General features: G+C 68.7%; 99 protein-coding genes and 1 tRNA gene (1 of these 100 cut by a window edge). 37 read left to right on the forward strand and 63 right to left on the reverse strand.

What is annotated here, in order from left to right:
* Positions 1–144: 144 nt before the first annotated feature.
* From tatC to ACFV6H_RS09545, 10 genes are all read right to left on the reverse strand, one after another.
* The gene (gene tatC / locus ACFV6H_RS09500) at positions 145–1,086 is read right to left on the reverse strand and encodes a twin-arginine translocase subunit TatC (RefSeq protein ID WP_385540143.1); all 942 of its coding nucleotides are present in this window, start codon (positions 1,084–1,086) and stop codon (positions 145–147) included.
* A gap of 43 nt (positions 1,087–1,129) precedes the next feature.
* Entirely contained in the window at positions 1,130–1,426 is a 297-nt protein-coding gene (gene tatA / locus ACFV6H_RS09505) for a Sec-independent protein translocase subunit TatA (protein WP_384976605.1), read from the reverse strand.
* A gap of 214 nt (positions 1,427–1,640) precedes the next feature.
* A complete protein-coding gene (locus ACFV6H_RS09510; RefSeq protein WP_385540145.1) occupies positions 1,641–1,838 on the reverse strand; it encodes a hypothetical protein in 198 nt (65 codons plus the stop codon).
* A gap of 39 nt (positions 1,839–1,877) precedes the next feature.
* Positions 1,878–2,138 (reverse strand): hypothetical protein, encoded by a 261-nt coding sequence (locus tag ACFV6H_RS09515; RefSeq protein WP_093597236.1) that lies wholly within the window; start codon positions 2,136–2,138, stop codon positions 1,878–1,880.
* A 76-nt stretch (positions 2,139–2,214) separates the two neighbouring features.
* Positions 2,215–3,171 (reverse strand): helix-turn-helix transcriptional regulator, encoded by a 957-nt coding sequence (locus tag ACFV6H_RS09520; protein ID WP_384976607.1) that lies wholly within the window; start codon positions 3,169–3,171, stop codon positions 2,215–2,217.
* A 17-nt stretch (positions 3,172–3,188) separates the two neighbouring features.
* Positions 3,189–4,145, reverse strand: a complete 957-nt coding sequence (locus ACFV6H_RS09525; RefSeq protein WP_093594863.1) for a YafY family protein — start codon at positions 4,143–4,145, stop codon at positions 3,189–3,191.
* A gap of 147 nt (positions 4,146–4,292) precedes the next feature.
* A complete protein-coding gene (locus ACFV6H_RS09530; RefSeq protein ID WP_066952649.1) occupies positions 4,293–4,667 on the reverse strand; it encodes an FKBP-type peptidyl-prolyl cis-trans isomerase in 375 nt (124 codons plus the stop codon).
* A 43-nt stretch (positions 4,668–4,710) separates the two neighbouring features.
* Positions 4,711–5,646 carry an FKBP-type peptidyl-prolyl cis-trans isomerase gene (locus ACFV6H_RS09535; protein ID WP_385540148.1) on the reverse strand — a complete coding sequence of 312 codons (936 nt, stop codon included), beginning with the start codon at positions 5,644–5,646 and terminating at the stop codon, positions 4,711–4,713.
* Between the two features lie 124 nt (positions 5,647–5,770).
* Positions 5,771–7,132: a Pup--protein ligase gene (gene pafA / locus ACFV6H_RS09540; protein ID WP_093594857.1), complete on the reverse strand. Its 1,362-nt coding sequence runs from the start codon at positions 7,130–7,132 to the stop codon at positions 5,771–5,773.
* A gap of 9 nt (positions 7,133–7,141) precedes the next feature.
* Entirely contained in the window at positions 7,142–8,401 is a 1,260-nt protein-coding gene (locus ACFV6H_RS09545; protein WP_093594854.1) for an MFS transporter, read from the reverse strand.
* Between the two features lie 145 nt (positions 8,402–8,546).
* Here ACFV6H_RS09545 and ACFV6H_RS09550 point away from each other — a divergent pair, with 145 nt between their 5' ends.
* Positions 8,547–9,566: a LacI family DNA-binding transcriptional regulator gene (locus tag ACFV6H_RS09550; protein WP_384777517.1), complete on the forward strand. Its 1,020-nt coding sequence runs from the start codon at positions 8,547–8,549 to the stop codon at positions 9,564–9,566.
* A 73-nt stretch (positions 9,567–9,639) separates the two neighbouring features.
* Here the strand turns inward: ACFV6H_RS09550 and prcA are convergent, their stop codons facing one another.
* The 5 genes from prcA to arc all read right to left on the reverse strand — a co-directional run bounded on the left by prcA (position 9,640) and on the right by arc (position 15,383).
* On the reverse strand, positions 9,640–10,467 hold the full coding sequence (gene prcA, locus ACFV6H_RS09555) for a proteasome subunit alpha (protein WP_385540152.1): 828 nt from the start codon (positions 10,465–10,467) through the stop codon (positions 9,640–9,642).
* Between the two features lie 52 nt (positions 10,468–10,519).
* Complete coding sequence (gene prcB, locus ACFV6H_RS09560; protein WP_384976617.1) at positions 10,520–11,365, reverse strand: proteasome subunit beta; 846 nt, start codon at positions 11,363–11,365, stop codon at positions 10,520–10,522.
* Positions 11,366–11,508: 143 nt separating this feature from the next.
* Positions 11,509–11,727, reverse strand: a complete 219-nt coding sequence (locus tag ACFV6H_RS09565; RefSeq protein WP_030754525.1) for a ubiquitin-like protein Pup — start codon at positions 11,725–11,727, stop codon at positions 11,509–11,511.
* Between the two features lie 135 nt (positions 11,728–11,862).
* Positions 11,863–13,374 carry a depupylase/deamidase Dop gene (dop, locus tag ACFV6H_RS09570; protein WP_345941042.1) on the reverse strand — a complete coding sequence of 504 codons (1,512 nt, stop codon included), beginning with the start codon at positions 13,372–13,374 and terminating at the stop codon, positions 11,863–11,865.
* Positions 13,375–13,616: 242 nt separating this feature from the next.
* Positions 13,617–15,383, reverse strand: a complete 1,767-nt coding sequence (arc, locus tag ACFV6H_RS09575) for a proteasome ATPase (RefSeq protein ID WP_093602523.1) — start codon at positions 15,381–15,383, stop codon at positions 13,617–13,619.
* Positions 15,384–15,642: 259 nt separating this feature from the next.
* On the opposite strand from arc, the gene ACFV6H_RS09580 reads away from it, so the two are divergent.
* Positions 15,643–15,957, forward strand: coding sequence for a ferredoxin (locus tag ACFV6H_RS09580; RefSeq protein WP_093602525.1), 315 nt, complete (start codon positions 15,643–15,645; stop codon positions 15,955–15,957).
* Positions 15,958–15,999: 42 nt separating this feature from the next.
* Here the strand turns inward: ACFV6H_RS09580 and ACFV6H_RS09585 are convergent, their stop codons facing one another.
* The 3 genes from ACFV6H_RS09585 to ACFV6H_RS09595 form a co-directional block, all read right to left on the reverse strand.
* A complete protein-coding gene (locus tag ACFV6H_RS09585) occupies positions 16,000–16,584 on the reverse strand; it encodes a hypothetical protein (RefSeq protein WP_385540155.1) in 585 nt (194 codons plus the stop codon).
* A gap of 176 nt (positions 16,585–16,760) precedes the next feature.
* Complete coding sequence (locus tag ACFV6H_RS09590) at positions 16,761–17,663, reverse strand: tRNA (adenine-N1)-methyltransferase (protein WP_385540157.1); 903 nt, start codon at positions 17,661–17,663, stop codon at positions 16,761–16,763.
* Between the two features lie 484 nt (positions 17,664–18,147).
* Positions 18,148–19,389 (reverse strand): site-2 protease family protein, encoded by a 1,242-nt coding sequence (locus ACFV6H_RS09595; RefSeq protein WP_384976622.1) that lies wholly within the window; start codon positions 19,387–19,389, stop codon positions 18,148–18,150.
* Between the two features lie 64 nt (positions 19,390–19,453).
* Between ACFV6H_RS09595 and ACFV6H_RS09600 the strand changes: the two genes are divergently transcribed.
* Together ACFV6H_RS09600 and ACFV6H_RS09605 are read left to right on the forward strand one after the other, a co-directional pair.
* On the forward strand, positions 19,454–20,359 hold the full coding sequence (locus tag ACFV6H_RS09600) for a RecB family exonuclease (protein ID WP_385540159.1): 906 nt from the start codon (positions 19,454–19,456) through the stop codon (positions 20,357–20,359).
* Between the two features lie 75 nt (positions 20,360–20,434).
* Positions 20,435–21,106 carry a response regulator transcription factor gene (locus tag ACFV6H_RS09605; RefSeq protein ID WP_046498782.1) on the forward strand — a complete coding sequence of 224 codons (672 nt, stop codon included), beginning with the start codon at positions 20,435–20,437 and terminating at the stop codon, positions 21,104–21,106.
* A gap of 113 nt (positions 21,107–21,219) precedes the next feature.
* Here ACFV6H_RS09605 and ACFV6H_RS09610 read toward each other — a convergent pair whose 3' ends face one another.
* The 3 genes from ACFV6H_RS09610 to metH form a co-directional block, all read right to left on the reverse strand.
* Positions 21,220–22,830 carry an ABC transporter substrate-binding protein gene (locus tag ACFV6H_RS09610; protein ID WP_384976625.1) on the reverse strand — a complete coding sequence of 537 codons (1,611 nt, stop codon included), beginning with the start codon at positions 22,828–22,830 and terminating at the stop codon, positions 21,220–21,222.
* A 504-nt stretch (positions 22,831–23,334) separates the two neighbouring features.
* Complete coding sequence (locus ACFV6H_RS09615) at positions 23,335–24,036, reverse strand: HAD family hydrolase (RefSeq protein ID WP_385540161.1); 702 nt, start codon at positions 24,034–24,036, stop codon at positions 23,335–23,337.
* A 167-nt stretch (positions 24,037–24,203) separates the two neighbouring features.
* On the reverse strand, positions 24,204–27,713 hold the full coding sequence (gene metH, locus ACFV6H_RS09620) for a methionine synthase (protein WP_385540163.1): 3,510 nt from the start codon (positions 27,711–27,713) through the stop codon (positions 24,204–24,206).
* A gap of 200 nt (positions 27,714–27,913) precedes the next feature.
* Here metH and ACFV6H_RS09625 point away from each other — a divergent pair, with 200 nt between their 5' ends.
* From ACFV6H_RS09625 to ACFV6H_RS09640, 4 genes are all read left to right on the forward strand, one after another.
* A complete protein-coding gene (locus ACFV6H_RS09625; RefSeq protein ID WP_384777550.1) occupies positions 27,914–28,678 on the forward strand; it encodes an IclR family transcriptional regulator in 765 nt (254 codons plus the stop codon).
* Between the two features lie 283 nt (positions 28,679–28,961).
* Positions 28,962–30,509 carry a glycerol kinase GlpK gene (gene glpK, locus ACFV6H_RS09630; protein WP_384777553.1) on the forward strand — a complete coding sequence of 516 codons (1,548 nt, stop codon included), beginning with the start codon at positions 28,962–28,964 and terminating at the stop codon, positions 30,507–30,509.
* A 44-nt stretch (positions 30,510–30,553) separates the two neighbouring features.
* The gene (locus ACFV6H_RS09635; protein ID WP_385540166.1) at positions 30,554–32,164 is read left to right on the forward strand and encodes an FAD-dependent oxidoreductase; all 1,611 of its coding nucleotides are present in this window, start codon (positions 30,554–30,556) and stop codon (positions 32,162–32,164) included.
* Between the two features lie 130 nt (positions 32,165–32,294).
* Positions 32,295–32,966 (forward strand): FadR/GntR family transcriptional regulator, encoded by a 672-nt coding sequence (locus ACFV6H_RS09640; protein ID WP_066942448.1) that lies wholly within the window; start codon positions 32,295–32,297, stop codon positions 32,964–32,966.
* 100 nt (positions 32,967–33,066) lie between these two features.
* Here ACFV6H_RS09640 and ACFV6H_RS09645 read toward each other — a convergent pair whose 3' ends face one another.
* From ACFV6H_RS09645 to ACFV6H_RS09665, 5 genes are read right to left on the reverse strand one after another with little or no spacing between them, the layout of a single operon-like run.
* Complete coding sequence (locus tag ACFV6H_RS09645) at positions 33,067–34,095, reverse strand: ABC transporter permease (protein ID WP_385540168.1); 1,029 nt, start codon at positions 34,093–34,095, stop codon at positions 33,067–33,069.
* Positions 34,092–35,639, reverse strand: coding sequence for a sugar ABC transporter ATP-binding protein (locus ACFV6H_RS09650; RefSeq protein WP_384976637.1), 1,548 nt, complete (start codon positions 35,637–35,639; stop codon positions 34,092–34,094). The genes ACFV6H_RS09645 and ACFV6H_RS09650 overlap by 4 nt, the downstream gene beginning before the upstream one ends.
* A 2-nt stretch (positions 35,640–35,641) precedes the next feature.
* A complete protein-coding gene (locus tag ACFV6H_RS09655) occupies positions 35,642–36,730 on the reverse strand; it encodes a sugar ABC transporter substrate-binding protein (RefSeq protein ID WP_384777563.1) in 1,089 nt (362 codons plus the stop codon).
* A gap of 28 nt (positions 36,731–36,758) precedes the next feature.
* Positions 36,759–37,535, reverse strand: a complete 777-nt coding sequence (locus ACFV6H_RS09660) for an SDR family NAD(P)-dependent oxidoreductase (RefSeq protein ID WP_385540171.1) — start codon at positions 37,533–37,535, stop codon at positions 36,759–36,761.
* Positions 37,532–38,881: an enolase C-terminal domain-like protein gene (locus ACFV6H_RS09665; RefSeq protein ID WP_385540173.1), complete on the reverse strand. Its 1,350-nt coding sequence runs from the start codon at positions 38,879–38,881 to the stop codon at positions 37,532–37,534. Before ACFV6H_RS09665 ends, ACFV6H_RS09660 begins: the two co-directional genes overlap by 4 nt.
* Before the next feature lie 251 nt (positions 38,882–39,132).
* Between ACFV6H_RS09665 and ACFV6H_RS09670 the strand changes: the two genes are divergently transcribed.
* Positions 39,133–40,182, forward strand: coding sequence for a PAC2 family protein (locus ACFV6H_RS09670; RefSeq protein WP_385540175.1), 1,050 nt, complete (start codon positions 39,133–39,135; stop codon positions 40,180–40,182).
* A 131-nt stretch (positions 40,183–40,313) separates the two neighbouring features.
* Here the strand turns inward: ACFV6H_RS09670 and mshC are convergent, their stop codons facing one another.
* The 4 genes from mshC to ACFV6H_RS09690 form a co-directional block, all read right to left on the reverse strand.
* Positions 40,314–41,543, reverse strand: a complete 1,230-nt coding sequence (mshC, locus tag ACFV6H_RS09675; protein ID WP_385540177.1) for a cysteine--1-D-myo-inosityl 2-amino-2-deoxy-alpha-D-glucopyranoside ligase — start codon at positions 41,541–41,543, stop codon at positions 40,314–40,316.
* A gap of 185 nt (positions 41,544–41,728) precedes the next feature.
* Positions 41,729–42,556: an SCO1664 family protein gene (locus ACFV6H_RS09680; RefSeq protein ID WP_093596968.1), complete on the reverse strand. Its 828-nt coding sequence runs from the start codon at positions 42,554–42,556 to the stop codon at positions 41,729–41,731.
* The gene (locus ACFV6H_RS09685) at positions 42,520–43,110 is read right to left on the reverse strand and encodes a DUF3090 domain-containing protein (RefSeq protein WP_093596965.1); all 591 of its coding nucleotides are present in this window, start codon (positions 43,108–43,110) and stop codon (positions 42,520–42,522) included. The genes ACFV6H_RS09680 and ACFV6H_RS09685 overlap by 37 nt, the downstream gene beginning before the upstream one ends.
* 174 nt (positions 43,111–43,284) lie before the next feature.
* The gene (locus ACFV6H_RS09690; RefSeq protein ID WP_385540180.1) at positions 43,285–44,007 is read right to left on the reverse strand and encodes a histidine phosphatase family protein; all 723 of its coding nucleotides are present in this window, start codon (positions 44,005–44,007) and stop codon (positions 43,285–43,287) included.
* A 178-nt stretch (positions 44,008–44,185) separates the two neighbouring features.
* Between ACFV6H_RS09690 and corA the strand changes: the two genes are divergently transcribed.
* Entirely contained in the window at positions 44,186–45,211 is a 1,026-nt protein-coding gene (corA, locus tag ACFV6H_RS09695; RefSeq protein WP_385540182.1) for a magnesium/cobalt transporter CorA, read from the forward strand.
* 85 nt (positions 45,212–45,296) lie between these two features.
* Here corA and ACFV6H_RS09700 read toward each other — a convergent pair whose 3' ends face one another.
* Both ACFV6H_RS09700 and ACFV6H_RS09705 read right to left on the reverse strand, forming a co-directional pair.
* Positions 45,297–46,082, reverse strand: a complete 786-nt coding sequence (locus ACFV6H_RS09700; RefSeq protein ID WP_385540412.1) for a ferritin-like domain-containing protein — start codon at positions 46,080–46,082, stop codon at positions 45,297–45,299.
* 280 nt (positions 46,083–46,362) lie between these two features.
* Entirely contained in the window at positions 46,363–47,415 is a 1,053-nt protein-coding gene (locus ACFV6H_RS09705; RefSeq protein WP_385540184.1) for an LLM class F420-dependent oxidoreductase, read from the reverse strand.
* Positions 47,416–47,545: 130 nt separating this feature from the next.
* Between ACFV6H_RS09705 and ACFV6H_RS09710 the strand changes: the two genes are divergently transcribed.
* Together ACFV6H_RS09710 and ACFV6H_RS09715 are read left to right on the forward strand one after the other, a co-directional pair.
* Complete coding sequence (locus ACFV6H_RS09710; protein ID WP_066955781.1) at positions 47,546–48,529, forward strand: aldo/keto reductase; 984 nt, start codon at positions 47,546–47,548, stop codon at positions 48,527–48,529.
* A 41-nt stretch (positions 48,530–48,570) separates the two neighbouring features.
* Positions 48,571–50,826, forward strand: a complete 2,256-nt coding sequence (locus tag ACFV6H_RS09715; RefSeq protein WP_385540414.1) for a helix-hairpin-helix domain-containing protein — start codon at positions 48,571–48,573, stop codon at positions 50,824–50,826.
* Between the two features lie 206 nt (positions 50,827–51,032).
* Here the strand turns inward: ACFV6H_RS09715 and ACFV6H_RS09720 are convergent, their stop codons facing one another.
* A complete protein-coding gene (locus ACFV6H_RS09720) occupies positions 51,033–51,689 on the reverse strand; it encodes a hypothetical protein (protein ID WP_384777590.1) in 657 nt (218 codons plus the stop codon).
* 47 nt (positions 51,690–51,736) lie between these two features.
* Here ACFV6H_RS09720 and ACFV6H_RS09725 point away from each other — a divergent pair, with 47 nt between their 5' ends.
* Positions 51,737–51,925 carry a DUF5703 family protein gene (locus ACFV6H_RS09725; protein ID WP_030354641.1) on the forward strand — a complete coding sequence of 63 codons (189 nt, stop codon included), beginning with the start codon at positions 51,737–51,739 and terminating at the stop codon, positions 51,923–51,925.
* 83 nt (positions 51,926–52,008) lie between these two features.
* Here the strand turns inward: ACFV6H_RS09725 and ACFV6H_RS09730 are convergent, their stop codons facing one another.
* The 3 genes from ACFV6H_RS09730 to ACFV6H_RS09740 form a co-directional block, all read right to left on the reverse strand.
* A complete protein-coding gene (locus tag ACFV6H_RS09730) occupies positions 52,009–52,839 on the reverse strand; it encodes a chaplin family protein (protein WP_385540187.1) in 831 nt (276 codons plus the stop codon).
* A 138-nt stretch (positions 52,840–52,977) separates the two neighbouring features.
* Positions 52,978–53,211 carry a chaplin ChpH gene (chpH, locus tag ACFV6H_RS09735; RefSeq protein WP_066955209.1) on the reverse strand — a complete coding sequence of 78 codons (234 nt, stop codon included), beginning with the start codon at positions 53,209–53,211 and terminating at the stop codon, positions 52,978–52,980.
* A 179-nt stretch (positions 53,212–53,390) separates the two neighbouring features.
* Entirely contained in the window at positions 53,391–54,716 is a 1,326-nt protein-coding gene (locus ACFV6H_RS09740) for a M20/M25/M40 family metallo-hydrolase (RefSeq protein WP_093602339.1), read from the reverse strand.
* A 194-nt stretch (positions 54,717–54,910) separates the two neighbouring features.
* On the opposite strand from ACFV6H_RS09740, the gene ACFV6H_RS09745 reads away from it, so the two are divergent.
* From ACFV6H_RS09745 to ACFV6H_RS09760, 4 genes are all read left to right on the forward strand, one after another.
* A tRNA-Leu gene (locus ACFV6H_RS09745) sits at positions 54,911–54,995 on the forward strand.
* An 86-nt stretch (positions 54,996–55,081) separates the two neighbouring features.
* Positions 55,082–55,297, forward strand: coding sequence for a hypothetical protein (locus ACFV6H_RS09750; protein ID WP_385540189.1), 216 nt, complete (start codon positions 55,082–55,084; stop codon positions 55,295–55,297).
* Positions 55,298–55,827: 530 nt separating this feature from the next.
* Positions 55,828–56,205, forward strand: a complete 378-nt coding sequence (locus tag ACFV6H_RS09755) for a hypothetical protein (protein ID WP_385540191.1) — start codon at positions 55,828–55,830, stop codon at positions 56,203–56,205.
* Between the two features lie 674 nt (positions 56,206–56,879).
* Complete coding sequence (locus ACFV6H_RS09760; protein ID WP_385540193.1) at positions 56,880–57,203, forward strand: transposase family protein; 324 nt, start codon at positions 56,880–56,882, stop codon at positions 57,201–57,203.
* 182 nt (positions 57,204–57,385) lie between these two features.
* Here the strand turns inward: ACFV6H_RS09760 and ACFV6H_RS09765 are convergent, their stop codons facing one another.
* The 5 genes from ACFV6H_RS09765 to ACFV6H_RS09785 all read right to left on the reverse strand — a co-directional run bounded on the left by ACFV6H_RS09765 (position 57,386) and on the right by ACFV6H_RS09785 (position 63,180).
* The gene (locus tag ACFV6H_RS09765) at positions 57,386–57,940 is read right to left on the reverse strand and encodes a hypothetical protein (protein WP_385540195.1); all 555 of its coding nucleotides are present in this window, start codon (positions 57,938–57,940) and stop codon (positions 57,386–57,388) included.
* Positions 57,941–58,265: 325 nt separating this feature from the next.
* On the reverse strand, positions 58,266–59,774 hold the full coding sequence (locus ACFV6H_RS09770; RefSeq protein ID WP_385540197.1) for an FAD-binding oxidoreductase: 1,509 nt from the start codon (positions 59,772–59,774) through the stop codon (positions 58,266–58,268).
* 222 nt (positions 59,775–59,996) lie between these two features.
* Entirely contained in the window at positions 59,997–61,103 is a 1,107-nt protein-coding gene (locus tag ACFV6H_RS09775) for an alpha/beta fold hydrolase (protein WP_385540199.1), read from the reverse strand.
* A 117-nt stretch (positions 61,104–61,220) separates the two neighbouring features.
* Entirely contained in the window at positions 61,221–62,255 is a 1,035-nt protein-coding gene (locus ACFV6H_RS09780; protein ID WP_385540201.1) for an LLM class flavin-dependent oxidoreductase, read from the reverse strand.
* Positions 62,256–62,430: 175 nt separating this feature from the next.
* Entirely contained in the window at positions 62,431–63,180 is a 750-nt protein-coding gene (locus ACFV6H_RS09785) for an SDR family NAD(P)-dependent oxidoreductase (RefSeq protein WP_382865132.1), read from the reverse strand.
* Positions 63,181–63,343: 163 nt separating this feature from the next.
* Between ACFV6H_RS09785 and ACFV6H_RS09790 the strand changes: the two genes are divergently transcribed.
* The 3 genes from ACFV6H_RS09790 to ACFV6H_RS09800 all read left to right on the forward strand — a co-directional run bounded on the left by ACFV6H_RS09790 (position 63,344) and on the right by ACFV6H_RS09800 (position 65,460).
* Positions 63,344–63,961, forward strand: coding sequence for a TetR/AcrR family transcriptional regulator (locus ACFV6H_RS09790; protein WP_385540203.1), 618 nt, complete (start codon positions 63,344–63,346; stop codon positions 63,959–63,961).
* 69 nt (positions 63,962–64,030) lie between these two features.
* The gene (locus ACFV6H_RS09795) at positions 64,031–64,672 is read left to right on the forward strand and encodes a TetR/AcrR family transcriptional regulator (RefSeq protein ID WP_385540205.1); all 642 of its coding nucleotides are present in this window, start codon (positions 64,031–64,033) and stop codon (positions 64,670–64,672) included.
* An 8-nt stretch (positions 64,673–64,680) separates the two neighbouring features.
* Positions 64,681–65,460 carry an AAA family ATPase gene (locus ACFV6H_RS09800; RefSeq protein WP_385540207.1) on the forward strand — a complete coding sequence of 260 codons (780 nt, stop codon included), beginning with the start codon at positions 64,681–64,683 and terminating at the stop codon, positions 65,458–65,460.
* A 675-nt stretch (positions 65,461–66,135) separates the two neighbouring features.
* Here the strand turns inward: ACFV6H_RS09800 and map are convergent.
* Positions 66,136–66,903 (reverse strand): type I methionyl aminopeptidase, encoded by a 768-nt coding sequence (gene map / locus ACFV6H_RS09805; RefSeq protein WP_384976665.1) that lies wholly within the window; start codon positions 66,901–66,903, stop codon positions 66,136–66,138.
* Positions 66,904–67,164: 261 nt separating this feature from the next.
* Between map and ACFV6H_RS09810 the strand changes: the two genes are divergently transcribed.
* Positions 67,165–67,536, forward strand: a complete 372-nt coding sequence (locus ACFV6H_RS09810) for a BlaI/MecI/CopY family transcriptional regulator (protein ID WP_384976666.1) — start codon at positions 67,165–67,167, stop codon at positions 67,534–67,536.
* On the forward strand, positions 67,533–68,444 hold the full coding sequence (locus ACFV6H_RS09815) for a M56 family metallopeptidase (protein ID WP_385540210.1): 912 nt from the start codon (positions 67,533–67,535) through the stop codon (positions 68,442–68,444). The genes ACFV6H_RS09810 and ACFV6H_RS09815 overlap by 4 nt, the downstream gene beginning before the upstream one ends.
* A 21-nt stretch (positions 68,445–68,465) precedes the next feature.
* Here ACFV6H_RS09815 and ACFV6H_RS09820 read toward each other — a convergent pair whose 3' ends face one another.
* Complete coding sequence (locus ACFV6H_RS09820) at positions 68,466–69,554, reverse strand: NlpC/P60 family protein (protein WP_385540416.1); 1,089 nt, start codon at positions 69,552–69,554, stop codon at positions 68,466–68,468.
* Between the two features lie 226 nt (positions 69,555–69,780).
* Between ACFV6H_RS09820 and ACFV6H_RS09825 the strand changes: the two genes are divergently transcribed.
* A complete protein-coding gene (locus tag ACFV6H_RS09825) occupies positions 69,781–71,283 on the forward strand; it encodes a phosphoesterase (protein ID WP_385540212.1) in 1,503 nt (500 codons plus the stop codon).
* A 104-nt stretch (positions 71,284–71,387) separates the two neighbouring features.
* Here ACFV6H_RS09825 and ACFV6H_RS09830 read toward each other — a convergent pair whose 3' ends face one another.
* Entirely contained in the window at positions 71,388–72,275 is an 888-nt protein-coding gene (locus tag ACFV6H_RS09830) for a helix-turn-helix transcriptional regulator (protein WP_385540213.1), read from the reverse strand.
* A gap of 207 nt (positions 72,276–72,482) precedes the next feature.
* Between ACFV6H_RS09830 and ACFV6H_RS09835 the strand changes: the two genes are divergently transcribed.
* Positions 72,483–73,439 (forward strand): NAD(P)-dependent alcohol dehydrogenase, encoded by a 957-nt coding sequence (locus ACFV6H_RS09835; protein WP_385540215.1) that lies wholly within the window; start codon positions 72,483–72,485, stop codon positions 73,437–73,439.
* A gap of 46 nt (positions 73,440–73,485) precedes the next feature.
* On the opposite strand, the gene ACFV6H_RS09840 is transcribed toward ACFV6H_RS09835, so the two are convergent.
* Positions 73,486–75,255: an MOSC domain-containing protein gene (locus ACFV6H_RS09840; protein ID WP_385540217.1), complete on the reverse strand. Its 1,770-nt coding sequence runs from the start codon at positions 75,253–75,255 to the stop codon at positions 73,486–73,488.
* 1,308 nt (positions 75,256–76,563) lie between these two features.
* On the opposite strand from ACFV6H_RS09840, the gene ACFV6H_RS09845 reads away from it, so the two are divergent.
* Positions 76,564–82,560: a DNRLRE domain-containing protein gene (locus ACFV6H_RS09845; protein ID WP_385540219.1), complete on the forward strand. Its 5,997-nt coding sequence runs from the start codon at positions 76,564–76,566 to the stop codon at positions 82,558–82,560.
* A gap of 2 nt (positions 82,561–82,562) precedes the next feature.
* Positions 82,563–82,853 (forward strand): hypothetical protein, encoded by a 291-nt coding sequence (locus ACFV6H_RS09850; protein WP_385540221.1) that lies wholly within the window; start codon positions 82,563–82,565, stop codon positions 82,851–82,853.
* Positions 82,854–83,401: 548 nt separating this feature from the next.
* Here the strand turns inward: ACFV6H_RS09850 and ACFV6H_RS09855 are convergent.
* Together ACFV6H_RS09855 and ACFV6H_RS09860 are read right to left on the reverse strand one after the other, a co-directional pair.
* On the reverse strand, positions 83,402–83,485 hold the full coding sequence (locus tag ACFV6H_RS09855; RefSeq protein WP_385540418.1) for a DUF6245 family protein: 84 nt from the start codon (positions 83,483–83,485) through the stop codon (positions 83,402–83,404).
* A 206-nt stretch (positions 83,486–83,691) separates the two neighbouring features.
* Positions 83,692–84,174: a MarR family transcriptional regulator gene (locus tag ACFV6H_RS09860; protein ID WP_385540223.1), complete on the reverse strand. Its 483-nt coding sequence runs from the start codon at positions 84,172–84,174 to the stop codon at positions 83,692–83,694.
* Positions 84,175–84,412: 238 nt separating this feature from the next.
* On the opposite strand from ACFV6H_RS09860, the gene ACFV6H_RS09865 reads away from it, so the two are divergent.
* The 5 genes from ACFV6H_RS09865 (at position 84,413) to ACFV6H_RS09885 (ending at position 91,882) form a co-directional block, all read left to right on the forward strand.
* The gene (locus ACFV6H_RS09865) at positions 84,413–85,906 is read left to right on the forward strand and encodes a hydrolase (protein WP_385540225.1); all 1,494 of its coding nucleotides are present in this window, start codon (positions 84,413–84,415) and stop codon (positions 85,904–85,906) included.
* 189 nt (positions 85,907–86,095) lie between these two features.
* The gene (locus tag ACFV6H_RS09870) at positions 86,096–87,154 is read left to right on the forward strand and encodes a magnesium and cobalt transport protein CorA (protein ID WP_384976878.1); all 1,059 of its coding nucleotides are present in this window, start codon (positions 86,096–86,098) and stop codon (positions 87,152–87,154) included.
* A 233-nt stretch (positions 87,155–87,387) separates the two neighbouring features.
* Positions 87,388–88,722 (forward strand): esterase/lipase family protein, encoded by a 1,335-nt coding sequence (locus tag ACFV6H_RS09875; RefSeq protein WP_385540227.1) that lies wholly within the window; start codon positions 87,388–87,390, stop codon positions 88,720–88,722.
* Positions 88,723–88,967: 245 nt separating this feature from the next.
* Positions 88,968–89,480, forward strand: coding sequence for an SRPBCC family protein (locus ACFV6H_RS09880; protein WP_385540229.1), 513 nt, complete (start codon positions 88,968–88,970; stop codon positions 89,478–89,480).
* A gap of 74 nt (positions 89,481–89,554) precedes the next feature.
* Positions 89,555–91,882, forward strand: a complete 2,328-nt coding sequence (locus ACFV6H_RS09885; protein ID WP_385540231.1) for an FdhF/YdeP family oxidoreductase — start codon at positions 89,555–89,557, stop codon at positions 91,880–91,882.
* 38 nt (positions 91,883–91,920) lie between these two features.
* On the opposite strand, the gene ACFV6H_RS09890 is transcribed toward ACFV6H_RS09885, so the two are convergent.
* A complete protein-coding gene (locus ACFV6H_RS09890; RefSeq protein WP_385540420.1) occupies positions 91,921–93,300 on the reverse strand; it encodes an MFS transporter in 1,380 nt (459 codons plus the stop codon).
* 171 nt (positions 93,301–93,471) lie between these two features.
* Between ACFV6H_RS09890 and ACFV6H_RS09895 the strand changes: the two genes are divergently transcribed.
* Positions 93,472–93,909 carry a winged helix-turn-helix transcriptional regulator gene (locus ACFV6H_RS09895; RefSeq protein ID WP_385540233.1) on the forward strand — a complete coding sequence of 146 codons (438 nt, stop codon included), beginning with the start codon at positions 93,472–93,474 and terminating at the stop codon, positions 93,907–93,909.
* 130 nt (positions 93,910–94,039) lie between these two features.
* On the opposite strand, the gene ACFV6H_RS09900 is transcribed toward ACFV6H_RS09895, so the two are convergent.
* On the reverse strand, positions 94,040–95,056 hold the full coding sequence (locus ACFV6H_RS09900) for a methyltransferase (protein ID WP_385540235.1): 1,017 nt from the start codon (positions 95,054–95,056) through the stop codon (positions 94,040–94,042).
* 61 nt (positions 95,057–95,117) lie between these two features.
* On the reverse strand, positions 95,118–95,609 hold the full coding sequence (locus ACFV6H_RS09905) for a PhzA/PhzB family protein (protein WP_176732385.1): 492 nt from the start codon (positions 95,607–95,609) through the stop codon (positions 95,118–95,120).
* 231 nt (positions 95,610–95,840) lie between these two features.
* Here ACFV6H_RS09905 and ACFV6H_RS09910 point away from each other — a divergent pair, with 231 nt between their 5' ends.
* Positions 95,841–96,680 (forward strand): PhzF family phenazine biosynthesis protein, encoded by an 840-nt coding sequence (locus ACFV6H_RS09910; protein ID WP_093589188.1) that lies wholly within the window; start codon positions 95,841–95,843, stop codon positions 96,678–96,680.
* Between the two features lie 149 nt (positions 96,681–96,829).
* Here the strand turns inward: ACFV6H_RS09910 and ACFV6H_RS09915 are convergent, their stop codons facing one another.
* The 4 genes from ACFV6H_RS09915 to ACFV6H_RS09930 form a co-directional block, all read right to left on the reverse strand.
* Entirely contained in the window at positions 96,830–97,168 is a 339-nt protein-coding gene (locus ACFV6H_RS09915; RefSeq protein WP_385540238.1) for a hypothetical protein, read from the reverse strand.
* The gene (locus ACFV6H_RS09920; protein ID WP_385540240.1) at positions 97,165–99,060 is read right to left on the reverse strand and encodes an anthranilate synthase family protein; all 1,896 of its coding nucleotides are present in this window, start codon (positions 99,058–99,060) and stop codon (positions 97,165–97,167) included. The genes ACFV6H_RS09915 and ACFV6H_RS09920 overlap by 4 nt, the downstream gene beginning before the upstream one ends.
* Positions 99,057–99,680, reverse strand: coding sequence for an isochorismatase family protein (locus ACFV6H_RS09925; RefSeq protein ID WP_385540242.1), 624 nt, complete (start codon positions 99,678–99,680; stop codon positions 99,057–99,059). Before ACFV6H_RS09925 ends, ACFV6H_RS09920 begins: the two co-directional genes overlap by 4 nt.
* 124 nt (positions 99,681–99,804) lie before the next feature.
* Positions 99,805–100,713, reverse strand: a complete 909-nt coding sequence (locus tag ACFV6H_RS09930; protein ID WP_385540244.1) for a hypothetical protein — start codon at positions 100,711–100,713, stop codon at positions 99,805–99,807.
* Between the two features lie 862 nt (positions 100,714–101,575).
* Between ACFV6H_RS09930 and asnB the strand changes: the two genes are divergently transcribed.
* Positions 101,576–103,414, forward strand: coding sequence for an asparagine synthase (glutamine-hydrolyzing) (gene asnB / locus ACFV6H_RS09935; RefSeq protein WP_385540246.1), 1,839 nt, complete (start codon positions 101,576–101,578; stop codon positions 103,412–103,414).
* 47 nt (positions 103,415–103,461) lie between these two features.
* Here asnB and ACFV6H_RS09940 read toward each other — a convergent pair whose 3' ends face one another.
* A complete protein-coding gene (locus ACFV6H_RS09940) occupies positions 103,462–104,334 on the reverse strand; it encodes a DMT family transporter (RefSeq protein WP_384976700.1) in 873 nt (290 codons plus the stop codon).
* A gap of 179 nt (positions 104,335–104,513) precedes the next feature.
* Here ACFV6H_RS09940 and ACFV6H_RS09945 point away from each other — a divergent pair, with 179 nt between their 5' ends.
* Positions 104,514–105,458 carry an RluA family pseudouridine synthase gene (locus ACFV6H_RS09945; protein WP_385540248.1) on the forward strand — a complete coding sequence of 315 codons (945 nt, stop codon included), beginning with the start codon at positions 104,514–104,516 and terminating at the stop codon, positions 105,456–105,458.
* Here the strand turns inward: ACFV6H_RS09945 and ACFV6H_RS09950 are convergent.
* From ACFV6H_RS09950 to ACFV6H_RS09960, 3 genes are all read right to left on the reverse strand, one after another.
* Positions 105,443–106,072, reverse strand: a complete 630-nt coding sequence (locus ACFV6H_RS09950; protein ID WP_385540250.1) for an MBL fold metallo-hydrolase — start codon at positions 106,070–106,072, stop codon at positions 105,443–105,445. The two genes, ACFV6H_RS09945 and ACFV6H_RS09950, sit on opposite strands and share 16 nt — an antisense overlap.
* Entirely contained in the window at positions 106,072–107,157 is a 1,086-nt protein-coding gene (locus tag ACFV6H_RS09955; RefSeq protein WP_384777695.1) for an S-(hydroxymethyl)mycothiol dehydrogenase, read from the reverse strand. The genes ACFV6H_RS09950 and ACFV6H_RS09955 overlap by 1 nt, the downstream gene beginning before the upstream one ends.
* Before the next feature lie 89 nt (positions 107,158–107,246).
* Complete coding sequence (locus ACFV6H_RS09960; protein WP_093589213.1) at positions 107,247–107,948, reverse strand: FadR/GntR family transcriptional regulator; 702 nt, start codon at positions 107,946–107,948, stop codon at positions 107,247–107,249.
* Between the two features lie 148 nt (positions 107,949–108,096).
* Here ACFV6H_RS09960 and ACFV6H_RS09965 point away from each other — a divergent pair, with 148 nt between their 5' ends.
* Both ACFV6H_RS09965 and ACFV6H_RS09970 read left to right on the forward strand, forming a co-directional pair.
* Complete coding sequence (locus tag ACFV6H_RS09965; protein ID WP_385540253.1) at positions 108,097–108,609, forward strand: gluconokinase; 513 nt, start codon at positions 108,097–108,099, stop codon at positions 108,607–108,609.
* A gap of 11 nt (positions 108,610–108,620) precedes the next feature.
* Positions 108,621–110,018, forward strand: coding sequence for a GntP family permease (locus ACFV6H_RS09970; RefSeq protein ID WP_385540255.1), 1,398 nt, complete (start codon positions 108,621–108,623; stop codon positions 110,016–110,018).
* A gap of 36 nt (positions 110,019–110,054) precedes the next feature.
* Here ACFV6H_RS09970 and ACFV6H_RS09975 read toward each other — a convergent pair whose 3' ends face one another.
* The 5 genes from ACFV6H_RS09975 to ACFV6H_RS09995 all read right to left on the reverse strand — a co-directional run.
* Entirely contained in the window at positions 110,055–110,705 is a 651-nt protein-coding gene (locus ACFV6H_RS09975; RefSeq protein ID WP_385540257.1) for a cytochrome b/b6 domain-containing protein, read from the reverse strand.
* The gene (locus ACFV6H_RS09980; protein ID WP_384976882.1) at positions 110,647–111,312 is read right to left on the reverse strand and encodes a molybdopterin-dependent oxidoreductase; all 666 of its coding nucleotides are present in this window, start codon (positions 111,310–111,312) and stop codon (positions 110,647–110,649) included. The genes ACFV6H_RS09975 and ACFV6H_RS09980 overlap by 59 nt, the downstream gene beginning before the upstream one ends.
* Positions 111,313–111,484: 172 nt before the next feature.
* Positions 111,485–113,020 carry an APC family permease gene (locus ACFV6H_RS09985; protein ID WP_384777708.1) on the reverse strand — a complete coding sequence of 512 codons (1,536 nt, stop codon included), beginning with the start codon at positions 113,018–113,020 and terminating at the stop codon, positions 111,485–111,487.
* 36 nt (positions 113,021–113,056) lie between these two features.
* Positions 113,057–114,016 (reverse strand): hypothetical protein, encoded by a 960-nt coding sequence (locus ACFV6H_RS09990; RefSeq protein ID WP_385540259.1) that lies wholly within the window; start codon positions 114,014–114,016, stop codon positions 113,057–113,059.
* 342 nt (positions 114,017–114,358) lie between these two features.
* Positions 114,359–115,013: the final stretch of an FAD-binding dehydrogenase gene (locus ACFV6H_RS09995; protein WP_385540261.1), read on the reverse strand. 1,001 nt of this gene lie beyond the right edge of the window; only the last 655 of its 1,656 coding nucleotides appear in the window; its start codon lies off the right edge, out of view — the gene reads right to left on this strand; its stop codon occupies positions 114,359–114,361.

Raw genomic sequence — 115,013 nt, forward strand, 5'->3', positions numbered from 1 at the left:
CCACTTTTTTTATTGACCCGGCCACCCCCTTCTTCTACCCCCCCAAACGCTCCGCCCGCTTCTTTTTTTTATAACCCACATATTTTTAACCGTCGTGGCAACCCCCCGGGGGGGCGCCGGGGGGGCCGCCGCACGGGAGGAAGGTCAGGTGATGTCGTCGTAGCCGTTCAGCCGGTCCGGGCGTCCGTCGCCGTCGGGCCGGTCGGGCGGCGAGACCGGTTCGACCGCGCCGACGGACTCGGGCGTCAGATCGAGATCGGAGGCCTCGTCGTCGTCGAGATCCGCGTCCGGGTTGTTGCGCCTGCGCCGTCGGTCGTTGAGGAAGCAGACGCCCAGCGCCAGGAAGTAGAGCACCACGATGGGAGCGGCCAGCGTCAGCATGGTGAGCGGATCACCGGTCGGTGTCGCGACCGCGGAGAAGAGCGTGATGCCCAGCACCATGATGCGCCACCAGGAGGCGAGCCGCTTCGCCGTGAGCACTCCGGTGAAGTTCAGCAGGACCAGCAGCAGTGGCAGCTCGAAGGCCAGACCGAAGACGATCACCATACGGACCACGAGATCGAGATACTCGTCCAGCGGCAGCAGGTTCCGCGCGTTCTCCGGGGTGAAGTCGAGCAGGATCGTGGCGGTCTGAGGAAGGATCTTGTACGCGAGGACGGCGCCGCTGAGGAAGAGCGGGACGCCGATTCCCACGAACGACAGCGCGTACTTCTTCTCGTGGCTGTGCAGACCGGGCGCCAGGAAGCCCCAGAGCTGGTACAGCCAGACCGGTGAGGAGAGCACCACACCGGATACGAGGGAGACCTTCAGGGCGATCGAGAAGGGCGAGATCAGACCGTTGACGGTCATGTCCGCGCACGGCTGGCCGTTCTTCTGTGTCAGCGTGCCGTTGACACAGCCGACCGAGTCCAGGATGGGTTTCATCATGAACTCCATCAGGTCCTTGTTGTAGAACGCGGCGATGACCGTGATGACCAGGATCGCCAGGACCGACTTGAGCAGGCGGTTTCGCAGTTCACGCAGGTGCTCGGCGAGGGGCATGCGCCCCTCGACGTCTTTCTCCTGCTTCCGGGCAGACTTGAGCAACCCGCGTCCCTCGTCTCGTAGCGGCAGCCGTCAGCGGGGTGCGTCAGCTCTGGGTGGTGCGGTTCGGCTCGGTGACCGGACGGGAGCTCGTGACATCCCCGGGCGAAGCCTGGATCGTCCTCGGAGCGGCGGCCTGCTGCTGGGCCGTGGTGTCGGCGGGCTGGTCGGCCGCCGGGGCCGCTGTGTCGTCGTCCTTCTTCATGGCCTTGGCCTCGCTCTTGAGGATGCGGGCCGACTTGCCGAGCGAACGCGCCATGTCGGGAAGCTTCTTGGCACCGAACAGCAACAGGATGACAACGATGATCAGAACGATCTCGAGGGGCTTCAGATTGCCGATCATGTACGACTTCCTTCTCGCTGAGGCGGCTGGGCGGGGGCTGCCCGTACAACCGAACCGGTGTCCGGCCTTAGTACTCGCTGCGATCGTAACCCGCAGGGGTAAACGCGGGGCAATGCCTGTGCATACTCACAACTGCTCCGTTTACCTCTGTTAGAGGTCGCGATCGTCAGCGTACCGTCCGCGCCCGCGGCGCCGGAGGGCGGTGGCGCCAGCGCTATCGCAGCGCGTCTCCCGTCGAGGCCAGCCGGGTGGCGGCGCGTTCCAGGTCCTCCGCGGCCTGGTTGATCCGCTCGGTGGTCGCGGCGACCTGCCGGCCGAGCCGCTGGGCCTCGACAAAGACCCGGACCGCCAGTACGCCGAGTACGGCGATCCCGCAGAAACCCAGGGCGATGGCGAGCATGGGCCAGAACATGGGCGAAGCCTGGATCCGTTCTTGAGGAGATGACGCGGTTCACGAGGTGGCGTGCAGACGCAGCGTCCGCACTCCGCCGCCGGTGAGGAGTTCGACGATGCGTTCACCGGCGGGCTTGCGCACCAGGCTCTCGCACTCGGGACAGGTGAAGGAGTAGAAGGTGGTCTTCCGGGTGGCGCCGATCGCCAGTCGCAGCGCGCCCGCCGAGAGTTCGAAACGGGCCCGGCACTCCGGACAGGCCGCCTTGAAGAGAACAGGGAGCACCGTCGAGATTTCCGACACTTCAGACATTGCCGACATATTCCTCGGATCTCCTTCTTCCTGCCCGCTTCCCGCCCGTTTTCCGTCCACTCTCGTCACTTCTCGTCACTTCTCGTCACTCTTGGCCGTCGTAGGCCGCGAGCGCCTCACCCGCCGCGATCCGCGCGCTCTCCGCGAGATCCGTCGGCGAGACGATCCGTCCGTCACCGCCGAGCCGCAGCGCGAGCCGTCGCAGCGAGGCGGGCGCGGGCGTCCGCAGTGTGATACGCAGACCGCCGTCGGGAAGTTCGACCGCGCTGTCGTGCGGGTAGTACTCCGCCACCCACCGGCCGCCCGGCCCGACCTCGACCACCACCTCGGGATCCTCCGCCGACGGCTGCACGAGCCCTTCCGACAGATCCCTCAGCTCCAGCTCAGGAGGCGCGGCCGGAGCGTCCAGCAGCCTGATCTCGGCGACCCGGTCGAGCCGGAACGTACGCCGTGCCTCGGAGAGCCGGCACCAGGCCTCCATATAGGTGTGGCCCACGGCGAACAGCCGGATCGGGTCGACCTCGCGCTCCGTCAGCTCGTCACGGGCCGGCGAGTAGTAACGCAGCCAGAGCCTGCGGCGCTCGGAGATGGCCCGGTCGACCTCGGCGAACACTCCGCCCTCGGACTCGAAGGTCACCGAGAGCCGGGAGCTGGCTCCGGCGGCCTCACCGGCCGCGGCCTCCAGCTTGGCGGTGGCGCGCAGCAGCGCCTGCCGGTCGCCCTCCCGCAGCCCGGGCAGAGTGGTGACGGCGCGGGCCGCGACGAGCAGCGCCGTCGCCTCGTCGGCGGCGAGCCGCAGCGGCTCGGCGACATCGTCCGGGTTGTGCCACCAGATCCGGTCGCCGTCGGTGTCGATGTCGAGCAGATCGCCGCCGCGGAAGCTGGTCCCGCACATGGGAAGGACATCGAGATCGGAGATCAGCTCGTCCTCGCTGATCCCGAACGCGCGGGCCACATCGCTGACATGGGCGCCGGGGCGCTCCCGCAGATAGGTCACCAGCGAGAGCATCCGCCGGGTCTGGTCGATGGCGTTGGCTGCCATGGTTGTCCGAGTCCCTCTCAGCCCTTGGCCACGGCGCGCAGCCGCTCGACCACATCGGCCCGCAGATCGGCGGGTTCCAGTACGACCACGTCCGGGCCGAACTCCACCAGCCAGGCGTCCAGGCCGTGTCCGTACGGGACCTCCAGCTCGTCCCAGCCGTCGCCCAGCTCCCGGGACGACAGCGCCCGGGAGCGCAGCGGATAGCCGCAGCCCGAGCGCAGTCTGATCAGCGCGGAGCGGGTCGCGGTCTCTCCCGCCCAGCTCTCCACGGTCTCCCGTACGGTCACCACATCGGGCACCGGCGCGGTGAACACACCGCTGCGGGAGCGGACCTTGCCGGTGATCCGGGAGAGCCGGAAGACGCGCTCGGCGCCGCGGTCGCGGTCCCAGCCGGCCAGATACCAGTGGCCGCGCCAGCACTCCAGCGTCCAGGGCTCGACCTGACGCTGCTCGGGGCGGGCCGCGTTGGCCTTGCGGTAGTCGAAGATGACGGGCCGACGGTCGCGGCAGGCGAGCATCAGCGGTTCGAAGGCGGCCTCATGGACCGGGATCCGCGGTTCGAGCGCGCTGTGGTGTGCCTCGTACGCGTCCTCCGCCTCCGGCATTCCGGCGGCGCGCAGCTTCTGGAGGGCGCCGCTCGCCGCGCCCGCGAGCCGGGCCTGCTGCCAGACCTTGGCCGCGAGTCCGAGGGCCGCGGCCTCCTCGGCGTCGAGAGTGATCGCGGGCAGCCGGTTGCTGTCGCGCCGGGCGAGATAGCCGGTTTCGCCGTCGAGATTCTCCACCGTCTCGATGACCAGGCCGAGTTCGCGCAGATCTTCCTTGTCCCGCTCGAACATCCGGTTGAAGGAATCGTCGGTGCCCGCCTCCAGATAGGCCTCGATGGAGCCCCGCAGCTCGCGCTTGCTGAGCGGACGCCGGGTCCCGAGCAGACACAGCGCCAGATTCATCAGTCGCTCGGCCTTGGCAATGGCCATCGACGCCTTGCACCCCTTTTGATCGTTGCGGCCTCCGCTCGTTGACCGTACCGCCCCGGGGTGTCGGGACAAAAGCCGAGGGCCCATGCGGACGGCACGGGCCCTCGGGTCTTCGTCCTGACGGGATCGGACCGGGATCAGACCGGATCAGACAGAGACCAGATCGCAGACGAAGATCAGCGTCTCGCCCGGGGCGATGGTGCCACCACCGGCGCCACGGTCGCCGTAGGCGAGGTGCGCGGGGATGGTGAGCTGACGACGGCCGCCGACCTTCATGCCCTGGACGCCCTGGTCCCAGCCCTTGATGACCTGGCCGGCGCCGAGCTGGAACTGGAGCGGCGTGCCGCGGTTCCAGGACGCGTCGAACTCCTCGCCGGTGGAGAAGGCCACACCCACATAGTGGACGGAGACGGTGTCGCCCGCCTTGGCCACCGGGCCGTCGCCCTCCGTGATGTCCTTGATCTCCAGATCGGCCGGCGGCTCGCCACCCGGGAAGTCGATCTCGGGCTTCTCGATGCTCACTGAACTGCTCCTCTAAATGATGAACGGGGCAACCGGGACAGTCTTACACCTTCGCCAGGATGTCCACCGCGAACACCAGAGTGGAGTTCTTCGGGATCTCCTGCTGCTCCTGGTCGCCGAAGGCCTGGTCCGGCGGGATCACGATCAGGACCCTGCTGCCCACCTTCTTGCCGACGATCCCCGACTTGAGCCCCTTCAGCGTCAGTTGGGGCAGCGGGAAGGTCGTGGTGCGGCCCGTCTGGTACGTACTGTCGAACCCCTTGCGGTTCTTCCACAGATACGCCGTGTAGTTCAGCACGACCGTGTCCGAGTCCTTGACGACCGGGCCGTCGCTCTCCAGGACATAGGTGGAGACCAGTTCCTTGGGCGGATCGGTCTTCGGGATCGTGACCGTCGGCTCCTTGCCGTCGTCGTTCGTCCCGACCTTCGGCAGATCGATATTGTCCTGTGCCACCGCGGTGCCCTTGGCGGAGACCGGGACCTGGGTCGCCTTCAGAATGTCCACGACGAAGACCAGTGTGGCGTTGGGCTTGATGCCGTCCTGGCCCTGCGCTCCGTAACCGAGCTCCGGCGGAATGCCGAGTTCGACGCGGCTGCCGACCTTCTGGCCCTCCAGGCCCTGGTCCCAGCCCTTGATGACCATTCCGGCGCCCAGTGTCAGATCGAAGGGCTGCTTACGGTCGAAGCTGTTGTCGAACGGCTTGTCGGAGTCCCAGCTCTGACCCAGGTAATTGACCTGGATCGCGTCGCCCTTCTTGACCGTGGGACCGTCACCCTTGCTGATGACGTCGGCCTTGAGCTCCTTGGGCGGAGTTCCCTCGCCCTTGGCTAGCGTCGGCTTCTCGCCGAACTTGGTGCCCGCGGTGATCGCGGGAAGTCCGTTCTTGGACGGGGCGGAGTCGGAGCCTCCGTCATCGCCGCACGCCGCTGTCGACAACAGCAGCAAGGGGACGACGATCAGGCCGGCAAGTCGGCGCACGTATTCCTCAGATCTCAGACGGCACGGTAGTTGCACGACACTCTAGGGGGTGTCCCGGGCATGGCACGGGCCCTGTACGCGTACGTACAGGGCCCGGCGTATTGCGTCGAAGTGTCGCCCAGCGCTACATACCGGCGATCAGCTTCTCCACACGGTCGTCCACGGAACGGAACGGGTCCTTGCAGAGCACCGTGCGCTGCGCCTGGTCGTTGAGCTTGAGATGCACCCAGTCGACGGTGAAGTCCCGGCGCTGTTCCTGAGCCCGGCGGATGAAGTCGCCGCGCAGCCGCGCCCTGGTGGTCTGCGGAGGCACGGACTTGCCCTCGAAGATCTTCAGGTCGTTGCAGATCCGGGCGGCCTGGCCCCTCTTCTCCAGCAGGTAGTAGAGGCCCCGGCGGCGGTGGATGTCGTGGTAGGCGAGATCTATCTGGGCGACCCGCGGATGCGACATCGTCATATTGTGCTTGGCCCGGTACCGCTCGATGAGCTGGTACTTCATCACCCAGTCGATCTCGGTGGAGATACGGTCGAGGTCCTCCTCCTCGATCGCGTCCAGCGTGCGGCCCCACAGTTCGAGCACCTGCTCGACCGTGCCGGTGCGGATGCCCCGGCGCTCCACGAAGTCCACGGCCTTTTCGTAGTACTCCCGCTGGACCTCCAGCGCGGAGGCCTCCCGGCCGCTGGCCAGCCGCACCTTGCGCTGGCCGGTGAGGTCATGGCTGACCTCGCGGATCGCCCGGATCGGGTTCTCCAGGGTGAGATCGCGCATCACCGTGCCCGCCTCGATCATGCGCAGCACGAGATCGGTGGCGCCGACCTTGAGCAGCATGGTCGTCTCGGACATGTTCGAGTCGCCGACGATGACATGGAGCCTGCGGTAGCGCTCCGCGTCCGCGTGCGGTTCGTCACGGGTGTTGATGATCGGACGGGAGCGGGTGGTGGCGGAGCTGACGCCCTCCCAGATGTGCTCGGCACGCTGGCTGACGCAGTAGACCGCGCCACGAGGCGTCTGGAGCACCTTGCCCGCGCCGCAGAGGAGCTGCCTGGTGACGAGGAAGGGGATGAGGATGTCCGCGAGCCGGGAGAACTCTCCATGGCGGGCGACGAGATAGTTCTCGTGGCAGCCGTAGGAGTTTCCCGCCGAGTCGGTGTTGTTCTTGAAGAGATAGACGTCGCCCGCGATTCCCTCCTCGTGCAGGCGGCGTTCGGCGTCGACGAGCAGGCCTTCGAGAATGCGCTCGCCCGCCTTGTCGTGGGTGACCAGTTCGGTCACGTTGTCGCATTCGGGAGTTGCGTATTCCGGATGCGAACCCACGTCGAGGTAGAGACGGGCGCCGTTCCGCAGGAAGACATTGCTGCTGCGGCCCCATGAGACAACACGGCGGAAGAGGTAGCGCGCCACTTCGTCAGGTGACAGTCGGCGCTGTCCCCTGAACGTGCACGTGACGCCGTACTCGTTCTCCAGCCCGAAAATGCGGCGGTCCATGTCTGAACATTACGCCTGATGACCAGAGCTGAAACCGGGTTCGGCCGCTCCGCCTTGATCTGTTTCCGTCCGGATGGTGGCATCGGCACCTCGGCCGGGAGCCGCGAGGACCCGCTGTGTGGCCAGCAGTACCAGCAGCGCGGCAACACCAGCGGCCCCGGCGACCGCGAAGCTCGCGGAGGTGCCGCCCAGCTCCACGGCGGGCCCGGCAGCGGCCGTACCGAGTGCCGAGCCGACACCGATCGTGGTGACGAGCCAGGAGAACGCCTCGGTGACGGTGCCGCGCGGCGCGTGCCGGTCGACGACGATGAAGGCGCAGGCGATCGCGGGCGCGAGGAAGATCCCGGCGACGGCGGCCAGTCCTGTCATCGCGAGCACACCGGGTGTGAGTGTCAGCGGCAGATAGCAGAGGGCCAGCAGGGCGACGATGGTACGCAGCCGCCGCTCCGGAGCGCCGGTCCACTCCCTGGCCCCGTACACCGAGCCGCCCACCAGCGCGCCGAGGCCGAGCGCGGCCATCAGCCAGCCGTAGACGGACTCCCGGCCCTGGTCGTCGGCGTAGGCGATGCCCGCGACGGTGATGGAGCCCAGGGCTATCCCGACGAAGAGGAACGCGCCCAGCAGGGCCAGCAGGCCCGGTGAGCGCAGGGCGCCGAGCCAGTGCGCCTCGCGCGGCGCGGAGCGCCAGGCGCGCGACGGCGCGGAGAGGACGACGGAGAGCGCGCCGAGCACGCCGATCGCGTTGATGACCAGCAGCGCGGTGGCCGGTGACCAGAGCGCGACCAGCAGAGTGACGAGCAGCGGGCCGACGGTGAACATGATCTCCTGCGCCACGGCGTCCATGGCGTACGCCCGGTGCACCCGCTCCTCACCGCCGAGGACATGGGGCCACAGCGCCCGCAGCCCGCCCTCCAGCGGCGGTGTGAACAGTCCCGCGACCGCGACGGCGCCGTAGGCGAGCAGCGGGGAGCCGGTCCCGGCGACGACGAGCAGCACCGCGCCGAGGGCGGAGACGACGGCGGCGGGAAGCTGCACCCGGGGCTGGCCGTACAGATCCACGGCCCGGCCGAGCAGCGGCTGTCCGACGGCGTTGGCGACGCCGTACACCGCGGCGAGCGCGCCGGCGAGGCTGTAGCTGCCTCCACCGTCCCGGACGAGCAGGACGACGGCGATCGGGCCCGTGGCGTTCGGCAGCCGGCCCACGAGTGTGCCGGCGAGCAGCCGCGCGGCGTGCGGCGCCTTGAGGATGTCCACGTAGCCGGTGGCCATGTGCCGTCCCTTCTCTCGCCCGGCCCGGCCGGGGTTTTACGTATAACGTCGCCGTCATACGTACCATGTGGCCAGTCCGCGGGTCCACTGCCCGGCGCCGAGGCGGACAGGAACCGCCGGACGAGCGCGACGGAGCACGGTAGCCATGACAGAGCAGCCCGCCAGGCCCACCAGCAGGGATGTGGCGCGGACCGCGGGTGTGTCCCAGGCCACGGTCTCGCTGGTCCTCGGGGACAAGTGGCGGGGCAGGGTCTCGGAGCGGACCGCCGGGCTCGTACGGGACGCGGCGCATGCGCTCGGCTACCGGCCCAATCTCGCGGCCCGCAATCTGCGTCTCGGGACGACCAGGACCGCGCTCCTGGTCGTGCCCGCGCTCACCAACGAGTTCTTCGCCCGGGTCTACACCGGCGCGGCCGAGGTCGCCGCCGAGCACGGCTTCGGAGTGGTCCTCTACCCGTCACCCGCCGGTGTGGGGCCTGCGCGGGATCCCTTCGCCTCGGCACGGGCCGCGCTGGACGGAGTGATCGCCTCCTCGATGGCGACGGAGGCGCTGGACGCGATCCGGGGCGCGGATCTGCCGCTGGTGATGCTCGACAGCGATCCGGCGGGCCCCGGTGCCGCCGCCCGGGTGAATCTCGACATCGCCGGCGGCATCCGGCAGGTGACCGGGCACCTGCTCGGTCTCGGCCACCGGCGCCTGCTCCATCTCGCCTCCTCGGTCGCCTCATGGACCTTCGACGTACGGGCCGAGGCCCTGGCCGGCGCGGTACGGGGAGTGCCGGACGCGGTCGTACGGACGGTGTCGGCGCCGCTGGAGGTCGGCGCCGCACGGGAGGCCGTCGAGCGCGCCCTCGCCGCTCCGGGCCCTCGGCCCACGGCGCTGATCTGCGACGGCGACATCCTGGCCGCAGGGGCCTACAAGGCGCTTCGGCGCCTCGGGCTGCGGGTGCCGGAGGACATCTCGGTCACCGGCTTCGACGATCTGGCGCTCGCGACGGCGATCGAGCCGGAACTGACCACGGTCAGCCTCCCGGCCGAGCAGGTCGGCGAGCGGGGCATGACGGCCCTGCTGACGGTCCTGGACGGCCGGCGCCCGGAACCGGGCGATCTGCCGGTCTCCCTGGTCGTCCGGGCCTCCACCGCGCCACCGCCCTCCGACGCCTGATTCAACGACTGACATGCCTGTGCCCCGGGCCGCGTGGGCGGGCCGGGGCACAGGCAGGGCTGATCCGGGTCGGCTACTCGGTGGTGTCCGGCTTCTCGGTGTCCTTCTTGCCGTTGTCCTCGGACGTCTCCGCCGACGGAGAGGCGGCGCCGTCCGGCTCCTCCGTGTCCGAGGGCGCGTCCGTCGGCGTCGAGGCGGCACCGTCCGCTTCCAGCAGCCGGGAGAGCTGACGGCCGACGATCCGCTTGAACTTGCGCTTCTGCGGTCGCGTACGGTCCAGGACCGCCACTTCCAGCCGCTCCGCGGGAATCTCCCGCTCACCGCCGTTGGTGTCCCTGGACAGCGCCTGGACGGCCAGCTTCAGCGCCTCCGCGAGCGACATGCCCTCGCGGTGCCGCTGGTCGAGATAGGTGCTGATCTGCTCCGAGCTGCCGCCCACCGCGACCGAGCCGTGCTCGTCCACGATCGATCCGTCGTGCGGCAGCCGGTAGATCTGGTCGCCGTCCGGTGTCGCGCCCACCTCGGCGACGACCAGCTCCACCTCATAGGGCTTCTCACCGGCGCTGGAGAAGATCGTGCCGAGCGTCTGTGCGTAGACATTGGCGAGACCACGGGCGGTGACATCGTCGCGGTCATAGGTGTATCCGCGCAGATCGGCGTAGCGGACACCACCGATCCGGAGATTCTCGTACTCGTTGTACTTGCCGGCCGCCGCGAAACCGATCCGGTCGTAGATCTCGCTGAACTTGTGCAGCGCGCGGGACGGGTTCTCGCCGACGAAGACGATGCCGTCGGCGTACTGAAGCACAACCAGGCTGCGACCACGGGCGATGCCCTTGCGCGCGTACTCCGCCCGGTCGGCCATGGCCTGCTGGGGTGAGACATAGAACGGCGTCGACACCGGCTATCCGTCCCTTTCTGTCAGTGGCATGTTTATTCAGAAGAGGGCGGCATCAGAGCAGCGCGGCGCGCGGGCCGTCGGGCTGCTCCAGCCGGCGCTCGAGGATCGAACGGGCGATCTCCGAGGATTCCTCGTCCGTCAGCTTCCGGAAGCCCTCGTCCGTGATGATCGTGACGATCGGATAGATCCGGCGCGCCACATCGGGGCCGCCCGTCGCCGAGTCGTCGTCCGCCGCGTCGTACAGCGCCTGGATGACCAGCGTGGTGGCCTGCTGTTCCGTCAGGTCCTCGCGGTAGAGCTTCTTCATCGCTCCACGGGCGAAGATCGAGCCGGAGCCGGTGGACGCGAAGCCCGACTCCTCGGACCGGCCGCCCGTCACGTCGTACGAGAAGATGCGGCCCTTGCCGCGGTCCACGTCCCAGCCGGCGAAGAGCGGGACCACGGCCAGGCCCTGCATGGCCATGGCGAGATTGCTGCGGATCATCGTGGAGAGCCGGTTGGCCTTGCCCTCCAGGGAGAGCTGGGCGCCTTCGACCTTCTCGAAGTGCTCCAGTTCGAGCTGGAAGAGCTTGACCATCTCCACGGCGAGACCGGCGGTGCCGGCGATACCCACGGCCGAGTACTCGTCGGCCGGGAAGACCTTCTCGATGTCGCGCTGCGCGATCATGTTCCCCATGGTCGCCCGCCGGTCACCGGCGAGCACCACGCCACCGGGGAAGGTCGTCGCGACGATCGTCGTACCGTGCGGCGCCTCGATGGCGCCCTGCAACGGCGGCAGCGAACGCTTGCCGGGCAGCATGTCCGGCGAGTGGTGGGACAGGAAGTCCATGAACGAGGACGAGCCGGGCGTCAGGAAGGCTGCCGGCAGACGCCCGGTGCTACGAGGGTTGGCTTCCACACGTTTCCTTCCGGATGGGCGGCGGCCCGCCGCTCGGGCCGGGCCGATCTTTGAATCTGTGCACGGACCTTACCCGCGCCGTCGCCGGTCATCCGTCCCGGTGCTACCGGCTTTCGCCGACGGCCCGGGACGGACAACGGCCTTTACTGGCCGCCCTTTTGCACGAAGGACCGCACGAAGTCCTCGGCGTTCTCCTCGAGCACGTCGTCGATCTCGTCCAGGACGGAGTCCACATCGTCGGACAGCTTCTCCTGGCGCTCCTTGAGGTCCTCGGAGGCCTGTGCCTCCTGGGCCTGCTCCTCGGTCTCCTCCGTGGAACGCGTCGCCTTCTGCTGGCCGCCGCCGGTGTCCTTGGTCGCCATATCCCTCACCCCGCTCGGTTTCGCCCCGCTCGATGTGACCTTCAAGATCAGACCCTACAAGGAGGGTCCGACATCGGCCCCGCAGTTGCTACAACGTCCGGGTACCACCCCGATCATTCCCGGACCGCCGCTGTTTCAGCCGCCGGACAGCACCCGGACCAGCTCCTCGGCCGTGCGGCACCGGTCGAGCAGCTCCTTGACGTGGTTGCGTGTACCGCGCAGCGGCTCCAGGGTGGGCACCCGTTGCAGCGAGTCACGGCCGGGCAGATCGAAGATGACCGAGTCCCAGGAGGCCGCCGCAACATCGTCCGCGTACTGCTCCAGACAGCGCCCGCGGAAGTACGCCCTGGTGTCCTCAGGAGGCTTCGTCCTGGCCCGTTCGATGTCCTGCTCGTCCAACAGGCGGCTGATCCGGCCACGGGCCGCCAGACGGTTGTACAGGCCCTTCTCGGGACGTACGTCGGCGTACTGGAGGTCCACGAGATGCAGCCGGGCCGCGTCCCAGTCCAGGCTGTCCCGCCTGCGGTAGCCCTCCAGGATCTCCCGCTTGGTGATCCAGTCCAGCTCGCCGGACAGGCTCATCGGATCGTTCTCCAGCCGGTTGAGCGTGTCCTCCCAGCGCCCGAGCACATCCCTGGTCTGCTCGTCCGCGTCGGAGCCGTACCGCTCCTCGACATACTTCCTGGCCAGCTCGTAGTACTCCATCTGGAGCTGGACGGCGGTGAGTGTCCGGCCGCTGCGCAGCGTGACCAGCCGGCCGAGCGTCGGATCGTGCGAGACCTGGTGCAGAGTACGGACCGGCTGGTCGACGGCGAGATCGACGTTGATGAAGCCGTCCTCGATCATGGACAGGACGAGCGCGGTGGTGCCGAGCTTGAGATAGGTGGAGATCTCCGACAGATTCGCGTCGCCGATGATCACATGGAGCCTGCGGTACTTCTCCGCGTCCGAGTGCGGCTCGTCACGGGTGTTGATGATCGGGCGCTTGAGAGTCGTCTCCAGCCCGACCTCGACCTCGAAGTAGTCCGCCCGCTGGCTGATCTGGAAGCCGTGCTCATGGCCGTCCTGGCCGATACCGACGCGGCCCGCGCCGGTGACGACCTGCCGTGAGACGAAGAACGGCGTGAGATGGCGCACGATGTCCGAGAACGGGGTCTCCCGCTTCATCAGGTAGTTCTCGTGCGTGCCGTAGGACGCGCCCTTGTTGTCGGTGTTGTTCTTGTACAGATGGATCGGCTGGGCGCCGGGAAGCTGGGCCGCGCGCTCGGCGGCCTCCGCCATGATCCGCTCGCCGGCCTTGTCCCACAGGACGGCGTCCCGCGGATTGGTGATCTCGGGAGAGCTGTACTCCGGGTGGGCGTGATCGACATAGAGCCGCGCGCCGTTCGTGAGGATCACATTGGCCAGCCCGATGTCCTCGTCGGTGAGCTGGCTGGAATCGGCCGTCTCGCGGGCGAGGTCGAAGCCGCGGGCGTCCCGCAGCGGATTCTCCTCCTCGAAGTCCCAGCGGGCCCGCCGCGCGCGGTGCATCGCCGCCGCGTAGGCGTTCACGATCTGGGACGAGGTGAGCATGGCATTGGCGTTCGGGTGCCCCGGGACGGAGATCCCGTACTCCGTCTCGATGCCCATTACTCGCCGTACGGTCATGCGGCCCTCCTTGCCCGGCGGCGCTCCCCTCCGGAAGCGACGCTCAAGTACCGCTCTTCCTCCGCTGCGTGTGCGGTGCCCGGCTCCGGGCGCCGCCACGTGGCGGTACGAAAGAGCCTAGAACGCCTCCGCGCCGGTGGGGAGATCATTTCCGTCATTGGCCTGGTGTGGTGGAAGGAGCGTGGAAAGCAACCGGCTGCGGATGCCCTTCCGGACATCCGCAGCCGGTCTGCGTCTGCGCTTTACAGGTACTGACCGGTGTTGGCCACCGTGTCGATGGAGCGTCCGGTGTCCGCGCCCTGCTTTCCGGTGACCAGCGTACGGATGAACACGATCCGCTCGCCCTTCTTGCCGGAGATACGGGCCCAGTCGTCCGGGTTGGTGGTGTTCGGCAGGTCCTCGTTCTCCTTGAACTCATCCACGCAAGCCTGGAGGAGATGGGAGACCCGGAGGCCCTTCTGGTTGTGGTCGAGGAAGGCCTTGATGGCCATCTTCTTGGCCCGGTCGACAATGTTCTGGATCATCGCGCCGGAGTTGAAGTCCTTGAAATAGAGGACTTCCTTGTCGCCGTTGGCGTAGGTCACCTCAAGGAAGCGGTTCTCCTCGGACTCCGCGTACATCTGCTCGACCACGGACTGGATCATTCCGTGGGCCGCGGCCTCCTTGGAGCCGTTGTGCTCCGAGACGTCGTCCACGTGCAGCGGCAGCGAGGCCGTCAGATACTTCGCGAAGATGTCCTTCGCCGCCTCCGCGTCCGGACGCTCGATCTTGATCTTCACATCGAGCCGGCCGGGCCGCAGGATCGCGGGGTCGATCATGTCCTCGCGGTTGGAGGCGCCGATGACGATGACGTTCTCCAGGCCCTCCACACCGTCGATCTCGGCGAGGAGCTGCGGGACGATGGTGTTCTCCACGTCCGAGCTCACACCGGATCCGCGGGTGCGGAAGAGGGATTCCATCTCGTCGAAGAAGACGATGACGGGAGTGCCCTCGCTCGCCTTCTCCCGGGCACGCTGGAAGACCAGGCGGATATGGCGCTCGGTCTCACCGACGTACTTGTTCAGCAGCTCGGGACCCTTGATGTTGAGGAAGTAGCTCTTCCCCGCGGGCCTGCCGGTCACTTCCGCGACCTTCTTGGCAAGGGAGTTGGCCACGGCCTTGGCGATCAGTGTCTTGCCGCAGCCGGGCGGGCCGTAGAGCAGGATGCCCTTCGGCGGGCGCAGTTCGTGCTCCTTGAAGAGATCCGGGTGGAGATACGGAAGCTCCACCGCGTCGCGGATCATCTCGATCTGGCCGCCGAGGCCGCCGATCTTGTCGTAGTCGACGTCCGGGACCTCTTCGAGGACCAGTTCCTCGACCTCGCTCTTGGGGACCACTTCGTAGACATAGCCCGAGCGGGGTTCGAGCAGCAGGGCGTCGCCGGGACGGATGGTGATGTCCAGCAGCGGCTCCGCGAGCCGCACCACCCGCTCCTCGTCGGTGTGCCCGATCACCAGGGCACGCTCGCCGTCCTCAAGGATCTCCTTGAGGGTGACGATGTCCCCGGCACGCTCGTACGCCATGGCCTCGACCACGTTGAGCGCCTCATTGAGCATGACTTCCTGGCCGCGCCTGAGCTCGTCGAGTTCGACGCTGGGGCTCACATTCACCCGGAGCTTGCGGCCCCCGGTGAAAATATCGGCCGTGCCGTCCTCATTCGCCTGCAGGAACACACCGAAGCCGGCCGGCGGCTGTGCGAGCCGGTCGACCTCCTCCTTGAGGGCCACGATCTGGTCGCGGGCCTCACGGAGCGTATTGGCGAGCCGCTCATTCTGTGCGGACACACCAGCCAGGTTCGTCTGCAACTCGACGATCCGCTCTTCGAGAATCCTCGTGTGACGCGGAGAGTCGGCGAGCTTTCGTCGCAGGACGGCGATTTCCTGCTCGAGATAGGCAACCTGGCCGGCTGGGTCTTCAGACCCCCGCCCCGGCCGGATGCCGCGGTTGATGTCGTCGTCGTGGGCTGCCACGGTCCTCACCTCCTCCAAGGGGAGCTGGACGCTTCCTGACCCTACCTGGGTGGGTGATGATTGAAACCCCTAGATCACAAAGACTGTGGGGTGTGTCCGATCTTCACCCTTGCGCTCTTCCCTCACGCCAGGGGAATACCCACCCAGGAACATCGGAAAGCTGTCGGTTGTATCGTCGAAGTGTTCAACACCCGTCAGGGCTTGCGCGACTTACTTAACAGCGCACCGTCCGGCGGGGCAAACGGCAGGAGAGAACACCGTGCAGCAGCAGGCTCCCACCGAAGGCATCACCGAGACCGGTGAGCCGCTCGAGGTCTGGATCGACCAGGACCTCTGCACCGGGGACGGGATCTGTGCCCAGTATGCTCCTGAGGTCTTCGAGCTGGACATCGACGGGCTCGCGTATGTGAAGAGCCCCGAGGACGAACTGCTCCAGAGCCCGGGTGCCACAACACGGGTACCACTGCCACTGCTGCGTGATGTAGTCGATTCGGCCAAGGAGTGTCCGGGCGACTGTATTCATGTACGTCGCGTTTCGGACAGGGTAGAGGTTTACGGGCCGAACGCGGAATGAGGCGAGTGTCACCAGGAGCCCGGAGCCACTGGGCGTGAGCGGTCACGCACTCCGCGCTTCGGGCCTCTCCGCGCGTACGAACGCGCCGTTCTCCCACTGCCAGGAGACCCGCTCCTCCTCGTCGGGACAGCAGCTCGGCACCTCGGGTCCGGAGTAGCCGAGCAGAGTGGCGAGAATCACTCCGTCCCGGATCTCGAAGTCCGGTCCGACGCTCCGCTTGTCCTTCGGATCGACCAGTGTCGCCACGATCCTCGGCTCGGCCTCCGCGGCTCTGGTCAGTACGTAAACGCCCTGAGGCGGAGTGCCCGAGCCCGCCTCGCAGCGCACCGCGGCCACGGTCTCGGGATTCCGGTCGCCGTCGAGATCGCCGAAAGCCTGCTGTACGACCACCGTGCCCGCTCCGCCGCACTCCAGCGGGTAGTCCACCACGGCCGGATCAGGTGCGGGCAGCGGCGCCTCGCCGGGCGCCGTCCTCGCGGGCTTGGCGCCCGTCTGGGACGCGGTGGCGGCGCCGGGCTGCAACAGACCCGCCAGAGCCACCACACCGGCCATCGCGGTGGCCGTCGCGAGCCAGTGCATCGGGTGGGGCCGGGTGTGCGCGAGGTCCGGTACGTCGGAGATCTGCACGCGGAGTGTCTCCTGTGAGGGGGTGCCGGCGAGTAACCAACGGTGGGAGGAAGACAGCATCGTGCCACACGTCACAGAGAGGCGGAACAGGGGGGTCCGTAAGGCCAACGTAAAGACGGAGCCGCCGACTTCCCCTCTCCGGCAGAGGAACTCGGCGGCGTCACGGTCGTGTTGGATCAGCCGCGTGAGCCGCTGGTGCTTCCCGGGCCGTCGTAGTCGTCGCCGTACGCGCCCTTGGCGGGCCTGCGACGGCGCAGCGGCGGCTCGACACCGTCCGCGAGCCGACGGGCGGTCACGAGAAAGCCGGTGTGGCCGATCATGCGGTGGTCCGGACGTACGGCAAGGCCCTCGACATGCCAGTTGCGGATCATCGACTCCCAGGCGGCCGGCTCGTTGAACGTGCCGAACTCCCGGATCGTCTCGACCGTGCGGGCGAGCTGAGTGGTCGTCGCGACATAGGCGCAGAGGATGCCGCCCGGGACGAGCGCCTTGGAGACGGCCTCGATGCACTCCCAGGGCGCGAGCATGTCCAGAATGACCCGGTCGACATCCGTGTCCGACAGATTGTCCTGGAGGTCACCGACCGTCAGCTCCCAGGCGGGATGTTGTCCGCCGAAGTAGCGCTCCACATTCTGCTGGGCGATCTCGGCGAAGTCCTGGCGGCGCTCGTAGGAGTGCAGCATGCCCTGGTCACCGATGACACGCAGCAGAAAGCTGCTGAGCGAGCCGGAGCCCACACCCGCCTCGACGACGCGCGCGCCGGGAAAGATGTCGGCGAAGGCCAGGATCTGGCCGGCGTCCTTCGGATAGACCACGGCGGCGCCGCGGGGCATGGACAGGACATAGTCGGGGAGCAGGGGGCGCAGCGCGAGATAGGCGACGTTTCCCGTGGTACGGACAACACTGCCCTCGGGAGCACCGATCAGCTCGTCGTGCGGGAAGGACCCTTTATGGGTGTGGAAGTTCTTCCCGGCTTCGAGCGTGAAGGTGTAGTGGCGTCCCTTGGGGTCGGTGAGCTGAACCTGGTCCCCGACCTTGAAGGGGCCGCGTCTACGGGCGGCGCCGGTCGGTTCGGACATGCCCCCAGCTTAGTGGGTTTATCAAGAGCTCGGTTCGCCGGCGGCCGTGCGCAACCAGAACGCCTCCGCAGCCCGGTCCCGGCCGGCTGGCCGGTTTGTCCTCAATCGCCGGACGGGCTGGATTTTGCCCCCACAGTCCGGGAACCCGGCACCGGCGTTGGCGGTTCCGTCCTCAAACGCCGGACGGGCTGGATATGCGGGCCCGGCACGAGCCGCAGCCGGGGTCCGGGCGGGAGGGGGTCGGGGTCGTAGGAGGTGCGTGTCCGGACACTAAAGCGTGATTTGTGCCGCACACCGGCCCACACATGACAACGCAACCCGCACGCGGCGTACGGGGGTCCGGGGGTGTCCCCCGGGAAAACACAGCATGCCGTCCGGACATGTACCTCCGGAGGCCCCGACACCCGGCACCACCCACCGCACCACCGCGAACGCGACCCCGCGCCGCAGGCGCGTAACGCCCCGCGCCGCCAGGCGCGCCGCCCTACTGCGGCCTCGCCATCGCTGAGACGAAGGCTCGTTCCACGTCCGCCGTCGACAGGACTCCGTAGATCGCGCCGGACTCCTCCAGTACCAGATACTCGGTCGCGGGATTCGCCCTCAGCCGGTCCAGGAGCGCCTCGCCCGCCAGTTCCGCCGGGACCTTCATGCCCTCCGTGAGGTCCTGGGCGAGTCCGCTCACCGCGACCCAGGGGCGGCGGTGCTGCGGTACGCCGACGATCGAGGACTCCCGCACCAGGCCCGTCGGATCGCCCTTGCCGTCCACGACGACCAGGGCGCGCGCGCCCGCCTCGTTGGCGCGGCGCAGGGCCTCGGACAGCGGCGTGCTGGACTCGACGGGTACCGCACGGCGGGTGAGCGCGCGGGCCTGGAGTTCGGGCAGGTGCTCGCGGAGCCGGGCCATCCGCAGGCTGTTGCCCGCGCCGGTCCAGATGATCGCGGCCAGGATCGCGGCGAGCAGCGCGTCGGTGACCGTCTCCATGCCGCTGACCTTCGTCGCGGACGTACCGAGCGCTCCCGTCTGGGTGAGCAGCGGAAGGCCGATGAGGACCGCGACGGCGAGTCCGCGGCCGACCCAGGCGGCGGCCACGGTGCCGCTCATCGGCTTGCCGGTGATCTTCCAGACGACCGCGCGCAGCATCCGGCCGCCGTCGAGCGGGAGGCCGGGCAGCAGATTGAAGGCGGCGACGATCAGGTTGGAGACCATCAGACCGGCGAGCAGGACACCGGGGACCGTACCGGCCTCGACGGCCAGCAGACCGAGATAGAAGAGCCCGGCGAGCACCAGGGAGAGCAGCGGGCCCACGAAGGCCAGTACGAACTCACGGCCCGGTGTCTCGGACTCCTTCTCGATCTCCGAGACACCGCCGAAGAACTGGAGCTGGATACGGCGCACCGGCAGCTTGAAGCGCAGCGCGGCGACCGTATGGGCCAGTTCATGGACGAGTACGGAGGCGTAGAAGGCGACCGCGAAGAAGAGGGAGACCAGATATCTGAGGCCGCCCAGCTCGGGCAGGACCCGGTCGAGCTGGCCGCCGAAGATCCAGGTGATGAGCGCGGCCACCAGGAACCAGCTCGGGGCGACATAGACAGGCACACCGAACGGGCGGCCCATGAGGATGCCGCCGCCCGGGTCTTCGCGCTTCGACGGCTTCCCGTCGGGACCCGTGTCCCCGTCGCCGGGCCGCGGCTGCCTGCTCTCGCCGCTCTCGTCGTCCTCTTTCACGGGTTCCCTTCGTTCGCGGCAGCGTCACTCGCTCGATCATGCAGTGCGAGTGGCTCTGTAGTCGATGGTATTCGGATCGCTGTCAGTGTCGGGCCATAGGGTCTGCGTCATGAGTACGAGCCTGCCGCCCACTTCACTGTCTCCGTCGCGCGCGAGCGACTTCATGCAGTGCCCTCTGCTGTACCGGTTCCGGGTGATCGACAAGCTGCCGGAGAAGCCGAGCGAGGCGGCCACGCGCGGCACGCTGGTGCACGCCGTGCTGGAGCGGCTCTTCGACGCGCCCGCCGGCGAGCGCACGGCGCCGCGCGCCAAGGCGCTGATCCCAGGCCAGTGGGACCGGCTGCTGGAGTCCCGGCCCGAGCTGAGCGAGCTGTTCGCCGAGGACACGGAGGGCGAGCGGCTGACGCGCTGGCTGGGCCAGGCGGAGGAGCTGGTGGAGCGGTGGTTCTCGCTGGAGGATCCGACGCGTCTGGAGCCCGCGGAGCGTGAGCTGTTCGTGGAGACGGAGCTGGAGTCGGGGCTGCGGCTGCGCGGAGTGATCGACCGCGTCGATGTGGCGCCGACGGGCGAGGTGCGGATCGTCGACTACAAGACGGGCAAGGCGCCCCGCCCCGAGTACGCGGAGGGAGCGCTGTTCCAGATGACGTTCTACGCGCTGGTGATCTGGCGGCTGAAGCGGGTGGTGCCGCGCCGGCTCCAGCTCGTCTATCTGGGCAGCGGCGAGGTGGTGACCTACGACCCGGTGGAAGCGGATCTGAAGCGGGTGGAGCGCAAGCTGCTGGCGCTGTGGGACGCGATCAAGGCGGCCACCGAGACGGGCGACTGGCGGCCTCGGCCGACCAAGCTGTGCGGCTGGTGTGATCATCAGGCCTTCTGTCCGGAATTCGGCGGCACACCTCCCGTATATCCGCTGAGCGTGCAGCCCCCCAACAAGGCTGCCGAGGCTGCCAAGGCGGACGGAAGCGTGTAGCGCGGTTCACGCCCGGCGGAATCACGCAGGCACGGTCAGGGCAGAATGGGGCGGGCCCTAGTGAAGGAGTTCCCCGTGACTGTCCGCGTCCTACTGGTCGACGACCAGCCGCTGCTGCGCACCGGCTTCCGGATGATCCTGGAGGCCGAGCAGGACATCGCGGTCGTCGGCGAGGCCGGGGACGGCCTCCAGGCCATCGACCAGGTCCGCGCGCTCCAGCCCGATGTGGTGCTGATGGACATCCGGATGCCCAGGATGGACGGAGTCGAGGCGACCCGTCAGATCACCGGACCCGGGCGGGACGGTCCGGCGAAGGTGCTCGTCCTGACCACCTTCGACCTCGACGAGTATGTGGTGGAGGCGCTGCGCGCCGGAGCCAGCGGCTTTCTCCTCAAGGACGCGCCCGCCAACGAGCTGGTGCAGGCGATCCGGGTGGTCGCGGCGGGCGAGGCGATGCTGGCGCCGAGCATCACACGCCGGCTGCTCGACAAGTACGCGGACCATCTGCCCTCCGGCGAGGAGCCGGTGCCCGACACCCTGCACACGCTCACCGAGCGCGAGGTCGAGGTGCTCAAGCTGGTCGCGCGCGGGCTGTCGAACGCCGAGATCGCCGCGGATCTCTTCGTCAGCGAGACCACGGTCAAGACGCATGTGGGCCATGTGCTGACCAAGCTGGGGCTGCGTGACCGGGTGCAGGCGGCGGTGTACGCGTACGAGAGCGGCCTGGTGCGCCCCGGCGCCCAGTAGGCCCAGTAGCGGCGCGTACGGCACGCAGCGAGCAAGAGGCCAAGAGGCAGGGGCACATACGACTGAGGCCGGCCGGGGCGCGCCCCGGCCGGCCTCAAGTCTTCACCGCTCGGTCAGGAGCCCGTACTCGTGCCCCTGCGCAGCTCCCACAGCTGCAGCTCCGCGGACGAGTTGACCGCCCACTCCACCCGCGCGATGTCATCGCGGGCGGCCACATACTGCTTGCCCTGCCACAGCGGCAGCACCGGCACATCGTCGGCGACGATGTCCTGGATCTTGGCGAACGTCTTCGAGGCGGAGCTGCGGTCGGCCTCGCGGCGCGACTGCGGGATGAGCTGGTTGCGCAGCATGCTGTTGTTGTACGGGCTGTTGAGGAAGTTGTCCTTGTCGAAGAACGGCCCGATGTAGGTGTCCGGGTCCGGGAAGTCCGGGAACCAGCCCATGCCGTAGATCGCGTACGCCCTCTTGGTCTGGTTGGGCCGGAAGGTCTTCCACTCCTCGCCCTTGATCGAGACGTCGAAGAGCTTGCTGCCGTTGAGCTGGTCCCGGAGGTTCTCGAACTCCTTGACGGTGACCTCGCCGTAGTGGTCGGTGGTGTAGTTCAGCGTCAGCTTCACCGGAGTGGTGATGCCGGCGTCCTCCAGCACCTGGGCGGCCTTGGTCACATTCGCGTCACCGTACTTGTTGAAGAACGAGTTGGTGTGCGTCGCGACGCTCGACGGGATCGGCGAGTACAGCGGCTCGGCCATGGCCCCGTACACCTTGGTGACGAGCTGGCCGCGGTCGATGGTGTACGCCATGGCCTGGCGTACCGCCTTCTCCTTGGCGCTCGGAGCATCGGTGTTGAAGGCGAGGTAGCGGATCTCCAGCCCCGGCATCTCGGTGAGCTGGATGGTCTCCTTGGGGTTCTCGATCATCGACTGGACCTGCTCGGGCGTCATCGCGCGGGTCATCACATCGATGTCGCCGTCGTCGAGCGCCTTGCCCATGCTGTCGGCGTCCTTGAAGGGCCGCAGCTCGACCTTGCTGTTCTGGAGGCTGAGATCGCCCTTGTAGTCCGGGTTCTTGGTGAAGACCGCCTTGACGACGGTGTCACCCTTGACCTCGGCCTTGAAGGTGTACGGACCCGAGCCGTTCACCTCGAAGCCGTTACGGAGCTTGTCCGGCTCGTACAGCTTCTGGCTGACGATGCCCGCCGGCGGAGTGGTCAGCTTGTACGGGAACGTCGCGTCGGGCGCCTTGAGATGGAAGACGATCTCTCTGTCGCCGTTGGTCTCCATCGTGTCGATATTGGCCAGCAGACCGGAGATACCGCTGGGGTCCTTAATGTCCAGGACGCGCTTGATGGAGTACTTCACGTCCTCGACGGTGATGGGATCGCCGCCGGCGAACTTCAGGCCCTCGCGCAGCTTGCAGCGGTAGCTCTCGTTCTCCCGGTCGGTGAATCCGCACTCGGAGGCAGCCTCGGGCACCGGCGCTCCGCCACCGCGCGGTACGTGCATCAGCGTCTGGATGGTCTGGCGGAGCACATTCCAGGAACCGGTGTCGTAGGCGAAGGCCGGGTCCAGCGGAGCGGGACCTTCCTCCGTGGCGATGTACTGGTCCGTGGTGCCCACGACAATGGCTTCACCGCCGTCGGACCCACCGTCCGAGCCGCCGCAACCGGCGAGCACGGGCGCAAGCAGGCCGATCACGGCCGACAGCGCCAAAGTCTTGCGGTTCATCCTGGACGTACTCCCTCATCCGGCACTGAGATACAGCGGTGCTAACGGAGACTCCGCCGCGCCCACCCGTTCGGGGCAGTGCGATCGGGCCGGGATACAGGGCGATCGGTCCTGTGTACATGGCGACTTGGTGGGTCGTCGGGACACGTCGTTGATGCGGCGAAGTGCTCGCGACGAGATTAGTCGGAGGCACCGGGAATGCCGGAACGGGCCTGATCTGAAACGTAATCACACAGTGATCGATAATAGCGGCGTGTGGATATACCGGCTCCGGAATGTTTCGTACACGTCTCCACCAATCAGGACACAAGGGCACACCCGGACCCCGCCGCGACGGCCATGGATCAGTCCGGCCCGCGCCTGTCGATGAGGGCGCAGGTGATAAAGCTCACTCTGCATGCCGTTTAGCGGGTCATGGATTGCCTCGCCCGACGGTAACGGAAAATACCCGGCCCAATGCCGAGAGTTTCCGTCCGTATTCCGGTGCGACGCTCTGTGCGCGGATCAGTGTCCTTGCGTCATCATCCCGCGCAGAAATACCAGATCGACCTCTTCGAGCGAGCGGACGACGATCCGTCCGTCGGCCGGTGCGATCGGCGCGACGGACGGTACGGCGACCACGCGGCAGCCCGCGGCCTCGGCGGCGGCGACACCGGTGGCGGTGTCCTCGATGACGGCGCACCGCGAGGGATCGGCGCCCAGGCCCCGGGCGGCGAGCAGATACGGGTCCGGGTGCGGTTTCGCACGCGGCACCTCGTCGCCCGCGACGGTGAGCGCGAAGTACTCGGGCCCGAGCGAGGCCAGGACCCGGTCGATGATGCGCCGGTGCGAGGCGGAGACCAGGGCGGTGGGCACCTCGTGCGCGGCCAGCTCCGTGAGCAGCCGGGTGGCACCCGGCATGAGCGGTACGCCGCGCCCGATGCGGTCCTCGAAGGTGTCGTTGAGCAGCACGGTCAGCTCGGCGAGGGTGATGGCGGCGCCGGTGGCCTCGATGAGGAAGGTCGCGCTGCGGGTCATGGGCCCGCCCACCACCACATCGCGCCAGGTCTCGTCGAGGACGTGGCCGAGGGCCTTGAAGACCTCCACCTCGGCGTCCCACCAGAATCCCTCGGTGTCGACCAGGGTTCCGTCCATGTCGAGAAGAACGGCCTGAAGGGCCGAGCCTTCGGCCGTACGGGTCAAGGACGCGGGGACCGTACTGGTCATCCGGCACACCTCCATAGGGGACGAGAAGGCCGGTCACCTTTCCCGCAGGGTTACCCCACCGGGACAGGCGACCGGCCTGCACTGGACCGACCAGTGTACGACTCGTCCGCGTTCCGCGCCGATCGGATTCCGGCGGCGTGGAGCGCGCACCTTGTCAGCGTGCGTTGTCAGCGTGCGTTGAAGTACTTGGCCTCGGGGTGGTGGATCACGATGGCGTCGGTGGACTGCTCGGGATGGAGCTGGAACTCCTCCGAGAGCTGGACACCGATCCGCTCCGGCTCCAGCAGCTCGGCGATCTTCGCGCGGTCCTCCAGATCCGGGCAGGCGCCGTAGCCCAGCGAGAAGCGCGCGCCCCGGTACTTCAGCGCGAACATGTCCTCGACCTCGGCCGGATCCTCACCGGCGAAGCCCAGTTCGGAGCGGACCCGGGCGTGCCAGTACTCGGCAAGTGCCTCGGCGAGCTGGACGGAGAGACCGTGCAGTTCGAGATAGTCGCGATAGGAGTTGGACTCGAACAGCTCGGCGGTCCGCTCACCGATCTTCGAGCCGACGGTGACGACCTGGAAGCCGACCACATCCCGCTCGCCGGACTCCTCCGGGCGGAAGAAGTCCGCGAGGCACAGGCGCCGGCCGCGGCGCTGGCGCGGGAAGGTGAAGCGCGTGCGCTCGGAGCCGTCGTCGTTGAGCACGATCAGGTCGTCGCCCTTGGAGACGCACGGGAAGTAGCCGTAGACGACGGCGGCCTCCAGCAGGTTCTGCGTGTGCATCTGGTCCAGCCAGCCGCGCAGATGCGGCCGGCCCTCGCTCTCGACCAGCTCCTCGTAGCTCGGACCGCCCTTGCGGGCCTCCTTCAGCCCCCACTGGCCCTTGAAGAGGGCGCCCTCGTCCAGCCAGGACGCGTACTCCTTGAGCTGGATGCCCTTGACGACCCGGGTGCCCCAGAACGGCGGTTCGGGAACGGGGTTGTCGACGGCGACGTCGGAGCGGACCGTGCCCTGCTCGGGACGCTCCTCCACCACGGCGTTGGCGGTGGCCTTGACCCGGCGCTGCTTCAGCTCGGGAAGCGTGGCGCCGGGCACTCCGCGCTTGACCGCGATCAGCGCGTCCATCAGCCGCAGGCCCTCGAACGCGTCCCGGGCGTAGCGGACTTCGCCCTGGTAGATCTCGTGGAGGTCCTGCTCGACATAGGCCCGGGTCAGCGCCGCGCCGCCGAGGATGACGGGATAGTCGGCCGCCATCTTGCGCTGGTTCAGCTCCTCCAGATTCTCCTTCATGATCACGGTCGACTTCACCAGCAGACCGGACATGCCGATCACATCCGCCCTGTGCTCCTCGGCGGCCTCCAGGATCGCGGAGACGGGCTGCTTGATGCCCAGATTCACCACGTTGTAGCCGTTGTTGGAGAGGATGATGTCGACCAGGTTCTTGCCGATGTCATGGACGTCACCGCGGACGGTGGCCAGCACGATCGTGCCCTTGCCCTCGTCATCGGTCTTCTCCATGTGCGGTTCCAGATAAGCGACCGCGGTCTTCATCACCTCGGCGGACTGGAGCACGAACGGAAGCTGCATCTGGCCGGAGCCGAACAGCTCACCGACGACCTTCATGCCCTCCAGCAGCGTGTCGTTGACGATGTCCAGGGCCGGCCGGCTCTCCAACGCCTCGGCGAGGTCCCTGTCCAGACCGTTCTTCTCGCCGTCGATGATCCGGCGCCGCAGCCGCTCCTCCAGCGGCAGCGCGAGCAGCTCCTCGGCCCGGCCGTCCTTCATCGACTTCGTGTTGACGCCCTCGAAGAGCTCCATCAGCTTCTGGAGCGGGTCGTAGCCCTCGCTGCGCCGGTCGTAGATCAGATCGTGCGCGACCTTGACCTGCTCCTCGTCCAGCCGCGCGATCGGCAGGATCTTCGAGGCGTGCACGATCGCCGAGTCCAGGCCCGCCTTCACACACTCGTCCAGGAAGACCGAGTTGAGGACGACACGGGCGGCCGGGTTGAGACCGAAGGAGATGTTCGACAGCCCCAGGGTGGTCTGGACGTCCGGATGGAGGCGCTTGAGCTCACGGATCGCCTCGATGGTGGCGATGCCGTCGCGCCGGGACTCCTCCTGCCCGGTGCAGATGGTGAAGGTGAGGCAGTCGATGAGGATGTCCGACTCATGGACACCCCAGTTGGCGGTCAGATCGGTGATCAGCCGTTCGGCGATGGCGATCTTGTGCTCGACGGTACGGGCCTGGCCCTCCTCGTCGATGGTCAGCGCGATCAGCGCCGCGCCGTGCTCGACAGCCAGCGCGGTCACCTTCGCGAAGCGCGACTCCGGGCCGTCGCCGTCCTCGTAGTTCACCGAGTTGATCACCGCGCGGCCACCGAGCTTCTCCAGCCCCGCCTCGATCACATTCAGCTCGGTCGAGTCCAGCACGATCGGCAGGGTGGAGGCGGTGGCGAACCGGCCCGCCAGCTCCGCCATGTCGGCGACACCGTCCCGGCCGACATAGTCCACGCACAGGTCCAGCAGATGGGCACCCTCGCGGATCTGGTCGCGGGCCATCTCCACACAGTCGTCCCAGCGGCCGTCCAGCATGGCCTCGCGGAACTTCTTCGAGCCGTTGGCGTTCGTCCGCTCGCCGATGGCGAGATACGAGGTGTCCTGCCGGAACGGCACGGTCTGGTAGAGGGACGCGGCGCCCGGCTCCGGGTGCGGCTCACGCTCCGTCAGAGCCTTGCCGCGTACGCGCTCGACCACCTGACGCAGATGCTCCGGTGTCGTACCGCAGCAGCCGCCCACCAGCGACAGCCCGTACTCACGCACGAACGTCTCCTGCGCGTCCGCCAGTTCGCCGGCCGACAGCGGGTAGTGCGCGCCGTCCTTGCCGAGGACGGGAAGGCCGGCGTTGGGCATGCAGGAGAGCGGGATACGGGAGTGCCGGGCCAGATAGCGCAGATGCTCGCTCATCTCGGCCGGGCCCGTGGCGCAGTTCAGACCGATCATGTCGATGCCCAGCGGCTCCAGCGCGGTCAGTGCCGCGCCGATCTCCGAGCCGAGCAGCATGGTGCCGGTCGTCTCGACCGTGACCGAGCAGATGATGGGCAGGTTCGTGCCGGTGGCCGCCAGCGCGCGGCGGGCGCCGAGGACGGCGGCCTTCGTCTGGAGCAGGTCCTGGGTGGTCTCCACCAGCAGCGCGTCGGCGCCGCCCGCGATCATGCCTTCCGCGTTCTGCTGGTAGGCGTCGCGCAGGGTGAGATACGGGACGTGTCCCAGCGTCGGCAGCTTCGTCCCCGGACCCATGGAGCCCAGCACCCAGCGCTGCTGCCCGGTGGACGCCGTGAACTCGTCGGCGACCTCTCGGGCGATCCGCGCGCCGGACTCGGCCAGCTCGAAGACCCGCTCGGCGATGTCGTACTCCGCGAGCGCCGCGTAGTTCGTACCGAAGGTGTTCGTCTCCACGCAGTCCACACCGACCGCGAAGTACTCCTGGTGGACGGACCGGACGATGTCGGGCCGTGTCACATTCAGGATCTCGTTGCAGCCTTCCAGATTCTGGAAGTCCTCCATCGTCGGATCCTGTGCCTGGAGCATCGTGCCCATCGCACCGTCGGCGACCACCACACGGGTGGCCAATGCCTCACGGAGGGCTTCGATACGGGTCCGGCTGTCGGTGGAGGGGGTCGGCGACGAGGCCATGAAAGTACTCCCTGGGATGCGACGGCTGTCGGCTTTGCGCCCTCTGATTGGAAGGCGCACCCGGCCAGCGTAGCCGGGCGGGCCGCTCCGCGGTGTGGATCTCGGCGGGCCGACGGCATCCTGTGCAGGGAAAGATCCGGATGCTCGGCAGTGCCCGATAGTGTTCGGCATGGTCGACAGTCGATGGAGGTCCGGATCCGATGGCGAAGAACATCCAGTCGCTGGAGCGGGCGGCGGCGATGCTGCGGCTGCTCGCGGGCGGTGAGCGCCGGCTCGGTCTGTCCGACATCGCCTCGGCGGTCGGTCTCGCCAAGGGCACGGCCCATGGCATCCTGCGCACGCTCCAGGCGGAGGGCTTTGTCGAACAGGACGCGGCGTCCGGGCGCTATCAGCTCGGGGCCGAGCTGCTGCGGCTCGGGAACAGCTATCTGGACATCCATGAGCTGAGGGCCCGCGCCCTGGTCTGGACGGACGATCTGGCCAGGTCCAGCGGTGAGAGCGTCCATCTCGGTGTGGTGCACCAGCAGGGCGTACTGATCGTCCACCATGTCTTCCGCCCGGACGACAGCCGGCAGGTGCTGGAGGTGGGCGCCATGCAGCCGCTGCACTCCACGGCGCTGGGCAAGGTGCTCTCGGCGTACGACCCGGTGGCGCGCGGGCAGGCGGTCGAGAACGAGCGTCCGGCCCTGACCGCGCGGACGATCACCGCCGCGGCGGAGTTCGAGGCCGTGCTGGAGCTGACCAGGGAGCGCGGCTGGGCCGCGGATGTCGAGGAGACCTGGGAGGGCGTCGCCGCGGTGGCGGCTCCCGTCCATGACCGGCGGCGGATGCCGGTCGGGGCGATCGCCGTCACCGGCGCGGTGGAACGTATCTGTCCCACGGGTGACGTGCGGTCGGAGCTGGTCGCGGCGGTCCGTGACTGCGCACGCGCGGTGTCCAGGGAGATCGGCGCCGGGCGGTTCTGAACCGGATGGCGGATCATCGGAAGGAACGAGGTCCGGGAAGGTCAAGGACGGCCGAAGAAGACGCGGTGCCTCGGGAAGGAGCACCTACCAGAAGCCAGCCGTCCACTGGTCGGCATTGCCGAATGCCTTACGGGAGAAAGCGTTAGGGTGTGACAGCGCCGCACGGGACGGCGCACCGGACCGCGGCGGATACCGCGCGCCTGGAGCCCCTGGATCTTCACGTAAGCCACCCTCTCCCTTCGCCATCGAGCGTATCGAGCGCTATCGAGCAGGAGCAGACACCGTGAGCGACGCAACCACCACCGGAACCGCCCGCGGCGCCGGACCGTTCATCGCGGCCATCGACCAGGGCACCACATCGAGCCGCTGCATCGTCTTCGACCGGGACGGCCGTATCGTCGCCGTCGACCAGAAGGAGCACGAGCAGATCTTCCCGAAGCCGGGCTGGGTGGAGCACGACCCGACCGAGATCTGGACCAATGTCCAGGAGGTCGTGGCGCGCGCGATCGAGAAGGCGGGCATCACCTCCGCCGATGTCAAGGCGATCGGTATCACCAACCAGCGCGAGACCACCGTGCTCTGGGACCGGAACACCGGCCTGCCCGTGCACAACGCCATCGTCTGGCAGGACACCCGTACCGACGCGCTCTGCCGTGAGCTGGGCCGCAATGTCGGCCAGGACCGGTTCCGCCGTGAGACGGGTCTGCCGCTCTCCAGCTATTTCGCCGGCCCGAAGGCACGCTGGCTGCTGGACAATGTCGAGGGACTGCGCGAGCGGGCGGAGCGCGGCGAGATCCACTTCGGGACGATGGACTCCTGGGTCATCTGGAATCTGACCGGCGGAATCCACGGCGGCGCGCATGTCACGGACGTCACCAACGCCTCCCGCACGATGCTGATGAATCTGCGCACCCTGGAATGGGATCCCAAGATCCTCTCCTCGATGGGCGTGCCGGCCTCGATCCTGCCGAAGATCCGCTCCTCGTCCGAGGTGTACGGCACGGCCAAGGGCGGTGTGCTGGACGGTGTCCCGGTCGCCTCCGCGCTCGGTGACCAGCAGGCGGCGCTCTTCGGCCAGACCTGTTTCGCCGAGGGAGAGGCCAAGTCGACCTATGGCACCGGCACCTTCATGCTGATGAACACCGGCGGCAAACCCGTGAACTCCTACAGCGGTCTGCTGACGACCGTCGGCTACCGCGTCGGCGACGAGCCCGCGGTGTACGCGCTGGAGGGCGCCATCGCCGTCACCGGCTCGCTGGTGCAGTGGATGCGCGACCAGATGGGGCTGATCAAGTCCGCGGCCGAGATCGAGACGCTGGCGTCCTCGGTGGACGACAACGGCGGCGCGTACTTCGTACCGGCCTTCTCCGGTCTGTTCGCACCGCACTGGCGCGCGGACGCGCGCGGCGTGATCGCCGGTCTGACCGGCTATGTCACCAAGGCCCATATCGCCCGCGCGGTGCTGGAGGCCACGGCCTGGCAGACCCGGGAGATCAGCGACGCCATGACGAAGGACTCCGGTGTGGAGCTGACCGCGCTGAAGGTCGACGGCGGTATGACCGCCAACAATCTGCTGATGCAGACGCTCGCCGATGTCCTGGACGCGCCGGTGGTCCGTCCGATGGTGGCCGAGACCACCTGTCTCGGCGCCGCCTATGCCGCCGGTCTGGCCGTGGGCTTCTGGCCGGACACCGACGCGCTGCGCGCCAACTGGCGCCGGGCCGCCGAGTGGACACCGCGGATGGATCAGGAGACGCGCGAGCGCGAGTACAAGCTCTGGCTCAAGGCCGTCGACCGCACCATGGGCTGGCTCGACCACGACGACGCCTGAGCGACGGCCCAGGACACGAAGGCCCAAGAGGAGTGGAGCGACGAATGAGCATCCTGGAGAGCGTCCCCGCGCTCGGGACGCATCCGGCGGGCGGTTCCCTGCCGAGCCGGGCGGAGACCCGGAACACGCTGTCCAGGGCGTCCTACGACCTCCTGGTGATAGGCGGCGGCATTCTCGGCATATCCACCGCCTGGCACGCCTCCCAGTCCGGACTGCGGGTGGCCCTGGTGGACGGCGGCGACTTCGCCGGTGCCACCTCCTCCGCCTCCTCCAAGCTGCTCCACGGCGGTCTGCGCTATCTCCAGACCGGCGCGGTGAAGCTGGTGGCGGAGAACCACTTCGAGCGGCGCGCGGTGTCCCGGCAGGTGGCACCGCATCTCGCCCGTCCGCTCACCTTCTACCTGCCGGTCTACAAGGGCGGACCGCACGGCGCCGCCAAGCTCGGCGCCGGTGTCTTCGCGTACTCGGCGCTCTCCGCGTTCGGTGACGGCGTCGGCCATCTGATCAGCCCGGCCAAGGCCCGCCAGGCGGTGCCCGAGCTGCGTACGGACAATCTCCGGGCCGTGGCCGTCTACGGCGACGACCAGATGAACGACGCGCGGATGGCGCTGATGACCGTCCGTGCCGCCGTCGACTCCGGAGCCACCGTCCTCAACCACGCGGAGGTCACCGGGCTGCGCTTCACCCGGGGCCGGGTGACGGGCGCGGAGCTGCGGGACCGTATGGACGGTACGGAGTTCGGTGTCGACGCGCGGCTGGTCCTCAACGCCACCGGACCCTGGGTCGACCATCTGCGCCGGCTGGAGGACCCGCACGCGGCGCCCTCCGTCCGGCTCTCCAAAGGCGCGCATCTCGTCCTGCGGCGCACCGCGCCCTGGGAGGCCGCGCTCGCCACGCCCATCGACAAGTACCGGATCGCCTTCGCCCTCCCTTGGGAGGACATGCTGCTGCTCGGTACGACGGACGAGGAGTACGAGGGCGATCCCGGCGCGGTCGGCGTCAACGAGAAGGACGTACGCCAGATCCTGGACGAGGCCGCGCTCTCGGTCCGCGACCAGCAGCTCTCCCGCGATCTGATCACCTACGCCTTCGCGGGTCTGCGGGTACTGCCCGGCGGCCCCGGTGACACCTCCAAGGCCAGGCGCGAGACGGTCGTGACCGAGGGCCGCGGCGGCATGCTGTCGGTGGCCGGCGGCAAGTGGACGACCTTCCGCCATATCGGCCGTACGGTCCTGGCCAAGCTGGAGTCCCTGCCCGGACATCCGCTCGGCCAGGGCATGGAGCCGGTTTCGGCGCTGCCGAAGAAGCTGCCGCTGCCGGGCATCGCCAGTCCGAACGCGGTGGCCCACCGGCTGCTCATCGACGGCGGCGGTACGGGCCCGTCCATGGCGCCGGACACCGCCCGCCATCTCGCCACCCACTACGGCTCGCTCGCCTTCGACATCGTGCGGCTGGCGAACGAGTACCCGGAGCTGGGCGAGCGGATCCATCCGGACGCACCGGAGATCTGGGCCCAGGTCGTCTACGCCCGCGACCACGAGTGGGCCGAGACGGCCGACGACGTACTGCGCCGCCGTACGACACTGACGATCCGTGGTCTGAACACGGAACGCGTCCGCTCCGCGGTCGAGGAGCTGCTGGGCAAGCGCAACTGAGCACAGATGTCCGAGCGGAACCGACAGGACATAAGTACGAACCGAGAGGCGCTCCTTGTCCCGGAGCGCCTCTCATCGCGCTTCGGAGACGCATAATGGGGACCGATACATCGGATGTATGGAGGTCGCCATGGCAGTCACCGACGAGGCCATCGAGAAGATCAAGGGAATGATCGTCTCCGGTGCGCTGCGCCCGGGAGACCGCCTCCCGAAGGAGAGCGAACTCGCCGCAGATCTGGGGCTGTCGCGCAACTCGCTGCGCGAGGCGGTACGCGCGCTGTCGCTCATCCGCATCCTCGATGTACGGCAGGGCGACGGCACGTATGTCACCAGCCTCGATCCCCAGCTGCTCCTTGAGGCGCTCAGCTTCGTGGTGGACTTCCACCGGGACGACACCGTGCTGGAGTTCCTCGCCGTACGCCGCATCCTGGAGCCGGCCGCCACGGCGATGGCGAGCGCGCGGATAACGGAGGCCGAACTGGACGTGCTGGACGGTCAGTTGGACGCCCTCGGGGAGCGGCCCTCGGTGGAGCAGCTCGTCGCGGCCGATCTGGAGTTCCACCGCGGAATCGTGCAGTCGTCGGGCAACTCGGTGCTCTGCTCGCTCCTGGACGGGCTCTCCGGGCCCACGACCCGGGCCAGGATCTGGCGCGGGCTGACTCAGGAGGACGCCGTCAGCCGTACGCTCCACGAGCACCGGGCGATCCTGGCGGCGCTCAGGGACCGGGACGCCGAAGCGGCCCGGTCCTGGGCGACCGTGCATATCGCGAGCGTCGAGATGTGGCTGAGGTCGACCCTCTGAAGCTCTCCGGAGCTCTCCGAAACCGCCGCGGGCCCCTGAGGTCTCAGGGGCCCGCGGGCCGAGGTGGCGGCACGTACCGTACGTACGGCCGGTCCTGCGGTCAGTCCTGCTTCTCGCCGCTCGCGAAGCGGGAGATGACCAGCGCGACGATGATGATCGCACCGTTGAGGAACTGGTTCCAGAGCGCGGGCACACCTCCGAGCGTCATCACATTGACCACGAGCTGAAGCGTCAGCACACCCGTCAGCGCGCCGAAGAGCGTGCCGCGCCCGCCCTTGAGGCTGATACCGCCGATGACGGCCGCGGCGAAGACCTGGAAGATCCAGCCGTTGCCCTGGGTGGCCGCGACCGACCCGTAGTGACCGGTGTAGAGGATGCCCGCGAAGGCCGCGAGCAGCCCGCCGACGGCCAGCACGATCCAGGTGACGCGGTCCACCCGGATACCGGCCGCGCGGGCCGCCTCCGGATTGCCGCCGATGGCGTACAGCGACCGTCCGTGCCGCAGCCACGCGAGCGCCGCGCCGCCGATCGCGAACAGCGCCAGACAGATCCAGACGGCGGCCGGCGCGCCCAGCCAGTCGGTCTTGCCCAGGTACCGGAAGGACTCCGGGACATCGGTGATCGACTTGCCCTCGGTGATACCGATGTGGAGGCCGCGCAGCATGGTGAGCATGCCGAGGGTGGCGATGAAGCCGTTCACCCGCAGCTTGAGCATCAGAAAGCCGTTGACCGCGCCGATGGCCACACCGACCAGCAGACAGGCCGGGATGGCCATCCAGACCGGCAGCAGATCGAGTCCGGCGAACCGGCCGCCCTCCGAGGGCAGCACCAGCCACATGGCGATGACCGGCGCGATACCGATCGTCGACTCCAGCGACAGGTCCATCCGGCCGCAGATCAGGATCAGCGCCTGGCCGAGGACCAGCAGGCTCAGCTCCGAGGACTGCTGGACGACGCTGATCAGATTGCTGGAGGTGAGAAAGACCGGCGAGACGATGAAGCCGATCACCATCAGCACCAGGATCACCGGCACCAGGGAGAAGTCGCTCCACCGGATGAGCTGGAGCCGGCCGCGCGGAGTCGCGCTCCCGGTCTCCTCCGCCACCGGCGGTCGTATGGTCTCCGTCATTCCCGCTCTCCCACACCTTCCATGGCGGCGACCAGTTCCCGGTCGGTCCACCCGCTTTCGAACGACGCCACCACGCGCCCGTGGAACAGGGCGAGCACCCGGTCGCACACCCGCAGATCGTCCAGCTCGTCCGAGATGATCACGGCCGCGCTGCCCTCGTCCGCCACTCTGCGCACCACGCCGAGCAGCGAGTCCTTCGACTTCACATCGACGCCCGCGGTGGGCCGCAGCGCGACCAGCGCGCTCGGGCCGCGCGCCAGGGCGCGGGCGACGACGACCTTCTGCTGATTGCCGCCGGACAGTCCCGAGACGGGCTGCTCGGGGCCCTGCGTCTTGATGTCCAGCGACTCGATCATGCCCTTGGCGAACTCCCTGGTCCGCGAGGGCAGTACGGTCCCCCACGGGCCGAGCTGATCGGTGACCGTGAGCGTGGCGTTCTCGGCGACGCTCCGGTCCAGTACGAGTCCCTGGCGGTGCCGGTCCTCGGGGATGTAGCCGATTCCGGCGTCCAGGGCGTGCGGGACGCTGCCGGGCTTGACCGGGCGCCCGCGTACGGCGATCCGTCCCGCGGTCGGCGCGCGCATCCCGACCAGGGTCTCGCCGAGCGCCGTGTTGCCGCTGGCCGCGCTCCCGGCCAGACCGAGCACCTCACCGGGCCGTACGGCGAGATCGAGCGGATCGAACTCGCCCTCCAGGGCGAGCCCTTCGACCTCCAGTACGGGCTCGGCCCCGGCGTCCGGCGCGGTCGCGCGCGCGGCGTGCCAGGCGACGGCCGTGCCCGCCGACTCACCGGTCATCGCCGACACCAGGTCCTCCTTCGACAGCTCGGCCACCGGTGCGGTCAGCACATGGCGGGCGTCGCGGTAGACGGTGACGGCGGTGCACAGTTCGTACACCTCCTGGAGATGGTGGGAGATGAAGAGAAACGCCACACCCTGGCTCCGCAGTTCACGGAGCTTGTCGAAGAGCCGCTGGATACCGCGGGCGTCGAGCTGCGCCGTGGGCTCGTCGAGAATGATCAGCCGGGCGCCGAAGGACAGCGCCCGTGCGATCTCGACGAACTGCCGCTGCTCGACCGGAAGATCCTTGGCGCGGGCGTTCGGGTCGACATCGACTCCGTACTCCGCGAGCAGATCCTGTGCGCGCTTGCGCAGTCCGCGCCAGCTGATGAACCGGCCGCCCGGTCCTGCGCCGCTCCGGTCCAGACCGTAGTGGTTGAGGAACAGATTCTCCGCGACGGTCAGATCGGGTACGACCATCGACTTCTGGTACACACAGGCGACCTTGGACTGCCAGGCCGTGGTGTCGCCGAAGGCGGGCGCGGGCTCGCCGCCGAAGCTCACCCGGCCCGCGTCCGGCCTGTGCAGCCCGGTGATCACGCTGACCAGGGTGGACTTGCCCGCGCCGTTGCGTCCCACGAGCGCGTGGGACTCGCCGGGCCGTACGGTGAGCCGGACGCCGTCCAGCGCCACGGTGGGACCGAAGCGCTTGACGATGCCTTCCGCTTGTACCGCAGCCGGAGTTTCCTGCCGCTTGGAGTCCATCGCTAGCTCTTCTTCTCCAGCTGGTTGGCCCACAGCTTCGGGTCGTCCACGTTCTCCTTGGTCACGAGCGGCGCGGGAAGCTGGTCCTCGAAGCCGTTCGGGATCTTGATGATCGTGGACTCGTGGTCGGTCGGGCCCTCCTTGGGAGTCACGCCCGCGAGCGCCTGCTTGGCCCAGTACAGCGCGTAGTTGGCGTACAGGTCGGCCGGCTGGGAGACGGTGGCGTCGATCTTCCCTTCGCGGATGGCGTCCAGTTCCTCCGGGATGCCGTCGTTGGAGATGATCGTGATGTGTCCCTCGGTGCCCGGCGCCTTGAGCAGCTTCTTCTGCTCCAGCAGGGCCAGCGTCGGCTGGAGGAAGACACCGCCGGCCTGCATGTAGATGCCGTTGATGTCCGGGTGGGCGGTCAGCGTCGACTGGAGCTTGGCCGAGGCGACATCGCCCTTCCACTCGGTGGCCAGCTCGAAGACCTGGATGCCCGGGAACTTCTCGTCCATACAGGACTTGAACGCCTCGGAGCGGTCACGGCCGTTGATGGAGGACAGGTCGCCCTGGAACTCGACGACCTTGCCCTTGCCCTTGAGCTGCTCGCCCAGGTACTGGCAGGCCTTCTCGCCGTACGCGCGGTTGTCGGCCCGTACGACCATGTAGACATCGCCCTTGTCGGGACGGGTGTCCACGCTGATGACCGGGATCTTCTTCTCGCTCAGCGTCTGGAGCGTCTCGGCTATCGCACCGGTGTCCTGCGGGGCCATGATGACGGCCTTGGCGCCCTGGTCGGTGAAGACCTGGACATTGGAGACGAGCTTTCCGATGTCGTTCTGCGAGTTGGTCAGCGAGAGCGCGTCGACCTCGCCGGCCTTGACGCCCTTCTCGATGTACTGCTGGTACGAGTTCCAGAAGTCGCTGTCGCTGCGCGGCAGATCGATACCGACCTTGCCACCGCCCGCGGCGTCGCTGCCCTGGTCACGGTTGCACCCGGCCAGGACCGTGACGGCCAGGACCACGGCGCAGGCCGAGGCACCGGTGGTACGGAGTCGCGCGAGTGGAAGTCTGTGCGGGGCGGAGCGTCCCGTGCTGTGTCGCTGCATGATTGTCCATCCTCCAGATGAGTGCGGCTCAGTTGACGGGGCGCAGGCGCAAGCCCTGCATTCCGCCGTCGACCGCGAGCGCCGTCCCCGTGACGGCGGCCGCGGCAGGGCTGGCGAGATAGGCGACGGCTGCGGCGACCTCGGCCGCGGCGACCAGCCGTCCCGTGGGCTGGCGCGCTTCGAGGGCCGCGCGTTCGGCCTCGGGGTCCGCGGCCTGGTCGAGCAGCCGGCCGACCCAAGGTGTGTCCGCGGTACCGGGATTGACGCAGTTGACCCGGATGCCCTCGCGGACATGGTCGGCCGCCATGGCCAGCGTCAGCGACAGTACGGCGCCCTTGCTGGCGCTGTAGAGGGCGCGCTGCGGCAGCCCGGCCGTGGCGGCGATGGAGCAGGTCTGGGTGATCGAGACACAGCCGGGCCGTTCGGCGGCCGAGCGGCGCAGATGCGGCAGGGCGTGCCGGGCGGTGCGGACCATGCCGAGGACATTGATGTCCAGGATCCGCCGCCACTCGTCGTCGGGATTGTCCGCGACGGTTCCGACGGCGCCGAGGCCCGCGTTGGAGACGACCGTGTGCAGCCCGCCGAACTCCGCCGCCGCGCTGTCCACGGCGGCCCGTACCGCCGCGTCGTCGGTGACGTCCGCTGTGAGCGGCAGCGTGCCCTTGGGCGCGCCCGCGCAGTCGCGGTCCAGTACGGCGACCTGGGCGCCGCGTTCCAGCAGCAGCGTGGCGATGGCCGCGCCGATGCCCGAGGCACCGCCCGTGACCAGGGCGCCGAGCCCTTCGAAGTCCCGTACGTCGGTCATCGGTCGTTCTCCTCGGTGGTGCGGGGCTCGCTGGTGCGGGGCTCGGCGGTGGTACGGGCCTGCCAGACGGGCCCTTCCGGATAGCGGTGCGCGGCGATCGACTCGGGCAGCATCCTGGCGGAGAAGCCCGGTGCGCCCGGCGCCGTATAGCGTCCCGAGGTGATCACCACGGGATCGGCGAAGTGCTCGTGCAGATGGTCGACATACTCGATGATCCGGTCCTCCCAGCTTCCGGAGACGGCGACATAGTCGAACATCGAGAGATGCTGCACCAGTTCGCAGAGTCCGACACCGCCGGCGTGCGGGCAGACCGGTCTGCCGTACTTGGCCGCGAGCAGCAGGATCGCCAGATTCTCGTTGACGCCGGCGACCCGGGCCGCGTCGATCTGAACGTAGTCGACTGCCTCGGCCTGGAGAAGCTGCTTGAACATCACGCGGTTGGCGACATGCTCGCCGGTGGCCACCTTGACCGGCTGACCGGCGCGTACGGCGGCGTGGCCGAGGATGTCGTCGGGGCTGGTCGGCTCCTCGATCCAGTGCGGTTCGTACGGAGCGAGGGCCGACATCCAGCGAACCGCCTCGGCGACGTCCCAGCGCTGGTTCGCGTCGACGGCGATCCGGATACCGGGACCGACGGCGGCGCGGGCCAGCTTCATCCGCCGGATGTCGTCCTCCAGATCGGCGCCGACCTTGAGCTTGATCTGCTCGAAGCCGTCGGCGACGGCCTGCTTGGCGAGGGTGACGAGCTTGCTGTCGGAGTAGCCGAGCCAGCCGGGCGAGGTGGTGTACGCGGGATAGCCCTCGGCGCGCAGCCGGGCGGCCCGCTCCGCCCGGCCCGGCTCGGCGGCGCGAAGGATGGCCAGCGCCTCCTCCGGCGTGAGGGCGTCGCTCAGATAGCGGAAGTCGACGAGGGAGACCAGTTCCTCGGGCGTCATGTCGGAGAGGAACTCCCAGACGGGCTTGCCCGCCGCCTTGGCCGCCAGGTCCCAGGCCGCGTTCACGACGGCGCCGGCCGCCATATGCATGACGCCCTTCTCCGGGCCGAGCCAGCGGAGCTGGGAGTCATGGGTCAGCTCGAAGTAGAGGGCGGCGAGATCGGCCGCCGTGTGCGGGGCCGGTCTGCCCAGTACATAGGGCCGCAGCGCCTCGATGGCGGTCGCGGTGACCTCGTTGCCACGCCCGATCGTGAAGCAGAATCCATGGCCCTCCGCGCCGCCGTCCGTACGCAGCACCAGATAGGCGGCCGAGTAGTCGGGATCCGGGTTCATGGCGTCGGAGCCGTCGAGCTGTTCCGAGGTGGGAAAACGGATGTCGTGAACCTCGAACCCCGTGACGGTCTGACTCATGCACGCTCCCTGAGAAGAACATCGGACCTCTAGTGGTCATCCGATGTATAGCGCCGTTCAGGCCAGATAGTCCAGGGTCGGAACGAAAATTACGATGACAGCTCGGATGAATCTTCCAGGAGAAGCGTCAGTTCTCCGGCCTATGCCCCGGTAAGCCGAAGTTCACCCGGGCGTACGCGGGGCTGCGGGCGGGCACCGGGAAAGCCGTAAGGTTGGTCCGTACGAAAGGGAACTTCGGAAGGAGGCACTGGGTGATCGAGCTCGAGGGGGTTCCCGAGCTGATCGACCCGGTCATGGTGGCCGCGTTCGAGGGCTGGAACGACGCGGGCGACGCAGCCTCCACAGCGGTCGCGCATCTCGACCGGGAGTGGAAGGGCGAGGTGTTCGCGGCGCTCGACGCCGAGGACTACTACGACTTCCAGGTCAACCGGCCCACGGTCTACCTGGACGGCGGCGTACGGAAGATCACCTGGCCGACCACCCGGCTCTCCGTGGTGCGGATCGGCGGCGAGAAACCTCGTGACCTGGTGCTGGTCCGCGGTATCGAGCCGTCCATGCGCTGGCGCTCGTTCTGCAACGAGCTGCTGGGCTTCGCCCATGAGCTGGGCGTGGAGATGGTGGTCATCCTGGGCGCGCTGCTCGGCGACACCCCGCACACGCGCCCGGTGCCGGTCAGCGGCGTCACCTCGGACACGGATCTGGCCAGGACGATGGATCTGGAGGAGACGCGGTACGAGGGACCGACCGGCATCGTCGGCATCCTCCAGGAGGCCTGCACACACGCGGGCGTTCCCGCGGTGAGTCTGTGGGCCGCCGTGCCGCACTATGTGTCGCAGCCGCCCAATCCGAAGGCGACGCTGGCGCTGCTGAACCGGCTGGAGGATCTGATCGGTCTGCGGATCCCGCTGGGTGAACTGGCCGAGGACGCACGGGCGTGGCAGCTCGGCGTGGACCAACTGGCCGCCGAGGACAGCGAGGTGGCGGAGTACGTCCAGTCGCTGGAGGAGGCGCGGGACACCGCGGAGCTTCCCGAGGCGTCCGGCGAGGCCATCGCCCGGGAGTTCGAGAGGTATCTGCGGCGGCGCGACGGCGGTCCCGGACAGGCCGCTCCGGGAGGCCATGCCACGGAGAGCGGTGAGGGATCCTCATATCTGCGCGATGCCTCGGGCGGGCGCGGCGGCGGCCGGCCACAGCGGCCCGCGCGCGGCGGCGGTGAGCCGGGCAAGGAGTCCGAGCAGGGTCCCGCCCGTCCTGAGCAGGGACCGGACGACGAGGACGGTTCCTCCGACTCCGAGGACTGAGTCCCGGCAAAGGCTGAGTCCCGGCAAGGCAGGCAGAAGGAAGGCAAGAACAAGCGGGGCGGCGCCGTCGGGCGCCGCCCCGCTCCCTTTCGGTCTTCGGCCTGTACACCTACGGCCTTCGGCCGGTACGCCTACAGCGCCACTCCCAGCAGCGCGTCGACCGCGCGGGACACCACGCCGGGCGCGCCCTCGTCCGTACCGCCGTCGGCCTCCTGGAGCGCCGCCCAGCGGTCGACGGCCACAAGCGCCGCGGGAGCGTCCAGATCGTCCGCCAGCGCCTCGCGGATCTCCTCGACGACCGCGTCCGACGGCGGTCCGTCAGGTCTCGACACCGCCGCCCGCCAGCGCGCCAGACGCGCCACGGCATCCTGGAGCACCGTGTCGGTCCACTCCCAGTCGGAGCGGTAGTGGTGCGCGAGGAGCGCGAGACGAATCGCCGCCGGGTCCACGCCCTCACGGCGGAGCGTGGACACGAAGACGAGATTGCCCTTGGACTTGGACATCTTCTCGCCGTTGAGACCGACCATTCCGGCGTGTACGTAGGCGCGCGCGAACGGATGCTCACCGGTCAGTACCTGGGCATGCGAGGCGCCCATCTCATGGTGCGGGAAGGCGAGATCGCTGCCGCCGCCCTGCACGTCGAAGCCCATGCCGAGATGGTCGAGGGCGATGGCCACACACTCGATGTGCCAGCCGGGCCTGCCACGGCCCAGCGTGCCGCCGTCCCAGCTCGGCTCGCCGGGACGGGCGGCCAGCCAGAGGATCGGGTCGAGCGGATTCTTCTTGCCCGGCCGGTCGGGATCGCCGCCGCGCTCGGCCGAAAGCAGCCGCATCGCCTCGGTGTCGAGCCGGGAGACCTCGCCGAAGTGCGGATCGGCCGCCACGGAGAAGTAGACGTCGCCTTCGAGTTCGTAGGCGGCACCGGCGTCGCGCAGCCGCTCGACCAGCGGCACGATGCCCGGTATGGCCTCGACGGCGCCGATGTAGTGCTGGGGCGGCAGCATCCGCAGCGCTGTCATGTCCTCCCGGAAGAGGGCCGTCTCACGCTCCGCGAGGCCGATCCAGTCCTCTCCGTCGCGCCGTGCCCGCTCCAGCAGCGGATCGTCGACATCCGTAACGTTCTGGACGTACTGAACCTGCCGCTTCGTGTCGAGCCACACGCGCTGAACGAGGTCGAACGCGTTGTAGGTCGCCGCGTGACCCATGTGGGTCGCGTCGTACGGGGTGATACCGCAGACGTAGATACGGGCGACGGGACCGGGCTCAAGGGTGACTCGGCCGTCGGTCGAGGTGTCGTGAATCCTGAGGTCGCGGCCACTGCCGGGCAGGGCGGGGACTTCGGAAGCGGGCCAGGCATACATGCCATGAGCGTAACCGGATGGATGTTCCGCATACGAACCGGATGGGTGCGCCTGGCCGGTTGGGCACTCTTGCGCATACGGCCGGAAAGTGCTTGCGCAGTATGGCCGATACGCACCGGAGGCCGACAGGCACCCGGGGCGGCCGTCTCGTACCGGCCGGTGTCCGGTCGCGTACCGACCGGTGGCTACACGGGAGGCCAGGGGATCGCGGGCCACTGGCCCGAGGGCTGCGGATGACGGCCCGTACGGCGCAGCTCGCGGACCCGGGCCCGTACGGCATCGGTCTCGGCCGCCGTGATGAGTTCGGCCAGCCGGGTGGCGAGAGGCGCGGACTCCGCCAAGGCATCCTCCAGACGCGCGAGCACCTCCAGCACCTCCGGAGTCAGCGGCTCGCCGGCCCAGCCCCAGAGCAGGGTGCGCAGCTTGTCGTCGACGTTGAAGGTGACGCCGTGGTCGATCCCGTACAGCCGCCCTTCCGGCGCGGGCAGCAGATGACCGCCCTTGCGGTCGCCGTTGTTGATGACCGCGTCGAGCACGGCGAGCCGGCGCAGCCGCTCGTCGTCGGCGTGCACCAGCAGCGCCGTACGGCCCTCGCCCACCTCGGCGAGGCCGACGGCCTTCCAGCCGTCGCCCGGCTCCTCGTCCTCCACCAGGGCCAGCAGCTGCTGTCCGGCCGCCTCGGCCTCGGCCTCGATCCAGAGCTGGCACATGCCCTGGCCGTACGGGCCGTCCCGGAGCACGGTCGGCGGCACCAGGGCCCAGCCGGTCGCCTCGGAGACCTCGTACGCCGCCACCTCGCGCTGGGCGAGCGTCCCGTCGGGAAAGTCCCACAGAGGCCGCTCGCCCGCGACGGGCTTGTAGACGCAGTTGGCTTCCATGCCCTCGTACGAGACGGAGCAGTAGAGAACCGCGTTGGACGCCTCACGGATGCGTCCGCGCACGGTCAGTTCGCCCTTGGTGAGCAGATCGACCACGGTCACGCTCCGCGGCGGTATCCGTTCTGGCGCGGGCATACATGTCCTTCCGGATCGAGCGGCAGGCTGCACAGCGGACACGGTGGCCGGCCCGCGTTGACGACGTCCAGGGCGCGCTTGGCGAAGGCCCTGGCCTGGGCGCCGGAGAGCCGGACGCGGAGCATCGGCGGACCGTTCTCCTCGTCCTGGAGCAGCCGCTCCTCGGCCTCCGCGAGGTCCTCCTCGGTATCGGCGTCCAGCTCGACCAGCGCCTGAGCCTCGACGATCATGCGCTGCTCGTCACCGTCCCAGGCCAGCGCCATGGTGCCGACCCGGAACTCCTCCTCCACCGGGGCGTCGAGCGGGGCCGAGTCGGAGATCTCGGGAGGCGCCATGACCGGCACCGGGGCATTGCCTCCGGTACGGCGTACCACCTCGTCCAGCAGCTCGTCGATCCGTTCGGCGAGCGCGGCCACCTGGGTCTTCTCCAGGGCGACGCTGGTGACGCGCCCGGCGCCGGAAGCCTGGAGGAAGAACGTACGGCGTCCAGGCAGCCCGACCGTGCCGGCCACGAAGCGGTCCGGCGGATCGTAGAGGAACACCTGACGGGACACGTCCTGTCTCCCTTGGAAATCGACCGTCACCGACGGACGGTGACGGATATGGCGTGACGAATACGGACGGACAGTGGAGCGGATTGCAGAACGGATTGCAGAGGGCGGGACCGAGGGCCGCGGACGGCCCACCGGATCGCGCGGACGGCGCGTCCACCCTACTGCGCGGAGCGATCACGGTGCTCCCGCGCCGCCTCCTACGATCCCGCTGCCGCCGTCGGTGCCGTCCGCGGCGCTGTCTCCGGTGCTCTCGCCCGGACTCTCGCGCGGCGCCAGTCCGCCGAGGTCGCCGGTGTCGCCGAGCCGGATCAGGAACGGGCGCAGACGCGTGTAGCGGATCGCCGTCACCGAGCACGGGTCCACATGGATCCGCTGGAAGAGATCCAGATGCATGCCCAGGGCGTCCGCCACGAGCGCCTTGATGATGTCGCCGTGGGAGCACATCAGGAAGACGGCGTCCTCGCCGTGCTCCTCCTCGATCCGGGTGTCCCACTCCCGTACGGCCTCCACGGCACGTGTCTGCATGGCGCGCATCGACTCGCCTCCGGGGAACGCGGCGGCGGAGGGATGCTGCTGTACGACCGTCATCAGCGGCTCGTCGGCCAGCTCGGCGAGCTTGCGGCCCGACCAGTCGCCGTAGTGGCACTCGCCGATCCGGTCCTCGGTCCGCGCCTCCAGTCCCGGGCGGGCGTCGAGCAGCGGCTGAAGCGTCTCGCGGCAGCGCTGGAGAGGGCTGGTGACGACGGCGGCGAGCGGCACACCGGCCAGCCGTTCCGGCAGGGCCGCGGCCTGCGCGGCGCCGCGCTCGTCGAGGGCGACCCCCGGCGTCCAGCCGGCGAGCACTCCCGCGGTGTTGGCGGTGGACCGTCCATGACGTACGAGGATCAACGTGGCCATGCCCGCCAGGGTATGCCGCCCGGTGCCGGCCGGTGCCCGCCGGGGTGAACCGGGCGGTACGGGCGGGGTACGGCCCGTAGGTACAAGGCGGACCGTACGGGCACGGCGTGCGGCCGGCACACGTGCAAGGTACGGCCGCTACGGGCACGGCGTGCGGCCGGGCGCGGGAGCGGGAAGAATGCCCGCCGTGATCGTGGACTGTGCCATTTACCGCGACGGGCGCCGCACCGACGGCCCCGCCGACTTCTCCGACGCCCTTGATGAGGCGCGTGCCCAGGGCGACGCCTTTCTCTGGCTCGGGCTGCACGAACCGACACAGCACGAGTTCGACCTCGTACGCGACGAGTTCGGGCTGCATCCGCTGGCCGTCGAGGACGCGCTCCACGCGCATCAGCGGCCCAAGCTGGAGGTCTACGAAGACTCGCTGTTCATGGTCCTCAAGCCCGTGGAGTACGAGCCGGAGGGCGACACCGTCTCCACCGGCGAGCTGATGGTCTTCATGGGCGACTCCTTCGTGGTGACGGTCCGCCACGGCGAGGGCGCGGCGCTCACGGCCGTACGGCAGCGGCTCGAAGCGGAGCCGGAGGTGCTCAAGCACGGCCCCACGGCGGTGCTTTACGCCGTCAGCGACGCGGTGGTGGACCACTACATCGAGATCGCCGTGGAGCTCCAGACCGATCTGGAGGAACTGGAGGAGGACGTCTTCTCGCCGAGCGGCGGCGACGGTGCGCCGGGCTCGTCACGCGGCACGGCGTCCGCGACGTCGACCGCGGCGCGGATCTACAACTTCAAGCGGCAGGTGCTGGAGTTCCGCCGGGCGAGCGGACCGCTGGCGGCGCCGATGGCCCGGCTGGCGAGCGCGGGCGTGCCCTTCGTCCATGACCACTCACGGCCGTTCTTCCGGGATGTCAACGACCATCTCCTGCGCGCCAACGAGCAGGTGGAAGGGCTGGACCGGCTGCTCTCGGACATCCTGTCGGCGCATCTCGCGCAGATGGGCGTGCGGCAGAACGACGACATGCGGAAGATCTCGGCCTGGGCGGCCATGGCTGCGGTGCCGACGCTGGTCGCGGGGATCTACGGCATGAACTTCTCGCATATGCCGGAGCTGCACTATGTGTGGGGCTATCCCGCCGTGATCGGCTTCATGGTGGTCGTGGTGACGGCGCTGCACCGCCAGTTCAAGCGGCGGGGCTGGCTCTAGGCGCGGCCTGTGGGGTGTGTGGGCTCTGTGGGGCCTGCGGAGTCCCGGAGCGGAGTCCCAAAGTCCGTGAGGCGGGCCTGGAAGGCTAGAAGGCCGGGACCGTAGTCGCGGGGCCGCCGAGGGCATCGCGGCGCTCCGGCATCCTGAGGCGGACCATCCGGCGCCAGCCGAGGATCCGCTCGTACGCGTACATACCGTTGATCGCCGCGGCGAGCAGCGCGGCCTTGGGCGTGGGCCAGTCGAGGAGCCGGCCCATCCGCTCCATCACGGCGAGGCTCACCTGCCGGTAGACCTGGATCTCGGCCATCGCGCACTCCCGCAGGATCCGGTGGATCGTACGGGCGTGGCCCTGCCGGGCCAGTCCGAGCAGTTCCTCGTGGCAGTAGGCAAGATGGTTGTCCTCGTCATTGCTGATCATCCTGACGGCCTTGCCCACCTCGGGATGGTCGCCGAAGTACTTCACCAGCATCACCATCTGGTCGGCGGCCCGCTGTTCGGTGATCCGGCTGTGCGAGAGATAAATCACGATGTCCGCCTCGGTGAGCCGCTCGTCGCGGCGCAGCTTCGCATGGGTGAGCCCGATGCCACGGCGCTCCAGCAGCATGGTGTAGTCGGTCTCGCGCGGGACCTCGACCGGTTCGAGACCGCGCTTCTTAAGGAGGGCGTGGAAAATACGCCCGTGCTTGTCCTCGTCGACTCCGTGCCGGGCGATCTTCGGGGCGAGATCCCGCATGGACTCGGGTACCAGGGCGGCGATCCGGCCGTTCTCCCATCCGCCCTGGGACTCTCCGCTGGCCGCGATGGAACAGAAGAGCCGGAAGGAACGGTCGTCGTCCAGGATTTCCTGGAACAGGCTTCGGGCCGAGAGCATCACTGTCACCTCCATACAGACATCCGCAGAAAACGAGTCAAATGGGGTGCGGGACAACAGGCAACAGGTGCGCCGTTCGGCTGAGCCGAAAGAAGGAGCGCGAAGGCGGGCCCGGCGCGTAACCGAGCGGGGCCCGGAGGCGTTGTCGTACATGACGGCCGTGGCGGGGAAGACCCCCCGAGCCCCCACCACGGCCGCGGACTTTTCTCATCGTGCTCGGGACCGCCGCTCTCGCCCGTCCGGACCAACGGGACCGCGGCTCAAGGGCCCAGACCCGGAGCTAGGACACCAGGCCCGCGTGCTCCAGGGCGTCGGTACCGGCGCGCAGGGCGGCGAGGCGCTCGTCGAGCGTGAAGCCGGCCGGAGCGAGAGTCAGCGTGGTGACACCGGCGGCTGCATAGGCCCGCATCCGGTCGGCGATCCGCTCCACGGAACCGAGCAGGGTGGTCGAGTCGATCAGCTCGTGCGGAACGGCCGCCGCCGCGCCCTCCTTGTCGCCGGAGAGGTACTTGTCCTGGATCTCCGCGGCCTCCTTCTCGTAGCCCATACGGCAGGCGAGCTGGTTGTAGAAGTTCTGCTTGCGGCTGCCCATGCCGCCCACGTACAGCGCGGTGTACGGACGGAAGATGTCGGCCAGCGCGTTGATGTCGTCGCCGAGCGCGAGAGGCACGGTCGGACAGACGTCGAAGCCCTCCATGGTCAGCCCGGCCTTCTCACGGCCCGCCCGCAGATGCCTGATCGCGGTGTCCTCAAGATGCTCGGCGGACGGGAAGATCAGCAGCGCGCCGTCGGCGATCTCGCCGGTCTGCTCCAGGTTCTTGGGACCGATCGCGGCGATGTAGAGCGGGATGTGCTCACGCTCAGGGTGCACGGTGAGCTTCAGCGGCTTGCCGGGACCGCCGGGCAGCGGCAGCGTCCAGTGCTCGCCTTCGTACGACAGCCGCTCGCGGGACATGGCCCTGCGGACGATCTCGACATACTCCCGGGTGCGGGCGAGCGGCTTGTCGAACTTCACGCCGTACCAGCCCTCGGAGACCTGGGGGCCCGAGACACCGAGGCCGAGCCGGAACCGGCCGCCGGAGAGGGAGTCGAGAGTGGCCGCGGTCATGGCGGTCATGGCGGGCTGACGGGCCGGGATCTGGAGGATCGCGGAGCCCACGTCGATGCTCTCCGTCTGCGCGGCGACCCAGCTCAGTACGGTCGGGGCGTCGGAGCCGTACGCCTCGGCGGCCCAGCAGACGTCATAGCCGAGCCGGTCGGCCTCCTGCGCGACCGCGAGGTTGTCGCCGTCCATCCCCGCGCCCCAGTACCCGAGATTGATGCCGAGCCGCATGGCCACTCCCTACTACTGATGAGTAACGTCCCTGTGCCGGGGACTCTAGCGCGCCGTACGGGCTTCCGTCAGCGGCGGGTTGTCCACAGGCTCTCTCCGCGTGGGGTCCTGGCCAGTAATCTCAGCAGCCATGGAGCAGAGGCATCTCGGCCGTACCGGCCTGCGTGTGTCCAGGATCGGGCTCGGCACCCTGACCTGGGGGCGGGACACCGACGAGCACGACGCCGCCGATCAGTTGAAGGCCTTCTGGGAGGCGGGCGGGACACTGGTCGACACGGCGGATGTGTACGGCGGAGGGGAGTCCGAATATCTGCTCGGGCAGTTGATCGAGCGGCTGGTGCCGCGCCGCGATCTGATCGTCGCGACGAAGGCCGGCAGTGTGCCCGATCCGTACCGGCGCTTCGACGGATCGCGCGGGCATCTGCTCGCCGCGCTCGACGCGTCGCTGGAGCGGCTCGGCACGGACTATGTGGATCTGTGGCAGATACACGCCTTTGACGACGAAACACCGCTGGAGGAGACGCTCCACGCCCTGGACATCGCGGTGAGCAGCGGCCGGGCCCGGTACGCGGGAGTGTCGAACTACTGCGGCTGGCAGCTCGCCAAGGCCGCCACCTGGCAGCTTGCCGCGCCCGGGATACGGACGCGGCTGGCCAGCACACAGATGGAGTACTCCCTGTTGCAGCGCGGTGTGGAGCGTGAGGTGCTGCCGGCCGCGCTGGATCTGGGCGTCGGGCTGCTGCCCTCGTCGCCGCTGGGCCGCGGTGTGCTCACCGGCAAGTACCGGCACACCACACCGCCGGACTCACGGGGCGCCTCGGAGCAGATGGCGCCGTTCGTCGAACCGTACTTGGACGAGGCGGCGAGCCGGATCGTGGACGCGGTCGCGACGGCCGCGGACGGGCTCGCCACGACACCGCTGGAGGTGGCGCTGGCCTGGGTCAGGGACCGCCCTGGCGTGGTGGCCCCGATCATCGGAGCGCGCAACGCGCAGCAGCTCACGGCGGCGCTGTCAGTGGAGAGCCTTAGTCTTCCTGACGAGATCTGCCAGGCGCTCGACGATGTGTCGGCGCCCGTGCACCGCTATCCCGACCAGGACTGGAGCACGCTGTGAGTACGGACCGCGACATCGCTGCCACGGAGGAGGCCGACGCCATGGCCGACACAGGCGAGCATCCCGCGGCCGAGGCGGGACCGTCCGCGAACGGTACGGACGCGGCGGGCGCCACGGCCTCGGCGGGCGCCGGGACCGGCGCGGAGGGGGCCGGGGAAGCTGCGGCCGGGGCCGACGGCACGGCGGAGACGGACGGTACGGAAGCCGACGCCGGCGGGGCTGCCGAAGCCGACGGCAAGGCGGCCGAGGGCGGGGCCGAAGTGTCCGAGGCCGCGGCCGAGTTGGCGGCGCAGCGGGAGCTGCGGGAGCGGATCGAGCGGCGGAAGGCGGAGAAGGGCGGGCCCATCGCGGCCGGTGCCAAGCTGAGCGGGCAGGCCGCCGATCTGCTCGCCGCCGTACGGGCCGTGGAGAGCGGCGCTCCGGTGGACCCGGCCCTGCTGGGCCCGCCCGCGCCCGTACGCACAGCCGCGCCCCCTGTGGCACCCGCGCGCTCGTCCGCGCCGGCTCCGGCGCCTCGGTCCGCGCCTCCGGGCGCCGCGCCGGAGGCCGTGTCCGACGTACGGGCCGTCCTCGCGGAGGGCGGCGCACCGGAGGCGCTCGCCGGGCAGGTCGCCGCCGTGCTCGGGAAGCGGGCCGCGGACGCGCTGCGGGAGGATCCCTGGCAGCTCCTCGCCGTGCCCGGCGTGCGGCCGGAGCAGGCCGACGGATTCGCGCGGGCGCTGCTCGGTGCGGCGTGCGGCCCTGGCGATGAGCGACGGGCCGCCGCGCTGGTCGGCTGGCTGCTGGAGCGGGCCGCGCTCCAGGGCCATACCGCCCTGGAGGCGTCGTCGGTGCGCCGCGCGCTGGCCGAGCACGCGGTGCCCGAGCCCGACGAAGCGGTGGAGCACGCCATCGCCGAAGGCGCCGTGCTGCTCTTCCAGGACGGCCTCGAAGAAGGCCTGGAGGGCGCGGAGACCGAGGACGGCGCGTCGCAGGAGCACGCGGACCCGGCCGCGGCGGCCGAGGCGGCGACGGCCGAGGCGGCGACGGCCGAGGCGGTCCCGGTCCTGCTGGGGCTCGATCGCTACGCCCTCGCCGAGGAGAGCCTCGCCGACGGACTCGCGCGGCTGGTCAAGACCGGTCCCGACGCCTCGTGGGAGGAGGCCGCGGCGGTCGCTCCCTCACCCTCGGCCGCCGAGCTGATCCGCGCGGCCTCCGGACACGGGCTCGTCCTGCACACCGGCGGTGAGGCGGCCCGCGCCGAGCCGGCCGCGCTGGCCGAGGCGGCCCGCGCCCTCGGGGTACGCGCGGTCCTCGCGGTCCACAGTGAGAACGGCCGCGGGAGGCTGGGCACGGAGGCGGTCACGGTCGCCGGGCTGCTCGCCGGTACGGAGGGCCCCGGGCGGGACGAGGACGGCCGGTTCGCTCTCGATCTCCTGGTGGTGCTGGACGCGCCGCAGCTCGATGTGGAGACGGCCGCGCTGCTCGTCGAATCGCTGCCGGACGGCGCCCGGCTGGTGCTCGGCGGGGATCCCGGAGTGCTGTGGTCGGCGGGCGCGGGCCGGGTGTTCGCCGATCTGCTGGCCGCCCGTGTGTGCCCGCAGATCGCGTCCCGTACGCCCGACCCGGGACCGGTCGGCGAGCTGGTCTCCGGCATCGGCATCGGCGAGCTGAACCAGGTGGAGGCACCGGGCAGGGAGGTCGTGATCGTTCCGGTGCGGGACGCGGGCGAGGCGGTGCACCGCACGGTCCAGTTGGTCGCCGAGTCGGTGCCGCGGGCCTTCGGGACGGCCGCCGGAGAGACACAGGTGATCACCGTGGGCCATGGCGGAGCGGCCGGCACGCGCGCGCTCAACGCGGCGCTCAAGCAGCGGCTCAACCCGGGCCCCGGCCGGTTCGGCGGCTTCGATCCGGGCGACAGGATCGCGTACGTACCCTCGCCCGGCAGGACGCTCCAGGGCGCCGTGGTCTCGGCGGACCAGGACGGGCTGCGGCTCGACTGCGAGGGCGGGGAGGTCACCGTGCCCAGGAAGCGTGTCGAGTCGGCCGTACGGCACGGCTGGGCGCTCACCGCGCACCAGGCGGCGGGTATGCGCTGGCCGGCCGCGGTCGTGGTGCTTCCCGGTGATGCCGCCCAAGGGCTGAGCCGCCCATGGGTCTACACGGCCTTCGGCCGGGGCGAGCGGCATCTCTCCGTGGTCCATGGTGTGGACCAGGCCCTGCCGCACGCGGTGGCCACGATCCCGTCCCAGCAGCGCACCACCCGGCTCCGCCCGCTGATCGAAGGCCTGCTGACGCCGACGGCCCAGCACCCGTAGCGCCAGGCGGCCCCCGGCCGGGCGACCGGGGGCCGGGCAGGACCGGGCCATGTGCCGGACCGAGGGCGACCGGGCAGGCCCGCGCTGGACGGGCCGGATCCCAGCCCTTCCAGCAGGGCGGACGCGGTGCGGGCCCACAGCGCCCTCACCCGCCGCCGACCGTCGGTCGGCGGCCGTCGGCGCCCTACAGCGACCTCGGCCGCCGCTCAGGCGTCCTGCTCCTCCAGGTCGTCCAGATCCGCGTCGAGATCGTCCTCGTCGAAGACCGCGCTCACATCGAAGCGGCAGACCACCTGCTGCGGATCGGCCTGGTCGAAGGGAGCGCTCAGCCACTCCCCCGGCTCGGGCAGATCGTCGGCCGCCGACACCCAGAGAGTCGAATCGCCCTCTTCGAGCCCGAATTCCTTGTGCCGGGACGCGATCTCGTCCGGTTCGTACTCGCCGAAGAGCACACCGAGAGCGGCATGCACACTGCTGCCCACCACACCACCGGTGCCGGTGCCGGTGTCACCGTCCACATCGGCGATGCGCTGTGCTTGTGCGAGCAGCCGCTGCGGCTCGACCACCGCGTAGTCGCGCCGGATCAGCACACTGAGGGCGTTCGGCTCCTCGGGACCCTTGTACGGCGGAAGCGAGTCGTCCGGATCCGGGATCTCGAAGGGGGTGACTTCGTCGTACCGGTTGTAGAGCCGCTCGTCATAGACCTCGGCCGCGACGGCGAGGGCGTTGAACGCGTCGGAGACCGCCGGATCGTCCTCACCCGTGCGGTGTTCGACCGCCGCCAGATGGCGGTCCAGGGCTACCTTGACCGCCTCGGCGGCGGCGCGTACCTCGGCAGCGGTGGGCTGCGCAGCATCAGACATAGTGCAGACGCTATCCGTACCGGGCCTCTGCCCGCACAATAGATGCGATGCCGGAATACGAATTTGTCGACGTGTACGTGCCGCGCGGGGTCTCCCGCAAGGAAGCGGCCCGTCTGCTCACCGACCATGCCGAGTACGGACACTGGGAATTGGACCGCCTGAGCCTGCACCGGGACGGCAGTCGCAGAGTGCGGCTGCGCCGGCGCATCATCCGCCAGGTGCGCGCCACCTGGTGAGTACGGCGGAACGGGCCCCGCTGACGCGAGGCCCGCCCGTGGTCCGTACCAAACCGCCGTACGCACCGTCCGTACGCGTCCGATTACGCGGCGGAGCGGGCGCGGCGGTAGATGAGGCTGCCCGCGATCAGCAGTCCCGCACCCACCGGAACGGCGATCCCGAGCGCACCCGCACCGGTCTGGGCGAGCGTCTCGGTGCCTTCGGGCCGTACGACCGTCTTCGGCTCCGGCGCGTTCGGCGACGGCGGGATCGCGCGCACCTGGACCGGCTTGCCCGGCTGACTCGGCTTGCCCGGGGTGACGGGCTTCTCGGGCCGCTCCGGCCTGGCCGGCGGGGCGACGGGCGCATCGTTGGCGCAGCCGTTACCCATGGTGGGGTTGAGCAGGCCGCCGATGGTGACACTGTTCCCGCAGGCGTTCACGGGGATGTCGATCGGCACCTGGATCGTATTGCCGGAGCCGACGCCGGGCGAGTTCGCGGAACCGCCCTCCGCGTGGGACCCACCGGCCGGCGCGGTGTGTGTGGCGCCGGGGTGCGATCCACCGTGCTGCGATCCGCCCTGGTTCGATCCGCCTTGGCTCGAACCGCCCTGATGCGATCCGCCGTGGTGCGGGCCACCGCCCTGCGGTGAGGTGTGCGAGCCGCCGCCGTGACCGCCGGACGACGGGCCGCGCCCATTGGCGCAGCCGTTGCCGAACGCCGGGTTGAGCACCCCGACGACATCCACGGTGTTCCCGCACACATTGACCGGTACATGCACCGGAACCTGCACATTGTTCCCGGACAGCACGCCCGGAGATTTCGCCGCGGTTCCCTCGGCTCCCGAGTCCGCGTGCGCGTGGCCGCCGCCGAGCGCGAGCACGCCGCCCGCCGCCGCCATGGTGATCAGGCCTTTGCGCGTGACCTGTCGCATTGCTTGGATCCCTGCCTTCTGCCTTCCGGGACTGCCCTGGGCATCGGTGCCGGGGCAGGATGCCCAGCGGCCCCGGAGTGCATGGCGCGCACTCCGGGGCCGCCCGGGCTCAGACCCTCACGGGTGAGAGATACGACGTCACTTGTTGATGCAGACGTTGCCGAAGGCGGGGTTCAGCAGCCCGATCACCGAGATCGTGTTGCCGCACACATTCACCGGCACGTGGATGGGGGCCTGGATGACATTGCCCGAGACCACACCGGGAGAGTTCACGGCGGCACCCTGGGCATCCGAGTCGGCGACGGCCATACCCGCACCCGCGAGCACCAGGCCACCGGTGACAGCCGCAGCGGCGACGATCTTCTTGATCATTATTTCCTCCTTGTTGGCAAGCGCGGCCCCAACCGCGGGCCGCAACACCTGTAACGAGGAGGAACCATTGGGGCTACGAGCGTATCGTCGCATTCACTCTTTTCAGTCAAATGCGCACGCGCTGGCGATTGTTGAGAGTCCTGTGCCGACTCCCGGCCGACTCTCCGCCGGCTGTTGTGTCAGCTCTGATCGATGAAACGGTCGAGTACGCGGACACCGAACTTCAGTCCGTCCACCGGCACTCGCTCGTCCACACCGTGGAACATCCCGGCGAAGTCCAGCTCCGGCGGAAGCTTGAGCGGCGCGAAACCGAAACCGCGGATCCCGAGATCGTCGAAGGACTTGGCGTCGGTGCCGCCGGAGAGCATGTACGGAACGGCCCGCGCGATCGGGTCCTCGGCCAGGAGCGCGCTCTGCATGGCGTCCACCAGACTTCCGTCGAAGCTGGTCTCCAGGGCCTTGTCGGAGTGCGCGTCCTCGCGCTTGACCCGAGGACCGAGGATCCGGTCGAGGTCGGCCAGGAACTCCTCCTCGTACCCGGGCAGGAAGCGCCCGTCGACATGGGCGGTGGCCTGGCCGGGGATCACATTCACCTTGTAGCCGGCGCCGAGCATGGTGGGAGCGGCGGAGTTGCGCAGGGTCGCGCCGATCATCTTCGCGATGCCGCCGAGCTTGGCGAGCGTGCCTTCCATGTCCTCCGGGTCGAGCGGGACGCCGAGCGCGTCGGACAGCTCGTCCAGGAAGGACCGTACGGTCTTGGTCATCCTCACCGGCCACTCATGGCGGCCGAGCCGGCCCACGGCCTCGCACAGCTCGGTGATGGCGTTGTCGGTATTGGTCATCGAGCCGTGCCCGGCGGTGCCCTCGACCGTCAGCCGCATCCAGTGCATGCCCTTCTGCGCCGTCTCGATCAGATACAGCCGCAGATTCTCGTTGACGGTGAAGGAGAAGCCGCCGACCTCGCTGATCGCCTCCGTGACGCCTTCGAAGAGACCGGGGTGGTTGTCGACGAGATACCGCGCGCCGTACGTACCGCCCGCCTCCTCGTCGGCGAGAAAGGCCAGCACGATGTCGCGCGGGGGCTTACGGCCGCTGCGCAGCCTGTCCCGTACGACGGCGAGCGTCATGGCGTCCATGTCCTTCATGTCGACCGCGCCACGGCCCCAGACACAGCCGTCCGCGATCTCGCCCGAGAACGGGTGGTGCGTCCAGTCGTCGGCGTTGGCGGGGACGACATCGGTGTGGCCGTGGATGAGCAGGGCGGGCCTGGAGGGATCCTCGCCCTCGATCCGGGCGACGGTCGAGGCACGGCCCTTGTGGGACTCGAAGATCTGCGGTTCGAGGCCCACCTCGGCGAGCTTCTCGGCGACATATTCGGCGGCGGCCCGCTCTCCCGGTCCGGAGTGGTCGCCGTAGTTGCTGGTGTCGATCCGGATCAGATCGCGGCAGAGGTCGACGACCTCGTCCTCGCCGGAGACGGTCCTGCCCGCGTTCGACTCACTCACGCTGCTCACTCCCACGGTCGGTGCTGGTGGTCCCCCACATACTCCCGCGTACGGCCCCCGCACCCCAAGGCGGTTCCCCGCCCGACATACGCCCGTCACACGGAGCGGCCGGCAACGGCCGTGATCGGGCACCGCCGATTGTTTGCTATGGTTTTCCACGTCGGAACGGCCCTGAGCCGCCCGACAGACACCTGGTCCGGGTGGCGGAATGGCAGACGCGCTAGCTTGAGGTGCTAGTGCCCTTTATCGGGCGTGGGGGTTCAAGTCCCCCCTCGGACACAAACCATTACCCCACGGGGTGATGTGGAAGCAGTGACCAGGTCCGGACAGAGGCTCGCCTCTGTCCGGACCAGGTGTTTTCCGGGGTGGTAGATGCCCTGTATGCCGAGGCTGCGATAGACGGCGGCCTTCTCCTGCGGCGTGGCACCGTGGACCGCGCCGGCGATGTCGCCGAGGCCGGTGATAAGTGCCTTATCGTCCCGACAGCCAAGCTGACCGGTGGCGCCACCCCGGACGCCGACCTGATCAGCACCTTCGAGGGCTCTCGCGAGACGGCCCCGGTCAGGCCGCCCGCCATGTAGCAGCCGCCCACATGGACCTGCACCGGGCTCCGCTGAGCCGGCGGCCGCCCGCCTACGGCGGCGGGTGCTTTGGTTTGATCAGGCAGGTGCCACGGACGTCGACAGGCGAGGGTATGTGTCCGGGAACTTCGCCGTCACGACAGGGCTGGCCGCATGTTGACTTCACGGACTGCTCAACGCCCACCACGACCCACAAGACCATCAGCCAGTAACCAGGCCACAAGATCACCGGCGAACTCCTTTAGCAACAAGCAGTAACAAGCACAGGGGCCCTGTAAGCCATGCCGTCGGCCCCGGGAACGGCAGCCAAATCCTTTGGCCGTTCCGGTGTTATCAAGCCAATGCATTCCGAGCTGACAAATGGCGGGAATGCGTCCACACATATACAGGCCACAACGGCAGCGATCGGGACTGGGCAAGTGACCGTATTCCTTCTTGTTCGGAGCCACCGGAACGTACAGGATTCCGTGTTACGTGAGACCGCCGTTCCCCCGCATGGGGGCGGCGGCTACTGTTCAGGAAGGATCACCATGAGAAATTGGATCGGTCTCGCTTCCCTGACATTTCTGGCCGCAGCACTGACCGCACCCCCAGCCCTGGCCCAGGGCACCGGCATCGGTGAACCGCCCAACTGGAATCCCAGTGGAGCAGCAACCTGTTCCTCCCACTCCCACAGGGACATCGACCCCGGCGGCGGCAACACGGTCAGCACCAATACGCTGCGCCGCAGCGGCCCCCACGACACCTGCGGCAGCAATCCCGTCGGCAGCAGGCCAGTTGATTATCACTGCTACACGGTCAACGAGGTCGGAAACACCTGGACCTGGGTGACGGTTCGCGCGAGCGGAGCCCAGGGCTGGGTGTACGACGGCAACCTCGACAATGGCGGCAGCCTTTACGTGTGCTGAGCCGATGTCATGTCTGCTGAGTGAGCCATCAAGGGAAACGGGGGGGCCCGCTGGAATCATCCGGCGAGCCCCCCTGCCAGCAAAAATTCGGGAAGACGCTTAAAAGATCCCTTTCACGGTCACTGGAGACCTGATTTACGAGCGCCGGTCCTGGTGCCTAAATGGCGGCCCTGGAGGCATCGGTGCGGCAGGCGTAGGAGTTGCACAGCGACGGCGAGGGCACCATTCACGAGATGCCGGAAAAGAAGACCATGGCGAAGAAGAAGACCGCGAACAGGACGAGCGGCCGAAAGCGCGCCTTACGAGCTCGTGCATGGTTGGTGGTGGCGCGTCGGGATCTTGATCGTTAATCATGGTTTTCGTGGTGGGGATCAGGGCACGTGCAGCGATCATTCGAAGTCAGCAGATCACGGGGCTGACGCCCGAGGTGCTCGCTGAACTCATCACGGAGATAGGTCCGTTGTGGCACGAGCGGCACCAGGCCGCGCTCGCGGCCCGTGCCAGGAAGCGGCCCGTGGGTGGCGGAGCGAAGCACAAATTGGTCTTCATCGACCGGCTGCTGGCGCCGCTCGTCGCCCGGCGGCCGGGCGCAAGGACCGGAAGAGGTTCATCTCCAGGAAGAACAAGCAGAACGCCGTGAAATCCATGGTTGTCACGGACGCCGAGGGACGGCTGTGTTCTGCAGCCCGGCCGTGCCGGCCGGCACCGCGGACATCACCCATGCCCGTCGGCTGGGCCTCGTCAGGCTGCTGGCCGACGGGCCCGCTATGGAGGTCCTCGCCCACGCCGGATATCAGGGGCTGGGAGCGCAAACCGGCGGCCGCGTGGTGACGCCGCCGCATCGCAAGTTCAAGAAGAACGCGCCGGACTGGTACGAGGAGATCCACGAACAGCGGCGCAAGGCGCACTCCTCACGCCGTATCCGCGTCGAGCACGGCATCGGCCACTTGAAGAACTGGCGGCCCTCTCGCGCCATCACGGCCGACACGAGCACATGAGTGACATCATCCGAGCCATCGCCGGGCTGCTCTCCCACCAACAGACAGGCACCCAGGACAGCGGTACGCGAACCTGAACACAACACCCCGTCCGCGGCCCTCGACGCGCCACCACCAACCATGCACGAGCTCGTAAGGGCTGTCCCGTAACTGGTCCTGATGGCGCGTAGTTACCCAGGGGTTCAGAGAGTGTGCAGCCGTTCGCCGGGCTCTGGAATGCGGGGCGGAACGTACCCGTCATCATCCTTGGGGTCGCCGGCGTGCGGACCACGATGCAGGTCGTCAGGGAGGAAGAGAACGCGGGCTACGTTCGCATCGGGGCCGAGGCCCGTCCAGGTGTCGCCGTCTGCCACCTGGTGTGTGTCGTAGGCAGAGAGCGCTTCGTTCAAGACGAGGGTGCTGCAGATCAGCACGACGTCCGCAGCGTCTACCGCGCACACCGGAATTTCCACTGAAACGACCGGCAGAGGTCCCGTCTGAGTCGCGCTATAGGTGAAGTGCAGCCAGTCCGTGCCCTCGGAGGTCTGGGGGTGCGGTCGCACCTCCCAACCAGTGATCCGGGCGGTCAGGGGGTACGTCTGGTCGCCGCGTACCACGGTGACGTCGACCGCCGCAGGGCCTGGTTCCGGTGCCGCCTGCTCTCCCTGGGCGATACAGCCCGTGAGGGCGGTAGTCGTGCAAGTCACCATCGCGGCCCACACTGCCACTTTGATACGGCATCGGGTTCGCCGGTCCACCCCGCCCCCCTTTGTCGTCCGTGCGCTTCCGGTCGCGCATTCCAGATCACGACGTGGTTCACGGCGGCCTGGTTCCGTGCTGAGAACCGCCCTGCTGGTCCCGAGTGGGATGATCTTGATGTGGCTGGTGTGATCACGGCGTCGGAGCCCTCTTGGACAGCCCCCTTTCACCGGGCCGAGTTCACGTCAGTTCGACAAGCTGATCGTCGTCACGGTCGACGCCGGCGGCACCCGCACACCGGGCATTGCCTCCGACGGCCCGCACTTGGCGGCTGGATACGCCGAAGCCCCCTCACCGTCCGGGAGGGGGCTTCGGCGTTGCCGTTCAGCAGGAGGCCGGCGGGATGCTCTGCTCGTACTGGAAGACGTTGCGGGGGTCGTACTTCTGCTTGATCTGGCGCAGGCGGTCGAAGTTGCCGTCCCAGTAGGCGGTTTCCCAGTCCTGCATGCCGATGTTGGGGACGTTGACGTAAGCACCGTCTACGTAAGGCCGCAGTGCCTGGCTGAACTCCGCGATCCACGCCTGGGCCTGTGCGGTCAGTTCGTCGCCGCTGCCCGGCACACCGCGCTTGCCCCAGCCCGCGCCCGGCTCGGAGTAGAACAGCGCGTCGCGGTGCGGGAACGACGTGCCGCCACGCGGAGCCTTCCTGACCGCACCGCCGAACGCCTGGGTGAAGAAGTTGCTGTCGTCCGTCGGCGCGTCCCGCATGAACGACGCGATCACGCTGATCGCCTCGTCCGGGAACGGCTTCTTCGTGAACTGGGAGAAGAACTTCCAGTTCGCCGGCTCGTCCTCGGTCGGGGTCTGGAAACTCGCGTACACATCGCCCCAGTTGCCGACCTGCGTGGTGACCTCGGGACGGCCGATCGAGAGGATCGGTGCCAGCAGCTTCTTCGCCTCCGCGGGCGTTCCCTCCGCCAGGACCGCGAACAGCAGGATCCGGTTCGGGTGGATCTCCAGTTGGGTGCCCATGCGGTTGTCGGTGACCGGGGCCGTACGCTGCCAGGCGTCGAACACCCTGTGCAGGTCTCCGAGCCCGTCCCACGTGGCCGTCAGATAGGTGACGCTCTTGAGCGGGGCCACCTTGTAGGTGAGCGAGGTGACGATCCCGAAGTTGCCGTTGCCCGCGCCGCGAAGTGCCCACAGCAGGTCGGAGTTGTGATCCAGATCCGTCTTGATCACCTTGGCGCACACGGCGCCCTCCGGCACGACGACCTCGGCGCCGATCAGGCTGTCGCAGGCCATGCCGAGATAGCGGGTGAGGAAACCCAGGCCGCCGCCGAGGGTGGCACCGGCGAGGCCCACGGTGCCCTCCGTGCCTGTCGTCACCGCGAAGTTCTTCTTCGCGAGCGTCGTCACCGCTTCCAACTGGTTGAGGCCGGCGCCCACAGTGGCCGTACGGGCCTGGGCGTTGATGTGCGCCGACTTCAGCTCACTGATGTCGATCACGATGCCGTTGTCGACATTCGACCAGCCCTCGAGACTGTGGCGGCCACTGCGCACCCGCAGCGCGACGTTGTGCTGCCGCGCCCACGTGAGGGCGTTGACGACGTCCTGGGTGTTCTGGGCGAAGACGATGACCAGCGGATAGTGCACGAACAACTCGTCCCAGCCCTGGCTGGCGTCCGCGTAGTTCGGGTCGTTCGGGCGGACGATGCGCCCGGTCAGCCTCGCCGGCGCACACGTCGCACCCTCCGCCCCGACACCCTCAGCCCCGGCATTCACGGCGCTCGCGGCTGAGACCTCGGTGGGCTCGACACCCGAGACGACGACCGCGCCGGCGCCGGCAGCCGCCGTCGCCTTGAGCACTCTGCGACGGGAAAAGTCGTTCATAGTCCGTGTCCTCTCGACTGCCACCCGACTCGAATCACCCCCTTATGGGCGATTTGCGCGAAGCGGACAGTAGCAAGAGTGGCTACTGAGGGCTGTCCCGACACGCACGAGAAGACGGCCTTGAGAGCGCGACATCGTGCTCGTGCGGAAGCAGCGACCAGGTCCGGACAGAGGTTCGCCTCTGTCCGGACCTGGTTTTCCGGGGTTGGGTTTCCGCGTGGTTCAGTGGGCGGGGTAGAAGGCGTTGACCTCGGAGAGGACTTGCCGGGGTGCTTCGCTGAGGAGCCAGTGTCCGGCGCCGGGGATGTCGGTTCCGGTGGCTGCGGGGGCTGTGTCCTGTACGGCGGACAGGAGCAGAGGCGCGAAGCCGTCCTGGGTGAGGAGGCGGACCGGGATGGTCAGCGGTGTGGCTTGCAGGCGGGTGTTGTCGGCCTGGTCCTGGGTCCAGGTGCGGTACAGCTCGAAGCCGGCGTGGAGGACCTGGGGGCGGGAGTAGACCCGGGTGTACTCGGCGATCTCGTTGTCGGGGACAGGCCGGGGGGTGTGGGACTGGGTCGGGTAGAAGTAGGTGAGGAAGGTCTTGACCCGGCCGGTGACCAGATCCTCGGCCAGCGGCTGCTGGAGGTTGAAGGAGAAGTGCCACTCCAGCGGCTGGATGTCGGAGAACTTCAGGTTCTTGCCGACGAGGGGGAAGTCCATCAGAAACAGCCCCGCTGCCTGCTGTCGGTACTGGGCGGCGAGGGCATAGGCGACGCCGACGCCGAAGTCATGGGCGATGAACCGTACGCCCTGTCGGTGGCCGATCTTGTCGAGCAGCAGGTGGGTGTAGGTGGCGAGCGTCTGCTTGGTGTAGGAGGGCGGATTGCCGGTGGAGTCACCGAGGCCGGGCAGGTCGACAGCGATGACGGTACGGCCGGGCAGCAGCGAGGGCATGATGCCGCGGAACTCGTACCAGCTCTCGGGCCAGCCGTGCAGCAGGGCGGTGGTCCGGGGTCCGTGGCCGCCGATGACGTAGTGCATCTGTACGCCGTTGACGGTGGTGAAGCAGTGCCGGAAGTTCTTGTTGAACGCGGTGTCGCGCTTGGTGGCGGCGTCGTATCCCGGACTGAGTGGCTTTTCCGGGTCAACGCAGGCGGGTGCCTGGGAGCCCGGTGCCTGGGAGGTCGGTGTGTGGGAGGCGGAGGTCGGCGCGGTGGCCCGAGCCGGGACGGTGGCCGACGCGCCGAGTGTGGCCCCGACAAGGGAGGCCGTGCTCAGCAGGACGGCGGTGAGGAGCAGGAGGAGCCGGTGGCGGCTTGGGCGCCGGAGAGCTGATGGGCCGGTGGGCACGGGAGTCCTTCGCGTGTGGGATGTGGGGGGGGGTGGGTTGCTGGGGTGACGGGGTGGTGGGGTGGTGGATCGCCGGTGCGGCAGGCCCGCCGGCGTCGGGCTGGTCGGGTCAGTGGGTCATCGGGTCAGGGGAGCCAGTTCGCGCCATTGGGTGCGCGGGAAGCCGCCGTTGGCGGTGAGGACGTGGAGGGCGACGTGGTCGGCGCCCGCGTCGTGGTGTGCTTGGACGCGTCGGGCGATGGCCTCGGTGTCGCCCCAGGCGACGACGCTGTCGATGAGGTGGTCGCTGCCGCCGTCGGCGAGATCGGTGTCCGTGAAGCCCTGGCGGCGCAGGCTGCGGGCGTAGTGGGCCATGCCGATGAACGGGCCGAGGAATCCGCGCGCGGTGGCCCGGGCCGTGTCGGGGTTCGTGTCCAGGACGACTGCCTGGTACGGCGCGAGGGCGGCGGCCGGGCCGAGCAACTGCCGTGTGGCGGCCGTCGATTCTGGCGTGACCAGGAAGGTGTGGGTGCCCGCTGTGCGGCGCGCGGCCAGGTCGAGGAGTCTGGGGCCTAGGGCGTGTTCCAGAAGTAGCGTCGTCCGCCCGCAGGGCGGGCCTCGCGGCGTCCGGTGCGTGCGATCGCAAGGCGGAGGATCGCCCGTGTACTGGACGTACTCGGGCGACTCCGACAACGCAGCGAGCGTGCGTGCCGGACGTCGCGAGGCAGACGGGACTTCTGAAACACGCCCTAGTGCCGCCAGGATCCGTTCGCCTGCGGGCAAGGGCGTTGCGGAGGCGTCGAGTTGGTCGAGATAGTCGTTCATGTCGGCGACCGGGCGGAAGGGGCGGCCGGCCTGCTGGGCGACGACGGGATCGCTCACGCCGAGGCCGGTGATCAGCCGCCGGTCGTAGGTCTGCTGGAGCCGGTGGTGACCGGCGGCTGTCTCCTCGGCGTCGTGCCGCCAGATGCTCAGGATGCCGGTGGCCACGGTCAGGATGCGAGTGGCCCGCAGCAGCCGTTCGCTGTCGCCGATGATGTCGCCTCCGCCCAGGCCGGGGATCCACAAGGCTCCCCAGCCCAGTTCGTCGAGCTCGGCGGCCCGCTCGCTGATCTCACCGGGGTCGCCGAGCCGCAGCTCCACGCTCCAGATTCCTACGCGTCCCACGTTCATGCCGCATGCTCCTGACCGCGCCTGTACGCCGTTGTCTGTCGGAGGGGTGTGTCAGAGGGGTTCTGTCGGAGGGGTTCTGTCGGAGGGGTGTCGAGTGGTGCCGGGCCGGTGCCGGCGCGCCCGCTGCCGCCGAACGCACCGGCACCGCCCGAAAAGGGCGGAACCTGACTGAGGGTCAGATCTGGTTGAGGCCGCCGTCGACGTAGAGATTGGCTCCGGTGATGAAGCTGCTCTGATCGGTGGAGAGGAAGAGGATCGCGTTGGCGATCTCGTCGGGGCGGCCCATCCGACCCAGGGGCACCTGGCCGGCGAGGAAGCCCTTCAGGCCGGCCGCCTGCTCCTCGTCGGGGGCCAGGCCGGCGATTCCGGGGGTGTCGATCGGCCCGGGAGTGACGGCGTTGACCCGGATCCCGCGCCCCTTGAGCTCGTTGGCCCATGTGCGGGCGAAGGAGCGGACGGCGGCCTTGGAGGCCGCGTAGACGCCGAACGCCTCGGTGCCGGTCGTGGCGGTGGTCGAGCCGGGCACGATGACCGAAGCGCCGTCGTTGAGCAGTGGCAGCGCCTTCTGCACGGTGAACAGCAGACCCCGGACGTTGATGTTGAACGTCTGGTCGAAGTGGTCCTCGGTGACCTGCTCCAGTGTGGTGAACGAGCCGCCGCCGGCATTCGCGAACAGCACATCGATCCTGCGGCCCTGGCCGCGCACCGTCTCGTAGAGCCGGTCGAGGTCTCCCAGCACCGATACGTCCCCCTGGACCCCGGTCGCGTTGGCACCGATGGTCTCCACAGCGGCGTCCAGCTCGGGCTTGCGCCGCCCGGTGATGAACACGTGCGCGCCCTCGGACGCCAGACGGACCGCGGTCGCCAGGCCGATGCCGGTGGTGCCGCCGGTGACGACGGCGGTCCTGCCTTCGAGCTGTCCCATGGAAATTCCTTCTCCTCATCGCCGGAACCGGGCATGGCGTAGCCAGGCCGATCCTCTGGCTGATCTGGTAAAACTTACGCACCGATCGGTACTGAAGTGGACGGTAGCACGACCTCGCCCCACTTGAGTACCGGTCGGTACCGATGTGGGTATACTGGTGTTTATGGACAGCAAGCAGAAGTCAGTGATGGGCCGGCCGCGGGGCTTCGACGCCGACAAGGCGCTGGACCGCGCGCTGATGGTGTTCTGGGAGCAGGGCTACGAGGGCGCCACGCTGACCGACCTGACCAAGGCCATGGGCATCACCCGTACGAGCATGTACGCGGCCTACGGCAACAAGGAGGAGCTCTTCCACAAGGCCCTGGACCGCTACACGCAGGGCCCGGCGAGCTATGTGGCCAAGGCGCTGGAGGAACCGACCGCACAGGCGGTGGCGGAGGCACTTCTCCATGGGGCGGTCCACGCGACGACCCGCCCGGACCGCCCGGCGGGATGCATGGGCGTGCAGGGCGCGCTGGCCGCCGGCGAACCGGCGCACAGCGCCCGTGACGCACTGATCGCCTGGCGCCAGGACGGCGGGAAGGCCGTCCGCGAACGCTTCGAACAGGCCAAGGCCGGCGGCGACCTGCCCCCGGACGCCGACCCGGCCCACCTCGCGCGCTACGTGACCACGTTCGCGTACGGCATCTCCGTACAGGCGGCCGGCGGCGTCTGCCGCGAGGACCTCCAGCAGATCGCCGACACCGCACTGCTGAACTGGCCCCCGGTATCGCCCGGTTGACCCACGGCGGCCCGCACGATGACGGACGCATTGTGTACCGATGAGTACTGATGTGTGTATCGTGTGGCCATGGGTACCGACACGCAGTCACCGATCGGTCGGCCGCGCGGTTTCGACTCCGAGCGGGCGCTGGAGCGCGCCATGCTGGTCTTCTGGCGGCACGGCTTCGAGGGCGCCACGCTGACCGGCCTGACCAACGCCATGGGGATCAGCCGGACCAGCATGTACGCGGCCTACGGCAACAAGCGCCGGCTCTTCGAACTCGCGCTGGTCCGGTACGCCGAGACCGTCATGGCCTACGCGGGCCGCGCCCTCGCCGCGCCGGCCGCGCGTCAGGTCGCCGAGACCTTCCTTCGGGAGAACGTGGTGGCCGTCACCGCCCGGGACCGTCCGCTCGGCTGTTTCTCCCTCCAGGGCGGTCTGGCCTGCGGACCGGACAACGCCGACGTCTCCCTCACTCTCGCCCGCTCTCGCCAGGCCGGGGAACGCGCCATGAGCGAGAGGTTCCACCGGGCCGCCCGGGAAGGCGACCTCGCCCCCGGAACCAGGCCCGACGACCTCGCCCGCTTCATCATGGTCCTCTCCGAAGGACTGGCCGTACACGCCGCGGCCGGCTCCACCCCCGAGGACCTCACCCGAGTCGTCGACATCGCCCTGCGTGCCCTGCCCGAGGACGCATCCCGGCGGACCGGTCGCCCGGCGAGCCGGTGACCGGATCCATGAACCCGCCCTCCAGCCTCGGACAGCGGCTCAGCCACGCTCGCGAGCGCGGCTTCGTGGGCCGCGCCCAGGAACTGGACCAGTTCGGCTCGGCCCTGGACGGTAAACCGGATTCCTTCGCCGTACTGTTCGTCCACGGACCGGGAGGAATCGGCAAATCCAGCCTGCTGCGGAGGTTCGCCGGCCTGGCGCGCTCAGCAGGGCGGACCCTCATCCGGATCGACGGGCGTTCCCTGGGCCTGTCCCCGGAGAGCATCGAAGCCGAGGCGGCAGCGGCTTTCGATGACGAACGGCCCGTCCTGCTGATCGACACCTTCAAGCAGTGCCAGGGCCTGGAGACGTGGCTGCGGGAGAACTTCCTGCCCCGGTTGCCAGCCGAGGCCCTCGTCGTGATCGCGGGCAGACAGCCGCCCGAGCCGCCCGGCCTCCCTTGGCAGGCCGATCCCGGATGGGCACAGGCACTGCACGTGATCGCCCTGCGCAACCTGCCGCCCTCGGACGCGACCGCGCTGCTGACGTCGCGACAGGTGCCGCCCCCACTGCACTCCGCGCTCATCGGATTCGCGGGCGGCCATCCCCTCGCGCTGTCCCTCGCCGCGGAGGTCGCGGTCAAGAACCGGACGAACACCCTGAACTGGCAGCCACCCGAGGACATCTACGCCACCCTGCTGGAACACCTCGTCGACGAAGTGCCCTCGCCGGCCCACCGCAACGCCCTGGAAATCTGCGCCCACGCCCACACCACGACCGTGGATCTGCTTCGCGGCCCTGCCCGGTGAGGACGCGGACACCCTGTTCCGGTGACTGCGCGCTCTCCCCTTCACCGAGACCGGCCCGCACGGCATCCCGCGACCGGGCCCGCCCTCCTGCCTGCCATGGCGGCCATGAATCACTCGCACCGCTTCAGCGGTGTCCTGCCCCGCTACTTGTCCGGGCAGCGGAACCACAACGTGTACAAACAGCCGTACCGGCCACCACGACGGAAGAACTGGACCTGCTCCGGTTCCGGGAACTGGCCGACCACGCCGCCGGAGAACGACCGGAAACGGGCCGGAGCACCGAACCGTTGAGCAGGTCCTGAAGGGCCGACCGGCCACCGCCGAGGCCGATCCGTCCCAGCCCGTGGACACCACAAGCGGCATCGAAGCGGAGCGGCACCCGAAGCATCTGCACGAACAGACCGCCCTCTACCGCAGCCTGCCGGCCGGACGGCGCGTCCTTGTCGTGCTCGACAGCGCCCGCGACACCCGCCAGATACGGCCGCTCCTCCCCGGCAGCCCCGGATGCCTCGTCCTCATCACCAGCCGCAACCGGATGACCAGCCTGAATGCCCGTGACGGCGCCCAACTGCTCAGCCTGGGTGCCCTCTCCGTATCCGACGCACGCCAAGCCCTCCCTCTCCGCCTGGGAGAACACCGGATCGCGGCCGAGCGCGGGGCCATTCGGGTTCGGGGTCAGGGCAGGGTGAGGATGCGGGGGCCGTTCTGGGTGATGGCGATGGTGTGTTCGATGTGGGCGGCGCGGCTGCCGTCGATTGTGCGCAGGGTCCATCCGTCGGGGTCGGTGCGGTAGTCGTTGTGTCCTCCGGCCATGAGCATGGGCTCGATGGCGAGGGTGAGGCCGTGACGCAGAGGGAAGCCGCGGCCGGGTCGTCCGTGGTTGGAGACGTGGGGGTCTTCGTGCATCTGGCGGCCGATGCCGTGGCCGCCGAAGTCGGTCGGCATGCCGCAGCCGGCGGTGCGGGCGACGGTGCTGATGGCGTGGGAGATGTCTCCGATGCGGTGGCCGACGGTGGCGGCGGCGATGCCGGCGTCCAGTGCCTGCTGGGTGGCGGCGATGAGTTCGAGGTCGGCGGGACGGGGGGTGCCGACGGTGAAGCTGATCGCGGCGTCGCCGGTCCAGCCGTCGAGTTCGGCTCCGCAGTCGATGCTGACCAGGTCGCCGTCGCGCAGGCGGTAGTCGTCGGGGATGCCGTGTACGAGGGCGTCGTTGACGGAGGCGCAGATGACCGCCGGGAAGGGGGTGGGGGCGAAGGAGGGCTGGTAGCCCAGGAACGGAGAACGCGCCCCGGCCTTGGCCAGGACGGTGCGGGCGGCTTCGTCGAGCTCGCGCAGGCGGATCCCCACGGCTGCCGACCGGCGGGCGGCTGCGAGGGCCTCGGCCACGACGCGTCCGGCTTCACGCATCGCCTCCAGTGCCGTGTCGGTCTTGATCTCCACCATGTGTCGTGACTCCCTGCGATGCGGCTACCCAATACTTATACCGGTATTAGTATCACAGGCATGGGGAGAGTCCCTTTGAGCCCGCAAGAGCGGCAACGCGGAGAGCGGTTCGGGGCCCTGCTCCGCGAGGTCCGCAGTGACCGCGGTGACCGCGGTGACCGCGGTGACCGCGTCATGGTGGTCGAACACCAGGTGGCCCCGCCCGCGCCTACTATGGCTCTGCGTACTCGGTGGCGGAAGGAAGAGAGGAAGACAAGGGCCATGCGGCGGCTGGGGCATCTTGAGGCGGAGATCATGGACCGCCTGTGGACATGGGACCGTCCGGCCACGGTGCGCGAGATCGTCGACGACATCAATGAGACCCGGCCCGTGGCGTACACCACGGTGATGACCGTCACCAACATCCTGTTCACCAAGGGCTTGTTGCTGCGCGACAACCGACAGGGACGAGCCTGGCTGTACCGACCGGCGCGTAGCCGGGAGGCGTACGCCGCCGCGCTGATGGAAGACGGACTGGGAATCAGCCGCGACCGCCCGGCGGCACTGATGCACTTCGTGGAGAACATGACCGCCGAGGAGATCGACGCCCTCCGCAAGGCGCTGCGGAGCGTGGGACGACAGGCCAAGCCGTGAACACGGTTCCCGCGCTGATCGGTTACGCGGTGGTGGTCGGCGTGGTCGTGCCTCCGTTGCTGCTGCGCAGTGCCTGGCCCCACCGGATTCCTGTGCTGGGAGCGGTGGTGTGGCACGCGCTGGCGGTCTCGTTCTCGACCGCGGTCGCGCTCGCCGCGGTCGGCCTGGCCGTACCGACCGAGCACCTGCACGCGGGACTCGTGGGCGTCCTGCACTCCTGCGGTCTGCACCTGGGCACGGGCCGGCCCGATCCCGGTACGGCGGACCTACTCGCCATCGCACTGCCGAGCGCCGTCTTCTCGGTGCTGGCCGCGAGCTTCACGTTCCACCTCGTACGCGCACGACGCCTGCGGAACCGGCACAGGGACACCGTGGATCTGGTGGGCCGTCACTCGGCACGGTTGCGCGCCACCGTACTGCCGTACGACAGGCCCGCCGCCTACTGCCTGCCGGGACGCCGCCCTCGGATCGTCATCAGCGACGCCGCACTCCGTGAGCTGTCGCCGGAACAGCTCGACGCCGTTCTGGAGCACGAGCGTGCCCATATCGCGGGCCGTCACCATCTGGCGCTGGCGGCCATGGAGGCGTTCCGCTCCGTCTTCCGCTGCCTTCCGCTGGCCCGCCTGGGCAAGGAACAGACCGCGCTTCTGCTGGAGATGGCCGCGGACGACCGAGCGCTGCGCAGCCACTCGCACGAGGTACTCGCCACCGCGATGTACGAAATGGCGGCGGCCAGTGTGCCGAGCGGAGCGCTCGCACTGGGCGGCGGGAACGTCGCGGTCCGTATGAAGCGGATCCTGATCCCCCGCAGGGCACCGCACCCCGCCGTCTCGGGGACGATCGCCGCGGTGGCCACGGTGGTTCCGGTACTGCCTTTGCTGGTCGCCTGCTCTCCCGGTCTCGGCTGACCTGCGTTCCCAGGGCCCCGGTCAGCCGTCCAGCCGTCCAGCCGTCCAGCCGTCCAGCCGTCCAGCCGTCCAGCCAATGCGTACGCCCCACATGAACGGCATACCGCTCCGGGCGATCGACTCGTAACGCACCTGGGCACCCGGCTTCGGCGAGTGGAGGATCTGCCCGTTCCCGGCGTAGAAACCGACATGGCTCAGATCGGTGCGCATGATGATGAGGTCGCCGGGCTTGAGCGCGCTCAGGGAGTTGATCCGGGTGCCGACGTTCGCCTGGTCCTGCGACGTACGGGGAATCGACACTCCCGCCTGCTGGAACGACCAGGAGGTCAGCCCACTGCAGTCGAAGGAGTTCGGTCCCGTCGCGCCCCATACGTACGGCATTCCGACCCGGCTCTTGGCCGCCTCGAAGGCTGCGGCGGCCCGCTGGGAGGCGCTGGCCTCGTTGCCCAGCTGCACCCGCTCGCTGGACCGGTTGGCGCGCTCCTCCTCGGCGGACCGTTCGGCCCGTTCCTCGGCCGTGAGGGTGTTGAGAAGCCGTTGCGCCTTCGCGAGCTTGCCCTGGATCTCCTTCTTCCTGTCCCCGAGTTCCTCGCGGGTCTCCTGAAGGTCCTTCAGCTTCTCCGAAGCCTGACTGCGCTGTTGCTGGAGATCCCGCTGCTGGGACTGGTACTGCTGGAGCGCGGTGATCTGCCGGGCGCTCAACTGGTCGAGCGCGGAAGCGTTGTCGAGGTAGCCGTCCGGATCGGCGGAGAGCAGGAGCTGTACGGACGGGTCGAGCCCGCCGCTCCGGTACTGGGCCGCGGCTATCGAACCGAGTTGGGTCCGCAGGTCGTTGAGATCGCTCTGCTTACGCGCGGCGGTGTCCTGTAGATCATCCACCTGCTTCTGCAGGACACCGGCTTTCTCCTTCGCCCCGTTGTACTTCTCGGTGGCCTGTGTGGCCTCCTCGTACAGCCGGTCGATCTGCGCCTGGACACCCTTCTTGTTGGGGTCCGGCAGCGGATCGGCCGAAGCCGACTGTGCCGTCATGGCGACGGCCGCGGCGGCCGTCGCCGTGACAACGGCCGTGTAGGCCTGGCTGGTCTGCTTGGGACGACGGTGGGACGCCACTGCGGCGGTCTCCTTCTGATCGATCGCGCGAAGGTTCGTTCGTTCGTTCACACTATAGAACTTAGTTCTTTAGTAACAAGGCGAGTGACCTGCCAGTGCAGTGGTGCGACTCCTGGGGGCCAGATTCCTTTGTTCTCAGTAGTCCTGACCCCTGTTCATGTTGTGTTCGGTTTGTTCTTCGAGACTCGGCCGTCGCCCCCGGCGTTTGTCAACGAGAGGCTTCACCATGACGGACAAGAACATCCAAGATCCCGAGCAGGCGGCGATCTCGCGGCGTCGGCTGGTCAAGTACGCGGGTGTGGGGGCGACGTTGGCCGCCGCGAGCCCGCTGGTGGCGGCCGGTACGGCGTACGCCCATGACGATGACGACCGCAAGCAGGAGAAGTCCGGCGATTCCGGCAAGCGGGTGTGGCGTGCCGGTGATCACCATGTGCACTCGGAGTACAGCGGTGAGTTCGACACGTCGACGAATCCGCCGACGTTCCACAAGGGCGCCGACGCGGTCTACCCGATCGTCACCAACGCGATCATGGCCAAGAACTTCGGTCTCACCTGGGTGATGTGCACCGACCACGGCGGTCCGACGCACTCCAAGGTCAACCTTGAGCAGGCCTACCCCGACCTGCTGCGCTCCCGTGTGCTCGTACCCGAGGTACTCCAGTTCTGGGGAATGGAGTTCGACGCCCCGGCACTGGACCACCACACGCTGATGATTCCTCACCACAGCGACGAGGCGCAGCAGCTCTTCGAGCTGGAGAGCCGCTTCGCCAAGAACGATCCCTTCCCCGCCGATCGTGGCCGTGACACCGAGGCCAAGATGATCGAGTTCCTGAAGGCCGCGAAGGACATGCGCCGCAAGCCGCTGGTGATCGCCCACCACGCCTCGCGGTCGGCGACCGGCCTCGGTGTGTACGGGCAGGACACCCCGCGCGAGTTCCGCAACGGCAACAACATCGCGCCGGAGATCTACGTCGGCTTCGAGGGCGCGCCCGGTCACCAGGCCGGTCCTCTCAACGGAGGCGCGCGCGGCGGCTACGGCAACTACCCGACCCACGGCGGCTTCGACCAGATGACGGCCCGTGTCGGCGGCCTCTGGGACTCGCTGCTCGGTGAGGGCCGGCGCTGGTGGATCACCGCGACCTCGGACTCGCATGTGCACTGGACGCGCGGCGGCTCCGACTTCTGGCCGGGCGAGTACAGCAAGACCCATGTGCTGGCCCGGCAGGACTACGCCGACATCATGGACGGGCTCCGCAACGGCCGCGTCTGGGTCGGCACCGGCGACCTGGTCACCAGCCTCGATCTCACGGCGAGCAACCGTGGCGACGAGGCCGCCATGGGCGAGACGCTCACCGTCAGCCGCCGCAACCGTACGGACGTCGAGATCGAGATCCGGTTCCGGCCGCTGGAGGGCAAGAACGGCAACGGCGACCGCCCGGAGGTCCGCCGCGTGGACCTGATCACCGGTCAGATCACCGGCCCGAGCGCCAGCCTCGACACCGACACCAACCCGACCACCAAGGTGGTGGCGCGCTTCGGCCCGCGCGACTGGCGCAAGCAGGGCAAGGAGTACGTCATCAAGCACACCCTGCGCAACGTCGAGAGCGACCTCTACGCCCGCGTGCGCGGCACGAGCACCGACGAGGCCGAGCCCCTCGCGGACGGGCTGGAGAGCCCCTGGGACGACCTGTGGTTCTACTCGAACCCGGTCTTCGTCCACGTCCGCTAGGTCGATACAGCTAGGTCCTCTCCGACCGGAGAGGGAGAAGCGCTTTCACTACGCGCACGGATGGTGATGGCTGTGCTTCGGCGGTCACCATCCGTTTTTCGTGGTCACCCGCGATCGGGCCCTTCAGCCGGTGCCGAGTTGAGCAGGGCGGCGAGCAGTTGAAGTCGTTCGTCGTCGGGGCCGCCCTCGGGCGCGGTGTAGACGATGAGCACGGGGCCGGGGGTGCCCGGCATCGGGTAGGCGTCCCAGTCCAGGTTCAGTTCGCCGACCAGTGGGTGGTTGACACGCATCCGGCCGCGTGTCGTTTCCTCCACGTCGTGACGGGCCCAGATCGTGGCGAACTCATCGCTGCGGACCGCGAGTTCACCGACCAGTTCCACGGCGCGCGGGTGTCCCGGATCGGCGGCGACCTGTGTACGCAGCATCGCGGTCAGCTCAGCGACGGTGGCCGCCCGCTCCGGGCAGGCCTGGTCGGCCTCCGGGTGCAGCAGCAGTGACAGCAGGTTCCGCTCGGTGTACGGCTGTTGGATGAACTCGCCGAGCAGGGCGCCGGCCGGCGGGTTCCAGGCCAGTACATCCAGGAAGCGGCCGACGACAAGGGCGGGCGAGGCTGTCGTACGCAGCAGCCGCAGCGTGGTGGGCGGTACCTCCTCCGGTACGTGGTGGCGCGGGCGGCGGGCGGGAGTGCGCGCGGCGGTGGCGAGGCTGTGCAGGTGCCGGGACTCCTCGGCGGAGAAGTTGAGGGCGCGCGCGAGAGCGTCCAGGACCTGTTCGGAGGGCCGTACGTCGCGTCCCTGCTCCATGCGCTGGTAGTAGTCCGTACTCACACCGGCCAGCAGGGCCAGTTCCTCACGCCGCAGTCCGGCGACGCGCCGCCTCGGGCCCGGTTCCAGACCGACGTCCTGCGGTCGCAGCCGGGTTCGGCGGGTGCGCAGGAACTCGGCGAGTTCGCGCCGGGGATCGTCGGTCAGGGCGAGCGCGTCGTCGGTCACGGCAGCAGTATGCCCCGGGCCCGGCCCGTGAGGGTGGGTCCGGCAGTCCCAGGAAAGAGCGAACGACCGTGCTGCCGTGAGCAGGGCCCAGGATCGGATCCACGAAAGCTCTCCGCGGAAGCCCTTCAGGGAAGCCGTCCATGAGGGCCGTCCACGAGGGCCGTCACGAGGGCCGTCACGAGGGCCGTCCACGGAAGGAACAGCGATATGAAGGCCGCTCAGATCACGAGTTACGGCACATCGGATGTCCTGCGGGTCAACGACGTCGACCGCCCCGCTCCGGGCGCGGGTGAGGTCCTGGTGTCGGTCGAGGCGTCCAGTGTGAACGGGCACGATGTGATCGTCCGCTCCGGCGAGCTGAAGTTCGTATCGGGACGCCGGTTCCCGATCGGTGTGGGCCTGGACTTCGCGGGCACCATCGTCGCGACCGGCGCCGGTGTCGAGGGATTCCGGGCCGGGGAGCGGGTGTGGGGCATGGTGCATCCCCGGGAGCGGCACATCACCGGTGGCGCTGCGGAGTACGTCGTGGTCCCGGTGGACCGTATCGGACCCGCTCCGGCGGGCGTCTCGGCGGTTGACGCGGCCTCTCTGGTGGTCGCGGGCGCGACGGCGCTGATCGCGCTGCGCGACAGTGTGCACCTTGCGACCGGGGAACGGGTCCTGGTCCGTGGTGCGGCAGGCGGAGTCGGCACGGCCGCCGTGCAGCTGGCTCATGCGCTGGGCTGCCATGTGACCGCGCTGGCCCGCGACCGGCATGCCCAGATCCTTGTCGGTCTGGGTGCCGACGAGGTTCTCGACTACGGCTCCACCACCTCGGACCGGATCGGGCCGTTCGACGTCATCGTCGACACGGTCGGCACGGAACTGAACTGCTACCGAAGCCGGTTGGCCAAGGGCGGCCGGATGGTCACCGTCGGTCTGTCGCCCTCCGCCCTGGCCGCGATCGCGGCGTCGAGTGTGTACGGTCCTCGCCGTATCCGTACCTTCAGCGCCAATCCCGGCACCGCCGTGCTGCGCGATCTGGCCGACCATGTCACTTCGGGCGCTCTGCGGCCCGTGGTCGACAGTGTGTATCCGCTCGCGGACATCGCCGCCGCGCACCAGGCGTTCGAGCGCGGAGGCATCGTGGGCAAGCATGTGGTCGCGGTGTCCGCAGGGCTGTGAGGCGCCCACTCACAGGCTGTGACACACAACCTCACAGGTCGACCACTCACAGGTCGACGAGCACCTCGCCGGCGGGCGTGGAGCAGCAGATGAGGACGTTGCCGGCCTCGGGCGGTTCGAGCGGCGGCGTGGTGTAGTCGACGTCACCGGAGACGAGTGGCGTGATGCACGTATGGCAGACGCCGGTACGGCAGGACCACCGCGTGGGGATGTCGCATGCTTCGGCGAGCTCCAGCAGGGAGTTGTAAACCGCTGACCAGGGCGCGGAGATGCCACTGCGGGTGAATGTGACAAGAGGGCCGGAGCCGGGCGGGCCGGGAGGCTGGTGCGGGCGCGTGGCGGCTGCGGCTGTGGCTGCGATGCCTGGGTTGATGGAGGCCCGGGCGCCGAACAGTTCGGTGTGGATACGGTCCGGAGGGAGGCCGAGGTCCTGTAGGGCCTTGCTGAGGTCGGTCATAAAGGATTCCGGCCCGCACAGGTAGACGTCGGCGTCGGTCGGAATCCTCAGGGCGGCCAGGGCTTCAGGGACGAGGTGCCCGTACGTGATGTGCGTTTGTCGCTCGGCCCGGGCCCGGTCAGGCGGCGCGGTGTAGAAGATGTGCGGGTGCGCGTCGGGCAGTTGGGCCAAAAGGTGGCGGGCTTCGTCGGCGAAGGCGTGTTGTTCGCGGTTGCGTGTCGTGTGGATCCACCACACGGGCTGCGGCTCACGGTCGGAGGCCAGTCGGTGCAGCATGGCGAGTACGGGCGTGACGCCGATGCCGGCGGAGAGCAGTACGACCGGGCTGGTGTCCTCCGCGAGCACGAAGTCCCCTCTGGGGCTCGCGACGTCCAGAAGCGTCCCCGGGCGCACTTCGGTGTGGAGATAGGTGCTGACCAGGCCGTGGGCCTCGCGCTTGACGCTGATGCGGTAACTGTCCGCTCCTGGCGCGGAACCCATTCCCGGCCCGGAAGACAGTGAGTAGCTGCGCACGGGAGCGGGCGGAGAGCTGTCGGTGACGCGGATTGCCAGGTACTGGCCCGGTCGGGCCGCGGGCAGTGGCTGCCGGTCGGTGGGTTCGAGGTAGAACGAGGAAACAGTGGGTGTCTCGGGGACGATACGGGCGACGCGCAGCGGTTTGAACCCGGGCCATCCCGTGATCTCTTTGTCGGGCCCTGCCGGGGCCGCCGGGTGCTCGTCGGCTTCCGCCATCTCGCGGAAGGACTGCTGCCAGCCTGGGCTGAGGGCCGGGATGGACCGCGCGGTGCGCAGCTTCACCGGATCGCGGCCGGGAAGGTAGAGCAGGGCGTCGATGTCGGCGACGCTGAGCGCGCCCGGGCCGATCCGGGTACGGATGATCTCGTCGCCGGCCTGGACACGGCCTTCGGTGATGACTCGCAAATAGAAGCCGGGACGGTGGTGGGCGACCAGCAGGGAAGCCATGGCGGGCAGCCCCAGACGCATCCCGACCCGGTAGCAGGTGACCCGTGGTTGGGTGACTTCGAACTCGGCTTCGCCCACCCGGTAGCGGTCGCCGATGCACACCTCGTCGTCGGCGAGCCCGTCGACGGTGAAGTTCTCTCCGAAGTGGCCGAACCGCAAGTCGTCACGTTCAAGGTGCTCTCGCCAGTACCGGTAGGACTCCAGCTGGTATACGAGCACGGCCCGGTACTCTCCGCCGTGACCTGCCAGATCGCCCTGACCGTCACCGTCGATATTCAGCCGCCGCACCATCCGGGGGCCTCGGACGGGCTTCTTCCATACTCCGGTGTGGACGGTCCTGCCCTGCCAGGAAACGTCCTTGGGCATACCGACATTCACCGACAGTAGCGTCGCCATCGCGCTTCTCCTGAGTGGGCGGGGCCGGAAACCGGCCATGCCCTCAGCGTTCCCGGTCATGAATTTTCCGAACACCGGACGACTCTGCTGGATGAGACCGCACCGCCGACGGCGTCGCCGTTGGCCGACGCCGGGTCGCACAGCGGCCTGCCCGAGCGGCTGCTGTTCGCCGAGCGGCTGCGCCGGCGGATGCGCGTGCTCTTCGGCGGCGTGTGGATCGCCGACAGCGAGGACGTGGCCCTGCTGCACGAGCCCGGGCGCTACCCGGTGGCGTATCCCGCGCGCCGACGTGACGGCGGACGCGCTGACGGCGACCGACCGGATCACCCGACACAAGGAGCTCGGCGACACCTCCTGGTAGGGATGGAAGATCGAGCCCGAAGACCACGCGGAGATCTCCCCGTACATCACGGAGAATATCGACCGGTTCGGTGAATACTCCACGCATGAACTCGGCATCATTCCCGATGCGTACGAGCCACACCTGGACGTCGACTTCACCAAACTCCGCGACGGCCTCGACAGCGAAGCCGCGTGATCACCGCCGGGCCGGGCGGCCGGTGCCCACCGTCTGGCCCGGGCCGGCCGGATCGTTGACCGACAGGAGGCCAGGCCCGGGGAGGGGCTGACAGAGTGAGGAAGGGGCGCTGTCGCACCTATGTCTACGACCGGATGCGGTTGGACCATTTTCTGGGGTTACCTGGCCGGGCTGGGCTTTCGTGGTCGGCAAGACCGCATTCTCCTGCGCGGCCATGGCCCCGTTCAAATTCGCTGGCCGAGGCGAGCGGTCAACGAGGTGCGCTCTGGGGCTGGGACGGCTCCCGACGTCACGCACCGTCACGTCGCAGCAGACCCGTTGGCCGGTTAGTGTCATTTGTGCGATTCGGCACGTGTCATTTGTCGCAATTATTCAATTGGAGAGGTTTTTCCTCAAAATTAGAGGAAAGGGTTCTTGGTATCTTCTTATCGTGATCGACATGTAAAGAGGGTGTAGATTTCCGCCGGAACAGGCCGCTGGGGATGATTTTGAGGGGGTTTCGGGCGCCCGAAGATTGTTGCGGCGGGACGGACGCCGGGGTGAGCATTACACGGTGTGACGGGTCGCTTGTTGCAGAATATGCCATAGGCATGATCGTTCAGTCCCGGCTACTGGTGCCGGATTGAGCAGAAGTTGACGTCATGTCTGATCATTTTTCCTGGTATCAGCGGTTCACACCACATTGGTTGTCGCGCCTACCCAGACCGAGAGCGAGACCCGGATCCCGGCTGAGGGGTTTGCGGTGGACGGGTGCCGGTCTTGCTGTGGTGATGTCGGCTCAGGTGGCTCTGGTCGCACTGGATTCGGGGCAGTCGTTCGCGGTCACCCCGCACCTGCGACCGGTCCGCTCCGCTGCCGAGGCCGCGGCTGTGTCAGGCCCGGCCGAGGCGCAGGATGTGGCGTCGGCGCGATTGATGGCGCGGTTGCAGAACCGTCGGATCGAGGTGCTCTCGGAGCGGGCGGCAGATACCACCACCTTCGTGAATCCGGACGGTTCACAGTCGACGGAGGCGTACGCGGGCCCGGTCCGGGTGAAGCAGGGCGACGGTTCGTGGAAGGACGTCGATACCTCGCTCATGGACGCGGGTGCGGATCTCAAACCGCGGACGGCGCCGGCTGATCTGGCGCTGTCCGACGGCGGGGACACCCATCTGGCGTCGGTCACCGACGGCAGGAAGACGTTCGGCCTCAACTGGGACTCGACGCTTCCCGTACCGCATGTCGCGGGCAATACCGCCACCTACGATCTGGGCGGCGGCGCGTCCTTGTCGGTGGAAGCGCTGGCGCAGGGTTTTGAGCAGTCAGTAGTGCTCGACCAGGCGCCGAGTGCTCCGGTGTCCTACCGGATCCCGTTGACGCTGAAGGGTCTGGCGCTGACCAAGGACGCTGATACAGGTCAGCTGCTGTTGAAGGACGGGGCGGGAAAACTGGTCGCCCAGGCGGCGGCCCCGCACATGTGGGACTCCTCCCGGGACCCTGCCTCCGGTGAACCGGTCAACCAGATGCCGGTGGAGACCACGGTGGAGAAGGCCGGCGACGGTTCCACGACCCTGGTCCTGACCCCGAATCCGGTGTTCTTCTCCAGAGATCTGACCTACCCGGTGACCATCGACCCGTCGTCGACGCTGGCGGTCACCACCGACACCTGGGTGCAGAACCCCGACTATCCCGACTCGCAGGTCGGCTCACAGGAGCTGAAGTCCGGGACGTATGACGGCGGGGTGGACACGGCCCGCTCGTTCCTGAAGTTCAACACCGCGGCGTTCACCGGGAAGCACATCACCTCGGCCACGATGTCGCTGTACTCCTACTACTCGGCCACCTGTGCCACCACCGGGCCACCGACCGAGGTACGGCGGATCACCACCCCCCTCGACACCACCACCGTCACCTGGGCCACCCGTCCCTCCACCACGGCGACGGGGGCGGCGAACAACACCGGCCACTGGGGGTACGACGCCTCCTGCCCGGCGAACTGGTCGAACTGGAACCTGACCAGCATCGTCCAGGCATGGGCCGACGGCACCGCCAACTACGGCGTCCAGGTCAACAGCACGGACGAGAAAGACTCCACCACCTGGCGCCGCTTCCGCTCCGCCAACTACACCACCGCCGGGTTCGCACCCAAACTGGTGGTCAACTACAACTCCTACCCCGGCCAGGCCACCCTGGTCGCCCCAGCGACCGGAGCGGCGACGAACGACACCACTCCGACGCTGCAGGCCAAGGCGACCGATGCCGACGGCGGCAAGCTGACCATGCACTTCGAGGTGTGGAACTCCGCGGCGACCACGATGATCGCCAACGGTGACTCCCCGCAGGTGGCCTCGGGCTCCACCGGCTCCTACACCACCCCCGCCCTGCCGGCGGGAACCTACAAATGGCGCGCGCTGGCCCGCGACGGAACCGACGGAAGCAGGACCTGGCCGGCATGGAACACCCTGACCGTCGACACCACCAAGCCGGCGTCGCCCGCCATCTCCTCGACCGATTTCCCGGCAGGGGTCTGGTCCGGCACCCCGGACGACAAGGGCGACTTCTCCGCCGACTTCACTTTCACACCTCCCGCGACCGACGCGGCCTCCGTGGTGTGGAACCTGGACGGCGCAGCCCCGCACACCCTGCCCACCACCGGCGCGAAGGTGACGGACACGATCACCTTCCGCGCGGGCAAGCACACCGTGAGCAGCACCACCCACGACAAGGCCGGCAACATATCGGCTCTCACGACATACGTCTTCTACGCCGGCTCCGGGGCTGCCCTGACCACCCCGGCTGACGGGGACACCCCGGCACGGCGGGTGACTCTGACCGGTCAGGGCAAGCCGACTGAGAGCGGGGTCACTTACCAGTACCGGCGGGGTGAGGCCGACACCACCTGGCACAACGTGCCTACCACCGATGTCATCGTCGCCGCCGGCGGAGCACCGGTCGGTGCGTGGCCGCTGAGCGCACCGGGCGGCGTTCCCGCCGCACTGACCTGGAACATCACCAGCACACTGGTGGAGGACGGCGCGGTGGACGTGCGGGCAGTGTTCACCGACGGCACCACCAGTGACAACTCCCCCTCGAACACCGTCACGGTCGACCGCGACGCAGGCAAGGCCCCCACCACCGACGTGGGGCCAGGCAGCGTCAACCTTCTCACCGGGGACTTCTCCCTATCCAGTACAGATGCCTCCGCCTTCGCGGTGGCAGCAGGGCGCACCTTCTCCTCGCGCGCCAACGACAACGACACCGAGGGCCAGGCCCAGATCTTTGGGTCGAGCTGGACCTCGTCGGTCTCGGCTGACTCGAGCGACTACACGCAGCTCCGCAAGACCTCCGCCACCTCGGTCGAACTGCTGACCGGCGACGGCGGCTCGGTCGCCTTCACCGCGAAGTCCGGCGGCGGCTGGAAGCCGCAGGACGACTCCGCCGATCTGACGCTGACGGGCAGTCTGACCGGTTCGACGTTCACACTCACCGACACCGACGCCGACACCACGGTGTTCACAAAGGCCGCGGTCACCGCGACGACCTGGACGCTGTCCTCGTCCGCCTCGGCGGTCGACGACAGCACGGTCACGGTCGCCTCGGAGACGGTCGTCTCCGGCAGCTCCACGCTGGCCCGCCCGAAGTACGTGATCTCGCCGACCGGCGCGGTCAAGGCGGCCATCTGCCAGGCCACTCCGGCCGCCAAGGGCTGCCGGGCCCTGGAGTTCGTCTACGCTGACTCCACCACGGCGACCTCGAGCGTGCCCGGTGACTACCAGGGCCAGGTCAAGGCGATCCGACTGTGGGCCACCACCCCGGGTGCCTCCGCCGCCACCGCCGAGACCGTCGCCTCCTACGCGTACAACGCCTCCGGGCATCTGACCCAGGTCTGGGACCCGCGGATCAGCCCCGCGCTGAAGACGCAGTACACCTACGACGCCGACGGTCACGTCGCCACCCTCACCCCCGCGGGTGAACTGCCGTGGACGTTCACCTACGGCAAGGCGGGCTCCGCGCTCACCGCGGGGGAGGGCATGCTGCTCAAGGCGTCCCGCCCGGCCCTGGCCGGGGGCACCACGGACACCACAGCCGGCACGGCCACCACCATGGTCGTCTACGACGTGCCGCTGTCCGGTTCCACGGCTCCGTACCAAATGGACTCCGCCACGGTCGCCACCTGGGCGCAGAGCGAGCCACCGACGGACGCCACGGCTGTATTCCCGGTCGACTCCGTCCCGTCTTCCAGCACCGGCAGCGACCTGACGTCATCCTCGTACGACCGGGCCACCGTCACCTACATCGACGCAGACGGGGAGGAGACCAACACCGCGAGCCCCGGCGGGGGCATCACCACCACCGAGCATGACGTGTTCGGTAACACCACCGACCAGCTTACCGCCGCCAATCGCGCGCTGGCGCTGAGCAGTTCCTCCGACGAGCTGACAGAGCTGGGCCTCGCCGACGTGTCCACGGCTGACCGCGCCCAGCAGTTGGCCACCGTCTCGGAGTACTCGGCCGACGGTACACGCGTCACCGAGACCTACGGGCCGCTGTACCAAGTGACCCTCGCCAAGGAACTGACCGGCTCCACCAGCGAGTCCACTCTCGCCGCCGACTCGGTGGTCCTGGCCCGCACCCATACCGCGTTCACCTACGACGAGAACCGGCCCGGTGACGCGGCGGTCTCCGGTCTGCTCACCTCCAAGGTGACGGGCGCGGCGATCCCGGGCTACTCCGCCGACGCCGACACCAGCACGGTGACCTACACCTACGACTGGTCAAGCGGTCAGCAGAAGTCAGCCACGGGCGGCACCACCGACGTCGTCGCCACCTACGACAGCGCCGGCCGGGTGGCCAGCACCCGCACCGCGGGCTCGTCGGGCTCGGACGCAGACACGCTGAACCACACCTACTACAGCGCGACCGCCACGGGCGCCTGCGCTTCCGTGGAGTGGGACGGCATGCTGTGCCGGACCGCTCCTGCGGCGTCGATCAGCGGTGGCGGCAGCAACCCGTCCGACGCGGTCACCACGGTCTACACCTACGACCGCTGGGGCCAGGTCGCCACCAAGGCCGAGACCGCGAGCGGCGTGACCCGAACGACCACCACCACGGTGGACGCCGCAGGCCGCGTCACCAAGAAGGCTGTCACCGGCGGCACGGGCACGGGCACCCCAGCCACCACGACAACCTACGACGAGGACAACGGGCAGCTCGCCACCCAGTCCTCCAACGGCCAGACCATCACCTACCGCTACGACGACCTGGGCCGCCAGATGTCCTACGACGACGGCTTGGGCCAAACCACTACCGCGTACGACATCCTGGACCGCCCGGTCAGGCGCACCGACTCGGCCCCGTCCACGGTGACGTACGCCTACGACACCGCCGGTGATCTCAAGACCCTGACCGACTCGGTCGCGGGCACCTTCACCGGCACCTACGACGCCGACGGCATCCTGACCTCCGAGACCCTGCCCGGCAGTTACGCGCTGACCGTGGACACGGACCCGGCGGGACAGGTCACGGACCGCTCCTACACCACGTCCGACGGCACTCCGGTCGCCTCCGACACCGCCGGCTACACGGTCGACGGCTACCGGGCCGGCCACACGCAGACCGACGGCACCACCGTCCAGTCCGCCTACACCTACGACAGCGTCGGCCGCCTCACCCAGGCTGCGGACATCACCACGACCGGGTGCACGACCCGTGCGTACACCTTCGACGCGAACGGCAACCGCACGGCGTTGACGAACACGTCCGACGAATGCAGCAGTACCGGTGACGCCACCACGGCCACCACGTCGTACACCTACGACACGGCCGACCGCCTGGTGAACAGCGGCTACGCCTACGACGGCTTCGGCCGCATCAAAACCGACGGCAGCACGGCGCTGGCGTACTACACCAACGACCTGGTCGCCTCCGAGACCGTCGGGACCAGCCGCACCGCCTGGGCCCTGGACGCAGCCGGACGCCTCGCCGTGCAGACGGCCCAGACCCAGGGCACGGACGGTACCTGGAGCACCGGCACCACCACGACCAACCACTACGGCGACTTGTCGGACAGCCCGGCGTGGAGCGTGACCGGCGGCACCGTCGCCCGTTACGTGCACGACCTCACCGGGTCGCTCGCCGCGACCACCACGGCGTCCGGCGGGGTGGTACTCCAGCTGTCCGACCTGCACGGCAACATCACCGTGCAACAGCCGCTGGACACGTCGGCGGCCACCACCGTGCGGCACTACGACGAGTACGGCAACGTGCTTGCCGACTCCACGGAGGGCACCGGGTACGACTGGCTGGGCGCCTACCAGCGCTCGGGCGACACGCTCAGCGGCTACACGCTCATGGGCGTCCGGCTCTACGACCCCACGACCGGCCGCTTCCTGAGCCGGGACGCGGTCTACGGTGGCAACTCCAACGCCTACGACTACTGCTCCGGCAACCCGGTCACCTGTCTCGACCTCACCGGTCTCAGCAAGCACAATTACAACAAGCACGGTTGGCACTGGTGGGGCTACGAGATGGACATGACCAACGCCCGGGGCTGGGGGGTGGTCAACCGGTTCAACGAGCGCGCGGGGATGACCGCGGTGATCGCCGCGATGATCGGCGTCTACGCCTGGGCGACGGGCGTCGGCGCGCTGGCCGCCGCGCTCGGTGGGGTCATCTCCGCCTACTACTGGTGGCTCAGCGCCAAACTCCAGACGACGCTGTACAAAAATCCGCACCGGGGAGTGAAGCTCAAGATCAGGTTCGGCTACCCCAATGTGAGCAGGGAGTGAATGTGAGCAGGGTTGTTGACTACACCGCCTTCGCCGCAGGGTGCGTCCTCATCCTGGCGGGCTGTGTCTCCGTACTCTCCGGATGGGCGCCGTCCTGGCTGCGGCACGTCGACCGGCCCCGGCTGTTCGGCGCGTGGGCGCTGTGCCTCGGCGTCTTCTGCGTCACCCAACTGCCGGCGCTGCGCAGCGGGGTGACCCGGCTCGGCTCCGCCGCCATCGACGCCCGCGTCGCGCTGCTGCTCGTCTCGGCGGCGGCACTACTGCTGGGTCTCAGAAGGCCCCGCGGTCAATAACGGTCCTGCACGGCACTCAGGGCGCCTCCCCCACAGGGGAGGCGCCCTCCCGCGTCTCGTAGGCCGTGAGCCGGAAACGATTGACACTCTGGGCAGCACCATCACCGATGAAAACGGCCACCAGCCGCCCTGTTGGGTGCCAAAAGTCTCGTACGCGCGCTGAGCTGGCCCGGATCACGACCTGTCAAACTTTCTGACAGCAACACCGGTTTCCTGGTCCGTTCCTACTCGGACCCCGTGATCTCGCGGACGACCTCCACCACAGCGATCCGCGTCAACCGGGCCCGCTGCGCGGCCTTGACCTCGTCGGCCCGGACACCCGGGGCGGGCATCGCCCACGTCACCTCGATGCTTGCGGCCCTCGCCTCCAGCCGCTCCTCGAGCGGCAGCGCGTGGCGGGCCTTCCGTACGCCTTGGCCGCCGCGTTGCGTTCGTTCTCCGCCCGCCGCTGAGCCTTCAGCGCCTTCTTCGCCGCGGCCTCCTGTTGCTACCGGTCACGGACCTGCCGAACATCTCCGGGTGTGGGCGTCCCCCTCATCAACGAGCTCCTACAGGCCCACGGACTTGAGCATGCTCAGCAGCACATCGGTGTTGCCGATCGCGCTCCGGAGCGCTTCGCGGGCTGCCCGCACCCGATATGCATCCGGACCGCCAAGACGGGCAGCCTCCTCAGCTTGTCCCTGCGGCGCAGTTCCCGCGTATTCCGGCTGCCCAGGTGGACGTCGGTGAGCGGCACTTCAGAGGCTCAAGATCAAGAACTGGCGGCCTCTGGGCTTATCCGGGTCACGCCCCACCGTACGGCCGAGCGAGCGGCCTGGGAGCTCACCGGCCTGCCGAACTAAGGAAGTGTGGCCGGGCCGTTGGCGTTGTGGATCATTCTGCGCAGGACCTTGAGCGCGGCGACGTACTCCTCGTCGGTGATGCCGTCGTGGATCTCTGCCCGCAGGTCGGTGACGAGCTGCTTGATACGGGCCTTGGCAGCCCGCCCGGAGTCCGTAAGGTACAGGCGTTGGCCGGTGTCGATGCCGAGCCGGCCACGGTGCAGCAGTTGGTCCACGGCTCGGCGGGTCTCGTCCGGACTGTCGGCGACGCTCGTGAGCTGGCCGGCCACTTCCTCGCGCGTCGGGCCGTCGCCGGCGGCGTCCACCCGATTGAGCGTCCACCATTGCGGCTGGCTGACGTCCATGCGAGCCATCGCGTCACGTATGTGCTTGATGACGGCCTTGTGGGCCACGCCGCTCCAGTAGCCGATGGGCTGTCCGGACAGCATGTCGTCGGTCGCGTCCGGGTCGGCACTGGCGGGAATGGTGCGCTGAGTCATGTCTCATCAGCCCCTCCGGTGATCAGCGAGTGGTGCGGACAAGGCTAGATCCTCGACCGAGGTCGAGGTCAAGGCGGACCGGATCCCCGAGAAGCGGATACATGGCCCGTTGCTCGCGGGGATTCTTGCCATGTACCGTTCAAGGACTCGTTACCCGGCGGCGGTTCGTCCGATGGTCTACGCGCGCAGAGTTGGCTTCTCGCACGCCCACCGCTCCTCGTTCACGGAGGTTTGACGGATGCTCGGATCAGGGAATTCCCGCCGGCTCAGACTCGTCGGCGTCACCGTCGCTCTCGGTGCCCTCGCCGCCGGTACCGCCGCTCAGGCCGCGCAGGCCGTACCGGCTCCTCGGGTGGCTGCGGCCGGCCAGGCCGCGCCGGCTGCCGCCGCGGCGGCCACTCATCGTGTGCTGTTCGACAACGCCCATGCCGAGACGGCCGGGAACGCCGACTGGATCATCAGCACCAGCCAGCCCGATCCGCTGGGACAGAACCCCTCCCCCACCTCCGACACCTCCTGGACCGGCGCCCTCTCCTCCTGGGGCGTGGCCCTCCAGAGGACCGGCGACTACAGCCTCAAGACGCTGCCGTCCAGCGGCTCGATCACGTACGGCACGACGAGCGCCACGGACCTCAAGAACTTCGACAGCTTCGTCCTGCCCGAGCCGAACGTTCTGCTGACCTCGGCCGAGAAGACCGCGGTGATGAAGTTCGTACAGAACGGCGGCGGTCTCTTCCTGATCGCCGACCACACCGGCGCCGACCGCAACAACGACGGTGAGGACGCCGTCGAGATCATCAACGACCTGATGTCCAACAACAGCGTCGACAGCACCGATCCCTTCGGTTTCTCCGTCGACACCCTCACCGTCGGCTCCGACTACCCGCGCGCGATCAGCGACAGCAGCAACCCGGTGCTGCACGGCTCGTTCGGTACGGTCACCAAGAGCCTCATCGCCAGTGGCACCACCGCCACCCTCAAGCCCGCCGACAATCCCAATGTCAAGGGCCTTCTCTACCGCACCGGTTACTCGGGCAACACCGGCGCCTTCTTCGCCACCAGCACCTTCGGCAGCGGCCGTGTCGCCTTCTGGGGCGACAGCTCCCCCATCGACGACGGCACCGGCCAGTCCGGCAACACCCTGTACGACGGCTGGCGCGACTCCGGCGCCACCAATGCCGCGCTCGCCCTCAACGCCACCGAGTGGCTCTCCTCGGGTACCGGCGGCGGTGGCGGGGACGACGGCGGCGGTGGCGGCGGCACCTGCACCGCGGCCCAGTTGCTCGCCAACCCCGGCTTCGAGTCCGGCAGTTCGTCCTGGACGGCCTCCAGCGGTGTCATCACCAACAGCACCGGCCAGGCCGCCCGCACCGGCTCGTACAAGGCATGGCTCGGCGGTTACGGTACGGCCCGCACGGACACCGTCTCCCAGTCCGTCACCATCCCGTCCGGCTGCGCCGCGACTCTGAGCTTCTATCTCCACATCGACACCGCCGAGACCGGCAGCACCGCCTACGACACCCTCAAGGCACAGGTGCTCAACAGCTCCGGCACGGTTCTCTCCACCCTCGCCACCTACTCCAACGTCAACGCCGCCTCCGGCTACACCCGGCGCAGCTTCGATCTCAGCGGCTACGCCGGTCAGACCGTGACGGTCAAGTTCACCGGTGTCGAAGGATCCAAGCTCCAGACCTCCTTCGTCATCGACGACACCGCGCTCAATGTGAGCTGAATTGAGCTGAGGCTCTTCGGGCAGACGCCGACCCGCCGCCCGGTCCCGACACAGAACGCCGGACACCCACGCGGCGTCAGGGACCGGGCGGCTCGGCGCGGCGGCTCCGTGACGACCGATGGCACACTGGTGGCCGCCGGTTGTCCGAAGGAGCCCACTGTGCCGATCATCCGCAATCTCCAGCGTGCGATGAGCCGCGCCTACCGCCGGAAAGTGGATCTGAGCCACCCGGCCCGCTCCCCGCTGGGCAGCACGGTGGTCAACTGTGTGATCTACGAGGACGGCGCGCGGCAGCCCGACGCCGGCCCGGTGGACGAGGCTCTGCGGCAGGTCCGCAAGTCCGGCCGGGGCTTCGTCTGGCTCGGACTGCACGAGCCCTCCGAGACGGAGTTCGCCTGGATCGCCGAACTGTTCGAGCTGCATCCACTGGCCGTGGAGGACACGGTGCTCGCGCATCAGCGGCCCAAGGTGGAGCGGTACGACGAGACGCTGTTCGCCGTCTTCAAGACCTGCCACTACGTCGAGCACGAGGAACTCACCGCCACCAGCGAGGTGGTGGACACCGGCGAGCTGATGATCTTCACCGGTCCCGACTTCGTGGTCACGATCAGACACGGCGGGCACGGTTCGCTCGGCCCTCTCCGCGAGTCCCTGGAGGCGGCTCCCGAGCAGCTGTCCAAGGGCCCGGCCGCCGTACTGCACGCGATAGCCGACCAGGTGGTCGACGACTACCTCGCCGTCGCGGACGCCGTACAGACCGACATCGACGCCGCCGAGGCCCATGTCTTCAGCGAGCACGCCGGCCGCGGCGACGCGGGCCGTATCTATCAGCTCAAGCGCGAACTGCTGGAGCTCAAGCGGGCGGTCGCACCGCTGGACCGGCCGCTCCACGCCCTGGCCACCAAGCCGCTGCCGCCGGTCGGCCCGGACATCCAGCCGTACTTCCGTGATGTCGCCGGCCATCTGGCCCGGGTCACCGAGCAGATCGCGTCGTTCGACGCGCTGCTCGACTCGATCCTCCAGGCCCATCTGGCCCAGGTGACCGTCGCCCAGAACGAGGACATGCGCAAGATCACGGCATGGGCGGCGGTCATCGCCGTACCGACGATGGTCTGCGGTGTGTACGGCATGAACTTCGACCATATGCCGGAGCTGCGCTGGACGTACGGCTACTTCCTCGTCCTGGGAGTCATCGCCACCGCCTGCCTCCTGCTCCACCGCAGCTTCCGCCGCAACGGCTGGCTCTGATCCGTCGAGAGCACGACTCCGTCGGAAGCACGGCTCCATCGGGAGCACCGTGAGACTCCGCCGTCGCTCCGTTGCGTCGCCGAGACGGCACTGTCGGTGATATGACTGTTACAGTCGGTCACAGGCGGGAGCGGAGTTCCCTCTCGCGTTGTGGTCGCGGCGCGAACCGCTGTGGCCGCCGTGACACGTCCCGTGGCACGGCCATGTGAAGCATCCGAGCGAAAGCGATAGTCATGGCGCAGGAAGCCAGGATCGACGTCGAGTTGACGGCGACGCAGAGTGAAGAGAAGCCCTCGGCCGAGGCGGCGGAGAAGCTCGCCAAGACGCTGAGGCCGGGCGTCTGGTTCGCAAGCCCGGCGCGGACCGCCCGCGCGGAGGACCGGAAGCCGGAGATCTGGGAGCTGCGGTCCGCGCGGCCGTACCGGCGCGAGGTGGCAACGGGCACGGCGGCGGTCTACCACGCCACGGGCCAGAAGCATCTGACGCGGCCCTTCATCTTCGCGGACGGATTCAACTACGGCCCCAGCGATCTGCCGGGCCTGTGGGACCACTTCAACGCGCCCTACGCGAAGGGCAGGCCCGGCTTTCTCGACCAGCTGCTCGACGCGGGCATCGACGTCGTCCTGGTCGGCTTCGAGCAGCGGCACACCTACATCCAGGCCAACGCCGGTGTGGTGATCAGCGCCGTCCAGCGGGCCATCGAGGAGCGCCACGGCGACGCTCCGCTGATCGTGGGCGGTGTGAGCATGGGCGGCATGATCACCCGCTATGCCCTCGCCGAGATGGAGCATCACGCCCAGGACCACCAGACCGCGACGTATCTCTCCTGGGACTCCCCGCACAACGGCGCGTGGATCCCGCTGGTGCTCCAGCAGATGGCCTACTTCTTCGAGGACTTCCCCACCGGCGACCCGGACGCGCCCAAGCAGGCCGAGCTGATCAGAAGCCCCGCCGCGCAGCAGCTTCTGTGGTCCTGGGTCGAGAACGCCAAGTACTCCGGCCCGGTCGCCACCTCCAGCGAGCTGCGCAAGCAGTTCCTGGCCGAGCTGGAGGAGTACGACCAGTTCCCGCAGCGCCCTCGCAAGCTGGGCGTGGCCAACGGCGCCGGGAACGGTGTCGGCCGCGAGCTGCCGGCCGGCGAGGTGGTGTTCGACTGGCAGATCCCGCTGATCGCCGCCGCGAAGGCGCGCTTCCAGCCCGCCAAGGGCGAGCACCAGCCGATCGGCGAGATGAAGGCCCTGGGACAGGTGCGGCGCGGCAACACCTCGTACGTGCCGGCTCTCGACGGCGCGCCCGGCGGCAGCCTCGACTCGTTCGGCCGGGTCGCGGACGCGCTGAAGGCCGACATCCGGCAGGAGTTCCGCAGCGGCTGTTTCGTCCCGGCGGTGAGCGCGGTCGCGCTGGACTTCGACCCGGTCGAGTGGAACGTCGATCCGTGCGAGAACATCGAGTCGCTGCCCGCCGAGAAGAGCCTGCTCGACGAGTTCAAGTGCGACTCCCGGAACACCGAGCACAGCCAGGTGACCGAGACGCTGGCCGAGTGGGTCCTGGAGCGGCTCATCGGCTGACGTCGGCGTGAAACACCCACAGCACCTCTTGTACCGCGGCCACTTCGGCGGGACAGCTGTCCCCCGGAGTGGCCGCGGTGCGTTCCGTCCCGGTCGAAGCAGCGCAATCGCGGACGCCGTCCGCGCGTCCGCCCGCCCGGCTCCGACATGCAGGCCGATTTGTATCCGTATCTAATGGAAAGTGCTTGTCCCAGACGCGCGCTTCCCCATTCCGCCCTGTGCAGGGCAGCGGAGGACAGACCGGTATGCCCATCATCGAGAAGTCGATAGACGTCGACGTTCCCGTCCGGACCGCCTACAACCAATGGACGCAGTTCGAGAGCTTTCCGCGCTTTCTGGAAGGCGTGGAGAGCATCGATCAGCCTCAGCGCACGCTGACGCACTGGATCGCCCGAGTCGGCGCGGTCACCCGCGAGTTCGACGCGGAGATCGTGGAGCAGCGGCCCGACGAGTGCGTGTCCTGGCTGATGCTGACCGAGCCCCGGCACGAGGGCTCCGTGACGTTCGAATCCCTTGACTCCGGGCGTACCCGGGTGAGTGTACGGGTGGACCTGGGACCGAGCGGAGTGGTCGGCAGGACCGGGAGCGCGCTGAATCTCGTACAGCATCGGGTCCACCGAGGCATGGAGTCCTTCAAGGAATTCATCGAGGGAAACGGGCGGGAGACCGGGAGCTGGCGCGGCGAGATCCATGGCGGCCGGGTACGACCGGACCCGGTGCTGGGCGGCCCGTGCGTGCCGACCTGGCCCACGGGCTGAGTGTGCCGTACCGCAGAGCCGTACCGCAGAGCCGTGGCACGGACCCGACAGGTGCGGTGCCGAGCGAAAGGCTGATGCTTGTGCAGAGAAAACCACCGGTCGCCGACGCGAACGGTGACAGTCCACGCGTTACTCCGCCCAAGACCTGGGCAACGGGTGTGCCCGCGGTGGTGCACGCGATGGAGTACTCACTGGAGCAGACCACGGCCCGGCGTACGGGACTGACGCTGCTGAACATGAACCAGACTCAGGGATTCGACTGTCCGGGCTGCGCCTGGCCGGATCCCGTACCCGGGCACCGCCACCGGAACGAGTACTGCGAGAACGGCGCCAAACACGTCAACGACGAAGCCACCTCACGGCGGCTCACGGCTTCGTTCTTCAGGCGCTATTCGGTCGGTGAGCTGGCCGGGAAGTCGGACCGATGGCTCAACCAGCAAGGGCGGCTCACCGAGCCTCTGGTGAAGCGAGCCGGTTCGGACCACTACGAGCCCGTCAACTGGAGCGAGGCGCTCGGTCTGCTCGCCGACGAGCTGCGACGGCTGGACTCCCCCGACGAAGCCGTCTTCTACACCTCGGGACGGGCCGGCAACGAGGCCGCGTTCGTGTTTCAGCTCTTCGCGCGCGCCTTCGGCACCAATAATCTGCCGGACTGCTCCAACATGTGCCACGAGTCGAGCGGTGCCGCGCTGCACGAGACGCTGGGCGTCGGCAAGGGCGATGTGAGTCTGCGGGACATCCACCATTCCGATCTGGTCTTTCTGGTGGGCCAGAATCCGGGCAGCAACCATCCGCGGATGCTGACCGCACTGGAACAGACCAAGCTCAACGGCGGACATATCGTCGCCGTGAATCCGCTGCCCGAGGCCGGCCTCATCCGGTTCAAGCATCCGCAAGAGGTCCGCGGTGTGATCGGCCGAGGCACTCGGATCGCCGATGATTTCCTCCATATCCGGGTCGGCGGCGATCTCGCGCTCTTCCAGGCGCTGAATCTGCTGCTGCTGGAGGCCGAGGACGCCCGTCCGGGCACGGTGCTCGACCATGAGTTCATCGAGAACCAGACCAGTGGCTTCGCCGAGTTCGCCGAACATGTCCGACGGCTGTCCTGGGTCGATGTCGAAGCGGCTACGGGACTTACGCGCGCGGAGATCGAGAAGGTACGTGATCTGGTACTCCGCAGTGAACGGATCATCGTCTGCTGGGCGATGGGCCTGACTCAGCAGAAGTACGGCGTGCCCACGATCCGGGAGATCGTCAATTTCCTGCTGCTGCGCGGCAATATCGGAACACCTCGGGCGGGCGCGTGTCCGGTGCGCGGTCACAGCAATGTCCAGGGCGATCGGACCATGGGCATCTGGGAGAAGATGCCGCAGTCGTTCATGGAGGCCCTGGGACGCGAATTCTCGTTCACTCCTCCGGCCCGGCACGGCTGGGACACGGTGGATTCCATCCGGGCCATGCTCGACGGCCGCGCGAAGATCTTTCTCGGTCTGGCCGGCAATTTCGTACGGGCTACGCCTGACAGCCGTACGACCGAGAAAGCCATGCGCAACTGCCGCCTCACGGCGCATATCTCGACCAAGCTGAACCGCTCGCACACGGTCTGCGGTGAGATCGCGCTGATTCTGCCGACGCTGGGCCGCAGCGAGAAGGACAGACAGGCAGGCGGTGAGCAGTTCGTCACCGTCGAGGACTCGATGAGCCAGGTGCACGCCTCGTACGGGCGGCTCGAACCGGCCTCCAGGAAGCTGCTCAGCGAGGTGGCCATCCTCACCAGGCTCGCCCGCCACACCTTTGGCGACGAGGCCGCCAAGAAGGCGGATGTGCCCTGGGAGGAGTTCGAGGCGGATTACAACCAGATCCGGCAGCGGATCGCCCGCGTCGTTCCGGGATTCGACAATTTCAATGAGCGCGTGGCCAAGCCGGGAGGTTTTGTCCTGCCCAACCCGGTGAACGAGGGCGTGTTCCCGACTCCGAGCGGCAAAGCGCTCTTCACCACGAACGAGCTGCGGATGCTACAGGTTCCGGAAGGGCATCTGCTCCTTCAGACCATCCGTTCGCACGACCAATGGAACACCATTCCGTACACACTGGACGACCGCTATCGCGGAATCCACGGATCGCGGCAGATCGTGCTGGTGAATCCGGCCGACCTCCAGGCACTCGGTCTCACCGACGGCGACTGCGTCGACATCGTCGGCGTATGGCACGACGGTGTCGAGCGGCGTGCGGACGATTTCCGCCTCGTCTCCTATCCGACGGCGCGTGGGTGCGCCGCCGCGTACTACCCGGAGGCCAATGTGCTGGTGCCGCTGGACAGCGTGGCGGAGATCAGCAACACACCGACGTCGAAAGGCGTCATCGTCCGCCTCGAACCATGTGCGCAGCGCGTGGGAAGCTGACCGTACGAGCCGCCCCGGAGCCCAACGGCCCAGGGCGGTCACGTCACATTCGCGCGGCTGCCGCGTGCGAACAGGCCGGACACGCTGATCAGAGTGGCTGCCAGGGCCGCGATCAAGGGCACGACCAGGGCGGCCCGGTAGCCGTCGAGCTGCGCCGCCGGGGACGAGCCGTTGGTCGCCGCGATATTGACCGCGGCCACCGAGGAGAGTCCGAGCGCCGCTCCGAACTGGAAGGACGTGTACAACAGACCGCCCGCGACGCCCTGTTCCTCCTCCGCTATGCCCTCGGTGGCGACGATGGTGAGCGGACCGTACGCCAGGGAGAAGGCCAGTCCCAGGATGATCAGGCTCGGGAACATGGCCGCGTACGTCCAGTCCGCCTGGACCGGCAGGAACAGGGCGTACGACAGCGAGGCCAGGACCAGTCCGCCGAAGATGACCCGGGCGTTGCCGAACTTCTCGACCAGCTTGGGAGTCAGTGTCGGTGAGAGGACGGCGTCGATACCGATCACGATCATCGCGAAGCTGGTCTGGAGCGTCGACCAGTCGCGTAGTTCCTGGAGGTACAGGACGACGATGAACTGGAAGCCGAAGAAGCCGGCGGCGAAGAGCAGTCCGGCGATATTGGAGCGGACGAGCGCGGCGTTGCGGAAGATACCCAGACGCACCAGCGGCGAGGGCGATGTGCGCTCGATGGCGATGAACGCGAGGAACAGCAGCAGTCCGGCCGCGACGGTGCCGGCCGTCCAGATCGCCGCCACATGCGTGGCACGCTCCACGGCGAACACCAGCAGCAGGATGGCGCCCGTCACGGTGATCGCGCCGCCCAGGTCGACGGGCCGGCCGTCGCGGTCGGGACGGGCCGACCTGGGGATCAGGGCGAGTGCGGTGACCAGGATCAGGAAGGACAGGATCACCGGAGCGAAGAACACCCAGCGCCAGTCGACCGCGGCCAGGAGGCCGCCGACGACCAGACCGACGGAGAAGCCTCCGGCGGCGGTGCCGGAGTAGACCAGCAGCGCCTTGTTGCGCTCGGGCCCTTCCTCGAAGCTCGTGGTGATGATCGACAGACCGGCCGGAGTCATGAAGGCCGCCGCCACACCGGTCACAAACCGGGCCACGATAAGCATCCAGCCTTCGGTCGCGAAACCGCCCAAGCCGGAGAAGAGCAGAAAGACGGCCAGCCAGAACAGAAACATCTGACGGCGTCCGAACAGGTCGGCGGCCCGGCCGCCGAGCAGCATGAAGCCGCCGTAGCCGAGCACATAGGCGCTCATGACCCACTGGAGCATGCCCGTGGACATGCCGAGATCCTCACGGATCGACGGCAGCGCCACATTGAGCATGGCCACGTCGATGCCCTCCAGGAAGATCGCGCCGCACAGCACGAACAGCACGCCCCAGGCGCGTCCGCTCATACGGTCGGTACCGCTGCCCGACGGGGATTTCACGGTGGACACAGATGTCTCCTCGAACGCATGGGAAGGGTGAAAGAGATTCCGTCCGCGCTCACGGCGCGCCGGCGGTTACGCGGAAGCCTGCCGGTTCCGACTTGTAACTATCCGAATCCTCGGGCAGGCTGACGGGCCATGGAAGAAGGCACTTCAAAGTCACCGACGCACTGCGCGGATACCGAGGGCGACTACGACATCCTTCAGTGGGACACACGCGAAGGCTGCGAGGTGCGGCAGATCCTCGATCGCGTCGCGGACAAGTGGTCGCTGCTGGTCATCGCGCTCCTGGAGCGCAGGACCCTGCGCTTCACGGAACTGCGCAACAGGATCGAGGGCATCAGCCAGCGCATGCTGACGGTGACGCTGCGTCAGCTCGAACGGGACGGGCTCGTCCGGCGGACCGTCCACCCTGTCGTTCCGCCGCGTGTCGACTACGAGCTCACTCCGCTCGGCGCGACGCTCCACGCCACCATCCAGGCCCTGGTGACCTGGACGGAGGAGCATCAGCACGAGATCGCGGTCGCCCGTACCGAGTACGACCGCCGTGTGGAGTACGACAAACAGGCCTCTTGAGCCGCCGGCCAGCCCTGGTCGCGGGCCCGAAACGCACGAGTGCCGGCCGTGGGCACGGCCGGCACTCGTTTCGGTGGCGCAAGGTCAATGGCGCGGGATCAGTGGCGCGGGATCAGTGGCGCGAGGTCAGTTACGCAGAGGCACGCGGGGCCGCGATGAGGGCCGTGGTCTCCATCGGGAGTTCCGCGATGCGCTCGACGTCGAAGCCCGCCCGGTCGAGAAACGTCCGGAACTGGTCGACGGAGCGGTGCTTGCCGCCGTTGGTCATCAGCAGATGGAGATCCCACAGCGCGGGCAGCACCGTGGAGTCCTTGTCGGTCACGGTGCGGTCGAGTACGAGAAGCCGGGAGCCGGGACCGGCCATGGCGTGCCGGCAGTGCCGGAAGGCCTCCACGACAGCGTCGTCGGACCAGCCCGCGAGGACCCGGCAGAAAAGATAGACATCGCCGCCCTGAGGCACGGCCTTGAACATGTCGCCCGCGTGGAGTTCGACACGGTCGAGGCCGATGGTGCCGGAGAGATAGTCGCGGGCGATGGGTATCACATGCTCGCGGTCGATGAGCGCGCCGCGGGCGTCCGGAGCGGCCTCAAGGATGACGGAGAGCAGATGGCCGTTGCCGCCTCCGCAGTCGACGACGGTCTTGCCGCCGGAGAAGTCGAAGATCTCCGGTACGTAGTCGAAGAAGAGATTGCCGGCCTTCATGGTCCGCTGGAACCGGACTGCCAGATCGTCGTGGTCGTCGAGATACGAGTAGAGCGGCTTGCCGTAGGCGAGTTCGAAGCCCGCGGTCAGCGTGGTGAAGCACTCCACCGCGTTGCCCCAGGCGGTGTAGAACTCCTCGCCGTAGAGAAGACACATGTCGCGCAGCGTCCCCGGCCGGTCCAGGAGCGCCGTGGCCACCGGTGTGTTCCGGTAGCCCGTCTCGTGATCCCCTTCGAACACGCCCATCGCCACTAGGAGGCGCATCAGACGGCGGATGCCCTCCTCCTCGGCGCCGGTGGCCTCGGCGAGTTCGCCGCTGGTGGTGCGGCCGGCTTCGATGTGATCGGGCAGTCCGAGCTTCGCGGCGGTGTGGACGGCCTGTGCCCGCCAGCCTCCGGTGATCAGCTCGACTACTTCTTGGGCCGCCTTCAGATCGGCTTTCACTGCGGACTCTCCAGGATGTCGGGGAGGATCACTCCGTCATGTTCTTCATCGGGCCCCGGCCTCAGGTGGGAATTTCGCCCCGCCGGATCACCGGAATCTCTATGCCCAGCGCACGGAGCTGGTTGTACGGATTCATGAATTCCCGGTTCTGGACGATCTTGCCGTCGTCGAGCAGGAACGAATGGATGAAGTGGTTCTTGTAGTGGCCGGGCGGATATCCGGGAAAGAGAATCGCGCCCTCACCGTCGCACTCGACCCAGAACCGGTTCGGATCCTGTGTCTCGAAGATCTCGACGTTGTACCAGACCCAGTCGGGAAAGCACTCCAGCGACCAGGCGCCGTGCGCCTTCAGCTTGTCGAGGCCGCGGGAGACGATCGGTTCCTCGGTGTCGGCGGTGTACAGGCCGCCGCTGCCTTCCTCGGTGAAGAGGAGATAGCGGCTCAGCCGTCCCTCGCCCTTCCTGCTCATATAGTCCTCGACCACGGCTCGGTTACGGCGCCGCAGTTCCGCTTCGTCGTCGGACGCCGGTTTGTCGACGGTGGCTTCAGCCATTGCCGGACCTCACAAGGGACGATGGAAGGAGGAGCCAGGAATTCACTGGCCGGTCCGGAGCACCTTATCCGGGCCATCGGGTGTCCAACCGGCGATTTCCGCCCGTTGGACACGCACACGAACACGCCTATGGACACGCGCACGGACATACGTAGGAAACTCGTGGCCGCCCCGCACTTGGACGACGGCGAATTCTTGCAGGCTGCCTCACAGGACCATTATTTTACGGGAATGCATGATTACGTAGTGGCTGATGTCTTCACCGACGAACCTCTCTCCGGAAATCCACTGGCCGTCTTCCTGGACGCCTCCAGCTTTTCCACCGCGCAGATGCAGCGACTGGCCCGGGAGCTGAATCTCTCGGAGACGACATTCGTCCTTCCGCCACGGGACGGCGGAGACGTACGGGTCCGTATCTTCACTCCGGTGAACGAGCTGCCGTTCGCCGGCCATCCGGCGCTGGGCACCGCGATCGTGCTGGGCGCGACCACCCGGCAGGACCGGCTGCTGATGGAAACCGCCGTGAGCACCGTGCCGTTCGAGTTCGACCGGGACCCGGACGGCGGGATCCGCTCGGCGTGCATGCGGCAGCCGATCCCGACCTGGGAGCCCTACGCGGAGGCCGACGAGCTGCTCGCCGCGCTCGGTGTGAAGTCCTCCGTCCTGCCGGTGGAGGTCTACCGCAACGGGCCGCGCCATGTGTTCGTCGGACTGGACAGTGTGGCGGCGCTGTCCGAGGTGGAGCCCGATCTGCGGGCGCTGGCCAGGCATCACGACATGGCGGCCAACTGCTTCGCGGGATCCGGGAGCAGTTGGCGGACGCGGATGTTCTCGCCCGCCTACGGTGTCGCCGAGGACGCGGCGACGGGATCGGCCGCCGGGCCGCTCGCGATACATCTGGCGCGGCACGGACTGATCCCGTTCGGCCGCCAAATCGAGATCTGCCAGGGCGTCGAGATGGGCCGCCCTTCCACGATGCTCGCCACCGCCGACGGCGCAGGCCAGCGGGTGGACATGGTGGAGGTGGCGGGCTCCGCGGTGATCGTGGCCCGAGGGACCTTCCAGATGTGAGGATCGTCCCCTGTCGGCCGGTGGTCCGAGGAACGTCATGGTCCGCGGCGCGAGTTCAGGCGCCGCGGACCATACGTACGTACGGGTCTCAGGCCCGGCCTCGTAGGCCCGGCCTCACAGGTCAGGGCTCACAGGCCCGGCCTCGTGGCTCATGTCCCGTAGACCAGTCCGAGGCCGGACAGCGCCGCTCTCTCGTACGCGCCCTCCACCGTGGCCTCGACCTCGAACCGCACCCGCTCGGTGGGCGGATAGCCGATCAGCTGGGCAGCGCGGTGCGGTGGCAGCGGCTGCTGCTCGCCGGCTTCCGCCGACTCCCAGAGCATCACCGCTCCCCAGCGGTTCCCGGGCCGGTCGGAGATCCAGAACTTCAGCCGCAGGCCCTTGACCGAGCTCCACGGCGGCACTCCGTCGCTCCGCAGATACTCCCGCAGCGAGTCGATGGTCTGCTCGGACTCGGTCAGATCCCACCACGCGATGGTGACGTTCACGCGCGGAGCACCTCTTCCATATGAGTGGCCCAGATATGCCGGCCGTCGCGGGTGAGCACCGATTCCGCGTGGAACTGCATCGAGGTGAAACGAGGTCCGCGCAGCGCGTGCACCTCACCGTTCCCGACGTCCCTGCTGACCTCGACCGGGCCGATGCCCGGGCGGTGGATCTCGTCCGTGTCACAGCGGGCGGCGAAGGTGTTGTAGAAGCCGGCGAGTACGCGCGTGCCGAAGAGATCGATCTCGCGCCGGGTGCCCTGGCGGCAGTCGTCGCAGGGCGTCACCTCCAGACCGAGGCGTCTGCTGAGCACCTGATGGCTGAGACAGACGGCGAGGAACGGCAGGCGCCGTTCCAGCAGGCTGCCGATCGCCGTGTGCAGATGGGCGATCCGGGGATCGCCGCTGTCGTTGGGATCGCCCGGCCCCGGGCCCATGACGACCAGATCGTGCTCGTCGAAGGAGTACTCCTCGTCGAACCGGCGCACCGTCACCACCGTGCCCAGCGAGCGGAGCTGATGGCCGATCATCGCGGTGAAGGTGTCCTCGGCGTCGACCACCAGTACGCGGCGACCGGCCAGGGCCGGCACGGGCCGCTCCCGTACCGCCGAGCCCGCCGAGTCGTCGGCGAGCCAGAACCGGGCCAGGTCCTCGTTACGGCTCGCGAGGGCCGACCGTACGGCCGGATGGTCGCCGAGACCGCCCTGCCGGTCGCCTTCCAGCGCGGAGAGCAGTCCTGCCGCCTTCGCCCTGGTCTCGGCGGCCTCGGAGACGGGATCGGAGTGCCGTACGAGCGTGGCGCCCACGCCGATGTCCACCCGGCCCGCACGGTCGATGTCCGCCGTACGGATCAGAATGGCGGAGTCCAGGGACCGGGCGCCGCCCTCCCTGCCGATCAGGGCCATGACACCGCTGTAATACCCGCGGCCTCGTGGCTCGTACCGGCTGATGACCCGGCAGGCACTCTCCAGCGGGCTCCCGGTCACCGTCGGCGCGAAGAGCGTCTCGCGCAGGATCTCCTGCGGTGCCCGGTGGGAGCGGCCCTCGATGAGGTACTCGGTGTGCGCGAGCCGTGCCATCTCCTTCAGCCGCGGTCCCACGACGCGCCCGCCCGAGTCGCAGACGCGGGCCATCATCTTCAGCTCCTCGTCCAGCACCATGTACAGCTCGTCGCTCTCCTTCTCGTCGGAGAGGAACTCCAATACGTCGGAGAGCACCGGCCCGCCCGCGGGATAGCGGTAGGTGCCGCTGACCGGATTCATCACGGCCGTGCCCGCGCGCAGGCTGATGTGCCGCTCCGGAGTGGCGCCGACGAAGGTACGGGATCCGGTGTGCACGATGAACGTCCAGTACGCGCCCGACTCGCGTGCGCACAACCGCCGGAAGAACGCGAGCGCGTGGGCCGGATCGTATCCCTCGATATCGGCGACGAACGACCGTTTGATGACGAAGTTCGCGCCCGCGCCCGCGCCGATCTCGTCGGCGACGACCTTGCGGACGATCTCCGCGTACTCCTCGTCGGCGATGTCGAAGCCGCTGTTCGCCAGGGAGATCGGGACTTCGGGGATACGGGCCAGTGCCTCGGACAGTGGCAGTACGGCCTGCTCCGTCACCCGCAGTGCGAGAAGCGGCGCGCCGTCGTCGACACAGGCGAAACCGCGTTCGGCGATCTGCCGGAAAGGGATGATCACCAGGACGTCCTGGCCCTGTCCAAGGGATTCCTCGGGTACGGGAATCCCGGCGAGAGTGGCCGGCTCCGACAGTTCGCCGAGCAGTACGTCCAGCCGGTCGCGGCCGGTCGTCTCCGGGCGGTGCAGCAGCGCGAAGGGCGGTGGCCGGTCGGCCAGCACCCGGGTCAGCGGATCGCCGTCGCCGGTCATGCTGTCGCCGGTCATGCCAGAACCTGTCTGTGGGTGACCACCATGGCGCAGCGCTCGGCCGCATACTCCAGCGCCATACGGTGGTGGCGCAGCGAGAAGTCGCCTATGGCGTCCGCCACCAGAAACGGCTGGATGTCATTGGTGAACGCCTCCACCGCGCTCGCGAGCACGCCGACATGTCCGTACACACCGCAGACAAGAAGCTGGTCGCGCTCCTGTGCCCGCATCCAGTCGAGCAGATCGGAGCGGTGGAACGCGCTGTAGCGCCATTTGGTGAGCCGCCGGTCGTCCGGGCCGGGCGCTAGCTGCTCCACCACTTCCCGGTCCGCCGGGTCCGTACGCATCCCGGGACCCCAGAAGTCCTTGAGCAGACCGCGCTGTTCGTCGGTCATGCCTCCGGGCTGCGCCGTGTACGCCACCGGTATGCCCAACTCACGGGCGCGGCCGAGCAGTTCGGCGGTGTTCAGTACGAGCCGGTCGCGCAGGCTCTCGGGGAACGGTCTCAGGAAGTACCGCTGCATGTCATGGACAAGCAGTACGGCGCGCCGTGGATCGGCGGTCCAGTCGGCGGAGTTGGCGGGGAGATCGGCGGCGCCGGGTAACACGTAGGGCGTGATGGGGGGAATACCGGGCATGAGTGGCTCTCTCCTCGAAGAAGGCTTGAGTACCGGCCGGGAACGGGAACGTCATGGCGTCGGACCGCGTCGCAGTGCCGGATCGCTGTGCCAAATCGCAGTGCCGAGTCGCTGTGCCGGATCGCTAGGCGGAGTGAGGCGCGTTGCGGGCCAGTTGCTCGGCGACGACCCGCCAGCTCTTGGCGTACTCCATCGCCGCGTTGGCGATGGCGCGTCGACGGTGGGCCGGGACGCTGTTCGCGAGAGTCGCCCACTTCTCGCTGCTCATGGCGTGGGCTTCCATCAGACGCAGCAGGGTGCGCCCGTTCTCGCTGTAGCGCAGTGAGGGATCCGTCCTGAGCCGCTGGACCACCGAGGAGCGGTCCGTGGGCTCCGGGCCCGGTCCGGAGCCTCTACGCGCGTCAGCCGAAGCGGAAGCCGAGTCCGAGGCCGAGGCCAGATCTGGACCCGGATCTGGATCTGGAAGCGAGGGCGAAGGCGAGGGCTGGAGTGTGGGCGGGAGCGGCAGCGGAGGCGGCTCGGCCGTCCACCGGCCTTCGTCGGGCTCCCGTTCGGCCGGATCCTCCTCACGCAGCAGCCGGGCGCGGACCGAGCGTGCCGTCTCCGGTGAGATACCCACCGCCTTGGCGATCTGCCGGAGAGACAACTCCGGGTTGCGCAGGATCAGTTCGGAGGCGAGCCGGCGCTTCTCCACGGCGTCGGTGGGCCGCACCCGCCCGTCCTTGCCGATCCTGCTGTCCGGCCGGCGTGTCGTCTCCGCGGGGTGTCTGCGGCGTACCTCGGCGACGGTCTTGGCGGACAGCCCGGTGACGGAGGCAGTTAATCGGTCCGACCACTGGGGATGCGAGGCGATGATACGCGCGGCGGCTGCCTTGCGGTCGGCGACGGAGAGCGGCAGTCCGCCCGCCAGATTCGCCTGTACCGCGAGGACGAACGCCTCGGCCTCGTCGCCCTCGAACATCCGGGCGGTGATGAACTCCTGCTTGCGCAGCTCGGCGGCGCGCACCCGGTGCAGACCGTCGACCACGCGCATGGTCGCACGGTGCACAACGATCGGCGGGAATTCACCCAGAGCACCGGCCAGCATTCTGACATGCTCCGGATTCTCCCCGGTGGTCCGCGGTGTATCGGCAATCACCAATGACCCGATGACCACCTTGACCACCGGTCCCAGCAGCTTCCGCCGGCGTCCCGGAATCGCGCCCCAGCATTCATAGGAAAGGCCGCTCTCTCTTCTGAGAGGACCGGCCGTTGAATTCTTCACCATTAACACCCCAACCATCGCAAGGAAATGAGATAAACCTCCGATGAAGATCCGCCGCAACACTAGGGAATGAATGTCGAGAACGTCAATGCCACAAAAGTCGCAGACGGTGCACGGCATCGCGCACGCGCCGCGGCACACGGCGGAACCGGTGCGCCGCAAGCCTCCGCGACCTGCGGGCGGCCGTGCCACGTCTATGGTTCCGTGGAAATTTCGCTCCGGTTCGACAGAAATCCATCCCCGTACGGATGCCCGGGCGGCCCGCAAGAGACATAACGGCAAAGATTTCGGCAATGAATGGTCACGTATTCCGGTACGGCACCGGCCCTTTCGGCACCGGACAGCGGTCCGCGACCGTCCCAGGAGATACGGGCGGTCGCGGGAATACGGCGGTGTGCCGCTGTTCGGGTCCGCCAGGAAAATACCTGACCGCCCGGCTGTCCAACTGATGAGTTTCCCCGGCTGGACAGCTTACGGCCGTCGGTGCCGTCCAATCGTCGAACCCTGGACAGGTCTCGACGCAAAGTGATAGAAGAATTCAAGCAGCCCGGCCAGGTATCGCCATCGATTTTCGGAAGCAATTCCGCTCGCCCCCGCACCACCGTCGCACTGCTACCAGGAGTGACTCCTTATGTGTGGAATCGCCGGCTGGGTCTCCTACGACTCCGATCTGACGGAGCGCCGCGAGGTACTGGCCGCCATGACGGACACCATGGCCTGCCGAGGCCCGGACGACGCGGGCGTCTGGGTCCGGCCGCATGTGGGCCTGGGCCATCGGCGGCTGGCGGTCATCGATCTCGCCGGCGGCAGACAGCCGATGGAGGTACGGACGCCCAACGGCACCGTCGCCCTGGTCTACACGGGCGAGGTCTACAACTTCACCGAGCTGCGGGCCGAGTTGGAGAGCCGAGGCCACCGGTTCCGTACCGTCAGTGACACCGAGGTCGTCCTGCTCGGCTATCTGGAGTGGGGCGAGGGCCTGGCCGAGCGCCTCAACGGCATGTTCGCCTTCGCGATCTGGGACGAGCGCGAGAACAAGCTGGTCATGGTCCGCGACCGGCTGGGCGTCAAGCCCTTCTACTACTACCCGACCTCCGACGGCGTTCTGTTCGGCTCGGAGCCCAAGGCGATCCTGGCCAATCCGGCGGCCCGCAGGGCGGTCGACACCGCCGGTCTGCGCGAGCTGATCGCGTTCACCATGGCGCCCGGCTGGGCCCTGTGGAAGGACATGTACGAGATCGAGCCCGCCACCGTCGTGACCGTCGACGCCCGGGGCATCCGCAGCCGCGTCTACTGGAAGCTCGACGCCACGGAGCACACGGACGACCAGGACACGACGGTCGCCAAGGTCGGTGAGCTGATGACCGACATCGTGCGCCGCCAGCTCGTCGCCGATGTGCCGCAGTGCGTCCTGCTCTCCGGCGGCCTCGACTCCAGCGCGGTCACCGGACTCGCCGCGGCCCGGCTGGCCGAACAGGGCGAGCGGCTGCGTACGTTCTCGGTGGACTTCGCCAACCGGGAGGAGACCTTCCGGGCCGACGAGAACTGGGACAGCCCGGATACGCCGTACATCCGCGATGTGGTGGATCTGGTCGGCTCGGACCACCGCTTCGTGACACTCAGCCCGCACGAGCTGACCGATCCCGAGCTGCGCCGTGCGGTGATCACCGCACGCGATATACCGGTCGGTCTGGGCGAGACGGACACCTCGCTGTATCTGCTGTTCAAGGCCATCCGGGCGGAGTCGACGGTGGCTCTGTCGGGCGAGTCCTCGGACGAGGTGTTCGGCGGCTACCGCTGGTTCCACGATCCCGCCGCGGTCAACGCGCAGACCTTCCCGTGGCTCGCCTACAGCAGTCCGATGAGCCAGGACCGGGCGGCGGCCCTCCACCCGGATCTGCGCCGCTCCCTCGATCTCGACACCTATGTCGCCGACCAGTACGCGACGGCGGTGGCGGCGGTCGAGCATCTGCCCGGCACCGATGACCACGAGCGGCGGATGCGTACGATCGGCAATCTGCATCTGACCCGGTTCGTCCGGATGCTGCTCGACCGCAAGGACCGCGTGTCGATGGCGGTCGGACTCGAAGTGCGGGTGCCGTTCTGCGACCACCGGCTGGTCGAGTACGTCTACAACACGCCGTGGTCGCTGAAGAGCTTCGACGGCAGGGAGAAGAGCCTGCTGCGGCACGCCACCGCGCATGTGGTGCCGCCGTCCGTGCAGGGCAGGCGGAAGAGCCCTTACCCCTCCACCCAGGATCCCGGCTACGGAGCCGCCCTCCAGCAGCAGGCGAAAGAGGTGCTCGCCGACCACGACCATCCGGTGTTCACCCTGGTCGACCGGGCCTGGCTGACCGAAGCCGTCGGGCGGAACGTCACCATGCCGAGCGGCGACCGGCGCGGTCTGGAACGGGTGCTGGACCTGTACCACTGGTTCGATCTCTATCAGCCCGAGATACACCTCGACTGAGGCCAGGCGCCGCGCGCGTGCCCTGTGCCGCCCTCGTCGCTCTCGCGTCAGCGGACGCGAGGCGGCGGAGGCGGGCCGCCCGCGGCGAGCGGCGACTTGGCCAGATCCACACAGCCCACCGCGATCACTCCGACGGCCACGATCTGAGGCACCAGCCACCAGCCGGTACGCAAGGTCTCGCCGAACAGCGTCACGCCGTAGGTGATGCTGATCAGCGCGTCGCCGAGCGTGAGCATCGGCTGGGAGGCGGCCAGCCAGCCGGCCTGGAGCGCGTTCTGCAACAGGAACAGCGCGCCCACGCCGGCCACCGCGGTGGCGTAGAGCTGCCAGGAGGAGAACAGCGCCGCGGCACCGCCGCCGTTGTCGAGGCGCGCCACGGCGTCCTTCATCAGCGCGGCGGTCAGCGCGTATCCGCAGGCCGCGGCGAGACCGAGCAGCGCGGCGCGCGGATTGCCGCGCAGCCGCAGCGCCCAGAGGATCAGTACGGCCTCGAAGATCCCGGTGGCGATCAGCGCCGGGATCCAGGCGTAGTCCTGTACGGACTCATGGCCTCCGCCGGGTGCCGCGGTGGCCATGCCCAGCGCGAGCCCGCCGGTCACCGCGGCCACGCCGAACCAGACGCCGGGCGGCAGGCGGCGGTGGAAGACATGTGCGGCGATCAGCAGGGTGGCGGGCAGTTCGATCACAAAGATCGGCTGCACCACGGCGATCGGCCCGGTGGCGAGCGCCACCGCCTGGCACACCGCCGCCACGATCACCAGACCGATGCCCGCCAGCCATACCTTCTGCCGCAGCAGATGTCTGATCAGCGAGAGCCGCATGGACTCGGCATCGGGCGCCGTGGCGGCGGCCCGGCGCTGGAGCACCGAGGCGGAGCCGTTACTGATCGCGGTCAGGAGGGCGAACAGAACACTGATCACCGGACCATCATGCGGCTCACCGGCACCGGAACCATGCCATACCACCCCGAGCTGCCCGCCCGAGGGCCGAACGAGGTACGCCGGCATCGGTACGCCTGCATCGGTAGACTCTCGGCGCCGACGCTCCGTGAGGCAGAGACCACACTGAAAAGACCACACCGGGAAGGGCGCGGGGAGCTGTGGCACGCAGATATCGACATCCGCCGCCGCCCGCGCCGCTGCCGCAGCGGGACGGGATCGATCCGGTACGGGTGCGGCTGCCGGCGGATCCCGGTGGCGAGTGGGAGACCGTACGGGATCATCTGGTCGCGCGGTTCGGGCATGCCATCGGTGTGGAGCGCGTCGACGCGATACTGCGCGCGGGCCGGTTCGTCGGAGTGGACGGTCCGGTGGCGGGCGCGGAGCCGTACACGGCGGGACGGTATATCTGGTTCCACCGGGAGTTCGTCCCGGAGGAGCGGGTGCCGTTCGAGATCGGGATCGTGCACCGCGACGAGCGGATCGTGGTCGCGGACAAGCCGCACTTCCTGGCCACCACTCCGCGCGGGCGCCATGTCACCGAGACCGCGCTGGCCAGACTGCGGCGGGAGCTGGAGCTGCCCGAGCTCCAGCCCGCGCACCGGCTCGACCGGCTGACGGCCGGTCTCGCGCTCTTTGTCGTACGGGCCGAGGACCGCGGCGCGTACCAGACGCTGTTCCGGGACCGGCGCGTACGCAAGGAGTACGAGGCGGTGGCGCCGTACGACCAGACGGTGGCGCTGCCCGTCACGGTGCGCAGCCGGATCGAGAAGGAGCGCGGAGTGCTGGCCGCGCGGGAGGTGCCGGGCGAGCCGAACAGCGAGAGCCGGATCGAACTGCTGGAGCACCACGGCGGTTTCGGCCGGTACCGGCTGTCGCCGGCCACCGGCCGTACCCATCAGCTCCGGGTCCATATGAACAGCCTCGGACTGCCGCTGCTGAACGACCCGGTCTATCCGGTGGTCCTGGAGGAGGGACCGGACGACTATGCCCGGCCTCTCCAACTGCTGGCGAAAGTACTGGCGTTCACCGATCCGGTGACGGGCGAGCCGTACCGCTTCGAAAGCCGCTCGCGGCTTCTGCGGCCGGCTCAGTGGCCGCGCTGAATCCATTCCGCCAGGTGCGGCGCCTCGGCGCCGATGGTGGTCGAGTCGCCGTGGCCGGTCCGTACGACGGTCTCCGGCGGCAGAACGAGCAGCCGGTCGCGGATGGAGTCGATGATCGTCGGGAAGTGCGAGAAGGACCGTCCGGTGGCGCCCGGACCGCCCTGGAACAGGGTGTCGCCGGTGAAGACCGTGGACAGCTCCGGCGCATGGAGACAGACCGCGCCGGGCGCGTGCCCGGGAGTGTGGAGCACGGTCAGCGTGGTGCCGCCGACGGAGAGTGTCCTGCCGGCGGTCAGCTCACCGTCCGGGAGCTGCTCCGGGTACGTCTGCTTCCACAGCGGCAGATCGTCGGGATGCAGCAGTACGGGCGCGCCGGTGGCCGCGGCGAGGGCCGGAGCCGCGTCGATATGGTCGTTGTGCGCATGGGTGCAGACGATGGCGCGCAGCGTCCGGCCGCCGAGCGCCTCCTCGATGGCGGCGGCGTCGTGCGCGGCGTCGATGACGATCGCCTCGGAGTCGTCGCCGACGATCCAGACGTTGTTGTCGACGTCCCAGGTGCCGCCGTCGAGCGAGAAGGTACCGGAGGTGACGAGGTGGTCGATACGGACGGTCATCAGAACACCACCACCGAGCGGAGGACATCGCCCTCGTGCATCCGAGCGAACGCCTTCTCCACATCGCCGAGTCCGATGGTCTCGGTGACAAAGGCGGCGAGGTCGATACGGCCCTGCTGGTGCAGGTCGATGAGCATCGGGAAGTCACGGGAGGGCAGACAGTCGCCGTACCAGGAGGACTTGAGGGAGCCGCCGCGGCCGAAGACGTCGATCAGCGGCAGTTCGAGCTTCATCTCCGGAGTGGGCACCCCGACGAGGACGACGGTCCCGGCCAAGTCGCGGGCGTAGAAGGCCTGTTTGTACGTTTCCGGGCGGCCGACCGCCTCGATGACGACATCCGCGCCGAAGCCGCCGGTCAGCTCGCGGATCGCCTCGACCGGGTCGGTGGAGCGGGAGTTGACGGTGTGGGTGGCGCCCATCGACTTCGCCGTCTCCAGCTTGCGGTCGTCGATGTCGACGGCGATGATCCGGGCCGCGCCCGCGAGCCGCGCGCCGACGACGGCCGCGTCGCCCACACCGCCGCAGCCGATGACCGCGACGGAGTCGCCGCGGCCGACCTGGCCGGTGTTGATCGCGGCGCCGATACCGGCCATCACACCGCAGCCGAGAAGTCCCGCCACGGCCGGTGAGACACTCGGATCGACCTTGGTGCACTGGCCGGCGGCGACCAAGGTCTTCTCCGCGAAGGCGCCGATGCCGAGCGCCGGGGAGAGTTCCGTACCGTCCGTCAGTGTCATCTTCTGCCGGGCGTTGTGGGTGTTGAAACAGTACTGCGGCCGGCCGCGCAGACAGGCCCGGCAGGCGCCGCACACCGCACGCCAGTTGAGGACGACGAAGTCACCGGGCGCGACTTCGGTGACGCCCTCGCCGACCGACTCCACCACGCCCGCGGCCTCATGGCCGAGGAGGAAGGGAAAGTCGTCGTTGATCCCGCCCTGCTTGTAGTGCAGATCGGTGTGGCACACACCGCACGCCTGCACCGTCACCACGGCCTCGCCGGGCCCGGGGTCGGGTACGACGATCGTCTCGACCCGTACCGGCTCGTTCTTGCCTGGAGCGATGACCCCTCGCACCTGCTGCGCCATGCCAGGACCTGCCTTTCCTCACCTCTCGGACGGAACGTCAGGCACCACTATCCCGCGCCCAGGCGGCTGCCGGTGGACATCGGCGCCCGTCAGGGCGCCAGGACGTCCAGTTCCTGGAGGGCGCCGACGGCGATCTCCCTGGTGAGTTCCTCGGCGCGGGCCGCGTCGCCCTCGCGTACGGCCTCGGCGACTCCCACATGGAGCGTCACGGCCGCCGGATCCGGATCGTCGAACATCACCTGGTGATGCGTACGGCCGGTGAGGATCTCGGCGACCACATCACCGAGCCGCGCGAACATCTCGTTGCCCGACGCGTTCAGTACCACCCGGTGGAAGGCGATGTCATGGACGAGATACTCCTCCAGCCGGCGCCCTCGCGAGGTGGCGACCATCCCGAGCGCCTGCTCGGTGAGCGCGGCGCACTGTTCGGGCGTGGCGTGGCGGGCGGCGAGTCCGGCCGCGACCGGCTCGACCGCGGAGCGCAGCACTGTCAGTGAACGGAGCTGGCGCGGCCGGTCCGTACCGGCGAGGCGCCAGCGGATGACCCGCGGATCGTAGACGTTCCACTCCTCGGTGGGACGTACGGTCACGCCCACCCGGCGCCTGGACTCCACCAGATGCATCGATTCGAGGACGCGGACCACCTCGCGGACGACCGTGCGCGAGACATCGAAGCGCTGGGCGACCTCGTCCGTGCGGACCACGCTGCCCGCCGGGTACTCGCCCGCCGTGATGGCGAGGCCGAGAGCGTCGAGCACACGGGTATGCAGGCCCCGGCCTTCTGTGGTCATGGACCAAGCCTACGGGCCGGAGTCGGCAGGTAAAAAGTACGACGTTTACATCACAGACTCTTGAATACGTCGTACCTAATACGTTTCAGTAGCGCGACGGACCGATGTCCGCGACCGACCGATGTCGAAGAAGACAGCGAGGCAAGCGATGAGCACCCCCCACGTCGTCGTGGTGATGGGCGTGTCAGGAACCGGCAAGACCACGGTCGGGCCCCTGATCGCCGACGCACTGGGCGTCCCGTACGCCGAGGGCGACGACTTCCACCCGCCGGCGAACATCGCCAAGATGTCCGCCGGCGTTCCGCTGGACGACGCGGACCGGTGGCCGTGGCTCGACGCGATCGGGAGCTGGGCGCACGAACGGGCCGGGCTCGGCGGTGTGGTGAGCAGCTCCGCGCTCAAGCGCGCCTACCGCGACCGGCTGCGCGCCGCCGCGCCCGGCGCCGTCTTTCTGCATCTCACCGGCGACCGGGCGCTCATCGGGCGGCGGCTGGCGGAACGCAAGGGCCACTTCATGCCTCCCGCGCTCCTGGACTCGCAGTTCGCGGCCCTGGAGAACCTGGAGGCCGATGAGGCGGGCGTCGCCGTCGATGTGTCAGGTACCCCACAGGAAATCACCGAACGGGCCGTCGCCGCGCTGCGCCGGCTCGACAAGAACTGAAGGAATCCCCCGTGACCAGTCTCAGCGTCGAGACGCTGGCGGCGGATGCCGTCGAGCCGATCACCTCGGCGGGCAACGCCCAGTTGGGCATAGCGGTACTCGCCGGTATCGCCGTCATCGTCCTCCTCATCACCGTCGCCAAGCTCCATGCCTTTCTGGCCCTGACCATCGGCACGCTGGCGCTCGGCGCCTTCGCGGGTGCTCCGCTGGACAAGGCCATAGCCAGCTTCACCACCGGCCTCGGCTCGACCGTCGCGGGTGTGGGCGTGCTGATCGCGCTCGGTGCGATCCTCGGCAAGCTCCTCGCGGACTCCGGCGGCGCGGACCAGATCGTGGACACGATCCTCGCGAAGGCGGGCGGGCGCGCGATGCCCTGGGCGATGGTCCTCATCGCCTCGGTGATCGGGCTGCCGCTCTTCTTCGAGGTCGGCATCGTGCTGCTGATCCCGGTGGTGCTGCTGGTCGCCAAGCGCGGCAACTACTCGCTGATGCGGATCGGCGTTCCGGCGCTGGCCGGGCTCTCCGTGATGCACGGGCTGATCCCGCCGCACCCCGGGCCGCTGGTCGCGATCGACGCGATCGGTGCCAATCTGGGCCTCACACTGGCGCTGGGCGTGGTCGTCGCCATTCCGACCGTGATCATCGCCGGACCGCTCTTCTCCCGGTACGCGGCGCGCTGGGTGGACATCCCGGCTCCGGACAAGATGGTGCCGCAGCGCGCCTCCGAGGAGCTGGAGAGGCGGCCGAGCTTCGCCGCGACCGTCTCGACCGTGCTGCTGCCCGTGGTGCTGATGCTGGGCAAGGCGCTCGTGGACATCGTCGTGGACGATCCGGAGCACACCGTCCAGCGGGTCGCGGACGTGGTCGGTTCGCCGCTGATCGCGCTGCTCGCGGCCGTCATCGTCGGTCTCTTCACGCTGGGCCGCGCGGCCGGATTCACCAAGGACCGGCTCGCCTCGACGGTCGAGAAGTCGCTCGGCCCGATCGCGGGCGTGCTGTTGATCGTCGGCGCGGGCGGCGGCTTCAAGCAGACGCTGATCGACTCCGGAGTGGGCCGGATGGTCCTGGACATCTCCGAGGACTGGTCGATCCCGGCGCTGCTGCTGGCCTGGCTGATCGCGGTGGCGATCCGGCTGGCGACCGGCTCGGCGACCGTCGCGACCATCTCGGCGGCCGGTCTGGTGGCGCCGCTCGCAGCGGACATGTCCAGCACGCACACCGCGCTGCTGGTGCTGGCGATCGGTGCGGGCTCGCTCTTCTTCAGCCATGTGAACGACGCGGGATTCTGGCTGGTGAAGGAGTACTTCGGGATGAACGTCGGCCAGACGCTCAAGACCTGGTCGGTGATGGAGACGATCATCTCCGTGGTCGGTCTGGGCTGTGTGCTGCTGCTCTCGCTGGTGTTGTAGCCGCGTTCCGTGGTGACCAGGGATGGGCGGGCCGGATCACTCCTCCTTCCACCGGGAGTGCTCCCGCTCCGCCCACGCCCGGCCCACCGATCCGGTGCGCATACCGCGCCGGGCCACGGGATCTCCGTACGCCATCCCGATATGCCCGACGAGCACGATGCCGATGGCCAGGGCCAGCCAGTCATGGAGGAAGGTGGCGCTCGTACGCCAGACGACCGGCGCGAGACCGGTGAACCACATGAGCAGGCCCGTGCCGAGCATCACCAGCACGGCGCCCGCGATCCAGCTCGCGTAGAGCTTCTGACCCGCGTTGAACTTCCCGGCCGGCCGGGAGGCGGGACGCGGATCGCGCCGCAGTGCGGCACGCAGCCACTCCTTGTCGTACGGCAGGAAGCGGTTGAGCCGGCGCAGATCGGCGCGGAAGGCACGGGAGCCGAGACCGAGGAGCACGGGCACCGGCAGCAGCAGTCCCGACCACTCGTGGACGGTGACGACGAGATACCGGCGGCCGACGAGTTCGGCGAGCTGCGGTACGTACAGACAGCCCGCGGTCACGACGCACACCAGCATCAGCGCACCGGTCGTACGGTGCACCCAGCGCTCGGCCGGGCTGAAGCGCCGTATCCGCTCAGACGGTCGGGCTGTCGTCGCGGCCGTTGGACCTGCCGACCCAGGCGTCGACGTCATAGCCGCGCTCCTCCCAGTAGCCGGGCTGCACCTCGGAGGTGACGGAGATCCCGGAGAGCCATTTCGCCGACTTGTAGAAGTACATCGGCGCCACATAGAGCCTGACCGGGCCGCCGTGCGCGTGCCCGATCTCCTCGTCCCGCATCTTCAGCGCCACCAGCACATCGGCGCGCCGGGCCTGCTCCAGCGTCAGGCTCTCGCTGTACGCGCCGTCGAAGCAGGTGAAACGGACCGCTCCGGCGCCCGGACGCACCCCCGCCGCGTCGAGCAGGTCCGAGAGCCGTACGCCCTCGAACGGCGTGTGCGGGACGCGCCAGCCGGTCACGCACTGCACATCGCGGACCATCCTGGTCTGCGGCAGCTTGCGCAGCGCGTCGAGGGTGTACGTGGTGGGCCGGTCGACCAGTCCGTCGACCGTCAGCCGGTAGGTGTCCGCGTCCTTGCGCGGCACGGAGGCGGTGACGGAGTAGTAACGGAAGCCGCCGCCGTTGGGCAGCAGTCCGGTCAGACCGGTGGGATCCTTGTCGGCGGCCGAGCCGAGGAAGGCTTCGAGGCCGCGCTGGAGGTAGGGCGCCGCGACGAGTCCGGCCGCGCCCAGGCCGAGCATGGAGAGCACCAGACGGCGGCCCACGGGCGCGCCTTCGGGCTCACCTCCGGACTCGTTCTGTTGAGAGTTCACTCATCGAGGAGAACACCCGCGGCCCCCGGAAGCCAGGGGCCGCGGACATCCGTCAGTAATTCGTCAGATCATCGAGACCGGACACTCGACACCGGATCGGTCAGACCCCGGCCGTCTCCGACTTCGCGGCCTTCTCCAGCTGGAAGGCCTCGTTGCCGAGCCCGATACGGGCGTGCACCTCGGGCTTGGCGGAGCGCAGAACCAGTCCGTACACCACTCCGCCGAGCAGCGCGAGAAGGATGATTCCCGGCAGCACCCAGCTCAGCGAGGAGCCGGGGCCCGCGCCGACCAGGACGTCGAAGTCCTTCACCGTGTACACGGCGATCGTCACCAGCGCGAGGCCCGCCAGGGCCGAGGCGACCAGGCGCGGCGCCTGCGGACGGCCGGCACCGCGCCGTACGAAGAAGACGATGACGGCGAAGGAGGCCGCGGCCATCAGCACGATGACACCGAGCGCGCCGACATTGCCCATCCAGGTGAACAGCCGCAGCACCGGCGCGGTCGGATCGCCGACGGGCTTGTCGTCGGTGAGTGCGAAGGCGAGCACCACGACGATCGAGAACACGGACTGGAGCGCGGAGCCGGAGGCGGGCGCACCGCTGTTCTTGTTGGTACGGCCGAAGGCGGCGGGCAGCAGCCCTTCACGGCCCATCGCGAAGGCGTAGCGGGCGACGACATTGTGGAAGCTGAGCAGCGCCGCGAACATACCGGTCACATAGAGCACATGCAGGACATCGGTGAAGGTGGCGCCGAGCCGGGCCTCGGTGAGTCCGAAGATCAGCCCGGGTCCCTCCTTCGCGGAGAGGGCGACGATCTCGCCGGGCCCGGCGGCCACGGAGAGCGCCCAGGCGCTCAGCGCCAGGAAGAGCGCGGAGAGACCGACGGCCAGGAACATCACGCGCGAGACGACGACATGCGGACGGCTGGTCTCCTCGGCGTAGACGGGAGCCTGTTCGAAGCCGACGAAGGCGGCGATGCAGAAGCAGAGCGCGGTGCCGATGCCCGCGCCGGTCAGCGCGTCCGGGTTGAACGCCGCCAGGGACAGGCCTTCCTTGCCCGGATCCGCGACCGCGGCGACATCGAAGATCACGACCAGGGCGATCTCGATGAACAGCAGCACACCGAGGACCTTCGCGTTGAGGTCGATCTTCAGCCAGCCGAGCAGACCGACGAGCGCGACGGCGACGAGCGCCGGTATCCACCAGACCACGCTCATGTCCAGATAGGTGGCGAAGAGCCCGGAGATCTCGAAGCCGAAGATGCCGTAGATGCCGACCTGCATGGCGTTGTAGGCGACCAGGGCCACGAGCGAGGCACCCGCACCGGCGGTCGGGCCGAGACCGCGGGCGATATACGCGTAGAAGGCGCCCGCGTTGTGCACATGCCGGCTCATCTCCGCGTATCCGATGCTGAACAGCACCAGGACGATCCCGAGGACGACATACAGCAAGGGCTGGCCGACGACGCCCATCACGCCGTAGACGGCGGACATGACACCGGCAACCGTCAGCAGTGGCGCGCTCGCGGCGAGCACGGAGAGCAGCAGCCCCAGTGTGCCCAGCCGGTCGGCGCGCAGGGCCCGTTCCTGCCCTTTGAAGGTATTGATCTCGCTCGTGCTCGAACTGCCCGTCGGCATGACAGGGGTGTCCTTTCGGGAAGGGTGGTGCGCTGGTCAGGCGGCGCCGAACGCGGCGTCACGCGCGGCGGTGAAGGCTTTACGGGGATCCCGGTCCGGATAGGACCAGGGCGCCGGTGTGATGTGCGGGCCGATGCGCTGGAAGAGCGCCGCCGCCTCGGCGGTACGGCCGTCGTGGAACTGGGCGTGGGCGAGGAAGTTGAGATCGACGCGGTTACGCGGATGCTCCTCGCTCTCCCACTCCAGCCACCAGTCGAAGGCGACCTTCAGCACCTGCCGGGCGCGGCGCCCGGTCCAGTGGCCGGATTCGGCAGGATCGGCGGGCTCATGCCCGGCCGCCGCGAGGACGCGGTAGCGCTCGGCGTGGGCGACCACCGGGAGGACCGCCAACGGCGAGTCGGCGGGCGCCTGTTCGGCGGCCCAGGAGGCGAAGTCGTACACCTCGTGCAAGGGATCCTGGCCCGCGTCGGGGTGCCGTTCCGCGAGCCGCGCCGCCATCAGATGGTGCGCGTGATGGTGTTCCGGATGGCGGCTCCTGACCTCGTCGAAGAGCCGCGCGGTCTCTTCCTCGGTGCCGAGCGTACGGGCCAGGAGCAGCAGTCCGAGCCAGGGAGTGGGATCGGCCGGCGACCTCCGGACCGCCTCACGGCAGGCCTCCCGGGCCTTCTCCTCGCGCTCCTTGCCGCGCAGTGCGGCGACGGCGGTGGCACAGGCGAGCAGGGTCGCCGCGTCGGAGCTGTCGGGTTCCGCGAGCAGCCAGTCGCGGGTCCAGGCGACGGCGCCGGCGGCCTGGGCGAGTACGACGGCCCGGTGTCCGCGCCGGTCCCAGTCGTCACCGGTGGCGGCGAGGAGGGTGCGGGCCTCGGACCAACGGCCCTGGGCCAGTTGGTCTCTTACCGCGCCGAGTTCGGCGTCGTCGAGGGCCGGATCGAAGAACTGGTCGGAGCGTGAGCCACGTCTTCGCAAGCGGCCCAGGGGCGGCGGAGGCGGGGACATCCGCGTGATCCTCCAGGGCACATGAACGAGCGATGATCGCGGACAGCCAACCCGTAGGCAAGGCTTCACGTCAAGGGCCGTCTTGGTGCAAAGCGACGCCAACTGTTCCGCGTTCCGGCACGGTTGATCCGCTTCTCGTACAGAAGCCCAGCTCACATGGGTTTCATCCACCGTGGCCCATACGGCGATGCCTCTCGCACGGCGTGACGGAGTTGCCGAAGTCACGTTGCGGAACGGTCCGATGGCGGCGTGTCAGCCACTCCGACGGCGTGTCGGCCGATCTGGCGCGGCGCGTCGGCCGGTCGGCGGCTCGGTCGGCGCGTCGGCCTTTCGGGCAGCCGGTCAGCCGATCGCCTGCGCCGCCGCGCGGCCCGCCGCACGGCCGGAGAAGAGACAGCCGCCGAGGAAGGTGCCCTCCAGCGAGCGGTAGCCATGGATCCCGCCGCCGCCGAACCCGGCCACCTCGCCCGCCGCGTAGACACCGGGCAGCGGCTCGCCCGCCTCGGTCAGCACACGCGAGGACAGATCCGTCTCCAGACCGCCGAGCGACTTGCGCGTGAGGATGTTCAGCCGTACGGCGATCAGCGGTCCCGCCGCCGGATCGAGGATGCGGTGCGGAGCCGCCGTACGGATCAGCTTGTCGCCCAGGTAGCTACGGGCTCCGCGGACCGCCGTGATCTGGAGGTCCTTGGTGAAGGGATTGGCGATCTCCCGGTCGCGCGCGGTGATTTCACGGCGCAGCCGGTCCTCGTCGATCAGCGGCTTCCCGGTGAGCGCGTTCATCCCGCGTACGAGCGCGCCCAGATCCCGCTCCACGACGAAGTCGACGCCCTTGTCCATGAACGCCTTCACCGGTCCCGGCACATCGGCGCGCGCACGGCCGATCACGCCACGGACCGACTTGCCCGTCAGATCCGGGTTCTGCTCGGAGCCCGAGAGCGCGAACTCCTTGCCGATGATGCGCCGGTCGAGGACGAACCAGGTGTGCTCATGGCCG

This window comes from Streptomyces sp. NPDC059743, from assembly GCF_042732975.1.
GTDB lineage: Bacteria > Actinomycetota > Actinomycetes > Streptomycetales > Streptomycetaceae > Streptomyces.

Excerpts from the sequence above, each read along its gene's own strand:
- ACFV6H_RS09680 (WP_093596968.1), bottom strand. The coding sequence starts at position 42,556 with ATGCCCGCGCCAGAACGGATACCGCCGCGGAGCGTGACCGTGGTCGAT.
- ACFV6H_RS09810 (WP_384976666.1), top strand. The coding sequence starts at position 67,165 with ATGCGGCGGCTGGGGCATCTTGAGGCGGAGATCATGGACCGCCTGTGG.
- ACFV6H_RS09960 (WP_093589213.1), bottom strand. The coding sequence starts at position 107,948 with ATGACCACAGAAGGCCGGGGCCTGCATACCCGTGTGCTCGACGCTCTC.
- ACFV6H_RS09950 (WP_385540250.1), bottom strand. The coding sequence starts at position 106,072 with ATGACCGTCCGTATCGACCACCTCGTCACCTCCGGTACCTTCTCGCTC.
- ACFV6H_RS09990 (WP_385540259.1), bottom strand. The coding sequence starts at position 114,016 with ATGTCCCCGCCTCCGCCGCCCCTGGGCCGCTTGCGAAGACGTGGCTCA.
- ACFV6H_RS09700 (WP_385540412.1), bottom strand. The coding sequence starts at position 46,082 with ATGCTCTCGGCCCGAAGCCTGTTCCAGGAAATCCTGGACGACGACCGT.
- ACFV6H_RS09875 (WP_385540227.1), top strand. The coding sequence starts at position 87,388 with ATGGCGCAGGAAGCCAGGATCGACGTCGAGTTGACGGCGACGCAGAGT.
- asnB (WP_385540246.1), top strand. The coding sequence starts at position 101,576 with ATGTGTGGAATCGCCGGCTGGGTCTCCTACGACTCCGATCTGACGGAG.
- ACFV6H_RS09880 (WP_385540229.1), top strand. The coding sequence starts at position 88,968 with ATGCCCATCATCGAGAAGTCGATAGACGTCGACGTTCCCGTCCGGACC.
- corA (WP_385540182.1), top strand. The coding sequence starts at position 44,186 with ATGCCCGCCGTGATCGTGGACTGTGCCATTTACCGCGACGGGCGCCGC.
- ACFV6H_RS09525 (WP_093594863.1), bottom strand. The coding sequence starts at position 4,145 with ATGGCCATTGCCAAGGCCGAGCGACTGATGAATCTGGCGCTGTGTCTG.
- ACFV6H_RS09610 (WP_384976625.1), bottom strand. The coding sequence starts at position 22,830 with ATGAACCGCAAGACTTTGGCGCTGTCGGCCGTGATCGGCCTGCTTGCG.
- ACFV6H_RS09885 (WP_385540231.1), top strand. The coding sequence starts at position 89,555 with ATGCTTGTGCAGAGAAAACCACCGGTCGCCGACGCGAACGGTGACAGT.
- ACFV6H_RS09615 (WP_385540161.1), bottom strand. The coding sequence starts at position 24,036 with ATGACCAGTACGGTCCCCGCGTCCTTGACCCGTACGGCCGAAGGCTCG.
- ACFV6H_RS09705 (WP_385540184.1), bottom strand. The coding sequence starts at position 47,415 with ATGCGGCTCGGCATCAATCTCGGGTACTGGGGCGCGGGGATGGACGGC.
- ACFV6H_RS09845 (WP_385540219.1), top strand. The coding sequence starts at position 76,564 with ATGTCGGCTCAGGTGGCTCTGGTCGCACTGGATTCGGGGCAGTCGTTC.
- metH (WP_385540163.1), bottom strand. The coding sequence starts at position 27,713 with ATGGCCTCGTCGCCGACCCCCTCCACCGACAGCCGGACCCGTATCGAA.
- ACFV6H_RS09645 (WP_385540168.1), bottom strand. The coding sequence starts at position 34,095 with ATGACGGAGACCATACGACCGCCGGTGGCGGAGGAGACCGGGAGCGCG.
- ACFV6H_RS09600 (WP_385540159.1), top strand. The coding sequence starts at position 19,454 with ATGGTATTCGGATCGCTGTCAGTGTCGGGCCATAGGGTCTGCGTCATG.
- ACFV6H_RS09790 (WP_385540203.1), top strand. The coding sequence starts at position 63,344 with ATGGACAGCAAGCAGAAGTCAGTGATGGGCCGGCCGCGGGGCTTCGAC.
- ACFV6H_RS09730 (WP_385540187.1), bottom strand. The coding sequence starts at position 52,839 with ATGCGACAGGTCACGCGCAAAGGCCTGATCACCATGGCGGCGGCGGGC.
- ACFV6H_RS09520 (WP_384976607.1), bottom strand. The coding sequence starts at position 3,171 with ATGGCAGCCAACGCCATCGACCAGACCCGGCGGATGCTCTCGCTGGTG.
- ACFV6H_RS09650 (WP_384976637.1), bottom strand. The coding sequence starts at position 35,639 with ATGGACTCCAAGCGGCAGGAAACTCCGGCTGCGGTACAAGCGGAAGGC.
- ACFV6H_RS09985 (WP_384777708.1), bottom strand. The coding sequence starts at position 113,020 with ATGCCGACGGGCAGTTCGAGCACGAGCGAGATCAATACCTTCAAAGGG.
- ACFV6H_RS09565 (WP_030754525.1), bottom strand. The coding sequence starts at position 11,727 with ATGGCGACCAAGGACACCGGCGGCGGCCAGCAGAAGGCGACGCGTTCC.
- ACFV6H_RS09835 (WP_385540215.1), top strand. The coding sequence starts at position 72,483 with ATGAAGGCCGCTCAGATCACGAGTTACGGCACATCGGATGTCCTGCGG.
- mshC (WP_385540177.1), bottom strand. The coding sequence starts at position 41,543 with ATGTATGCCTGGCCCGCTTCCGAAGTCCCCGCCCTGCCCGGCAGTGGC.
- ACFV6H_RS09635 (WP_385540166.1), top strand. The coding sequence starts at position 30,554 with ATGAGCATCCTGGAGAGCGTCCCCGCGCTCGGGACGCATCCGGCGGGC.
- ACFV6H_RS09725 (WP_030354641.1), top strand. The coding sequence starts at position 51,737 with ATGCCGGAATACGAATTTGTCGACGTGTACGTGCCGCGCGGGGTCTCC.
- ACFV6H_RS09545 (WP_093594854.1), bottom strand. The coding sequence starts at position 8,401 with ATGGCCACCGGCTACGTGGACATCCTCAAGGCGCCGCACGCCGCGCGG.
- map (WP_384976665.1), bottom strand. The coding sequence starts at position 66,903 with ATGGTGGAGATCAAGACCGACACGGCACTGGAGGCGATGCGTGAAGCC.
- ACFV6H_RS09910 (WP_093589188.1), top strand. The coding sequence starts at position 95,841 with ATGCATGATTACGTAGTGGCTGATGTCTTCACCGACGAACCTCTCTCC.
- ACFV6H_RS09890 (WP_385540420.1), bottom strand. The coding sequence starts at position 93,300 with ATGAGCGGACGCGCCTGGGGCGTGCTGTTCGTGCTGTGCGGCGCGATC.
- ACFV6H_RS09925 (WP_385540242.1), bottom strand. The coding sequence starts at position 99,680 with ATGCCCGGTATTCCCCCCATCACGCCCTACGTGTTACCCGGCGCCGCC.
- ACFV6H_RS09780 (WP_385540201.1), bottom strand. The coding sequence starts at position 62,255 with ATGAACGTGGGACGCGTAGGAATCTGGAGCGTGGAGCTGCGGCTCGGC.
- ACFV6H_RS09905 (WP_176732385.1), bottom strand. The coding sequence starts at position 95,609 with ATGGCTGAAGCCACCGTCGACAAACCGGCGTCCGACGACGAAGCGGAA.
- ACFV6H_RS09930 (WP_385540244.1), bottom strand. The coding sequence starts at position 100,713 with ATGCGCGTGGTCGACGGTCTGCACCGGGTGCGCGCCGCCGAGCTGCGC.
- ACFV6H_RS09785 (WP_382865132.1), bottom strand. The coding sequence starts at position 63,180 with ATGGGACAGCTCGAAGGCAGGACCGCCGTCGTCACCGGCGGCACCACC.
- ACFV6H_RS09840 (WP_385540217.1), bottom strand. The coding sequence starts at position 75,255 with ATGGCGACGCTACTGTCGGTGAATGTCGGTATGCCCAAGGACGTTTCC.
- ACFV6H_RS09710 (WP_066955781.1), top strand. The coding sequence starts at position 47,546 with ATGGAGCAGAGGCATCTCGGCCGTACCGGCCTGCGTGTGTCCAGGATC.
- tatA (WP_384976605.1), bottom strand. The coding sequence starts at position 1,426 with ATGATCGGCAATCTGAAGCCCCTCGAGATCGTTCTGATCATCGTTGTC.
- ACFV6H_RS09795 (WP_385540205.1), top strand. The coding sequence starts at position 64,031 with ATGGGTACCGACACGCAGTCACCGATCGGTCGGCCGCGCGGTTTCGAC.
- ACFV6H_RS09825 (WP_385540212.1), top strand. The coding sequence starts at position 69,781 with ATGACGGACAAGAACATCCAAGATCCCGAGCAGGCGGCGATCTCGCGG.
- ACFV6H_RS09955 (WP_384777695.1), bottom strand. The coding sequence starts at position 107,157 with ATGGCGCAGCAGGTGCGAGGGGTCATCGCTCCAGGCAAGAACGAGCCG.
- ACFV6H_RS09800 (WP_385540207.1), top strand. The coding sequence starts at position 64,681 with ATGAACCCGCCCTCCAGCCTCGGACAGCGGCTCAGCCACGCTCGCGAG.
- ACFV6H_RS09515 (WP_093597236.1), bottom strand. The coding sequence starts at position 2,138 with ATGTCGGCAATGTCTGAAGTGTCGGAAATCTCGACGGTGCTCCCTGTT.
- ACFV6H_RS09920 (WP_385540240.1), bottom strand. The coding sequence starts at position 99,060 with ATGACCGGCGACAGCATGACCGGCGACGGCGATCCGCTGACCCGGGTG.
- ACFV6H_RS09865 (WP_385540225.1), top strand. The coding sequence starts at position 84,413 with ATGCTCGGATCAGGGAATTCCCGCCGGCTCAGACTCGTCGGCGTCACC.
- ACFV6H_RS09590 (WP_385540157.1), bottom strand. The coding sequence starts at position 17,663 with ATGTCCGAACCGACCGGCGCCGCCCGTAGACGCGGCCCCTTCAAGGTC.
- ACFV6H_RS09870 (WP_384976878.1), top strand. The coding sequence starts at position 86,096 with ATGAGCCGCGCCTACCGCCGGAAAGTGGATCTGAGCCACCCGGCCCGC.
- ACFV6H_RS09660 (WP_385540171.1), bottom strand. The coding sequence starts at position 37,535 with ATGACCGACGTACGGGACTTCGAAGGGCTCGGCGCCCTGGTCACGGGC.
- ACFV6H_RS09665 (WP_385540173.1), bottom strand. The coding sequence starts at position 38,881 with ATGAGTCAGACCGTCACGGGGTTCGAGGTTCACGACATCCGTTTTCCC.
- ACFV6H_RS09715 (WP_385540414.1), top strand. The coding sequence starts at position 48,571 with ATGGCCGACACAGGCGAGCATCCCGCGGCCGAGGCGGGACCGTCCGCG.
- chpH (WP_066955209.1), bottom strand. The coding sequence starts at position 53,211 with ATGATCAAGAAGATCGTCGCCGCTGCGGCTGTCACCGGTGGCCTGGTG.
- ACFV6H_RS09895 (WP_385540233.1), top strand. The coding sequence starts at position 93,472 with ATGGAAGAAGGCACTTCAAAGTCACCGACGCACTGCGCGGATACCGAG.
- ACFV6H_RS09980 (WP_384976882.1), bottom strand. The coding sequence starts at position 111,312 with ATGCTCGGCCTGGGCGCGGCCGGACTCGTCGCGGCGCCCTACCTCCAG.
- ACFV6H_RS09965 (WP_385540253.1), top strand. The coding sequence starts at position 108,097 with ATGAGCACCCCCCACGTCGTCGTGGTGATGGGCGTGTCAGGAACCGGC.
- ACFV6H_RS09860 (WP_385540223.1), bottom strand. The coding sequence starts at position 84,174 with ATGACTCAGCGCACCATTCCCGCCAGTGCCGACCCGGACGCGACCGAC.
- ACFV6H_RS09625 (WP_384777550.1), top strand. The coding sequence starts at position 27,914 with ATGGCGAAGAACATCCAGTCGCTGGAGCGGGCGGCGGCGATGCTGCGG.
- ACFV6H_RS09690 (WP_385540180.1), bottom strand. The coding sequence starts at position 44,007 with ATGGCCACGTTGATCCTCGTACGTCATGGACGGTCCACCGCCAACACC.
- dop (WP_345941042.1), bottom strand. The coding sequence starts at position 13,374 with ATGACCGTACGGCGAGTAATGGGCATCGAGACGGAGTACGGGATCTCC.
- ACFV6H_RS09720 (WP_384777590.1), bottom strand. The coding sequence starts at position 51,689 with ATGTCTGATGCTGCGCAGCCCACCGCTGCCGAGGTACGCGCCGCCGCC.
- ACFV6H_RS09510 (WP_385540145.1), bottom strand. The coding sequence starts at position 1,838 with ATGTTCTGGCCCATGCTCGCCATCGCCCTGGGTTTCTGCGGGATCGCC.
- ACFV6H_RS09755 (WP_385540191.1), top strand. The coding sequence starts at position 55,828 with ATGAGAAATTGGATCGGTCTCGCTTCCCTGACATTTCTGGCCGCAGCA.
- ACFV6H_RS09640 (WP_066942448.1), top strand. The coding sequence starts at position 32,295 with ATGGCAGTCACCGACGAGGCCATCGAGAAGATCAAGGGAATGATCGTC.
- ACFV6H_RS09975 (WP_385540257.1), bottom strand. The coding sequence starts at position 110,705 with ATGACGTCGACGCCTGGGTCGGCAGGTCCAACGGCCGCGACGACAGCC.
- pafA (WP_093594857.1), bottom strand. The coding sequence starts at position 7,132 with ATGGACCGCCGCATTTTCGGGCTGGAGAACGAGTACGGCGTCACGTGC.
- ACFV6H_RS09655 (WP_384777563.1), bottom strand. The coding sequence starts at position 36,730 with ATGCAGCGACACAGCACGGGACGCTCCGCCCCGCACAGACTTCCACTC.
- ACFV6H_RS09770 (WP_385540197.1), bottom strand. The coding sequence starts at position 59,774 with ATGAACGACTTTTCCCGTCGCAGAGTGCTCAAGGCGACGGCGGCTGCC.
- ACFV6H_RS09550 (WP_384777517.1), top strand. The coding sequence starts at position 8,547 with ATGACAGAGCAGCCCGCCAGGCCCACCAGCAGGGATGTGGCGCGGACC.